This window comes from Synechococcus sp. FACHB-909, assembly GCF_014698945.1.
Taxonomy (GTDB): domain Bacteria; phylum Cyanobacteriota; class Cyanobacteriia; order PCC-6307; family Cyanobiaceae; genus Cyanobium.
This window is the reverse complement of record NZ_JACJTY010000001.1, coordinates 1-112,381: the sequence shown is the minus strand read 5'-3', so window position 1 is coordinate 112,381 and position 112,381 is coordinate 1. Positions and strand designations below refer to the sequence as shown.

The 112,381-nt window shown below is 68.9% G+C and carries 103 protein-coding genes, 1 tRNA gene and 1 pseudogene (1 of these 105 cut by a window edge); 62 read left to right on the top strand and 43 right to left on the bottom strand.

Translation table 11 applies throughout. The features are described 5' to 3' along the window. The 3 genes in view from trpS to H6G99_RS00510 are tightly spaced (at most 15 nt apart) and all read right to left on the bottom strand, a layout consistent with a single transcriptional unit that may run on beyond the window. Positions 1–877: the 5' portion of a tryptophan--tRNA ligase gene (gene trpS / locus H6G99_RS00520; protein WP_190609292.1), read on the bottom strand. The gene continues 161 nt to the left of window position 1, outside the view; 877 of the gene's 1,038 nt are visible here — the first part of the coding sequence; its start codon is at positions 875–877; its stop codon lies off the left edge, out of view. Next, positions 874–1,431, bottom strand: a complete 558-nt coding sequence (locus tag H6G99_RS00515) for a DUF8668 family protein (RefSeq protein WP_190609291.1) — start codon at positions 1,429–1,431, stop codon at positions 874–876. The genes trpS and H6G99_RS00515 overlap by 4 nt, the downstream gene beginning before the upstream one ends. Before the next feature lie 15 nt (positions 1,432–1,446). After that, entirely contained in the window at positions 1,447–2,031 is a 585-nt protein-coding gene (locus tag H6G99_RS00510) for a hypothetical protein (RefSeq protein ID WP_353617131.1), read from the bottom strand. Between the two features lie 138 nt (positions 2,032–2,169). On the opposite strand from H6G99_RS00510, the gene H6G99_RS00505 reads away from it, so the two are divergent. The 6 genes from H6G99_RS00505 (at position 2,170) to H6G99_RS00480 (ending at position 8,889) form a co-directional block, all read left to right on the top strand. Further along, on the top strand, positions 2,170–3,585 hold the full coding sequence (locus tag H6G99_RS00505; protein ID WP_233133974.1) for a YcjF family protein: 1,416 nt from the start codon (positions 2,170–2,172) through the stop codon (positions 3,583–3,585). Between the two features lie 170 nt (positions 3,586–3,755). Beyond that, a complete protein-coding gene (gene psbA / locus H6G99_RS00500) occupies positions 3,756–4,832 on the top strand; it encodes a photosystem II q(b) protein (RefSeq protein WP_094585933.1) in 1,077 nt (358 codons plus the stop codon). A 185-nt stretch (positions 4,833–5,017) separates the two neighbouring features. Continuing rightward, a complete protein-coding gene (locus H6G99_RS00495) occupies positions 5,018–6,031 on the top strand; it encodes a metal ABC transporter substrate-binding protein (RefSeq protein WP_094585934.1) in 1,014 nt (337 codons plus the stop codon). 4 nt (positions 6,032–6,035) lie between these two features. After that, positions 6,036–6,833 carry a metal ABC transporter ATP-binding protein gene (locus H6G99_RS00490; protein WP_094585935.1) on the top strand — a complete coding sequence of 266 codons (798 nt, stop codon included), beginning with the start codon at positions 6,036–6,038 and terminating at the stop codon, positions 6,831–6,833. Further along, positions 6,830–7,702, top strand: a complete 873-nt coding sequence (locus H6G99_RS00485) for a metal ABC transporter permease (RefSeq protein ID WP_094585936.1) — start codon at positions 6,830–6,832, stop codon at positions 7,700–7,702. The genes H6G99_RS00490 and H6G99_RS00485 overlap by 4 nt, the downstream gene beginning before the upstream one ends. Further along, the gene (locus tag H6G99_RS00480; RefSeq protein WP_094585937.1) at positions 7,699–8,889 is read left to right on the top strand and encodes a DUF4336 domain-containing protein; all 1,191 of its coding nucleotides are present in this window, start codon (positions 7,699–7,701) and stop codon (positions 8,887–8,889) included. The genes H6G99_RS00485 and H6G99_RS00480 overlap by 4 nt, the downstream gene beginning before the upstream one ends. A gap of 22 nt (positions 8,890–8,911) precedes the next feature. Here the strand turns inward: H6G99_RS00480 and H6G99_RS00475 are convergent, their stop codons facing one another. Continuing rightward, positions 8,912–9,271, bottom strand: coding sequence for a DUF760 domain-containing protein (locus tag H6G99_RS00475; protein WP_190609289.1), 360 nt, complete (start codon positions 9,269–9,271; stop codon positions 8,912–8,914). A 49-nt stretch (positions 9,272–9,320) separates the two neighbouring features. After that, positions 9,321–9,935 carry a signal peptidase I gene (gene lepB / locus H6G99_RS00470; protein ID WP_233133975.1) on the bottom strand — a complete coding sequence of 205 codons (615 nt, stop codon included), beginning with the start codon at positions 9,933–9,935 and terminating at the stop codon, positions 9,321–9,323. Between the two features lie 54 nt (positions 9,936–9,989). On the opposite strand from lepB, the gene menD reads away from it, so the two are divergent. Genes menD through H6G99_RS00455 form a run of 3 tightly spaced genes read left to right on the top strand, consistent with a single transcriptional unit; the run spans position 9,990 to position 13,705 of the window. Beyond that, the gene (gene menD / locus H6G99_RS00465) at positions 9,990–11,825 is read left to right on the top strand and encodes a 2-succinyl-5-enolpyruvyl-6-hydroxy-3-cyclohexene-1-carboxylic-acid synthase (RefSeq protein ID WP_190609288.1); all 1,836 of its coding nucleotides are present in this window, start codon (positions 9,990–9,992) and stop codon (positions 11,823–11,825) included. Next, positions 11,822–12,676 (top strand): 1,4-dihydroxy-2-naphthoyl-CoA synthase, encoded by an 855-nt coding sequence (gene menB, locus H6G99_RS00460; protein ID WP_094585939.1) that lies wholly within the window; start codon positions 11,822–11,824, stop codon positions 12,674–12,676. Before menD ends, menB begins: the two co-directional genes overlap by 4 nt. 60 nt (positions 12,677–12,736) lie before the next feature. After that, complete coding sequence (locus H6G99_RS00455; protein ID WP_094585940.1) at positions 12,737–13,705, top strand: sensor domain-containing diguanylate cyclase; 969 nt, start codon at positions 12,737–12,739, stop codon at positions 13,703–13,705. 15 nt (positions 13,706–13,720) lie between these two features. Here H6G99_RS00455 and H6G99_RS00450 read toward each other — a convergent pair whose 3' ends face one another. The 4 genes and pseudogenes from H6G99_RS00450 to H6G99_RS00440 form a co-directional block, all read right to left on the bottom strand. Beyond that, a complete protein-coding gene (locus H6G99_RS00450; protein ID WP_190609287.1) occupies positions 13,721–15,532 on the bottom strand; it encodes an ATP-binding protein in 1,812 nt (603 codons plus the stop codon). A gap of 100 nt (positions 15,533–15,632) precedes the next feature. Further along, entirely contained in the window at positions 15,633–16,937 is a 1,305-nt protein-coding gene (locus H6G99_RS00445) for an ATP-binding protein (protein ID WP_190609286.1), read from the bottom strand. 36 nt (positions 16,938–16,973) lie between these two features. Next, a pseudogene (locus H6G99_RS16505) lies at positions 16,974–17,249 on the bottom strand (PAS domain-containing protein); the annotation flags it as partial. 7 nt (positions 17,250–17,256) lie between these two features. Further along, on the bottom strand, positions 17,257–17,637 hold the full coding sequence (locus tag H6G99_RS00440; protein WP_502707651.1) for a PAS domain S-box protein: 381 nt from the start codon (positions 17,635–17,637) through the stop codon (positions 17,257–17,259). A 147-nt stretch (positions 17,638–17,784) separates the two neighbouring features. Between H6G99_RS00440 and H6G99_RS00435 the strand changes: the two genes are divergently transcribed. Then, entirely contained in the window at positions 17,785–18,147 is a 363-nt protein-coding gene (locus H6G99_RS00435) for an STAS domain-containing protein (RefSeq protein WP_190609285.1), read from the top strand. Positions 18,148–18,152: 5 nt separating this feature from the next. Here H6G99_RS00435 and H6G99_RS00430 read toward each other — a convergent pair whose 3' ends face one another. From H6G99_RS00430 to H6G99_RS00410, 5 genes are all read right to left on the bottom strand, one after another. Next, positions 18,153–19,325 carry a PP2C family protein-serine/threonine phosphatase gene (locus tag H6G99_RS00430; protein ID WP_190609284.1) on the bottom strand — a complete coding sequence of 391 codons (1,173 nt, stop codon included), beginning with the start codon at positions 19,323–19,325 and terminating at the stop codon, positions 18,153–18,155. A 10-nt stretch (positions 19,326–19,335) separates the two neighbouring features. Beyond that, positions 19,336–21,867: an ATP-binding protein gene (locus H6G99_RS00425; RefSeq protein ID WP_190609283.1), complete on the bottom strand. Its 2,532-nt coding sequence runs from the start codon at positions 21,865–21,867 to the stop codon at positions 19,336–19,338. Between the two features lie 16 nt (positions 21,868–21,883). Next, a complete protein-coding gene (locus tag H6G99_RS00420) occupies positions 21,884–22,477 on the bottom strand; it encodes a heme NO-binding domain-containing protein (RefSeq protein ID WP_190609282.1) in 594 nt (197 codons plus the stop codon). Between the two features lie 53 nt (positions 22,478–22,530). Then, on the bottom strand, positions 22,531–23,592 hold the full coding sequence (locus H6G99_RS00415) for a polysaccharide pyruvyl transferase family protein (RefSeq protein ID WP_233133977.1): 1,062 nt from the start codon (positions 23,590–23,592) through the stop codon (positions 22,531–22,533). A 277-nt stretch (positions 23,593–23,869) separates the two neighbouring features. Next, positions 23,870–24,760, bottom strand: a complete 891-nt coding sequence (locus tag H6G99_RS00410) for a glycosyltransferase family 8 protein (protein ID WP_094585947.1) — start codon at positions 24,758–24,760, stop codon at positions 23,870–23,872. Between the two features lie 542 nt (positions 24,761–25,302). Here H6G99_RS00410 and H6G99_RS00405 point away from each other — a divergent pair. The 11 genes from H6G99_RS00405 to H6G99_RS00355 all read left to right on the top strand — a co-directional run bounded on the left by H6G99_RS00405 (position 25,303) and on the right by H6G99_RS00355 (position 36,298). Next, entirely contained in the window at positions 25,303–26,577 is a 1,275-nt protein-coding gene (locus H6G99_RS00405) for a polysaccharide biosynthesis/export family protein (protein ID WP_286193024.1), read from the top strand. A 6-nt stretch (positions 26,578–26,583) separates the two neighbouring features. Beyond that, positions 26,584–28,095: a GumC family protein gene (locus tag H6G99_RS00400; protein ID WP_199296890.1), complete on the top strand. Its 1,512-nt coding sequence runs from the start codon at positions 26,584–26,586 to the stop codon at positions 28,093–28,095. 76 nt (positions 28,096–28,171) lie between these two features. Next, the gene (locus tag H6G99_RS00395) at positions 28,172–29,440 is read left to right on the top strand and encodes an O-antigen ligase domain-containing protein (protein WP_353617129.1); all 1,269 of its coding nucleotides are present in this window, start codon (positions 28,172–28,174) and stop codon (positions 29,438–29,440) included. Between the two features lie 80 nt (positions 29,441–29,520). Then, positions 29,521–30,801, top strand: a complete 1,281-nt coding sequence (locus tag H6G99_RS00390; protein WP_190609280.1) for a lipopolysaccharide biosynthesis protein — start codon at positions 29,521–29,523, stop codon at positions 30,799–30,801. Positions 30,802–30,938: 137 nt separating this feature from the next. Then, positions 30,939–31,784: a glycosyltransferase gene (locus tag H6G99_RS00385; protein WP_190609279.1), complete on the top strand. Its 846-nt coding sequence runs from the start codon at positions 30,939–30,941 to the stop codon at positions 31,782–31,784. 83 nt (positions 31,785–31,867) lie between these two features. Continuing rightward, complete coding sequence (locus tag H6G99_RS00380) at positions 31,868–32,803, top strand: glycosyltransferase family 2 protein (RefSeq protein ID WP_353617128.1); 936 nt, start codon at positions 31,868–31,870, stop codon at positions 32,801–32,803. Positions 32,804–32,843: 40 nt separating this feature from the next. Next, positions 32,844–33,875: a glycosyltransferase family 2 protein gene (locus H6G99_RS00375; protein ID WP_190609277.1), complete on the top strand. Its 1,032-nt coding sequence runs from the start codon at positions 32,844–32,846 to the stop codon at positions 33,873–33,875. Then, a complete protein-coding gene (gene pssD / locus H6G99_RS00370) occupies positions 33,872–34,327 on the top strand; it encodes a PssD/Cps14F family polysaccharide biosynthesis glycosyltransferase (protein ID WP_190609276.1) in 456 nt (151 codons plus the stop codon). The genes H6G99_RS00375 and pssD overlap by 4 nt, the downstream gene beginning before the upstream one ends. After that, entirely contained in the window at positions 34,324–34,803 is a 480-nt protein-coding gene (locus tag H6G99_RS00365) for a glycosyltransferase (protein WP_094585955.1), read from the top strand. The genes pssD and H6G99_RS00365 overlap by 4 nt, the downstream gene beginning before the upstream one ends. Before the next feature lie 38 nt (positions 34,804–34,841). Next, positions 34,842–35,801, top strand: a complete 960-nt coding sequence (locus tag H6G99_RS00360) for a sugar transferase (RefSeq protein WP_353617127.1) — start codon at positions 34,842–34,844, stop codon at positions 35,799–35,801. Beyond that, the gene (locus tag H6G99_RS00355; RefSeq protein WP_190609274.1) at positions 35,798–36,298 is read left to right on the top strand and encodes an ATP-binding protein; all 501 of its coding nucleotides are present in this window, start codon (positions 35,798–35,800) and stop codon (positions 36,296–36,298) included. The genes H6G99_RS00360 and H6G99_RS00355 overlap by 4 nt, the downstream gene beginning before the upstream one ends. Here H6G99_RS00355 and H6G99_RS00350 read toward each other — a convergent pair. After that, a complete protein-coding gene (locus H6G99_RS00350; protein ID WP_190609273.1) occupies positions 36,264–36,689 on the bottom strand; it encodes a hypothetical protein in 426 nt (141 codons plus the stop codon). The two genes, H6G99_RS00355 and H6G99_RS00350, sit on opposite strands and share 35 nt — an antisense overlap. A gap of 210 nt (positions 36,690–36,899) precedes the next feature. On the opposite strand from H6G99_RS00350, the gene H6G99_RS00345 reads away from it, so the two are divergent. The 6 genes from H6G99_RS00345 (at position 36,900) to H6G99_RS00320 (ending at position 42,725) form a co-directional block, all read left to right on the top strand. Continuing rightward, entirely contained in the window at positions 36,900–37,487 is a 588-nt protein-coding gene (locus H6G99_RS00345) for a L,D-transpeptidase (protein WP_353617126.1), read from the top strand. A 74-nt stretch (positions 37,488–37,561) separates the two neighbouring features. Next, positions 37,562–39,106 carry a glycogen synthase GlgA gene (gene glgA / locus H6G99_RS00340; protein ID WP_190609272.1) on the top strand — a complete coding sequence of 515 codons (1,545 nt, stop codon included), beginning with the start codon at positions 37,562–37,564 and terminating at the stop codon, positions 39,104–39,106. 24 nt (positions 39,107–39,130) lie between these two features. Continuing rightward, positions 39,131–39,820: a hypothetical protein gene (locus H6G99_RS00335; RefSeq protein WP_190609271.1), complete on the top strand. Its 690-nt coding sequence runs from the start codon at positions 39,131–39,133 to the stop codon at positions 39,818–39,820. Beyond that, the gene (locus H6G99_RS00330) at positions 39,820–41,241 is read left to right on the top strand and encodes a UDP-N-acetylmuramoyl-tripeptide--D-alanyl-D-alanine ligase (RefSeq protein ID WP_190609270.1); all 1,422 of its coding nucleotides are present in this window, start codon (positions 39,820–39,822) and stop codon (positions 41,239–41,241) included. The genes H6G99_RS00335 and H6G99_RS00330 overlap by 1 nt, the downstream gene beginning before the upstream one ends. Positions 41,242–41,304: 63 nt before the next feature. Beyond that, complete coding sequence (locus H6G99_RS00325) at positions 41,305–41,670, top strand: YbjQ family protein (protein WP_199296889.1); 366 nt, start codon at positions 41,305–41,307, stop codon at positions 41,668–41,670. A gap of 71 nt (positions 41,671–41,741) precedes the next feature. Next, positions 41,742–42,725, top strand: a complete 984-nt coding sequence (locus H6G99_RS00320; RefSeq protein ID WP_190609269.1) for an META domain-containing protein — start codon at positions 41,742–41,744, stop codon at positions 42,723–42,725. Between the two features lie 22 nt (positions 42,726–42,747). On the opposite strand, the gene pyrC is transcribed toward H6G99_RS00320, so the two are convergent. The 4 genes from pyrC to def all read right to left on the bottom strand — a co-directional run bounded on the left by pyrC (position 42,748) and on the right by def (position 46,547). Further along, positions 42,748–43,809 (bottom strand): dihydroorotase, encoded by a 1,062-nt coding sequence (pyrC, locus tag H6G99_RS00315; protein ID WP_190609268.1) that lies wholly within the window; start codon positions 43,807–43,809, stop codon positions 42,748–42,750. Between the two features lie 38 nt (positions 43,810–43,847). Then, on the bottom strand, positions 43,848–44,393 hold the full coding sequence (locus tag H6G99_RS00310) for a YqhA family protein (protein WP_094586035.1): 546 nt from the start codon (positions 44,391–44,393) through the stop codon (positions 43,848–43,850). A gap of 80 nt (positions 44,394–44,473) precedes the next feature. After that, a complete protein-coding gene (locus H6G99_RS00305) occupies positions 44,474–46,102 on the bottom strand; it encodes an NCS2 family permease (protein ID WP_199296888.1) in 1,629 nt (542 codons plus the stop codon). Beyond that, positions 46,053–46,547 (bottom strand): peptide deformylase, encoded by a 495-nt coding sequence (gene def, locus H6G99_RS00300; RefSeq protein ID WP_190609266.1) that lies wholly within the window; start codon positions 46,545–46,547, stop codon positions 46,053–46,055. The genes H6G99_RS00305 and def overlap by 50 nt, the downstream gene beginning before the upstream one ends. A gap of 85 nt (positions 46,548–46,632) precedes the next feature. Between def and H6G99_RS00295 the strand changes: the two genes are divergently transcribed. Genes H6G99_RS00295 through H6G99_RS00285 form a run of 3 tightly spaced genes read left to right on the top strand, consistent with a single transcriptional unit; the run spans position 46,633 to position 49,208 of the window. Continuing rightward, complete coding sequence (locus H6G99_RS00295; protein WP_190609265.1) at positions 46,633–47,505, top strand: formyl transferase; 873 nt, start codon at positions 46,633–46,635, stop codon at positions 47,503–47,505. After that, a complete protein-coding gene (locus H6G99_RS00290) occupies positions 47,502–48,518 on the top strand; it encodes a polysaccharide deacetylase family protein (protein ID WP_190609264.1) in 1,017 nt (338 codons plus the stop codon). Before H6G99_RS00295 ends, H6G99_RS00290 begins: the two co-directional genes overlap by 4 nt. 24 nt (positions 48,519–48,542) lie before the next feature. Continuing rightward, a complete protein-coding gene (locus H6G99_RS00285; RefSeq protein WP_190609263.1) occupies positions 48,543–49,208 on the top strand; it encodes a DedA family protein in 666 nt (221 codons plus the stop codon). Here H6G99_RS00285 and H6G99_RS00280 read toward each other — a convergent pair. Further along, entirely contained in the window at positions 49,205–51,025 is a 1,821-nt protein-coding gene (locus tag H6G99_RS00280) for an SLC13 family permease (protein ID WP_190609262.1), read from the bottom strand. The two genes, H6G99_RS00285 and H6G99_RS00280, sit on opposite strands and share 4 nt — an antisense overlap. An 8-nt stretch (positions 51,026–51,033) precedes the next feature. Continuing rightward, on the bottom strand, positions 51,034–52,914 hold the full coding sequence (locus H6G99_RS00275) for an APC family permease (protein WP_190609261.1): 1,881 nt from the start codon (positions 52,912–52,914) through the stop codon (positions 51,034–51,036). Positions 52,915–53,020: 106 nt separating this feature from the next. Here H6G99_RS00275 and H6G99_RS00270 point away from each other — a divergent pair, with 106 nt between their 5' ends. From H6G99_RS00270 to H6G99_RS00220, 11 genes are all read left to right on the top strand, one after another. Beyond that, positions 53,021–54,232, top strand: a complete 1,212-nt coding sequence (locus H6G99_RS00270) for a cation:proton antiporter (protein WP_190609260.1) — start codon at positions 53,021–53,023, stop codon at positions 54,230–54,232. After that, positions 54,229–56,994 carry a cation-translocating P-type ATPase gene (locus H6G99_RS00265; RefSeq protein WP_190609259.1) on the top strand — a complete coding sequence of 922 codons (2,766 nt, stop codon included), beginning with the start codon at positions 54,229–54,231 and terminating at the stop codon, positions 56,992–56,994. The genes H6G99_RS00270 and H6G99_RS00265 overlap by 4 nt, the downstream gene beginning before the upstream one ends. A 144-nt stretch (positions 56,995–57,138) precedes the next feature. Continuing rightward, positions 57,139–59,055: an NAD(P)H-quinone oxidoreductase subunit F gene (locus H6G99_RS00260; protein WP_190609811.1), complete on the top strand. Its 1,917-nt coding sequence runs from the start codon at positions 57,139–57,141 to the stop codon at positions 59,053–59,055. After that, positions 59,055–60,611, top strand: a complete 1,557-nt coding sequence (locus H6G99_RS00255; protein ID WP_190609258.1) for an NADH-quinone oxidoreductase subunit M — start codon at positions 59,055–59,057, stop codon at positions 60,609–60,611. Before H6G99_RS00260 ends, H6G99_RS00255 begins: the two co-directional genes overlap by 1 nt. Then, complete coding sequence (locus H6G99_RS00250; RefSeq protein WP_190609257.1) at positions 60,608–61,918, top strand: CO2 hydration protein; 1,311 nt, start codon at positions 60,608–60,610, stop codon at positions 61,916–61,918. The genes H6G99_RS00255 and H6G99_RS00250 overlap by 4 nt, the downstream gene beginning before the upstream one ends. Before the next feature lie 9 nt (positions 61,919–61,927). Then, positions 61,928–62,329 (top strand): fasciclin domain-containing protein, encoded by a 402-nt coding sequence (locus tag H6G99_RS00245; RefSeq protein ID WP_094586048.1) that lies wholly within the window; start codon positions 61,928–61,930, stop codon positions 62,327–62,329. Continuing rightward, the gene (locus H6G99_RS00240) at positions 62,326–63,375 is read left to right on the top strand and encodes an amino acid ABC transporter substrate-binding protein (protein ID WP_190609256.1); all 1,050 of its coding nucleotides are present in this window, start codon (positions 62,326–62,328) and stop codon (positions 63,373–63,375) included. Before H6G99_RS00245 ends, H6G99_RS00240 begins: the two co-directional genes overlap by 4 nt. Before the next feature lie 69 nt (positions 63,376–63,444). Beyond that, positions 63,445–64,506, top strand: coding sequence for an amino acid ABC transporter substrate-binding protein (locus H6G99_RS00235; RefSeq protein WP_094586050.1), 1,062 nt, complete (start codon positions 63,445–63,447; stop codon positions 64,504–64,506). Further along, positions 64,506–65,528 (top strand): ABC transporter permease subunit, encoded by a 1,023-nt coding sequence (locus H6G99_RS00230; RefSeq protein WP_190609255.1) that lies wholly within the window; start codon positions 64,506–64,508, stop codon positions 65,526–65,528. Before H6G99_RS00235 ends, H6G99_RS00230 begins: the two co-directional genes overlap by 1 nt. A gap of 1 nt (position 65,529) precedes the next feature. Next, positions 65,530–66,741 carry an amino acid ABC transporter permease gene (locus tag H6G99_RS00225; protein WP_190609254.1) on the top strand — a complete coding sequence of 404 codons (1,212 nt, stop codon included), beginning with the start codon at positions 65,530–65,532 and terminating at the stop codon, positions 66,739–66,741. Positions 66,742–66,791: 50 nt separating this feature from the next. Next, positions 66,792–67,541: an amino acid ABC transporter ATP-binding protein gene (locus H6G99_RS00220; RefSeq protein WP_286190912.1), complete on the top strand. Its 750-nt coding sequence runs from the start codon at positions 66,792–66,794 to the stop codon at positions 67,539–67,541. A gap of 19 nt (positions 67,542–67,560) precedes the next feature. Here the strand turns inward: H6G99_RS00220 and H6G99_RS00215 are convergent, their stop codons facing one another. Continuing rightward, positions 67,561–69,126 (bottom strand): glycoside hydrolase family 57 protein, encoded by a 1,566-nt coding sequence (locus H6G99_RS00215; RefSeq protein WP_190609253.1) that lies wholly within the window; start codon positions 69,124–69,126, stop codon positions 67,561–67,563. Positions 69,127–69,254: 128 nt separating this feature from the next. Here H6G99_RS00215 and H6G99_RS00210 point away from each other — a divergent pair, with 128 nt between their 5' ends. Both H6G99_RS00210 and H6G99_RS00205 read left to right on the top strand, forming a co-directional pair. After that, positions 69,255–70,880: a 2-isopropylmalate synthase gene (locus tag H6G99_RS00210; RefSeq protein WP_190609252.1), complete on the top strand. Its 1,626-nt coding sequence runs from the start codon at positions 69,255–69,257 to the stop codon at positions 70,878–70,880. Next, complete coding sequence (locus H6G99_RS00205) at positions 70,877–71,713, top strand: carbohydrate ABC transporter permease (protein WP_094586056.1); 837 nt, start codon at positions 70,877–70,879, stop codon at positions 71,711–71,713. Before H6G99_RS00210 ends, H6G99_RS00205 begins: the two co-directional genes overlap by 4 nt. Positions 71,714–71,728: 15 nt before the next feature. Here H6G99_RS00205 and H6G99_RS00200 read toward each other — a convergent pair whose 3' ends face one another. Both H6G99_RS00200 and H6G99_RS00195 read right to left on the bottom strand, forming a co-directional pair. Then, positions 71,729–72,229 carry a hypothetical protein gene (locus tag H6G99_RS00200; RefSeq protein ID WP_190609251.1) on the bottom strand — a complete coding sequence of 167 codons (501 nt, stop codon included), beginning with the start codon at positions 72,227–72,229 and terminating at the stop codon, positions 71,729–71,731. A 44-nt stretch (positions 72,230–72,273) separates the two neighbouring features. Continuing rightward, positions 72,274–73,803 carry a peptide ligase PGM1-related protein gene (locus tag H6G99_RS00195; RefSeq protein ID WP_190609250.1) on the bottom strand — a complete coding sequence of 510 codons (1,530 nt, stop codon included), beginning with the start codon at positions 73,801–73,803 and terminating at the stop codon, positions 72,274–72,276. A gap of 51 nt (positions 73,804–73,854) precedes the next feature. Here H6G99_RS00195 and H6G99_RS00190 point away from each other — a divergent pair, with 51 nt between their 5' ends. From H6G99_RS00190 to H6G99_RS00180, 3 genes are read left to right on the top strand one after another with little or no spacing between them, the layout of a single operon-like run. Continuing rightward, positions 73,855–74,154, top strand: a complete 300-nt coding sequence (locus H6G99_RS00190; RefSeq protein ID WP_094586059.1) for a SemiSWEET family sugar transporter — start codon at positions 73,855–73,857, stop codon at positions 74,152–74,154. A gap of 13 nt (positions 74,155–74,167) precedes the next feature. Continuing rightward, complete coding sequence (locus H6G99_RS00185) at positions 74,168–74,539, top strand: fluoride efflux transporter FluC (RefSeq protein WP_190609249.1); 372 nt, start codon at positions 74,168–74,170, stop codon at positions 74,537–74,539. Between the two features lie 9 nt (positions 74,540–74,548). Further along, positions 74,549–74,983, top strand: coding sequence for a fluoride efflux transporter FluC (locus tag H6G99_RS00180; protein ID WP_094586061.1), 435 nt, complete (start codon positions 74,549–74,551; stop codon positions 74,981–74,983). Here the strand turns inward: H6G99_RS00180 and H6G99_RS00175 are convergent. Beyond that, entirely contained in the window at positions 74,973–77,063 is a 2,091-nt protein-coding gene (locus H6G99_RS00175) for an HDIG domain-containing metalloprotein (protein ID WP_094586062.1), read from the bottom strand. The genes H6G99_RS00180 and H6G99_RS00175 overlap by 11 nt on opposite strands. 80 nt (positions 77,064–77,143) lie before the next feature. Here H6G99_RS00175 and folD point away from each other — a divergent pair, with 80 nt between their 5' ends. Beyond that, entirely contained in the window at positions 77,144–78,025 is an 882-nt protein-coding gene (folD, locus tag H6G99_RS00170; RefSeq protein ID WP_094586063.1) for a bifunctional methylenetetrahydrofolate dehydrogenase/methenyltetrahydrofolate cyclohydrolase FolD, read from the top strand. Between the two features lie 36 nt (positions 78,026–78,061). On the opposite strand, the gene H6G99_RS00165 is transcribed toward folD, so the two are convergent. Beyond that, positions 78,062–78,244, bottom strand: coding sequence for a hypothetical protein (locus H6G99_RS00165; RefSeq protein ID WP_094586064.1), 183 nt, complete (start codon positions 78,242–78,244; stop codon positions 78,062–78,064). A gap of 160 nt (positions 78,245–78,404) precedes the next feature. On the opposite strand from H6G99_RS00165, the gene crtE reads away from it, so the two are divergent. The 4 genes from crtE to H6G99_RS00145 all read left to right on the top strand — a co-directional run bounded on the left by crtE (position 78,405) and on the right by H6G99_RS00145 (position 81,726). Then, positions 78,405–79,307 carry a geranylgeranyl diphosphate synthase CrtE gene (gene crtE, locus H6G99_RS00160; protein ID WP_190609248.1) on the top strand — a complete coding sequence of 301 codons (903 nt, stop codon included), beginning with the start codon at positions 78,405–78,407 and terminating at the stop codon, positions 79,305–79,307. After that, positions 79,304–79,849, top strand: a complete 546-nt coding sequence (locus tag H6G99_RS00155; protein WP_094586065.1) for a divergent PAP2 family protein — start codon at positions 79,304–79,306, stop codon at positions 79,847–79,849. Before crtE ends, H6G99_RS00155 begins: the two co-directional genes overlap by 4 nt. Next, positions 79,846–81,306 (top strand): AAA family ATPase, encoded by a 1,461-nt coding sequence (locus tag H6G99_RS00150; RefSeq protein ID WP_190609247.1) that lies wholly within the window; start codon positions 79,846–79,848, stop codon positions 81,304–81,306. Before H6G99_RS00155 ends, H6G99_RS00150 begins: the two co-directional genes overlap by 4 nt. 117 nt (positions 81,307–81,423) lie before the next feature. Next, the gene (locus H6G99_RS00145) at positions 81,424–81,726 is read left to right on the top strand and encodes a hypothetical protein (protein WP_190609246.1); all 303 of its coding nucleotides are present in this window, start codon (positions 81,424–81,426) and stop codon (positions 81,724–81,726) included. Positions 81,727–81,730: 4 nt separating this feature from the next. On the opposite strand, the gene H6G99_RS00140 is transcribed toward H6G99_RS00145, so the two are convergent. The 6 genes from H6G99_RS00140 to petH all read right to left on the bottom strand — a co-directional run bounded on the left by H6G99_RS00140 (position 81,731) and on the right by petH (position 88,478). Beyond that, on the bottom strand, positions 81,731–82,417 hold the full coding sequence (locus H6G99_RS00140) for a GAP family protein (protein WP_190609245.1): 687 nt from the start codon (positions 82,415–82,417) through the stop codon (positions 81,731–81,733). Positions 82,418–82,457: 40 nt separating this feature from the next. Continuing rightward, entirely contained in the window at positions 82,458–82,742 is a 285-nt protein-coding gene (locus tag H6G99_RS00135) for an acylphosphatase (protein ID WP_094586069.1), read from the bottom strand. Continuing rightward, the gene (locus H6G99_RS00130; protein WP_190609244.1) at positions 82,739–84,214 is read right to left on the bottom strand and encodes a cobyrinic acid a,c-diamide synthase CobB; all 1,476 of its coding nucleotides are present in this window, start codon (positions 84,212–84,214) and stop codon (positions 82,739–82,741) included. Before H6G99_RS00130 ends, H6G99_RS00135 begins: the two co-directional genes overlap by 4 nt. 37 nt (positions 84,215–84,251) lie before the next feature. Continuing rightward, positions 84,252–85,550, bottom strand: coding sequence for a glucose-6-phosphate dehydrogenase assembly protein OpcA (locus H6G99_RS00125; protein WP_190609243.1), 1,299 nt, complete (start codon positions 85,548–85,550; stop codon positions 84,252–84,254). A 67-nt stretch (positions 85,551–85,617) separates the two neighbouring features. After that, complete coding sequence (zwf, locus tag H6G99_RS00120; RefSeq protein WP_190609242.1) at positions 85,618–87,141, bottom strand: glucose-6-phosphate dehydrogenase; 1,524 nt, start codon at positions 87,139–87,141, stop codon at positions 85,618–85,620. Positions 87,142–87,308: 167 nt separating this feature from the next. Beyond that, positions 87,309–88,478, bottom strand: a complete 1,170-nt coding sequence (gene petH, locus H6G99_RS00115) for a ferredoxin--NADP reductase (RefSeq protein ID WP_190609241.1) — start codon at positions 88,476–88,478, stop codon at positions 87,309–87,311. Positions 88,479–88,708: 230 nt separating this feature from the next. On the opposite strand from petH, the gene H6G99_RS00110 reads away from it, so the two are divergent. Further along, entirely contained in the window at positions 88,709–89,227 is a 519-nt protein-coding gene (locus H6G99_RS00110; RefSeq protein ID WP_094586073.1) for an SRPBCC family protein, read from the top strand. Positions 89,228–89,342: 115 nt separating this feature from the next. Here the strand turns inward: H6G99_RS00110 and H6G99_RS00105 are convergent. Beyond that, positions 89,343–89,415, bottom strand: a tRNA-Glu gene (locus H6G99_RS00105). A 64-nt stretch (positions 89,416–89,479) separates the two neighbouring features. Further along, entirely contained in the window at positions 89,480–90,670 is a 1,191-nt protein-coding gene (locus H6G99_RS00100; RefSeq protein WP_199296887.1) for a histidine kinase, read from the bottom strand. A gap of 138 nt (positions 90,671–90,808) precedes the next feature. Here H6G99_RS00100 and H6G99_RS00095 point away from each other — a divergent pair, with 138 nt between their 5' ends. From H6G99_RS00095 to pepN, 3 genes are all read left to right on the top strand, one after another. Next, complete coding sequence (locus H6G99_RS00095) at positions 90,809–91,366, top strand: hypothetical protein (protein WP_190609240.1); 558 nt, start codon at positions 90,809–90,811, stop codon at positions 91,364–91,366. A gap of 112 nt (positions 91,367–91,478) precedes the next feature. Then, positions 91,479–91,919, top strand: coding sequence for a DUF8650 domain-containing protein (locus tag H6G99_RS00090; RefSeq protein ID WP_233133985.1), 441 nt, complete (start codon positions 91,479–91,481; stop codon positions 91,917–91,919). Positions 91,920–91,926: 7 nt separating this feature from the next. Then, the gene (gene pepN, locus H6G99_RS00085; RefSeq protein ID WP_190609239.1) at positions 91,927–94,656 is read left to right on the top strand and encodes an aminopeptidase N; all 2,730 of its coding nucleotides are present in this window, start codon (positions 91,927–91,929) and stop codon (positions 94,654–94,656) included. Here pepN and H6G99_RS00080 read toward each other — a convergent pair. Further along, positions 94,653–95,906, bottom strand: a complete 1,254-nt coding sequence (locus H6G99_RS00080; RefSeq protein ID WP_190609238.1) for a glycoside hydrolase family 10-like protein — start codon at positions 95,904–95,906, stop codon at positions 94,653–94,655. The genes pepN and H6G99_RS00080 overlap by 4 nt on opposite strands. Positions 95,907–95,917: 11 nt before the next feature. After that, positions 95,918–96,925: a ribose-phosphate pyrophosphokinase gene (locus H6G99_RS00075; RefSeq protein ID WP_190609237.1), complete on the bottom strand. Its 1,008-nt coding sequence runs from the start codon at positions 96,923–96,925 to the stop codon at positions 95,918–95,920. Positions 96,926–96,992: 67 nt separating this feature from the next. On the opposite strand from H6G99_RS00075, the gene H6G99_RS00070 reads away from it, so the two are divergent. Next, a complete protein-coding gene (locus H6G99_RS00070) occupies positions 96,993–97,550 on the top strand; it encodes a hypothetical protein (protein WP_190609236.1) in 558 nt (185 codons plus the stop codon). 13 nt (positions 97,551–97,563) lie between these two features. On the opposite strand, the gene H6G99_RS00065 is transcribed toward H6G99_RS00070, so the two are convergent. From H6G99_RS00065 to H6G99_RS16500, 3 genes are all read right to left on the bottom strand, one after another. Beyond that, positions 97,564–97,863 carry a hypothetical protein gene (locus H6G99_RS00065; protein ID WP_190609235.1) on the bottom strand — a complete coding sequence of 100 codons (300 nt, stop codon included), beginning with the start codon at positions 97,861–97,863 and terminating at the stop codon, positions 97,564–97,566. Positions 97,864–97,906: 43 nt separating this feature from the next. Continuing rightward, the gene (locus H6G99_RS00060; protein ID WP_353617124.1) at positions 97,907–98,755 is read right to left on the bottom strand and encodes a shikimate dehydrogenase family protein; all 849 of its coding nucleotides are present in this window, start codon (positions 98,753–98,755) and stop codon (positions 97,907–97,909) included. A 333-nt stretch (positions 98,756–99,088) separates the two neighbouring features. Beyond that, positions 99,089–100,957, bottom strand: coding sequence for a DNA/RNA helicase domain-containing protein (locus H6G99_RS16500; RefSeq protein ID WP_190609234.1), 1,869 nt, complete (start codon positions 100,955–100,957; stop codon positions 99,089–99,091). A gap of 504 nt (positions 100,958–101,461) precedes the next feature. Here H6G99_RS16500 and H6G99_RS00050 point away from each other — a divergent pair. From H6G99_RS00050 to H6G99_RS00040, 3 genes are all read left to right on the top strand, one after another. Continuing rightward, complete coding sequence (locus H6G99_RS00050) at positions 101,462–103,627, top strand: AAA family ATPase (protein WP_190609233.1); 2,166 nt, start codon at positions 101,462–101,464, stop codon at positions 103,625–103,627. A 254-nt stretch (positions 103,628–103,881) separates the two neighbouring features. Beyond that, positions 103,882–104,136 (top strand): XRE family transcriptional regulator, encoded by a 255-nt coding sequence (locus tag H6G99_RS00045; RefSeq protein WP_094586083.1) that lies wholly within the window; start codon positions 103,882–103,884, stop codon positions 104,134–104,136. Continuing rightward, a complete protein-coding gene (locus tag H6G99_RS00040) occupies positions 104,136–105,476 on the top strand; it encodes a type II toxin-antitoxin system HipA family toxin (protein ID WP_190609232.1) in 1,341 nt (446 codons plus the stop codon). The genes H6G99_RS00045 and H6G99_RS00040 overlap by 1 nt, the downstream gene beginning before the upstream one ends. Positions 105,477–105,644: 168 nt before the next feature. Here the strand turns inward: H6G99_RS00040 and H6G99_RS00035 are convergent, their stop codons facing one another. Both H6G99_RS00035 and H6G99_RS00030 read right to left on the bottom strand, forming a co-directional pair. After that, positions 105,645–106,313, bottom strand: coding sequence for a MarC family protein (locus tag H6G99_RS00035; protein WP_190609231.1), 669 nt, complete (start codon positions 106,311–106,313; stop codon positions 105,645–105,647). Between the two features lie 14 nt (positions 106,314–106,327). Next, complete coding sequence (locus tag H6G99_RS00030; RefSeq protein WP_190609230.1) at positions 106,328–107,329, bottom strand: LCP family protein; 1,002 nt, start codon at positions 107,327–107,329, stop codon at positions 106,328–106,330. 116 nt (positions 107,330–107,445) lie between these two features. Between H6G99_RS00030 and H6G99_RS00025 the strand changes: the two genes are divergently transcribed. Then, positions 107,446–108,666 carry a Coenzyme F420 hydrogenase/dehydrogenase, beta subunit C-terminal domain gene (locus H6G99_RS00025; protein WP_190609229.1) on the top strand — a complete coding sequence of 407 codons (1,221 nt, stop codon included), beginning with the start codon at positions 107,446–107,448 and terminating at the stop codon, positions 108,664–108,666. After that, positions 108,663–110,216 carry a 4-alpha-glucanotransferase gene (gene malQ, locus H6G99_RS00020; protein ID WP_190609228.1) on the top strand — a complete coding sequence of 518 codons (1,554 nt, stop codon included), beginning with the start codon at positions 108,663–108,665 and terminating at the stop codon, positions 110,214–110,216. The genes H6G99_RS00025 and malQ overlap by 4 nt, the downstream gene beginning before the upstream one ends. Here malQ and H6G99_RS00015 read toward each other — a convergent pair. Continuing rightward, the gene (locus tag H6G99_RS00015) at positions 110,171–111,139 is read right to left on the bottom strand and encodes a helix-turn-helix domain-containing protein (protein ID WP_094586089.1); all 969 of its coding nucleotides are present in this window, start codon (positions 111,137–111,139) and stop codon (positions 110,171–110,173) included. The two genes, malQ and H6G99_RS00015, sit on opposite strands and share 46 nt — an antisense overlap. 11 nt (positions 111,140–111,150) lie before the next feature. Beyond that, positions 111,151–111,870, bottom strand: a complete 720-nt coding sequence (locus H6G99_RS00010) for a pseudouridine synthase (RefSeq protein ID WP_190609227.1) — start codon at positions 111,868–111,870, stop codon at positions 111,151–111,153. Between the two features lie 89 nt (positions 111,871–111,959). Between H6G99_RS00010 and H6G99_RS00005 the strand changes: the two genes are divergently transcribed. Next, on the top strand, positions 111,960–112,381 hold a 422-nt coding region (locus H6G99_RS00005), incomplete at its 3' end, for a sigma-70 factor domain-containing protein (protein WP_286190911.1).

Below are 112,381 nucleotides of genomic sequence, written 5' to 3'. Positions count from 1 at the left end.
CCGCGGCATCAGCCAGCAGGGGTTTGAAGGCCCCCCAGCCCATGGCGGCGCAGTCCGCCGCCGCCCGCTCGCGACCAACGCCGGAGAGCAGGGCATAGAGGCTGAGCAGGTTGTCGGCCTCCGGCCGCTCCGGGTTGCCGAACTCCAGCCCCATGACCGGGTCGGTCTTGGCCCGCTTGATCTTGCGGGTGATGAGCTCGGGCGGGTCCAGCAGGGTGATGCGGGAGCCCTCGTTGGGGTCGCTCTTGCTCATCTTGCTGCTGCCGTCGGTGAGGCTCATCACCCGGGCCCCCTCCTTCAGGATCAGGGGCTCGGGCACCTTGAGGACGGGGTGCTCAGGATCCGGGGCGTAGCGGGCGTTGATGCGCTGCTGGGCGATGTCGCGGGCCAGCTCCAGGTGCTGCTTCTGGTCTTCCCCCACCGGCACCCGATCGGCGTCATAGAGAAGGATGTCCGCGGCCATCAGCACCGGGTAATCGAGCAGGCCGGCGGAGACGTTGTCGCCCTGCTTGAGCGCCTTCTCCTTGAACTGGATCATGCGCTCCAGCCAGTTGAGCGGCGTGACGCAGTTGAGCAGCCAGCAGAGCTCGCTGTGCTGGCTGACGTGGCTCTGAACGAACACCGTCGAACGCTGCGGATCGATGCCGCAGGCCAGGTAGAGGGCCGCCGTGGTGAGGGTGTCCTCCGCCAGGCGCTTCGGATCGTGGGGCACGGTGATCGCGTGCAGGTCGACCACGCAGAAGAAGGTCTCGTGGCTGTCCTGCAGGGCCACCCAGTTGCGGATCGCCCCCAGCCAGTTGCCCAGGTGCAGGGCCCCGGTGGGCTGCACGCCGGACAGCACCCGGGGGCGCGCCGTCCTGGCGCCGGTGTCGCTCACGCTTCGGGAGTGGCGTCGCCCTCGGTGTCGGCGGAAGCCGTCGCCCCCTCGGCCGTCTCAGGGGCAGTCTCCACGGCCACGGCGGGCTCCTGGGATTCGGCCTCGGCCTCCGGCGCTTCAGCCGGGGCTTCGGCTTCGATCACCGCCACCGGGGCCGCGGGCCGGCTGGGCCGGGCGAAGGGGTCGATGCGGGCACCGCCGTGGCCGCCACGGCCCACCTGGCGGGGCTGGCCATCGCCACCGCCCCGGCGGGGCTCACCCCCCCGGGGGGCGGGGGTGCGGGATCCCGCCTGGGCCCGGTGCTCGGCCACCAAGGCCTCGAGCTGTCCCTTGTCCAGCTGGTCGGCGAGGGTGCGGAGGGCAAAACCCAGCACCGCGACGGTGGAGCGCAGGCCGAAGGCCTCCTGCAGGGCGCGGGCGGCCTGCATCTCGTTGTCGCTGAGGCGGATGCGGAAGCCGCCGGGCTCCCGGTTCGGCCCCGAACGGCCGCCCCGCTCGGGGGCATCCCCGCGGCCTGAGCCCACGGGATGAGGGGTGTTGGTGTCGTCCGCCATGGCCGCAGCCCGCAATCAGGGGCAAGTGTCGCGCATCGACGTCCGGCCGGCGGCGACGTCAGGACCCAGCCACAGCAGCCGGTGCCTGCCCAGGCGGGAGCTGCCATCCCGCCGGGCCAGCACCAGCAGCGGCACGGGCCGGGGCCCGCCGGCGGCGAAGCGCAGCCGGTACTGCTGGAGCAGGTCCAGGTAGGTCTCGAGCGTCCAGCCCTGGGTGCCGCGCTCCTGGGCGGCCCAGAACTTCCGCAACGCCTCCCGGCAGGCCTCCGCCCCGAAGTCCTCCCAGCAGAGCCGCTCGGCCTCCCAGGCCGGACGACCGGCGGCCACCAGCTCCCGGTAGCGCCGCAGCTCGGGGGCCTCCTGGCTGCAGTCCGGCGGCAGGCGGCTGGCCAGGTGTTCCACCGGGACCCGGCTCAGGCGCAGCCAGCAGCGCTCCAGCAGCAGCACCGGCAGGCCGCCGTGCCAGTGGTCGCTGCCCTCCAGTTCCTCCTGGGCGCGACGCAGCTCCTCGAGGTGGGGGTCCAGCAGGAACAGGCCGTCCAGCGTCGCAGCCGGGCCGGACGTCACAGCCTTGCCGTAACGGGCATCGGAAGACGGCACGGAGGCGACCCGGACGACAAGCTGAATCATGCTGGGTCCAGCAGGGATCTGCAGGGACGGTGTCTTAAGGGAGGTGGACGCGGGGGTGTGAGCCCCGTCACTTCTGAGCTAGAGAGGCATCGCCGCCGGTACCCACCCGTGACGCCACCGGACCCCCTGCGCCCCGCCGCCCTGGCCTCCCTGCTGCCCGCCGGCTGGGGCAGGCAGGCCCTGTTGCTGGCCGGGGGGGTGATCGGGGGCGAACTGCTGCTGCGGGCGTTGCCCGGCGAAGGACTGGGTCTGGTGGGGATCGCCGGGGTGGCGGCGGGCTGGTGGTGGCTGGGCCGGCGGCCCGCCCGCCTGGCACCGCCCCGCTTGCCCGCCAGCTTCGACGCCTGGGTGCGGCGCTGCGAGGAGCTGCTGCTCCAGTTCGAGCATCTGAAGGGGGAGACGGCCGAGGGAGAGCCGGGCGAAGGCCAGATCCAGCGCCGCGCCGGCCTTGCCGCCCTGAGGGAGGAGGGGGCCCGGCCCGGTCTCCAGCTCGCCCTGGTGGGCTCCGTCGCTCCCGACGCCTCCTGGGCCCCTGCGCTGCAGCAGGCCCTGCGCGGCCGGCTGGCCCTGAGCCTGCGGTGGGGTGAGGCCCTGCCGGCGGTGAGCCGGGAGCGCCAGTGGCCGGAGGGCTTCGCCGCCGCCGATGTGGTGCTGTTCCACCTGGTGACCCCCCTGCGGGCCGCCGATCTGCGCTGGCTGGAGGCGGTGCCCAAGGTCCAGCCCCTGTGGCTGCTGGTGCAACCGGAGGCCCCCTGCGATCCGGCCGACCTGGCGGCCGAACTGGCCTCCCAGTGGCCCGGCGCCGCCGCTGACCGGCTGCTGCCGTGGGACGGCTGCCCCGAAGCCCTGACCGCCAGCCTGCAGCCCCTGGCCCGCTGGCTGGCGGCCGAGGGAGCGTCCCTGCGCCGGGCCACGCCCCTGCGGCGCATCGAGGCCCTGCACCGGTGCTGGCAGGCCGATCTGGAACGGCTGCGGCGGCAACGGCTGGTCCAGCTGCAGCAGCGCACCCAGTGGATCGTGGCGGCCGGCGTGTTCGCCGCGCCCCTGCCCTCCCTCGATCTGCTGGTGCTGGCGGCGGCCAACGGCCTGATGCTGCAGGAGATGGCCCGTCTCTGGGGCTGCCCCTGGAGCACCGAACAGCTCAAGGCCGCCGCGGTGGAACTGGGCAAGGCCTCCCTGCTGCTGGGGGTGGTGGAGTGGAGCAGCCAGGCCCTGATCGCCGCCGCGCGCCTCCACGGCGCCACCTGGCTGGTGGGCGGGGCGGTCCAGGCCCTGAGCGCGGCCTACCTGACCCGGGTGGTGAGCCATGCCATGGCCGATGTGCTGGCCCTCTCCGTCGGCGTCGAGGCTCCGGACCTCGAGCGGATCAAGCGGGAAGCCCCCCTGCTGGTGGCGCGGGCGGCCGAGGCGGAGAAGCTCGACTGGTCCGGTTTCCTGCAGCAGGCTCGGACCTGGATCAGCCAGCAGCTGACAACACCATCCCCGTCATCACTGGCCGCGCCATCCCTGCCGCCCGCGGTGTGACGCTGTTTTCATGACGTGCTTTCATGAAGTCTCTTCATGAATATTCATTGCGTATCGACCCGATTGCCTGAAGGATCGTTGCGCTCAGGTTCGGGATCCCAGGAGATTTCTTAGTGTGAACGCACCTCCCTTGTGGAGGTATCACTGCGTCTTCCTACCGTCTTACTTCCATGACCACTGCCATTCGCAGCGGCCGCTCGGAAAGCTGGGAAAGCTTCTGCGCCTGGGTCACCTCCACCAACAACCGCATCTACGTCGGTTGGTTCGGTGTGCTGATGATTCCCTGCCTCCTGGCCGCCGCCATCTGCTTCATCGTCGCCTTCATCGCGGCCCCCTCCGTCGACATCGACGGCATCCGTGAGCCCGTCGCCGGCTCCCTGATCCAGGGCAACAACATCATCTCCGGCGCCGTTGTTCCCTCCAGCAACGCCATCGGTCTGCACCTCTACCCGATCTGGGAAGCCGCCAGCCTTGACGAGTGGCTGTACAACGGTGGCCCCTACCAGCTGGTGGTCTTCCACTTCCTGATCGGCATCTCGGCCTACATGGGCCGCCAGTGGGAGCTCTCCTACCGGCTCGGCATGCGCCCCTGGATCTGCGTCGCCTACTCCGCCCCCCTCTCGGCGGCCTTCGCGGTGTTCCTGATCTACCCCTTTGGTCAGGGTTCCTTCTCCGACGGCATGCCCCTCGGCATCAGCGGCACCTTCAACTTCATGCTGGTGTTCCAGGCTGAGCACAACATCCTGATGCACCCCTTCCACATGCTGGGTGTGGCGGGTGTGTTCGGTGGCTCCCTGTTCTCCGCCATGCATGGTTCGCTCGTCACCAGCTCCCTGGTGCGTGAGACCACCGAGACCGAGTCCCAGAACTACGGCTACAAGTTCGGCCAGGAGGAAGAGACCTACAACATCGTGGCTGCCCACGGTTACTTCGGTCGCCTGATCTTCCAGTACGCCTCGTTCAACAACAGCCGCAGCCTCCACTTCTTCCTGGCCGCCTGGCCCGTGGTCGGCATCTGGTTCACCGCCCTGGGCGTGAGCACGATGGCCTTCAACCTGAACGGCTTCAACTTCAACCAGTCCATCCTTGATGGCCAGGGCCGGGTGATCAACACCTGGGCCGACGTGCTCAACCGTGCCGGCCTCGGCATGGAAGTGATGCACGAGCGCAACGCCCACAACTTCCCCCTCGATCTGGCCACCGTGCAGTCCGTTCCCGTGGCCCTGCAGGCCCCGGCGATCGGCTGATTCCCTCGGCACCCGCGATCGGCTGCGTCCCGCGGGGCGCTCACCGATCCACCCCTGCCCCCCCCAGCCCCCTCTGTCCCCTGCGGACGCCGAGGGGGCTTTTCCTTGGCGGCCATCCGGCCGTGGCTGGGCCGCGGCGGCGGCCAGAATGTTCACTCCAAGCTTTCTGTTCGCCAGCGGCCGCCATGCCCCAGCACCGCCGTGACGGCCAGGGCCACCCCGAAGGCCCCCGGTTCCGCCTGAAGCAGGCCCTGGTGGCCGCCGCCCTGGTGGTTCCGCTGCTGGCCGGCGGCTGCGCCCCCGGGCCCGAGGCCGGCGGCAAGGCCCCCGGCACCGGAGACACCGCCGGGGCCAGCGGCAGCGCAGGGGCGAAGGACGGGCGCCCCCTGGTGCTCACCACCTTCACGATCCTGGCGGACATGGCCCGCCAGGTGGCCGGCGAGCGGGTGCGGGTGGAATCGATCACCCGGCTGGGGGCCGAGATCCACGGCTACGAGCCCACCCCCAGCGATCTCAAGCGGGCCTCGGGGGCCCAGATGGTGCTGGAGAACGGCTTCGGGCTGGAACGCTGGGCCCAGCGCTTCTACGCCGGTCTCCCCGAGGTGCCCCACGTGACCCTCACCGAGGGCATCACGCCCCTGCCGATCGCCGGCGACGCCTACCAGGGCAAGCCCAACCCCCACGCCTGGATGTCCCCCCGGCTGGCCAAGGTCTATGTGGAAAACATCCGCCGCGCCCTGACCCGGCTCGACCCCGCCGGGGCCGCCACCTTCCAGCGCAATGCCAAGCGCTACAGCGCCGAGCTGGACGCCCTCGACCGGGAGCTGCGGACCTCCCTGGCCCGGATCCCCCCCGGCCAGCGGGTGCTGGCCACCTGTGAGGGGGCCTTCTCCTACCTCGCCCGCGACTACGGCCTCACCGAGGCCTACCTGTGGCCGGTGAACGCCGAATCCCAGGTCACCCCCCAGCGGATGGCCCGCCTGATCGCCCTGGTGAAGGAGCGCCGGGTGCCGGCGGTGTTCTGCGAGAGCACGGTCAGCGCCGAGCCCCAGAAGCAGGTGGCGAAGCAGTCGGGGGCCCGCTTCGGCGGCGTGTTCCACGTGGATTCGCTCTCCCTGCCGGACGGCCCGGCCCCCAATCTCCTGGAGCTGCAGCGTCATAACGTGGAGACCCTGCAAGCGGGTCTGGCGGGGAGCTGAACCGATGCCCTCTCGCCCCACCCCCTTCCCCGGCAGCGAGCGGATCGCCGTCCGCAACCTCTGCGTCGATTACCACGGGGTGGTGGCCGTCCATGAGGCCTCCCTGCATCTCGATGCCGGCACCATCTGCGCCCTGGTGGGGATGAACGGGGCCGGCAAATCCACCCTGTTCAAGGCCCTGATGGGCTTCGTGCGCCCCTCGGCCGGCAGCATCGCCATCAATGGCCTGCCCCTGCGGCAGGCGCGCCGGGCCCGGGCGGTGGCCTACGTCCCCCAGACCGAGAGCGTCGACTGGAACTTCCCGGTCAACGTCCATGAGGTGGTGATGATGGGCCGCTACGGGGCCATGAATCTGCTGCGCATCCCCCGTCCGATCGACCGGCAGGCGGTGAAGGAGGCGCTGGAGCGGGTGGACCTGTGGCCGCTGCGCCACCGCCAGATCGGAGCCCTCTCCGGCGGCCAGCGCAAGCGGGCCTTCCTGGCGCGGGCCCTGGCCCAGGGCGCCTCGGTGATGCTGCTGGATGAGCCCTTCAACGGCGTCGACATCCGCACCGAGAAACTGATGATCGAGCTGTTCGAGCAGTTCCGCCGCGAGGGGCGCACCCTGATGATCTCCACCCACGACCTGGCCCACGTCACCAGCTTCTGCGACCAGGTGGTGCTGATCAACAAGACCGTGCTCGCCTACGGCGAGACCTCCTCGGTGTTCACCAGCGAGAACCTGGCCCTCACCTTCGGCGGCCTGCGGCTGGAGGGCGACCCGACCACCGCCGTCGAGCCCGAGCCGCCGCAGGCGCCATGACGGCCGTGCTCACCTGGCTGATCGAACCGCTCCAGCAGGAGTTCATGGTGCGGGCCCTGCTGGTCAGCATGCTCGTCTCCTGTGTCTGCGGCCTGCTCTCCTGCTACATGACGCTCAAGGGCTGGGCCCTGATGGGGGATGCGGTGTCCCATGCGGTGATGCCGGGCGTGGTGATCGCCTACGCCCTGAACCTGCCCTTCGCGGTGGGGGCCTTCGTCTTCGGGGTCGGCTCGGTGGCCCTGATCGGCTACATCAAGCAGATGACCCGGATCAAGGAGGACACGGTGATCGGGCTGGTGTTCACCGGCTTCTTCGCCCTCGGCCTGACGCTGATCTCCAAGGTGCGAAGCAGCATCGACCTCTCCCACATCCTGTTCGGCAACGTGCTGGGCATCAGCTCCTCCGACATCCTCCAGACGGTGGTGATCAGCGTGCTGGTGCTCTCGGTGCTGCTGGTGCTGCGCAAGGACTTTCTGCTGTTCTGCTTCGATCCCACCCACGCCCGCTCCATCGGCCTTCACACCGGCGTGCTGCACTACCTGCTGCTGTCGATGCTGTCCCTGGCGGCCGTGGCGGGCCTGCAGACGGTGGGCATCATCCTCGTGGTGGCGATGCTGGTCACACCGGGCGCCACCGCCTACCTGCTCACCGACCGCTTCGACCGCATGGTGTGGCTCTCGATCCTCTCGGCGGTGATCTCCAGCGTGGCCGGCATCTACTGGAGCTACTGGATGGATGCCTCCACCGCCGGCTGCATCGTGCTGGTGCAGACGCTGCTGTTCCTGGTGTGCTTCCTGCTGGCGCCGCGCCATGGCCTGCTGGCCCAGCGGCGCCGCTCGCCGCGGGCCTCCCGCTTCCCATCCGCGTGAGCGCGTCCGCCAGCGGCGCCGCCCCGGTCTCGCCCGCGGACCAGCGCTGGCCCTGGTGGCCGCTGCTGCCCCTCTACCCCTACGGCCGCCGCCGCACCCTGGTGCGGGAGCTGGTGGCCGGACGGCTCTGGAGCTTCGAGCAGCTGCAGGGGGTCTGGTATGTGGCGGTGCCGATCCGCATGCTGGTGCTGCGGGTGCGGGAGGGGCTGCTGCTCTATGCCCCGGTGGCCCCCACCGCCGAGGTGCGCTCCCATCTGCGGGACCTGGAGGAGCGCCACGGCCCGGTGTGCACCATCGTCCTGCCCACCGCTTCAGGGCTGGAGCACAAGCTGCCGGTGCCGGCCATGGCCCGGGCTTTCCCTCGAGCCCAGGTATGGGTCACGCCGCGGCAGTGGAGTTTCCCCCTGGCGCTGCCGCCCGCCTGGCTGGGGTTCCCCGCCGCCCGCACCCGGGTGCTGCTCAGCGACGGGGTACCCCATGGCGACCAGCTCGACTGGCTGCCCCTGGGCCCCCTGGACCTGGGGCTGGGCACCTTCCTGGAGATCGCCTGCTTCGATCGGGCCAGCGGCAGCCTGCTGCTCACCGATGCCCTGGTGGCGATTCCGCCGGAGCCGCCGGCGGTGTTCGATCTCGATCCCACGCCACTGCTGTTCCATGCCCGCGAGCGGGGGGATGAGCCGCTGCAGGACGATCCCGAGCGACGCCTCCGGGGCTGGTGGCGGCTGGTGCTGTTCGCCACCTACCTGCGCCCCCGTCCCCTGGAGGTGCCGCCCCTGGGCGAGGTGCTGCGCCGCTGCCTGGCACCGGGGTGTCGCGACGCCCGGGCCCACTTCGGCTTCTACCCGTTCCGGTGGCTGCCCGGCTGGCAGGCCGACTTCCAGGCCCTGGCGCCGGGGGGCCGCAGCACCCTGCAGGTGGCGGCCGTGCTGGAGCGGCTGGTGTTCCCGCGCCAGCGGGCCGCCCTGGTGGCCTGGATCCGGCTTCTGGCGGGCCTGAAGGACCTGCGCTGGGTGGTTCCGGCCCACCATGACGCCCCCGTGGCCAGTTCGCCCCAGGAGCTGGCGGCCCTGGCCGATCGGATCGAAGCGGACGACTGGGCCCCCGATCAGGGAGCCTGGGAAACCCTCGCCGGAATCGACAACACCCTGGTGCGGCTGGGGCTGGTGCCGGGGGAAGGGGAGCGCTGAGGCCTGGAGGGGGCGCTGAGGGCTAGAGCTCGAGTTCGCCGGGGTCTGCGTCGAGGCCCCCCTCGAAGCCACCGCTGCCGAGCATGGCCGACTCCAGCTCCATGCGCTGCTCCATCTGGCGCAGGAAGTTACCGGTCATCATGGCCGAGGCCAGCAGGCCCGCGAGGTTGTCGCGGCTGGCCTGGATCTTCACCTCGAACTGCTCACCGGGAAGCATGCCCAGCAGGCCCTGGACGTTGTGGCGGATGATGTCCTGGATGTCGCCGGTGGCCGAGCGCGCCACCCTCTGGAGCACATCCGGGGACTGTTCCTGCAGGTACTGAATCAGCGAATTGTCGCTGATCGCCTCGTTGTCGGCGGTCAGGAACTCCGGGTTGAACATGTGCCCTCCGGTGTGCGCTGTAACACGACGTGCACCCTAACGCAGTCTTTCAAGCGGCTTCCCCAGCGTCGGGAGTGGAGAACCCAACCGGACCGAACCGGGCCAGGGGCCAGTAGCGCCAGATGGCGGTGCCGATCAGGTCGCTCTCCGGCAGGGGGCCCCAGAGGTGGGAATCCAGGCTGGCATTGCGGTTGTCCCCCAGCACCAGCACCTGCCCAGGCGGAACCACGAAGGGCTCCAGGGCGTAGTCCATCGGCTCCCGGGCCCAGTCCGGCTCGGCGGGGAGGCCGTTGCGCCAGAGGCGGCCTCCCTTGACCTCCACCCGATCGCCGGCCACCGCCACCACCCGCTTGATCAGGGCCGCGCCGGGGTCGTAGCCCGCCTGCTGCAGGGCGGCCGGCGGATGGAAGACGACGATGCGGCCCGTCCGCACCCCCGACCCGAAGCGGGGGCTCAGCTTCTCCACCAGGACCCGGTCCTGGAGCTGCAGGGTGGGCAGCATCGAGCCCGACGGGATCCAGCGGGGCTCCACCACCGTCCAGCGCAGCAGCAGGGCCACCAGCACCCACAGCAGCAGCCGGAACAGCTGCTGCAGCAGGCCCCTTGCCGCACCCTGGGGGGCGGAAGGCGGCGTGGGCGGGGCGATGGCGGGGCCGCTGCCCATGGGGAAACCGTCCGTGAGGATGATTCCCCCATCCTGAACACCGGAGCGTCCCCCTTGGCCGGGTCCGCCACATCACTGGCCAATGTGCAGGCGGCTGTGGCGCTCCTCAACGCGCTGCGCCGGGGCGGCCTGGCCCACGGGGTGCTCTGCCCCGGCAGCCGTTCGGCCCCCCTGGCGGTGGCGGCCGCCCTGCTGGAGCCCGGGGGCCTGCAACTGCACACCGCCATCGACGAGCGTTCCGCCGCCTTCTTCGCCCTCGGCCTGGGCAGGGCCAGCGGCCAGCCAGCGGCCGTGATCACGACCTCGGGCAGCGCCGTGGCCAACCTGCTGCCCGCCGCCGTGGAGGCCGACTTCGGCTCGATCCCCCTGCTGCTGCTCACGGCCGACCGACCGGCGCGGCTCAAGGGCTGCGGCGCCAACCAGAGCGTCAACCAGGAGGTGTTCCTGGTGGGCAGCTGCCGCTGGCTGGGCGAGGGCGACCCGGAGGGGCTGGCCGCCATGGCCCCCGCGGAACTGGACGCCCTGGCCCGCCAGGCCTTGGCCGCCGCCCGGGGCGATGGGGCCGGCCGCTGCGCCGGCCCGGTGCACCTCAACCTGCCCTTCGACGAACCCCTGCATGCGGACGGCACGGATCTGACCCGGCTGGCCGCCGCACTGGCCGAAGCGCTGCCGCCGCCCCCGTCGGCTGGCCCCGCAGCCACCACGACCCCCCCGGCGCCCGCCGTGCCCCAGGCCTCTCCCGACACCGGCCTGGACCCGGACCGCCCCGGTGTCGTGGTGGCCGGCCCCTGGCGCGGGGCCCAGGCGGCCTGGCCGGCCCACGTGGAAGCCCTGCGGCGCTGGCAGCGGCGCAGCGGCTGGCCGGTGCTGGCCGATGCCCTCTCGGGCCTGCGGGGCCTGCCGGATCTGGAGACGGTGACGGCCTACGACCTGATCCTCTCGGAGGGCGCCGGCGGCGACGGGGCGACGGCGGCCGGTGAGCTGCAGGTGCTGCGCCTGGGCCCCCTGCCGGCCAGCCGGCGTCTGCAGCGCTGGCTGGCGGCCCAGGGGGGCTCCCAGGTGCTGGTGAGTGAAGGGGACGGGCGCCGGCTCGATCCCCTCGGGTCGGTGCGGGGTCAGGCGAGCGCCGGGCTGGCGGCCTGGCTGGCGGGGCAGACGCCGCCGACCGGGGCGGGCGATCCAGCAGAAGCATCACTGGCGCTGGCGGGCCGCTGGCGGCGGTCGGAGGCGGCGGTGCAGGCCCTGCTGGAGCGCGAGCTGGCCGGGGAGCAGGGGGAGCCGGCCCTGGCCAGGCGGCTGAGTCGGCTGCTGCCGGAGGGCCTGCCCGTGCTGCTGGCCAACAGCAGTCCGGTGCGGGACTGGGAGAGCTTCGCCGACCCGGCCGCCCTGCCCCGGCCGATGCATGGCTTCCGGGGGGCCTCCGGCATCGACGGCACCCTCTCGAGCGCCTGCGGCCTGGCCGAAGCCCTCGGCGCCCTGGTGCTGGTAAGCGGCGATCTGGCCCTGCTGCACGATGCCAACGGCTGGCTGTGGCGCCCGCAGCTGCGGGGGCGGCTCACCATCGTGCTGATCGACAACGGCGGCGGCGGCATCTTCGAGCAGCTGCCCATCCGCACCCAGCCGGCGGCGGCGATGGATTTCGAGCGCCTGTTCGCCATGCCCCAGCCGGTGGACCCGTTGGCGCTGGCGGCGGTGCACGGGGTCCCCGGCCGGCGGCTGGAGTGCCTGGATGCCCTGGAGGAGGCGCTGGCCTGGGCCCTGGCCCAGCCGCTGGCCCTGCTGGTGCTGACCACCGACCGACGCCGGGATGCGGCCCTGCGGCAGCGGCTGCGCACAATGGCCGCAGATCTGGCCGACCCCCTGGCCACCGGGCCGATCCCCTCCCCATGACCCCCGTTCCCCCCGCCCCGCCGCACTGGACCAGCGCAGGCACCTACAGCGACATCCGCTTCGAGACCAGCGGCGATGGGATCGCCCGGATCAGCATCAACCGGCCCGAGAAGCGCAACGCCTTCCGGCCGCTCACGGTGCAGGAGCTCTGCGATGCCTTCAACCGGGTGCGGGACGACCCCTCCATCGGTGTGGTGCTGTTCACCGGCGAGGGGCCGGCCGCCGACGGCGTCTGGGCCTTCTGCGCCGGCGGTGACCAGAGCGTGCGCGGCGACGGCGGCTATCTCGACGATTCGGGCCTGCCGCGGCTCAATGTGCTCGATCTGCAGCGGATCATCCGCAGCCTGCCCAAGGTGGTGATCGCCCTGGTGGCGGGTTACGCCATCGGCGGCGGCCAGGTGCTGCACCTGCTCTGCGACCTGAGCCTGGCGGCCGAGAACGCCGTCTTCGGCCAGACCGGGCCGCGGGTGGGAAGTTTCGACGGTGGCTTCGGCGCCGGCTACCTGGCCCGGGTGGTGGGCCAGCGCAAGGCCCGGGAGATCTGGTTCCTCTGCCGCCGCTACGACGCCCACGAGGCCCTGGCCATGGGGCTGGTGAACGCGGTGGTGCCCCTGGAGGAGCTGGAGCGCCAGGGGGTGGCCTGGGCGCGGGAGGTGCTGCAGCACAGCCCCACGGCGATCCGCTGCCTGAAGGCCGCCTTCAACGCCGAGACCGACGGGCTGGCGGGCATCCAGGAGCTGGCGGGCCAGGCCACCCACCTCTTCTATCGGACCAGCGAAGGCCAGGAGGGGCGCAATGCCTTCCTGGAGAAACGGGACCCGGACTTTTCCGAGGCGCCCTGGCTGCCCTGAGGGCCCTGGCTGCCCTGATGGGGCCCCGGTCCATACTGCCTTCCCTGGCAGCGACGACCGGTGTCCTCCTATCCGATCCCGGACAACGAAGCCGAACGGCAGGCGGCGCTGGACGACCAGTACATCCTCGATACGGAACCCGGGGAGGATTTCAACCGCATCACCCGCCTGGCCAGCCAGATGCTGGGGGTTCCGATCGCCCTGATCTCCCTGGTGGATCGCCAGCGGCAGTGGTTTCTCTCCCGGGTGGGCCTGGAGCCGAGTGAAACGCCGCGGGAGCTGGCCTTCTGTGCGCACACCATCTGCTCCGATGACGTCATGGTCGTCAGTGATGCGACCGCCGATGACCGCTTCAGGGACAATCCCCTCGTGACGGGGGACCCCCATATCCGCTTCTATGCGGGCGTCCCGCTGCAGACCCGCTCCGGCTTCAATGTGGGGACCCTGTGCGTGATCAGCCCCCAACCGAGGCAGCTTGCCGGCACGGAGCAACAGCTGCTGCAGGATCTGGCCGGCATGGTGACGCAGTATCTGGAATCGCGGCGCAACAGCTATCTCTGTCCGCTTACGGGGCTCCAGAACCGACGCCCCTTCCAGGAGGCGGGGCAGAGGGAGTGCCAGCGGGCTCGCCAGAGCGGCGATGCGCTCACCCTGCTGATCTTCGGACTCGATGATTTCCCTGGCTTCTGCGCCCGGTTCGGAGCTCCGCAGGGGGATCGGCTGCTCCAGGAGATGGCCGCCCGGCTGCTGAACCAGGTGGGGGAGAGCGCCCTTCTGGGCCGGGTGACCGCCGACGAATTCGCCATGCTGCGCCCAGGCCTCGACGGCCAGGAGGGGGTGGCCCTGGCGGAGCAGATCCGGGCCGCCCTGGCCCTCGATGGCTGGCTGGTGGAGGGCGTCCGCCATCCGCTGGCCATCAGCTGCGGTGTCGCCTCGCTGGGCGATGACGACAGCGGCTTCAAGGACCTGTTCCGGCGGGCCGAGGCGGCCCTGAGCCAGGCCAGGTTGTCGGGAACGACGCCGGCCTAGGGCGGGCCTCCCCGATCAGCGGGCCTGGACGGCCGCATAGGCCCGTGAGAGGGCGCCCTGCAGCGTTTCCACCCGGATCGGCTTGCCGATGAAGTCATCCATGCCACTGGCCAGCGCCTGGGCGCGGTCGCTCTCGCGGATGTTGGCGGTGACCGCCACGATCCAGGGACGGGCCCCACGGTCGCCCTGCTCCCGGATCCGTCGCGTGGCGTCGAATCCATCGAGTTTCGGCATTCGCAGATCCATCAGGATGATGTCCGGGTCGAGGCTGCGCTGCTGCTCCAGGGCCTCCTCCCCATCGCAGGCCACACTGACGCCGTAGCCGAGCCGTTGCAGCATCAGCTCGCAGACGCGGGCGTTGACGCGATTGTCCTCGGCCAGGAGGATCCGCAGCGGATGGCTGTCGGCGAAGCTCGCCTCTGCCGGCTCCGGCTCCGCGGGAACCGTCACCGGCAGGCTGACCGTGAACAGGCAACCCTGGCCCGGTTCGCTCTCCACCTCAATCACGCCCCCCATGGCGACCACCAGGTGGTGGCAGATGGCCAGGCCCAGGCCGGTGCCGCCATGGGGACGGGTGCTGGAGCCATCCGCCTGGGTGAAGGGCTGGAAGAGCGTCTCCCGGGAGGAGGGGCTGATCCCCGGCCCGGTATCCCGGACACGGAAGAGAACGGGCCGCCGGCCATCGGGCTGGAGGTCCTCCACGCCGACGGCCACGGCCACCTGGCCGTGCACCGTGAACCTGACCGCATTGCCCACCAGATTCACGAGGATCTGCCGCAGGTGCAGGGGATCGGAGGTCACGACATCGGGAACGTCGGCATCGAAGCTGAGCGTGATGGCCAGCCCCTTCGACTGGGCCTGCTGGCGGAACAGGTGCACGACCTCCTCCACCAGGGAGCGGAGCCGGCAAGGGGCTGCATCGATCACCAGCGCACCACTGTCGATAGCGGAGAAATCGAGCAGCTGGTTGAGCAGGAGCAGCAGCGACTCGCCGGAGTTGCGAACCGTCTGCAGGCACTCTTTCTGGTGGGGTGTGAGGCCGGTGCTCAGCAGGATGTCGGTGAGTCCGATCACACCATTGAGCGGCGTGCGCAGCTCGTGGCCCATGGTGGCCAGGAAGGTGCTCTTGGCCAGGTTGGCCTGCTCCGATTCCTGGGCCGCACGGCGGGCCAGATCGCGGGCCTCCAGGCTCACCTCCAGGGCCCGCTCCGAGGAGCGCAGCGAACGCCAGTGAAGCAAACCCGCCAGGGCGGACAGGAGGGCACTGCCGGTGAGCGAAAGGGCCAGGCTGAGGCGCAGGGGGAACAGCTGCTGGTTGAGGGTGGCCATCGACAGATCGACACCCACCAGACCCACTGTCCTGCCGGCCCCGTCACGGAAGGGAGCGAAGCTGCTCAGGAACGTGCCCCACTGATCGGTGTAGGGAACGGCACTCACCTTGGCCTTGCCGTAGCGGGCGGCCGCACGGGCGGCCGGGGGAGCATCGCCGTACCGCTCTCCGATCACCAGGGGGCTCACATCGTCCCCCTGATTCTTGATGTAGAAGGTGCTGTCGAGAACGAAGCGGAGATCCTGTGGTTGCCCCCTGAGGGTGTAGGCGTAAAAGACATCCGGCACCGACCGCCTGAGGCGGAGCAGGGGCCCGGTGGCCTGGCGATAGGCAGCGCTGCCGATCTGATCCGGGCGGGTGATCCGCTCATGCAGATCGCCATCCATCTCCGACGCCGTGACCACGGCCAGATCCCGTAATCGCTCCTGAATGTTCGCCTGGAGGCTGCCTTCGGCGGCCCGGTAGGTGACGACCAGGGCCGTGCTGGAGATGGCCATGATTCCCAGGCTCAGCAGGCAGGAATCACGTACCATTCGGCGCCTTGGCGCGGGAATGCCCTCCGGTAGCGTCACGCCCAAGGCCTCCACACTCTCCACCCTACGGCTTCGCAACCCGGCGCCACGCCTGGAAGCGATCCAGGGCGGCACAGAGATCGACGAAACGCAGGGGCTTGGAGAGGAAGTCGTTCATTCCGGCGGCTTCACACTCCTGCCGATGGGAGCTGAAGGAATAGGCCGTCAAGGCGATGATGTACACATCCGCATAACCCTCGCTACGTAGTTGTCGGGCCGCTGAGATGCCGTCCAGACGGGGCATCTCCACATCCATGACCAGCAGATCGAAGGGCTCACTTCGGAGGCACTGGAGTGTGGCCTCGCCATCGCCCACCAGCTGGGCCGACAGATTCAGCCGGGCCAGCATCAACTCCAGCACGCGCTGGTTGACGCGGTTGTCATCAGCCACCAGGATCCTCAGCCCAGGATCAAAACCCTGAGGAGAGCCGCTCTGGACAGGCTTCTGCTGGCTCTTTGAGGCCACCGCGAAGGGCAGGCGAACGGAAAAACAGCTGCCCTTGCCGAGGCTGGATTCCACCGAGATCTCACCGCCCATCAGTTGGCAGAGCCGGGAACAGATGGCCAGGCCGAGCCCGGCACTCTGGCGGGTCTGCTCCGGATCGGCGTGCCCGACGAACTCCTCGAAGATGAACGGCAGGGCGGCGGCGGAAATGCCGATGCCGGTGTCGGAGACACGCAACAACAGGCCGACCGCATCCGCCGCCGTCCGGGTCGCCTCGACGAAAAGCCGGATCTCCCCATGGTTGGTGTATTTGCAGGCATTTCCCAGCAGGTTGAAGAGGATCTGACGCAGCTTGAGATCATCACCGATCAACCATTGAGGCACTTCCGTCGACAGGCTGAGCCGCAGATCAAGCTGCCGAATGGAAGCCTGATGCTGAAAAAGGTTCAGCACGTCATCGAGCAGATGATGGAGATCAAAGGTTCTGGGGTTCAACGCCAGACGACCGGTCTCGATCTGGGAGATATCGAGAATGTCGTTGACCAGATTCAACAGATAGTCGCCGCTCTCATGGATGGTCTGGATCATCTCCCTGTGGCGTCCCTCCATCGGGCTGGCCAGCAGCAGGTCGCTCATCCCGATCACGGCGTTGAGCGGGGTACGGATCTCATGGCTCATCGTGGCCAGAAACCGTGTCTTCGACTGACTGGCCGCGAGGGCTTCATCCCGGGCCTGGCGCAGCTCAAGGGTTCGCTGGGCCACCTGCTGCTCCAGCTGATCGCGCGCGTCAATCAGCCTGTCCTGGGCCTGGACGATCGCACTCTGATCCCGGAACGTGAAGACAAGCGAGGGCTTGCTCGGGACGTTGACGGTGGCCCACGACACCTCGATGACCCGCCTGGGTGGGGCGCTGGTGAGCTCCCAGGTGGTGGTGCCCTCGGGAGCCTGCGTCCAGAAGGGCTGGCCGGCCTGGGGCTCGGCCGTGGCCTGGGGTTGGCTGTCGGGAAGGATCCCGCTCAGGGAGCGGCCCAGGCACTGCAGGCGTGGGAGACCCACGAAGCGATCGAAGGAGGCATTGGTCCACTCGACGATTCCATCGAGATCGGTGAAGGCGAGAGCTTCTTCGACCGCCCCGAGAGCCGCCTCCAGCCGGCCGAGGGTGGTGCGCAATTGGGCGACGAGCTCCAGATCGGCCATCCCGGACTCAGCTCAGCGGGCGCAGGGTCGCCGCAAAGACCCAGCCATCCCCGCGCCGTTCGGCGACGATGAAGTGCTCTGAATTGATGGCGCGCTGGTCCTTGCAGATCGTCATCAACTCCAGGGGATGGTTGAGGATCTGGGATTCACCAACGATCTGAAAGCGTGAGAATCCCAGGTGGTGGGCGTCGCGGAAAGAGTCGGGAAGAATCATGGAGAGGGACTGTCCCTCCAGATCCTGCAAGGTCCATCCATAGGTGGATTCAAACAGGTCGTTGATCTCCACGATGCACCCGTCACGGTCGGCGGCAACGAAGGGCAGGGACTTCTGGCGGAGCTCTTCAATCGTGACCATGGCCAGCGCCGCACACATCACCGGGTGATTCACAAACCTTAGCGCCGCATCCCGGAAGCCGCTCCGGCTCGATCAGGACCTGGACATGGCCACCCCCAGGCTGGACAAACCAGGAAGCCAGCCAGCCGCAACACGCCCCGGGCCGGGCCGTCCGATGACGGAAGCCCCAATCCTGCGGGAATGGTAAGATCAACGAGATTCGAGATTCCATGTGTGGATGATCTCTCCATCCTGAACCCTTCAGGTTTGCTTGATGCCCAGAGTGGCGCCGAACTGCGATCATCCATCGGCTCTCTTCTGAACGAAACGACAGGAGACATCCTGATTGACTTTCAGGGCATCGACTTCATGGACAGCAGTGGCTTCGGAGCCCTGGTTTCTGTGCTCAAACGGGTCAGGGAGCACGGAAAGCAGCTGTATCTGTGCAGTCTCACCAGCCAGGTGCGGATCGTTCTGGAGCTCACCGGCACCGAGAAGGTCTTCACCATCTTCCCGGATCGGGAGGCCTGCGTCTCGGCCCTGTCACAGAAGCCGATCGCCTGACGTTCTCAGGAAAGAATCGCTCGGATCGCCGAATAATCATCGGTGAACGGGGCGTTGGCCGTGATGTCGTGGATCTGGGAGAGCAACCGCTCGAGCCCATCGTCGTCCGACAGCAGCCCCCGGCACTGCTCCGCCAGCTGCATGAATTCCGCCAACGTACCCATCACCCCATCGGGCCGGGGGACTTCGTAGAGCCCATCGCTGTAGACGAGCAGACAGCCCCCATCTCCAACCTCCAGACTCTCGTTGGCATAGGTGGACTCCTCGAAGAGACCCACCGCCATGCCCTGGCCCCTGAGCCACAGGCTGGGAAAAGCGCCAGTGCGGCTCCAGAGCAGGGCAGGGGGGTGACCGGCGCTGGCGTAGCTCAGGGTCCTGCTGGAGAGCTGATACACCCCGTACCAGATGGTGAGGTAGCGGCCCTGATGGCGCTCCATCTGGAAACCGCTGTTGAGGGACTGCAGCACCGCGGCCGGATCCCGCAGATCGACGGGCAGCGAACGCGAGCGCAGCTGGTTGTGGACGGAAATGGAGGGGAACGCCGCCGCCAGCCCGTGGCCGGAGGCATCGGCGAGATACAGGACGAAATGATCCGCATCCAGCCAGAAGAAGTCGAAGGAATCCCCACCCAGCTCATGGGAGGGCTCGAAGCGTGCCTCCACGCGGACGGCACCGGTCATGGCCTCGGGGAACAACGAGCGCACGTAACTGGCCGCCTCTTCCAGCTCCTGATCGAGCCGGGCCTTCTGCTGCCGCAGCTCCTCGGCCAGATCCTTGAGGCGTTCGTTGGCCTGGTGCAGGCGGATGCCGGAACGGACCCGAGCCAGCAGCTCCTCGGGGTCCACCGGCTTGCTGAGGAAGTCATCGGCGCCGCAGTCAAGCCCGAGGACGCGGTCCTCCACCCGGGAACGGGAGGTGAGCAGGATGAAATGGGCCGACTGCAGGGAAGGGTCGGCCTTGCAGGCCCGGCAGACCTCCAGGCCATCCATGCCGTCCATCAGCCAGTCGCAGAGGATCAGCGTAGGCGGACAGAGGCGTGCCTGCTCGAGGGCGGCTTCGCCGGAGTCCACCATCACGACCCGGTAGCCCTTGGCGCTCAGCCGGGCCTGGAGCAGGCGGGAATGGATGCGATCGTCATCGACGAGCAGGATCGTGGTGGAGGCGCCGCTGCTGTCCATCGGGGGAGGATCAGGGGGCCGTGGGGCGTCGCTGCCGCAACGCCTCGGTGACCCGGCCAGCCTCGACGAGCAGCTGGTCGATTCTGAGCTGGGGCCACGCCTCCGGATCGGAACGCAGGGACTCCTCGACCGCTCCGCACAGGCCGGCCAGGCCCAGCGCGCCAAGGCTGGCACTGGGGGAGCGCAGGGAGTGGGCGGCAGCGATCATGGCCGGAGGGTCATGGTACTGGTGGGCCATCACGACGGCCGACACCAGGCTTGTCGCGTCTTCGAGATACAGATCGATGAGTTCCTGGAGCAGCGGCTCGGCCCCATCACCGAGTGACTGCTCAAGCTCCCCCCAGGCGCCGGCGTCGATCGGGTCATCCCCGGCCACCCCTGGCGGGGCTTCAGGTTGGTCGGGGGGGGTGTAGTGCTCCAAGGCGTAGGTGAGCTGGGCTGGCACGATCGGCTTGGCCAGGAAGTCGTCCATGCCGGCCTCGAAGCAGGCCTGACGATCCTCCGGACGGCCATGGGCTGTCATCGCGATGATCCAGGGTTGCACAAACGGAGCCGGCAGCCGCCGGATGGCCCTGGTGGTGGCATAGCCGTCCAGCTCCGGCATCTGCACATCCATGAAGACGACGTCAAAGGGGGTTGCCTGCAGGGCCGCGAGGGCCTCCGGGCCGGAAGCCACGGCATCGGCCCGGTAACCAAGGCGCTGCAGTAACAGCAGGGCCAGCTGCCGGTTCACGGGGACGTCATCGACGACGAGCAACCGCAGCGGCAGCCGATCGGCGAGCCGATGGGGGCCACCTTCCGGGGCGGGTTGGTGGGATGGCGTTGGGGGAACGGACAGCCGCCGCTCCGCTGGGCTCTGCAGTTGCTGCAGCAGGGCCCGGCGAAGCTGGCCGAGTCGCACGGGCTTGGTGAGCAGCACGGGCGGGGTCACTGGGAGAGACGCCAGCTCCGTGACCTTGCACCGGTCGGCCAGGACGATCCAGGGACGCATCCGCAGCAGGGGATCCTGCAGGAAGGACGGAGGCGATGGGTCCCCGTCGCAGGCGAGCAGACGCCCATCGATCACCACGGCAGCATGGCCGGCATCAGCGATCACGGCGGGGGCGACCCGCATGGGGATCTGACAGAGATCGGGAGCGATCACCGACAGGCCCATCCAGCCCAGCTGCTTCTGGAGAAGGGCACGGAGGGCGGGATTGGCGATCAGCAGCAGAACCGAAGCCGCGTGCGGGGCTGGAATCGGCAGGAGCTCCGGGGTGATGCTCGCTGTGGAGGTCGGGTCGAGCGTCAACAGCACGGTGAAGGTGAACACACTGCCGACCCCTTCCTCGCTGGCCAGGCCGATCGCTCCCCCCATCAACTCGCACAGACGGCGGGTGATCGCCAGCCCAAGGCCCGTGCCGCCGTAGCGCCGGGCCGTGGAGGGATCGGCCTGGCGAAAGGGTTCGAACAACTGGGGAATAAGGTCGGGCGACACGCCGATGCCGGTGTCACGGATCTGACAGGTGAACAGGCAGGGGGTTGGCTCGCCGGCCACAGCCGCCTGGGGCTCCGCCGTCAGGGTGACGACGATCTCACCCTGGGAGGTGAATTTGACGGCATTGCTCAGGAGATTCCAGAGGATCTGGCGGAGGCGGGTGAGATCACCGATGACGGCCGTGGGCAAGCTGGGGTCGATGTCCAGGATCAGTTCCACCTCCCTGTCCTGCAGACGCGACACACTCAGGTCCAGGGCCTCTTCGATGCAGATGCGCAGGTCGAAGCGCTGCTCATCCAGCTGCATGGCACCGGATTCGATCTTCGAGAAATCAAGGATGTCGTTGATGATCGTGAGCAGGGAATCGGTGCTGCTGTTGATGATCTCGACATATTCCCGATCCACGGCGTCAAGCTGCGAGTCCTGAAGCAGCCCTGCCATGCCGATGATGGCGTTCATCGGCGTTCTGATCTCATGGCTCATCGTGGCCAGGAACGTGTCCTTGGCGGCATTGGCGGCTTCAGCGGCCTGCCGGGCGGCTTCCAGCTCCGTATTGAGGGCTGAGAGGCGCTGTGTTGACTCCCGCAACTCCGCCCGCTGCGTCGTCAGAATGTCGTTGAGCTGCTGGCTTTCCGTGAGCGCCACATTCCTGGCCTGGAGCAGGAACAGGAAGTCAACCAGGGAATCATGCAGGGGAAAATCATTGATCTTCAGCCCGAGGGACTTCAAGTCCTCCAGTTGCAGCAAGCAGGGGGTACCGACGAACAGCAGCTGCTCCGTCTGATCAAGACAACAGATCTGGCCCTTCAGCTGCAACGGAATCCGGTCGGACTTGAGGATCACATGCCGATCGGTACACTCACTCAGACTGGGGAAATCCATCGGCACATCCGGCCTCATCAGCTGGAAGTGATCGTCGAGGGACTGCCCCAACAGATCCGGTTCAGGAAGGATGCGACGAAGGACGGAGCCAGCCGAACGGATGGTCAGGGCACGGTCAACGACGAGATGAAAGGGGAACAGGGGATCAAACAGATGGTCTGGCAACGGCACGGACGTCACCATCAGAAACGACACGTCGTCATTCGTGCCTCATGCCGCCTTCGGGAAGCACAGGGTCTGTTGGCGAAGCAAGGCGAACCTGGAAGAGGTCTGTGGCATCACCCTGGTCACGGGAGGCGATCTGGTCGACCGCCAGAGGTGTGCGGAAACGCTTGCCGAGGCCATGCAGCAGGCCAGTCACCATGGGGGCCAGGCCTCTCCGCTTGGAGCGGTACTCCAGTTGCATGGATGCGTCGGCGTGGTGCTCGCAACGGAAGGAGGGCGGTTGCAGCTCAGGGAAGGCCAGGGCGGCCCGGGCGTGGAGATTGTCGAGGTGATCCAGGAATTCCGGCAGGGTTTCACCCGTGCTCTCTAGAAGCTGCTCATAACCTTCCGTGGCGGTGTAGGTGATCCAGTACTCACCAAATGCCTGCATGATCTGATCACCCGAGAGGCCAAGTTCCTCGGTGGCCGCCGCCACCAGTCGATGGGTCACGTCGTCGGGATAGGCCTGGTAGGTGGAGAAGAAATCCAGATCCAGGAGATCAGCCGGCTCCTTGATGCGCTGCCAGATGTCCTCCCCATGGTGGGTGGTGACCATCTGCTGGATGGCCCGGTTGACCAGCCCGTACATCGTTGAACAGCCAGATGAAGTGAATCTAGCCCGGTGGGGCTGGCGGTATCCCTTCAGGTGTTGCCAGGTAACTGATCAAGGCACCACTGGAAATCGCGGCGAACCTGCTCGCGGACAGGCTCGTGGGCGAACAGGCGCCCACGGGTGGCAAGGATGGCCGGCAAGGTCGACGGGGGATCGAGGCTGGCCAGGTCACAACCAGGCAGATCAAGCCGCCGGCAGAGGTCCCTGCCCTTGTTGGAGTAGTGGAGATGGTACGGAACCCGTCCAGCAGCCAGTGACAGAACCGCGGTGTGAAAGCGCACGGCGATCACGATGTCCACCAGGGAAAACAGGGCCATGGCAAGCTGCCAACTCGGCACTTCCGGCTGTTCGACAAACGGATTGAGGACGGCTGTGCCGGGGGCTCGGGCCTGGATGGCGGCGGCCACCTCAAGGTCATTGTCAGAGCCGTAGGCACCGGATTGGATCAGGATGACGGGCCTGAGTCCAGCAGCGTAGAGTTCAACACTGAGCTGGGCCATCCTGGCGACGAAAGCATCATTGTCGTGGCCGTACATGCTGTCAAAACCACGCACAGAGAGCACGGCGGCCTGGGCAGGATCAATCGCCAGACGTTCAAGAGATTGCCGCGCCGCTGTCTCCGCAAGGGGAGAACTCTCCAGGACGAAGGCGATGTCGAAAGACAACCTGGCGGGCACCCCAGCAGCACAGAGCCGCTGGTGACTTTCCGCATCCCTCACACAGACAGCCGCCAGACGCTTGAAGTAGCGCTGCAGCAGGAAGAAGCTGAGGCCGTGGCAGGAGCGAGGAATCGACTGGCCGAACAGAAACGTGTGCCGGGCGCTATGCCTCAGTTCGGCGAGGTTCATGAGGAACGCCTTGGTGACGAACCATTCACGAGAATTGTTGAAGATATCGCCGCCAACGCTGATGTAGGCCTCACAATTCCTGGGCCGCTCAGGCAGGAAAGTGACGCCCAGGGTGGGATCAGGCCGCTCATCCTGAACGCAGCCCACCAGATCCACACCGGGCAGGAGCTTTCGAAACGCGCTGTAGATGGCTGCATCCCCCAGATTCAGGGTGCTGTAGGCGTTGATCAGGCCAATGCGCACGGGAGATTACAGAAGAAAGAGACAGTTCTGGTAACGCTGCGTGAACGGCTGGCGCGTTGTGCATGCTTCCAGAGCGCTTCCAGATGGCTTCCAGAGTGAAGCGATAGCATGAAAGCCTGTGCCATCGTATCAGCACAGCACAGAGCCGAATCAGCACAGACCGCCTGCAAGGGAGGGCTGGACAGGCGAAAGGATAGGGAAGGCTACAGATCCGAGCGAATGGGAGAATCCTGGCCGCCAGGATCATAGCGGTGCGGAGCCTGGCCACACGGCAGACTCATTGAGAACGCAAGAGTCGCCGCAGCTTGCCCTTCACCATCTCCAAAGTTGGAACGGAACGGACAAACTTACGATAGGCGGCACCGATACCCATGAGCTTCACCGGACGTTGGCCAGAGAATGCGGTCCGATCCAGGAGAGCAAACCATCGGTCCTGGAAGTTCGCGGAGTAATCAGCATGCCAGGGCTTGACTTTTCCTAGGAAATGGATGATTCCATCTGAAAAGCCGATATCCGCCTTGCCTTTCGACGTGTTCCACTTCGGATCAAGAACCAACCAGTCATCCGCCAGAACGATATTGAGGGCGTCTTGATCCATCTGATCAAGCAAGTCATAGTTGTCTTGGGCAATTGTCAAAGCCTTCAATTGAATATGACGTTCTCGCCAGGCGTCCAGATCCATGACAATAACCCCTGAGTTAAAGTATTGCTGAGGATTATCCAGCTTCAGCTTTTCGCGAAGGCGCTGTTGCTGCTGCGGGGTGTCGATACCACCGTCAATCACACATGCACTCGATTTCCCTTGCAGATCGAGCAGCTGCAAGCCATTCAGATCCGAGCAGACGATAAGATCCGTATCCAAGTAGATACAGCGGGATACATCAGCCAAATACTCGGGAATGAAGAAGCGTGCATATGGGGATTTGCTCTTGACGAGCAGCGTGCTTCGAAGGTTATCGACCTGCCCAAGGTCGAAGTCTATAAACTTGATGGTGCCAAGGTTGGCAGTTTGCCAGGAGGCAAAGAGCTTCTGCTTATCTTCAGGGGATAGATCAACGCTGATGACATAAACGTTGAGGGTGGTACTGCAGGCTTCCAGCGCGGACCGGACAGTAACTGCAGCACCCCAAAGATAATTCGCGGTGGCAACAATCACAATATTGACCATTGTGCCTCAAGCGTCCTTCACGCTGAAGTTTAGCTCAGGGCCATGAATCAGCAGCGTTGCCCTGGCCAATTGGCCGTATGGCCCGACATGACATCAGGGATTGCTGAACAGTGTCTTTTGGGGTGTTGCCCGTTCCCGGCCCCGTTCAGTTAAGCAATGGCGTCCCGTAGAGATGATCCTGTCGGCATGCCAGCGACGGGGAGAGATCGGACATCCGGAAGCTGTGGAGGTCGCTCGCAAGCTGAAGGGACTAGGGCGAAGCCGAGCAAAGCGCGGGCAACCTGGACCCATCACGCGGATGGATCCGCGTGCAGCCACCGAGGCCTGCTGTTGCAGACGGTGGCGGACCGATCCCCAATCCAGGATGAGGGGAAACAGTGCCACGAACCAGGGGGTGCCGAACCAGCTGCTCAGGTGGAAGTCCAGGCCTCCCTGGTACAAAACTCTCAGGTGGTAGGTTTCTGATCACTGCTGATGCAGCCTGATGGGCCTGGATGACGAACTGATGCTTGCGCTCATCGGATCAGGCTGAACATCCCAGCATGAAGCCTCGTCCCGAAATCCTGCAGATCAAGGCCGTTGACCGACAGCGCCGCCAAGGGATGGGCGGATGCACATTCAGGAGACCCTGCCTGCTTGGGATGGGAATCAACAAGCGATGGAATGGAAGCCTTTCAATCCTGCGCAGCGAACAACCCACTGGCTCACCGACTAGGGATACGCTAAGGTTGATTCGACAAGCCAATCGGGGAAACTGTTCCGAATCGACACAGATGTCGAAGTTCCTATGCTGGCTGCTTGGGCTGGCCTGCTGTATTGGCACAGTCGGTACAGCTCAGGCTTTACCGATCTCACCCGGTGATCGAGTCAAGGTGACCATTCCTGAGGGTGAAGAATTCAGTGGAATCTTTGAAATCAATCTGAACGGAGAACTTGAGCTTCCCTATCTCAAGGGAATCTCAGCCGTCGGCCTGGAACCTGAACAGCTGCAGAAGCGTGTCTCTCAAGCCCTTGTGCAACAGGGCTTCTTTCAACCATCCTTCCTCAGGGTCAGCCTGAGCGTCGTCCAGTGGGCACCGGTTCCCGTCTTCGTGATCGGATCCGCTTTTCAGCCTGGTCGCGTGTTGATCAACGAGTTGAGTGATGTCGAACAGACGCAGACTCCTGTTCAACTCTCTGGGCAGGCCCCGCTCAACCGTATGCTCACCACGGCTCTGCGTCGTGCTGGAGGCGTGACTCCCACCGCCGATGTCACCGCCGTGGAGTTGAAACGAGGATCACGAAGGCAAGTGTTAGACCTCTCCGGTGCCTTCACGGGGGTACCATTTAAGGACATCCCGCTGATTGCCGGTGATCAAGTGATTGTTCCAGACACGGGTAGCGTGAACCCACTGATCGTTCGCCCGTCGCACATCACTCCCGCTGAGGTTGAAATCAATATCTCCAATCTTACTGTTCCTGCGGCGGGGAACTCTGTTGCCGGTATTGGCTCTCAGGCCAGGAACTTTCCCTATGGCTCACGCCTGTCCCATGCCGTCATCTCGGCGAACTGTGCAGGTGGAACCATGGTCACCAATGCGCGACGCAAAGCCATCCTGGTGCGAACAGAAAGAGCCTCGGGCAAGACGACGGTCTACGAACGGGGAGTAGAAGATCTTCTTCGCGCCTCGACGGACAACGCCAACAACCCCTACCTCATGGCAGACGATGGTGTGGCCTGTTATGACTCCAAGATGACAAACTTCCAGGCCGTACTTAGTATCTTTACCCAGTTCCTGAATCCCGCCGTTTTGATTTATGATCGAAGCATTCCCTAAGTTAGAGTGAAAGAAGCTCCACCCATCATCAGACGCCTCAAGCCGAAGGTGCAGGCCGTGCAAGAACCCTTGGGCAAGGCGACGCGGCTGTTTGCTGAGCAGTTTCGAAACATCCCGGGGTTGAAGGCTCCGGATCCGAAGGGTTGGTGGAAAAAGCTGAGTCGCACGGACAAGCTTCGCTGGAGTCGTTATCTTTTCGTTTCCACATGTACGAATGGCCTGATCTGGGGATCCAGCATTCTTTATCTCTTGCTGGCGAAGCCCGTCTACACCAGTTCATGGGCTTTGATTTTACCTGGAAGCGCTAACGCTGTGAATCTAAGCCTGCCTGAGATTGGTCAAGCTACGGCATCAAATGAATCTCTTGGCTTGGCAACATTTGATCCCCGAGCCAACTATGAATTCATCTTCGTTAGCGAGCAGGTATTGGCAAGGGCTGCCAAGCTTGCCAATATTCCAAAAGCGGACTTCGCCAAGCCGCGCATTAAGAATATTGATAATACAACGCTGATGCAGATTGATACCACCGGTCCATCGCCTGAAGATGCTCGCAAGCGTGCCAATGCATTGCATGACGCCATGGTAGAGCGTCTCAATGAGCTGCGTGTCAGCGAGATCGAGCAACGGCAAGGTCCAGCACAGAAGATTCTTCTGGAAACGCAGCAGAAGCTTGAGAATGCCCAAAAGCAAGTGTCTGCATACAAGCGCCAGTCGGGCCTCACATCGACAGAACAGGTGGAGATTCTGTCGGCTAATATTGAACAACTACGCAAGCAAAGGGCCGAACTTGCTGCTCAGCAATCGCAGGCTGAAAGTCGACTGCAGAAATTGAGTGGTAGCCTGGGGCTGTCTCCATCCGAGGCCACAGATGCGTTCAAGTTGCAGGTGGATCAGATCTTCCAGCAGAACTTAAAAGACTACAGCGAGGCCACATCTATACTCAAGGTTCAACAATCGAAGTTCGGCCGAAATAATCCTCGAATTCTCAAAGAGATCAAGCGGCAAGAGGCGGCAATGCAAGCCTTGAATCAGCGTGCCACTCTCTTGCTTGGTCGGCCTGTATCCGCCCAGACGCTCTCACGACTTGCCTTGACGGGTGCAAGTTCGGGGCGCGAGTCTCTCTTTCAGAATCTGGTGAATTACCAATCAGATGCGAGTGGCGCCGCATCACAAGTTCGTAAGCTTGATCAACAGATCAGCTCTTTGGAGAACCGGCTTAGGCTGATGTCCCAGAGGCAGTCGTCGTTGGAGAATCTGAAGCGAAACGAGCAGATCGCAGAAGCCGTCTTTGCCTCCACACTGGCCAAGCTGGATCTAGGTCAGGCGAACATCTTTGCAGCGTTCCCGTTGATTCAGATTGCTGTGGAGCCATCGCTGCCGGAAAAGGCGACGTCACCAAAACGGTCATTGGTTCTTGCTGGCTCAGCCTTTGGTTCCATTCTGACGACGACCGGTCTCTGGATTCTTTGGATCCGCAAGCCCTGGATCAAGCGGCTCGGCCGTTGGGTTTCAACCTAGCCAGGAGACTTCTTTGGGACTCAAGACGCTTCTTTCCAAGGCCTTTCATTCTGAGGATGATCTTCAGCCGAGAAACGTGCCAGAGCGTCTGGTGTGGTGGTCGATTATCTGCACGTACCCCATCTGGCTGGTCGGTGGGCTGTATGTGGTGGGATCTGTTCTGTGCTGGCTACTTCTGGGTTGTCTGCTGATCAAGATCCTGGCCCGCATGGATCACCCAGAGGAGAATGAAGAGATTTCGGTTTCTCCAGTGATCTGGCTTTGGATTATCGGAATGATCGTCATGGAAGTTGCCTTGATTGCAGGCCATGTGAATTTCAACCTCGGTACGGGGGCGATCATCAAGTCCACCATTGGCTGGGCCAAGGGCTGGGCAGCCTTGGCCCTATACCCGCTAGCCGGAGCCCTGCCGATTCGCAGCAGCATCATCACCCGTGCCATTTGCATCGTCGGGCTGCATACGCTGCTCATCATGCCTTTTCTGATGCTGACCCCCAATCTGGGGCTTCCAGAGGTCCTTTACGTCTCGCCACTGAGGGCCGTCGGTGGTCCGGGGAATGAGTTCTTTGATGTTCCTCTCTACGAAATTGATGGCAGCACAGGTGATCTTCGCTGGCGTCTCTTTGCACCGTGGGGGCCAGCCCTTGGGTTTGTGGGCAACATCAACTTCATGATTTGCCTCCTGGAAAAGGACAAGAAATGGAAACTGCTCGGGATCGCTGGCTCGATCGTCATGTGCTTTGTCTGCAAGTCACGTCTGGCCCAGCTCTGCATCATCCTGATCCCGTCCGTGACGTTCGTGGTTTCCAGACTCCGCAAACCGGTCATGCTGATATCACTAGGGGTGGTCTCCTATCTGGGCGGGATCTTCGCCACGACCATTCTGACCGCCATCAATGACTACTGGGAAGGTTTCAAAGGGGCTCGGGCTGGCTCGACCCGTGTTCGCTTTGCGTTGAAGCGAATTGCCTTCCACCGCTGGGAGACTGAGGCTCCGATCTGGGGGCATGGTGTTGTGGAAGGCGGCCCCCATCTGGTGGAGTACATGGCCATCGGCTCCCATCACACCTGGGCCGGGGTTCTTTTCGTGAAGGGCATCGTGGGATTCTTCGCTATTGCGGTGCCGATGCTGGCAACGGGTGTGGATCTGCTGCGCCGCGCGGCCAGTCCCCACTATCAACTTGGCTCTGCGGGCCTGGGAATCATCATTCTCCTCTTCATGTACACGTTTGGTGAGAATCTTGAAATCCTCGTCTATCTATTCTGGCCGGGTATGGTGATCATGGGAATGGCTCTGCAGGAGAAGAAAAGCACTCCCCAGCCAGAGCTTCAGCCCGTGTTGTGATGCCGACCAAAACGAACTGCAGTCAGATGCCCGGATGCCATGATGAGCCAACAGAAGCTCCAGCGTGGGGTTGACCGTTCATGCGCCTGCTCAGCAACCTGAAACGGTTCATCCCGAAGGATCGATTCATCCGCAACATCGGCTGGATGGGTGTGGGGGAGGTGGGCATCCGAGTCTCGCGACTCGTGGCCACGGTTCTGCTGGCCAGGCTGCTGAGCCCCAGGGACTATGGCCTGGCGGCCATCGTTCTGACCTCCGGCGAACTTGTAAAAGTCTTCACACGCAACGGCATCGGCGACAAGATCGTGCAGGCCGATGCGGATGAGGTCAGCGAGATCTGTCAGACGGCATGGAGTCTGAACTGGCTGATCGGATTCAGCCTGTTTCTTATCCAAGTCATTGGTTCGACTGTCATTGCCAAGGTCTACAACGACAACGCGCTGATCGTGCCGATCATCGTGGTGAGTTTCAGCTATCTGATCTATCCACTCTCCATGGTCCAGTCGGCCCTGGTGCGTCGCAAGAATCGGCTGAAGTTCTATAGCATGACCAACCTCGCAGCCGTCGCCAGCGAAAACCTGATGACGGGGATCTTTGCGCTGCTGGGGATGGGCATGTGGGCGATTGTGCTTCCCAGGTTGCTGGTGGCTCCCGTCTGGGTCGCGATGATGCTGCGCTTCGAGCCATGGCGACCCGCGATGACGTTCACGCTCAAGCGCTGGAAGTCCGTGCTGCAATTCGGCAGTCGCATCCTTGGGGTGGAGATGCTCAACACCTTCCGGGAGAATGTGGACTATCTCCTGATCGGCCGCTTCATCGGTGTCAAGGCGCTTGGGGTGTACTACTTCGCCTTCAACGCCGGACTCGGTCTCAGCCTGAGCGTGATCAATGCCTTGTCGGTCTCGCTCTACTCCGACTTCTGTGACGTCCGCAGTCAACCCGCCGTACTCAAGGAGCGTTTCCGTAAGAACCTGCTCACCATCACCAAGGTGATCGTGCCCGTGGTTGCTTTGCAGTGCAGCCTTGCCCCGCTGTATGTGCCGATCGTCTTCGGCCGGCAATGGGTGTCTGAGGGGGCGGTGCCGATTCTCATGCTGATCTGCCTGTCGGCCCTGTCCAGGCCTTTCGCCAACGCCTCGGCGATGCTGTTCCGCGCCGTGGGCTTGCCCCAGGTGGATCTGCTCTGGAACCTGGCCTTCACGGTGGCACTCACCGTGGCCATTCTGATCGGCACGACATGGGGATCCCTGGGCGTGGCTGTCGCCGTGGCAGCGGCCCATCTCACGCTGCAACCGATCTACCTGATGCTGGGGCAACGGCTGCTGCGAAGGATCCAGATCGCTCAGCCCGCTGGCCTGTGACTGGGGCCCCGCCCGAGGCGAGGTTATGGTGTTGGAAGCCTTCAAGCCTCGCGACTCCCGCCACCGGTCCGGAGCACGTCCATGGCGCTCCGGCTGCCATCAGAACCAAGCCTGACGTCCGTCCGCCCGATCCGCTCGTGAAGATCTACGCCATTTGCCTGATCAAGAATGAGGGCGATGTCATTGCAGATTGTCTGCATCATGCACTGACGTTCTGCGATCGGATCTTTGTTCTTGATAACGGCAGCACGGATGGTACCTGGGAAACCGTCAATGACCTTGCAGGGCAGTATCCAGCGATCGTGATTGAGGAACAGCTCCTTATTCCATTCCGTGATGGTATGCGCTCCATCGTCTACAACAAATACAATCACGAACTGACGGATCAGGATTGGTGGCTGCGGCTGGATGGGGATGAATTCCTTGAAGGGAACCCCAGAGAGGTGCTGGCCAAGGCAAATCGTGAAAGGGCCGACTTCGTGACGGCCTGGAATCTTCAGTTCTATTTCACAGATACGGATTACGAGAACTGGGCGGCCGAGCAGCTGGAAACCAACCGACCCATCACCGAACGGCGCCGCTACTACTCCGCCAACTGGCGGGAGTACCGCTTCTTCCGCAACCAGCCCGATCAACCGTGGAACGAAGCGGTAGCCCCACAGTGGCCCGATGGACTCACCAAAGCCTGTTCGCAGCGCCTCTACAACCGCCACTACCCCTACCGCACGCCTGACCAGATCAAGGAGAAGCTCCAGGCCCGTTTCGGCCACGAACAATTTCGCCATATCAACTCCATCGACTGGACATCCAAGGTGCTGCCTGCGCGCCAGCTGAACCACTTCCAGGAGGGTCAGCCACCAACCATCAACCAGTTCGATTACTACGCCAAACGCCTGCGGATGATCCGGATCACCCTGATGGGGCGTTTCAGGGCCATCCTGCGTCGACTTCTGGGCGGCCACCGCTCCAGCCATACCGCGTAGGGGGTTCGATGGCGCAGACCGATCAACCCGAAACGTCTGCGGCCGGTGCGGCCCCAGCAGGACAGCACACGCCGGCCATTTCCGTGGTGGTTCCGATCTACAACGCCGCGCCGCACATCGAGCAAACCCTGCGCTCCGTGCAGAACCAGAGCCTGAGCAACTGGGAACTGATCGCCGTTGATGACGGCTCCACCGACGACAGCTTCGCCATCGTGTCCCGCCTGTGCGGGGATGACCCCCGGGTGCACGTGGTGAGCCAGCCCAACGCGGGCGTCTCGATGGCCCGCAATCGCGGGGTGGCGCGCAGCCGTGCGCCCCTGATCGCCTTCCTCGATGCCGATGACCTCTGGCATCCCGACAAACTGGGCCTGCATGTGGCCTACCACGCCGACCATCCAGATGTCGGCGTGAGTTTCGCCCGCGTCGCGTTCCTCTCCCCTGAGGGGGCGCCCACGGGCCTGCTGGCGGCCCTGCCCCGGGAATCGCATCGGCCGGTGGACTTTCTCTGTGAGAACCCCACCAACACCACGTCGAACTGGGTGCTGCGGCGGCAGGTGTTCGACGCGGTGGGTGGATTCGTCACCGACATGAGTTATTCGGAGGATCTGGAATGGCTGCTGCGGGTGGCCTGCGATGGCCGCTGGCAGATCGCCGGCTTGCCCCAGGTGCTCACCTACTACCGCACCTCGACCGGCGGACTCTCCTCGAGCCTGCAGCGCATGGAGCGGGGCTGGCTGCGGCTGATCACCGAAGCCCGTCGCTATGCGCCGGAGCTGGTGGCGCGCCACTTCGCCACGGCCCAGGCCATCCACCTGCGCTACCTGGCCCGGCGCTCCCTGCGGCTGGGAGGGGCGCCCGCCATCGGCACCGATTTCATGCTGCGCTCCCTGCGCTCCGACTGGCGGATCCTGCTGCAGGAGCCGCGCCGTACCGTGCTCACGGCCCTGGCCGTCTTCGCCCGGCAGCTGCTGGCCCCCTTCCACCGCCCCAGTGGCCCCCGCGACGGGGCACGGCCATGATGGCTCTCGCCAACGCCCCGCTGCCTGTGAGGCCACTTCCATGAGCCGATCCCCCCTGGTCTCGGTGGTGATGCCGCTCTACAACTCCGCCGCCACGGTGAGGGAAAGCCTGGAATCCGTTCTCAGCCAGACCTACCCCAACCTGGAGATCCTGGTGGTGAACGACGGCTCCACCGATGACGGGGTGGCGATCTGCCAGGGGTACCAGGACGGGCGCATTCGGGTGGTGCATCAGCAGAACCGGGGCCTGGCCGGAGCGCGCAACACCGGCATCCGGCAGGCCAAGGGGGAGTTCCTGGGATTTCTGGACAGCGATGATCTGTGGCTGCCCACCAAGCTGGAACGCCATGTGGCCCATCTGCAGGCGCGGCCGGAGGTGGGTGTCAGCTTTTCCCGCTCCGGATTCATCGATGAGGACTCCAGGCCGATCGGGATCTACCAGATGCCGAGGCTGCAGGACATCACGCCGGAGATCGTCTTCTGCCGCAATCCGATCGGCAATGGCTCCGCGGTCGTCATCCGCCGCGAGGTCTTCGCTGCCATTCGCTTCACCGCCAATCTCTATGGCACCGAGGAAGACTTCTTCTTCGACGACAGCTTCCGTCAGTCCGAAGACATCGAGTGCTGGTTGCGGATCGCCCTCCAGACCCACTGGCGCATCGAGGGGATCCCCGAGGCCCTGACGCTTTACCGCATCAGCGACGGGGGACTCTCGGCCAACCTGATGAAGCAGTACGCCACCTGGGAGCGGGTTCTGCTCAAGACCGAAACCACCAACCCCGATTTCATCGCCCAGTGGGGCTCCAGGGCCCGGGCCTATCAGCTGCGTTACCTGGCGCGCCGGGCCACCCGCCAGCGGGATGGCGCCCTGGCCGTGCGCCTGCTGCACCAATCCCTGGCCACCGACTGGAGGGTGCTGGTGGAGGAACCACGGCGCACCCTGATCACCCTGGTGGCGGCCTATCTGCTGCTGGTGTTACCGGAGGGTCCCTATCGCTGGCTGGAGGGCCGGATGCTGCGCTCCACCGGCGCCAGCCAGAAGCGGCGCATGCAGGGGGAACTGGGACGATGAAGATCCTGCTGGTCTGTTCTTCGGGGGGGCATTTCAAGGCCCTGCAGCAACTGGTCGACTTCTGGGGGCGCCATCCCCATCTCTGGATCACCTTCCGCACGCCGACCACCGAAACGGCGCTGGCCGGGGAGCCGGTGCAATGGGCCCACAGCCCCACCAACCGCAACTTTCCGAATCTGCTGCGCAACCTGGGGCTGGCACTGCAGGTGATCCGCAGCCAGCGGCCGGACGTGATCGTTTCGACCGGTGCCGGCGTGGCCGTCCCCTTTCTTCTGCTCGGTAAGCTGTTCGGATGCAAGACCGTGTTCATCGAGTCCGTGACCCGCATCGAGACCCTGAGCCTCTCGGCGCGGCTCGTTCGACCGTTTCTTGACATCCTCTACGTGCACTGGCCCCAGCTGCAGCGTCGCTATCCCCGCGCCGAACTTGTCCAAGACAAGGTGACACCATGATCCTGGTGAGCGTGGGAACGGAACAGTTCCCGTTCAACCGGCTGATGCAGTGGATGGAGCTGCTGATCCAGCAGGAGCTCATCGATGAGGAGATCGTTGTTCAATACGGCACCTGTACCTTTCTCCCCAGCGGCACCACCGTGTACCGGTTGCTGAAGGAGGACTCCTTTCGGGCCCTGGTGGAAAAGGCTCGGATCGTGATTGCCCATTGCGGGGAAGGAACGGTCCTGTTGCTCGATGAACTGGAGCAGCCCTTCATTCTGGTGCCCCGCAGCGTCCGCTACCAGGAACATGTCGACGATCACCAGGTGGAACTCGCCCTGGCCCTGAAACAGATGGGTGTGCCGATCGCCTGGAGTCCAGGGGATCTCGTGCGCTTTCTCGGTGCCCCGTTCAAGACCTCGATCAGCGACGTGACCGACAGCTCCGCCCAGTCCCTCTGCCGGAGTCTCCACTCCCATTTTCCCGAGCCATGAACGGCGGCCCGTCTTCCCAGGATTCGTTCGTCAGGACCGTGCGCAACGGTGTCCTGATCCTGCAGCTGCCGCCCCGGCTCACCGTGGCCGAAGCCGTGGCGTTCCGCTCCGGTTTCGGGGGCTGGCTGGCGGAGGTGCAGGACCTGCGGCAGGTGATCCTGGATTTCGGGCGCACGGCCATCATCGACAGCAGCGGCATCGGTGCCCTGGTGGGCGCCATCAAGGCGGCCCAGGAGCGCGCGGTTCCCCTGGCGGCCTGGAGCCTGAACCGTCAGGTGTTCCTGGCCCTGCAGATGACGGGACTGGAGAAGGTCCTGCCGGTCACGGCCCATTCCGAGGGGCTGTTGCCCCAGCTGTCCCATACGGAGGACCAGCGGCCACCGCTCACCCACCCCTCGGTGCGCTCCGCCGTCAAGCGAGGCATGGATGTCTGCGGCGCCCTGGTGGGGCTGGGGGTCACGGCGGTGCTGTTCCTGCCCATCGCCCTGGCCATCCGTCTCGACAGCCCGGGGCCGATCCTCTTCCGGCAGGTGCGCTGCGGCTGGATGGGCCGCCATTTCCGGATCTGGAAGTTCCGCTCGATGGTCACCGATGCCGAACGGCTGAAGGACAGTGTGGTGAACCAGGCCCAGGGGGCCTTCTTCAAGAATGACAATGACCCCAGGATCACCCGCGTGGGCCGGATCCTGCGCAAGACCAGCCTGGATGAACTGCCCCAGTTCTGGAACGTGCTGATCGGCGACATGAGCCTGATCGGCACACGGCCCGCCACCCCGGACGAAGTGCGCCGCTACGCCATCCCCAGCTGGCAGCGGTTCGATGTGCGGCCTGGTCTGAGTGGCGAATGGCAGGTGAGCGGCCGCTCTTCGATCCGGGATTTCGAAGATGTGATCCGGCTGGATCTGCGCTACCAGCAGAACTGGAGCCTGGGTTACGACCTCAAGCTGATCGTCCGCACCTTTCTTGTGCTGTTCAGCAAGAACTCAGGGGCGGCATGAACCTGCCCCAGGCCTCAGAATCCGATCGGCCCCTCAGCCAGCTCGCCGTCAACAGTGATCTCGATGAGATCGAGACGGTGCTCCGCTGGTTCGAGCAGCTGGGTGATCCCGCCGTGCCGTCGGAGCTCTGGATGCAGGCCCAGCTGGCCCTTGTCGAGGGGTTCACCAACGCGGTCCGCCATGCCCACGCCGATCTGGACCCGCCGCCGCCGGTCCAGATGTCGGTGCAGGTGAGCAGCCAGCGGTTCTGCGTGCAGATCCTCGACCAGGGAGCCCCCTTCGACTTCGAGGCCGCCCTGGCGAGCGTGGAGAAGGCGATCGAAGCCAACGATCAGGATCCCCTCGCCAGGGAGGCCCACTGGGGCCTGGTGATGTTGCTGAAGCTGCGCAGCACCTATGGATGGACGATCAGCCACCGGCGGATCGACGCAGCGACCAACTGTCTGTCCCTGTGCCACCCCCTCAGCGCGGATGGGGGGGCAGGAAGGTCATCGTGAAGTACTCGGGATGGCAACGGGCTGGCTGAAAGATCGACCAGCGCGTCCACAGATGCAGGTAGTGGTTCGTCCCGTTCGGCCCCCGTCCCCAGCCATGGGCGACGGACTGGCCCCAGACGATGCTGTTCGCTTCCAGGGCCTTTCTTCGCTCCGGAGGGAGTGAGCTCAGATCTCCCCGGTAGAGGATTCTCCGGCCCCGGTAGAAGAAGGCGGGTTGGCTGTCCGTGTCCTTGTGGTGCTCATCGACCAGGAACCACACCTTCTTGCTCTTCTGGAGCAGCCAGAAGCTGCGCGAACAGCGGGGAGGGACGGTGTCGTTCTTGTAGCTGTAGAGCAGGCCGTGGTGATGGTCCGGAGCCCCAAGGGCTGGGGTGACGATCTCCAGACCCATGAACAGAAGGGCAGACGTACGGACGGCGAATCGGTGCAACCGTGGCGATGCAACCGATCGCCGCAATCGAGGCTGCAATCGGGCTCACCGTTGGACTTGGTGGGAGAATTTTAAACTGGGGCCAGGCCTGTCCTGTTCATGGGCCTCAGCCAGTGGCTGCCTTCGGCTCGCTAACCTCAGACGTGAAGTCTGATCCCGGCTGACCGCATCGTGAACCGCCAAGCCATCCTGCCCCTGGCTCTGGCCCTGTTCAGCTGTCTGGCCGGATGGTGGGTGGAGCCCGCCCTGGCCGCCGCCCCCGGCACCGAGCCGACGACGATCGGCCCCGATCCTGCAGCGACGACGGTGGAGCCCGCCTTCCCCCCGCTGCAGCTGGTCCTGGACCGCCGCAGGCGGCTGCTGAAGGTGATGGAGGGGGACCGGGAACGGCGCCGCTTCCGGGTCGGGGTGGGTATGCCCGGCTGGGAGACGCCGGTGGGTTCCTTCAGCGTGATCGAGAAGACCGCCTACCCGATCTGGGAACATCCCGCCAAGGGCGTGCGCATTCCCCCCGGCCCCACCAATCCCCTCGGTTCCCGCTGGATCGGCTTCCATCGCGACTGCAAGGGCCGGCGTGGCTTCAACGGCCAGGAGCACCTGGAGGTGAAGGGGTGCGTGACCTCCGGGTTCCACGGCACACCGAATCGCGACAGTGTCGGCGGTGCCGTCTCCCATGGCTGTGTGCGGCTGTTCGACGAGGACGTCAGGGAGCTGTTCGAGATGGTGCAGGTCGGCACACCGGTGACGGTGCTGCCCTGAGCCCGCTGTCGCCGGCAGCCGGAGCGCTCCGTGGCAGCCCGTAGAGTTCCAGGCGCACCAGCGATCGAGCACGGATGAGGGTTCTGTTTGCCGCTGCGGAGTGCGCTCCGATGATCAAGGTGGGAGGCATGGGCGACGTGGTCGGCTCCCTGCCACCGGCCCTGGCGGCATTGGGGCACGACGTCCGGATCATCATGCCGGGCTACGGAAAACTGTGGAGTCGGCTGGAGATTCCGGCCGAACCGATGTGGCGTGGCCACGCGATGGGCACCGATTTCGCCATCTACGAAACCCGCCACCCCACCAGTGGTCTGACCATCTATCTGGTGGGCCATCCGGTGTTCGATCCCGAGCGCATCTATGGCGGTGAAGATGAGGACTGGCGCTTCACCTTCTTTGCCAACGCCACGGCCGAATTCGCCTGGAACGGCGGCTGGAAGCCCCAGGTTCTCCATTGCCACGACTGGCACACGGGAATGATCCCGGTGTGGATGCATCAGGACCCGGAGATCAGCACGGTGTTCACCATCCACAACCTCCGCTACCAGGGCCCCTGGCGCTGGAAGCTGGACCGCATGACCTGGTGCCCCTGGTACATGCAGGGCGACCACACCATGGCGGCGGCCCTGCTCTATGCCGACCGGGTGAATGCGGTCTCGCCCACCTATGCGATGGAGATCCGCACGCCCGAGTACGGCGAGAGGATCGACGGCCTGCTCAACTTCATCAGCGGCAAGCTGCGCGGCATCCTCAACGGCATCGACACCGACGACTGGAATCCCGCCACCGACACCACCCTGCCGGCCCCCTTCTCCGCTGACGACCTCAGCGGCCGCAGCGCCAGCAAGCGGCTGCTGCAGGAACGGATGGGCCTCAACGTCAACCCCCGCTCCTACCTGATGGGGATGGTGAGCCGCCTGGTGGACCAGAAGGGCGTGGACCTGCTGCTGCAGGTCGCCGACCGGGTGCTGGCCTACAGCGACAGCCAGTTCGTGGTTCTGGGCACCGGTGATCGGGGCTACGAGTCCGGTCTGTGGCAGATGGCGGCCCGCCACCCCGGCCGCTTCTCCGTGTTCCTCACCTACGACGACGCCCTGTCGCGGCTGATCTATGCCGGCAGCGACGCCTTCCTGATGCCGAGCCGCTTCGAGCCCTGCGGCATCAGCCAGATGCTGGCGATGCGCTACGGCTCGATCCCTGTGGTGCGCCGCGTCGGCGGGCTGGTGGACACCGTCCCCCCCAACGACCCCACCGCCGGCACCGGCACCGGCTACGGCTTCGATCGCTACGAGGCGATCGACTTCTACACGACGATCGTGCGCTCCTGGGAGGCCTACCGCAACGAGCCCAGCTGGCAGGAGCTGCAGCGGCGGGCCATGACCACCGACTTCAGCTGGAACCGCTCCGCCCTGGAGTACGACGCCATGTACCGGGAGGTCTGCGGGGTCAAGGAGCCCACCCCCGACGCGGCCCAGGTGGAGCGCTTCTCCCAGGGTCAGGGGGCGGATCCGAGCCTGCTGCACGACGACTCCAGGCCGGAGGGGTCCCCCAAGGAGCCGCCGCCGCCCCAGCGCCCCCGCAACCCCCTGGCCCTGCTGCGCCGCCGCAACGACTCCTGAGCCAGCTCCCCGTGTCCGGCGTCCATGGCTGATCCGGTTCCACCACCCTCCGATCTGCCGGCGCCCTACGCGAGCCCCTGGGGCCGGCTCGCCCAGGCGCTGCTGGCCGTGCTGGCTTCCCTGCGCCTGAAGCTGCGCGAACTCTGGCGCCGCAATGGCGAGGGGGACCTGTCGGTGCCGGGGTTCTGGCCGCAGGGGCTGGCCCCGGTGTTCTGGCCCCTGCTGCTGGCGGCCCTGCTGGCCCTGCTCCTGGCGCTGGCGGGTCAGGCCCGGCGCGGGCTGTCCCAGCGCGGCGCCCCGACCGGCGGTGCCACGGCGCCCGTCGTGGCTCCAGCTCCCCCAGTCCCCGTCCCCACGGCGCCCGTCCCCGCACCAACGGCGATCGCCGCGCCGGAGGCGGTGGCCGAGCCCGAGCCGCCACCCGCCCTGGAGCTCGACCCCCTCCTGGCCCTGCTGGCGGAGGACGACCCGGAGCACCTGATCGCCTCGGCCCATCCCGAGCCCGCCGAAGGTCGCCTGGTGCTGACGATGGCGCCGGCCTACGCCGGCCTCCCCCCCGCGAGCCGGGGCCGCTGGGCGGAGCGCTGGCAGGAGCGCGCCCGGGGGCTGGGCTACGAGCGGCTGGAGCTGGTGGACGGCCAGCGGCGGCTGCTCGCCCGCGGCGCCCTGGTGGGGTCGGGCATGATCCTGCTCGACCCCGGAACTTCAGGTTGATGCTGCTGCCGTTCGAGCCGTTGCTCCAGCTCTTCGGCGAGCCCCTGGTGGCCCCCGGCAGCGCCGGCCCCGAGCCCATCCGTCGTGTCAGCACCGACAGCCGCGGCGATCTGACCGGCGCCCTGTTCGTGCCGCTGGTGGGGGAGCGCTTCGATGGCCACCGCTTCGTGGCCGATGCCTTCGCCGCCGGGGCGGCGGCGGCGCTGGTGCGGCGGGACCGGCTGGATGGGGCGGCGCTGGAGCAGCTGGTGGCCGGCAGCGGCCGGCCGATCTGGCCCGTGGACGACACCCTGGAGGCCTACCAGCAGCTGGCCCGCCTCTGGCGACGGCAGCTGGGGCTGCCGGTGGTGGCGGTGACCGGTTCGGCGGGCAAGACGACGACACGGGAGCTGATCCGGGCCGCCCTGTCCCCGCTCGGGCCGGTGGTGGCCAGCAGCGGCAACGAGAACAACGACGTGGGGGCGCCGCTCACGATCCTGAAGGCGGACGCGGGCACGGCGGCCCTGGTGGTGGAGATGGGCATGCGGGGACTGGGGGAGATCGACCGTCTGACCCGCTGCACCGAGCCGGACGTGGCCGTGATCACCAACATCGGCACCGCCCACATCGGCCGCCTCGGCAGCCGGGAGGCGATCGGCCAGGCCAAATGCGAAATCACCGCCGGTCTCGGGCCGGAAGGGGTGCTGGTGATTCCCGCCGGGGATCCGCTGCTGGAGCAGTCCCTGGCGCGGGTCTGGCGGGGCCGGGTCGTGCGCGTCGCCCTGGAGGACGAGGCGGCGGCCTTCCCGGCGGGGGTGCCGGCGCCGGAGCTGGTGGGCCGCCTGGAGGGGTCGCAGCTGAGCCTCCTGGACGGCCCGAGCCTGGCGCTGCCGCTGGAGGGCCGCCACAACGCACGCAACCTGCTGCTGGCGGTGGCCGTCGCCCGGGAACTGGGCGTGCCGGCGGCGGCCCTCGGCGAGCTGGCGGTGCAGCTGCCGGGCGGCCGCGCCCGACGCCTGCAGCTGGGGGGCGTGGAGCTGCTCGATGAGACCTACAACGCCTCGCCGGAGGCGGTTCTCGCCGCCCTGGAGCTGCTGGGGGCCCCGGATGGAGCCTGCGAAGGACGCCGCTATGCGGTGCTGGGCACGATGCTCGAGCTGGGGGAGCGCAGCCTGGAGCTGCACCGCCAGGTGGCGGGACGGGCCCGGGCGCTGGGTCTCGACGGACTGGTGATCGTGGCCGCCGAGGCCGAGGCGCAGGCGATGCTCGCCGCCGCCGCCGGCTTGCCGCGGCTGGCGCGGGCGGCCACGCCCGAGGAGGCGGCCGCCGTGCTGCTCGACTGGCTCGAGCCGGGGGATCGGGTGCTTCTCAAGGCCAGCCGCGGGGTGGCCCTGGAGCGGGCGATTCCCGTCCTGGAGGCAGCCATCGCCCCGGCCGCCTGAAGCCCACCGCTTGATGCCCGTTGCCGCCCCCAGCAGGATGGGGCAGCCGCCGACCGCCTCCCGATGGTGAAACCCGTGTTCGTGACCACCACCTTCACGATCGAGGGCTACACAATCACTGCCTACCGGGGCCTGGTGCGCGGCATTGTCGTGCGCTCTCCCACCCTGATGCAGGGCTTCCTGGGCGGGCTCAAGCAGATCGTGGGCGGCCGGATCGGCGCCTACACCGAGATGTGCGAGCAGGCCCGGGAGCAGGCCTACGAGCAGATGATCCAGCACGCCCGGGCCCTGGGGGCCAATGCCATCGTCGGCACCCGCTACGACGGCTCGGAGGTGCAGGGCGGCACCGCCGCCGCCACCGAGGTGCTCTGCTACGGCACCGCCGTGGTGGTGGAGCCCCGGCCCAGCAGCAGCGGCAGCAGCGCGTAGAGAAGCAGCAGGCAGCGGCACGCCATTCCGGCGTCCGTGTCCGATTGTGGAGAGCCCGCCGGAGACGCCCGATGCCTTTCTCAGCCAGCTCGATCCGGCTCCTGGCGACCTGGAGCGGCGGTGCCATGGCCACGGCCTCGCTACTGACGGGGGCGTCGCTGCCCCTTCACGCAGCCCCCCAGAACCCGCCGCTGCAGGGCACCACCTGGCAGCTGGTGGGGATCCAGTCGATGGATGACGCCCAGGGCCTGAAGCGTCCGGCGAACCCCTCCCGCTACACCCTCTCGCTCCAGGCCGATGGCCGGGCGGTCCTGCAGCTCGACTGCAACCGCGCCACGGGCAGCTGGCAGGTGGAACCCAGCACTGACCCAGGCAACGGCGGCTTCCGCTTCGGGCCCCTGGCCAGTACCAAGGCGCTGTGCCCGGCGCCCAGCCTGGGGGAACCCCTGGCCCGCCAGCTTCCCTATGTAAGGGGCTACCTGCTGCGGGACGGCCGGCTCAACCTGAGCCTGCTGGCCGATGGCGGCATCCTCATCTGGGAACCCCGCGCCGCCGCCGGGCCCGGCTACAGCAACCGGCCCGATCCGGCACTGGAGTCGGCGATCCTGGCGGCCTCCCCCGACCTGCGCCGCCCCCTGGGAAGCGCCGCCGGGGGCATGGGGCGGATCAGCTATGTGCACGCCCGCACCGACCTCGACGGGGATGGCCGTCAGGACGTGCTCGTCTACCTGATGGGTCCCTACGTGTGCGGCACCGGTGGCTGCACGCTCCAGGTGTTCCGCCCCGAAGGCCGGGGCTACCGCCTCATCAGCAGCTTCCCCACCAGCCGGCTGCCGGTCATCGTCCCGGAGGCGCGCCGCAACCGCTGGCGCGATCTCTGGCGGCTGCAGTCCGGCGGCGGCGCACCTGCCACCTGGGTGCGCGAGGTGTTCGACGGCCGGGGCTACCGCAGCAAGGAGCGCATCCCGGCGGCCGGCCGACAACCGGCGGGCACCGCCGTGCTGAGCGGCGTTCCCTCCCTGGCGGACGGGGCGCCGTTGGCGCCGCGCCCCTGATCGATCCCGGCTGGGCTGGCGCTCAGTCGTCGTCGGCCAGCCGCCACTGCAGCACTTGGCCGGCATGGAAGGGCACCAGGGTGGTGGCGTCCCCGTCGGCGGCGTTGCCGTGCAGGCGCGGCGGCACCGTGTGGGGCTCCCGCACCAGGGTGATGTGGCCCTCGTTCAGGGGCAGCCCGTAGAAGGCGGGCCCATGCAGGCTGGCGAAGGCCTCGAGGCGATCCAGGGCCCCCTCCTGCTCGAACACCGCCGCGTAGCTTTCCAGGGCGAAGGGGGCGTTGTAGATGCCGGCGCAGCCACAGGCGCTTTCCTTGGCCGAGCGGGGGTGGGGGGCCGAATCGGTGCCCAGGAAGAAGCAGGACTCCCCGGAGGTGGCCGCCTCGCGCAGGGCCAGACGATGGCGTTCGCGCTTGGCCACCGGCAGGCAGTAGAAGTCCGGCCGCAGCCCGCCCTGGAACATGGCGTTGCGGTTGATGTGCAGGTGATGGGGAGTGATGGTGGCGGCCAGGTTGGCGCCCCCCTGGCGCACGAAGGCGACGGACTCCGCCGTGGTGATGTGCTCCAGCACCACCTTCAGGCCCGGATGGCGCTGCAGCAGCGGCGCCAGGTGGCGCTCGATGAACACGGCTTCGCGATCGAAGATGTCGATCTCGGCGTCGGTCACCTCGCCGTGGATGAGCAGGGGCATGCCGATCCGCTCCATCGTGGCCAGCACCGCCTCGATCCGGGCCAGGTCGGTGACGCCGGCGGCGGCGTTGGTGGTGGCATGGGCCGGGTAGAGCTTGCAGGCGGTGAACACCCCCTCCCGGTGGCCGCGCTCGATCTCGAGCGGATCGATCGTGTCGGTGAGGTAGGCGGTGAGCAGGGGCGTGAAGCGGCTGCCATCCGGCAGGGCCGCCCGGATCCGTGCGCCGTAGGCCGCGGCGGCCGCCACCGTGGTGATCGGCGGGCTGAGGTTGGGCATCACGATCGCCCGGGCAAAGGTGCGGGCCGTGGCCGGGGCCACCGCCTGCAGCAGGGCACCGTCCCGCAGGTGCACGTGCCAGTCGTCGGGTCGCCGCAGCCTCATGCGGGAACTCACCATGGAGAGGACCTGAGGAACCGGTTCATGTCATCCAGTCTCTAGAACAGCCGCTTGCCGCCGCTGCCCGTGACCAGATAACCGCTCAGGGACAGCAGCAGGACACTTAGGCAGAAGAACGCCAGGGACGGGCCGTCAAGGATCGGCAGGGTCAGCATCGCCTTGAAGGCCGACACGATCAGGGCCACCACCAGCACCTTGACCAGCTTCTCCTTGAGTTGGTCGAGGTCGCGGATGTCGAGCAGGCCACCACCCCCCTGGTCACGTTCCCGGGCCGCCTCGATCGGAGAGATCAGCAGTTCGTAGACCCCATAGCCGAAGATCAGCAGGGCGATACCGATCAGATAGAGATCGATCCCGGTCACGATCGCCCCCAGCAGTTCGGCCACGAAGGTCTTCTTGGTGTGGGCCACATCTCCCAGGCTGACCAGCGCCTTGCCGATCTCGAGCGTGCCGAGCACGAAAGCGACGACCGTGCTGACCAGGCTCATGACCACCGGCAGGATGGCGATCAGCCGCAGGCGCCACAGAATCCGCTCGAAGCGATGCTCAAACCGCTTGAAGCGGCCATTGGGCACGGAAGCCATGCGGCGCTGATGCAATCGGCCAACCCTAGGCAGCGTTTCGGCAGCCCACATCCATCCGTCACGGCGATGCCACCACCGGTTCAGCGCTGCGGGCGCCCCAGCAGAAACACCACCGCCATGGCCAGATAGCCCAGGGCCCAGGGGGTGCCGCTGCCCCAGCCGGGATCCAGCACCGTGTCGGCCAGGGTGAAACTCCAGGCATGGATCAGCCCCAGCCAGGAGGCGACCGCCGCCACCAGGGCGCAGAGGGCGGCGGCGCGGAACCGCTGCTCGATCACGTACACCAGCATCGCCGCCAGCAGCATCGCCGCCAGGATCTGGCCCTGCTCCAGGGCGAAGGCACCGGCGGCCCACACATCCGCCTGCTGCAGGGGCAGCAGCAGCTGGGGACCGAAGGGGTTGGCCGGCGTGCCGCTGCCCCCGGCCCGTAGGCCCGCCTTGAGCATCAGGGAGCCCCAGCCGGCCAGGCCGGGCAGCAGGCCGAGGGCCACGGCGGGGGCGTGGGCCGGTGGCGTGGCCTGGAAGGCCTGGGCCGCCATCACCAGGGCGATGTAGAGCACGATCGCCATGCCGGCCTCGATCGGCACCAGCTGGCCCACCACCCCGAACAGCCCCAGCAGGCAGCCCAGGCCCATCACCAGGCCGTTGAGCCAGGAGTAGCCGATGCGGGCGCCCATCCCCTTCCAGCCCGGGTGGCCGATGTAGATGGTGGTGGGGAAGCAGGAGCCGAGTGCTGCCGCCGCGATCGTGCCGATGCCGTTGATCAGCAGGGAGCTCTTCACCGGGTAGGCGTCGCCGGCCGCCTCGGCGCTCTCCAGGTTCTGCAGGGAACCCAGCAGGTTGAACAGGCCCATGGGCACCGTCACCCCCAGCCAGGGGACCAGGGCTTCGCGACCCTCCCAGAGGGCACCGAGCCTGGGCACGGGCAGGTGGAGTCCCACCTGGGCGATGTTGGCCTGCCAGGTGGGCCCATCCAGCCGCAGCAGGCCCGTGGCCGCGGCCAGCACGATGCCCACCAGCACCGCCAGCACGCCGCCCGGCAGGGGCAGCCGGGCCTGGCCGAAGTAGGCCAGCAGGATCACCGCCAGCACGGCCAGCCCCACCACCGGGACGGCATAGGTGCGCAGCAGGAACCCCAGGCCGATGTAGCCGAGGGCGATGCCAGCCAGGGTGGAGAGCAGGGCCGCCCGGGGCAGCCAGCGGCGCAGGGGGGCCACCAGGAAAGCGCCCCCCGCCTCGATCAGCCCGGACCCCAGGCAGGCCAGCAGGCCGGCGCGCCAGGAGAGCAGCGAAGCCGCCTGGGGATCCAGACCCTGGCCGGTGGCCGCCAGCTTCACCGGCAGCATCACCAGGAACACGTAGGCGAACAGGCTGACGGTGTTGATGCCGTAGGGCAGGGCGGTGCGGTCGTCACGGCCCTCGCGCCGCCCCAGGCGGTGGGCCTGGACGGCATAGGCCACGTTGCCCACCACCAGGCTGATGCCGGTGGCCGGCAGAATCGTGCCGAAGATCAGCCCATCGGGATACCCCAGCACGCCGCGACACAGGCCCACGATCAGCAGGATCTGGATGAGGTTGTCGAGGCCGAGCCCCAGGAAGCCGTCGAGGTCGCCGCGCACCCACCAACGGGGGGACGGCGGCGGGACAGGTGCGGTGAGTTCAGCCACGGGGCAGCCCCGCCGGCACCCGGTCCGGGAACAGCATCCCATCGAGGTGGTCGCACTCGTGCTGCACCACCCGGGCGTGGAAGCCCCCCACCTCCCGCTCGAACGCCTGCCCCTGGCCATCGAAGCCCCGGTAGCGCAGGCGGCGCCAGCGGGGCACCCGGGCCCGCCAGCCGGGAACGCTCAGGCAGCCCTCCCAGGCGTCATCGTCCTGCTCCTCGCCGAGGGGCGTGAGTACGGGATTGATCAGCACCGTTTCCGGGATGGGGGGCGCCTCCGGGTAGCGGGGGTTGTGGGTGATGCCGAAGATCACGACCCGTAGGGGCACACCGATCTGGGGGGCCGCCAGGCCGGCGCCATCGGCGGCGGCCATGGTGTCGCGCAGGTCGTCGAGCAGGGCCGACAGGGCGGGGTCGTCGAAGCGTTCCACCGGCGCACTCACCTGGCGCAGGCGGGGATCGCCGATGGTGAGCACGTCACGGACGGCCATGGGCGCCTCAGGATCGGTCCCACTGTGCCGCCTTCCGGCCGCCCCGTCCGTACCATCCGCAGATGATGCTGCGATCGGCGGATCCATGGCCGTGAGCTCCCTGCGGGTGGCCGTGCTCTGTTGCGACGGCCTCTACCAACGCCACCTGGTGCGGCGGGCGGCCGAGGACTTCACCCTGGTGGGCGTGGTGCTGCAGGTGTCGCCGCCGGCGAGCCGCAGCACCCTCTCCCGCCTGGCCAAGTACCGCCGGCCCCTAAGGCTGCTGCGCCAGCTGATCGCCCGGCTGCTGCTGCGGCCCCACGACCGCCGCGGCGCCGCCCTGCAGCGGCAGCTGTTCCACCACAACGACGGCCCACCCAAGCTGCCGGACGGGGTGCCGGTGCTGGTCACCTCGGCCATCAACGAGCAGCGCACCGCCGATTTCCTGCGCCAGGTGGCCCCCGACATCGTGCTGGTGAACGGCACCCAGCTGCTGCGGGCGCCGGTGCTGGAGCTGATCCCCACCCTCCGCCACGGCATCATCAACCTGCACACCGGGCTGTCGCCCTATTCCCGCGGCGCCAACTGCAACCTCTACATGCTCATGGAGGGGCATCCGGAGCTGGTGGGCGTCACCGTGCACCACATCGACCCCGGCATCGACAGCGGCGACATCATCCTGTCGGCCCACGTGCCGATGCAGCCCGACGACGACGTCGAGACCATTGACGTACGCAGCTTCCAGGTGGGCATCGAGCTGCTGATCGAGGCGGCCCGCCGGCTCGAGGCCGGCACCGCGCCGCGGGTGCCCCAGTGGGAGAAGGGCAAGCTGTTCCTGCGGCGCACCGGCTACGTCTACGAGCCCTGGCAGCGGCTGATGGCCAACCGCCGCATCGCCCGGGGCCTGGTGCGCGACTACCTGGCCGACCAGGCGCGCCGCGACGGGGCCGTGCGGGTGGTGGGGGGGGAGCAGCCATGAGCCGCCTGGGGCGGGCCGCCAACCGGGCGGCGGACCTGCTGTTCCTGCCGCCGTTGGATCGCCTCTGGCTGCGGCGTCTGCGGGGGAAGGTTCTCTGTCTGCTGTACCACCGGGTGGACGAGCCTGGCCGGGAGCCCTTCCTCGACCGCTTCGGGGTACCGCCGATTCCCCCCGAGGAGCTGGCCGCCGAGCTCGGTGTCCTGCAGCGCCGCGGCGCCCGCTTCCTCACCTACGCCGACCTGCGGGCCGGACGCTTCCCCTCCGCTGAGGAGTTCGGGGTGATCGTCAGCTTCGATGACGGCCTGCGCTGCAACTACGAACAGGGGATGGACGTGCTCCAGGGCCTGGGCATCCCGGCCGTGTTCTTCCAGTCCACGGCGATGGACGCCGGCGGGGAGCTGGTCTGGGAGCACGCCCTCTACTGGTATGGCGCCCATCCCACCCTGGCGCCCCGGCTGGAGCAGCTGGCCCGCCAGCGGCTGGATCTGCCGGACGACCTGGAGGGCGCGGCCCTGATCGCCCGGCTGCGGGATGGCACCCCCGTGGTGCGGGTGCGGGAACTGCTGGCGGAGCTGGCGGAGCTGGCGGAGCGCTGGGGCACGGCCGGCGAACTGGCGGCGGCGGCCGAGCGCCTGTATCCCAGCGGAGATCACCTGCGCCGGGCCCGGGAGGCCGGCCACGAGCTGGGCAGCCACGGCCATCACCATGTCCCGCGCTGCAACATCAGCCCGGAGGCATTCGAGGAGGAACTGAGCCGCTCGGCCGCCGAGCTCGAGCAGGTGCTGGGGGAGGCCCCCCGGGCCTTCTCCTACCCCTTCAACAGCCATCTGCCCGGCGATGCGGAAATCTGCGGCCGCCACTACCTCCAGGTGGCCACCGTCGACGCCGCCCTGGTCACTCCCACCAGCCCGGCCCTGGACCTGCCCCGCTTCACCTGGCCGGGGCCCCACGCCAACCGGCTGCGCCGCCGCCGCTGGCTCAGCACCGGAACACTGGCCTGGCCGGGGAGATAGGGTCTGGATTCCTTCCACGTTGCGATGGCCTGGCCCCTGGCCGTGTTCGACGGGACCATCAGCCTCACCACGCTTCGGACCCTCCTGCAGGACTGGGGGTACTGGGTGGTGTTCGGCGCCATGCTGCTGGAGAACGCCGGCGTGCCCCTGCCCGGCGAGACCGTCACCCTGCTGGCGGGCTACGCGGCCGGCAGCGGCCAGCTGCAGGTGCTCGGGGTGATGGGCGCGGCGGCCGGCGGGGCGATCCTGGGGGACAACCTCGGCTACTGGGTGGGGCGCCGGGCGGGCTGGGGGCTGCTGCTGCGGGTCGGTCGGCTGCTGGGCCGGACCCCGGAGCAGATGGAGGCCCTGCGCGAACGCTTCCTGCGCCACGCCGGCAAGTCGGTGCTGCTGGGCCGGTTCGTGGCGGTGCTGCGGGTGCTGGCCGGCCCCATCGCCGGCGCGGTGCGCATGCCCTACCGCCGCTTCCTGCTGTTCAACATGCTGGGGGCGGTGCTCTGGGCCTCGACGATGGTGGGCCTGGCCTGGCTCGGGGGGCGCTGGATCCCCTTCGATCAGATGGTGAAAGGGGTCGTTGAGTTCGGCCTCGGCGCCCTGGTGCTGCTTGTGATCGTGCTGGTGGTGCCGAAGCTGGTGGGCCGCTTCGAGGAGGCGGCCCTGGAGTCCGATGGCGGGGAGCCGCCCGCCTAGAGCCCGAAGTGCCGACAGATCAGCCAGGGCACCACCAGGGCCAGGGTGATCGTGAGCGGTGCTCCGTAGCGGGCCATGTCCAGGAAGCGGTAGCGACCGGGGCCGAACACCATCAGGTTGGTCTGGTAGCCGATCGGGGTGAGGAAGCTCTGGCTGGCGGCGAAGGTGATCGCGAAGATGAAGGCCATGGGGGGCAGCGCCAGCCCCTTGGCCAGTTCGGTGGCGATCGGGATCAGCAGCACCACGGTGGTGCCGTTGCTGAGGGCCTCGGTGAAGAGCTGTCCCAGCACGAACACCACCAGCAGCACCCCGTAGGCCGGCCAGCCCTTGAGTGAGTGCAGCAGGTCGGTGGCCAGGGCCTCCGCCAGGCCGGTCTTCTGCATCGCCACGCTGAAGCAGGAGAGGGAGCCCAGCAGCAGGATCACGTCCCAGCGGACGGAGCGCAGCAGCTCGCCGGAGCGCAGGCAGCCCGTGGCCACCATCGCCACCATGGCCAGCAGCACCGCGGCCATCAGCGGCAGCAGTTTGAACATCGGCAGCAGGATCATCAGGCCCGCGATCACCATGCCGACGAGCTTGCGATCGGTGGTGGGCAGGTCCTTCTCGAGCTCGTCGAGCAGCACCAGGTCGTTGTTGGCCTGCAGGCCGCGGATGGCATCCACCGGGGCCTGCAGCAGCAGCACATCACCGGCCTGGAGCACCACCCGGCCGAGCAGCTCCCGCAGCACCTGGTTGCCCCGCCGCACCGCCAGCAGGGTGGCGTTGTAGCGCTGGCGAAAGCGCATGTCCCGCACGCTGGCCCCTGCCAGGGTGGAGCCGTTGGGCAGCAGCACCTCCACCACCCGCTGGGGGGAGGTGGTCTCGCCGGCGAGCTCGCGCAGATCCTCCTCCTGCTCGCCGATCGGGGCGAGGGTGACGGTGTGCTCCTGCTGGAGACGCAGCAGGTTGTCCCGGTTGCAGCGCAGCAGCAGCCGGTCGCCGGCCTGCAGGGGCAGGTCGGCCAGGGGGGCGCTGAAGCTGTCCTGGCCCCGGTGCAGCTCCAGCACGTCCACGTCGAAGCGCCGCTGCAGGCGGCTGTTGTGCAGCGACTGGCCGATCAGCTCGGACTGTTCCGGGATCAGCACGTCGGTGAGGTAGCCGTCGCGGGCGAGGCCGCCCAGCAGGTCCTCATCCCCCTGGCCGCGGTCGGGCAGCAGGCGGTCGGAGACCAGCACCATGTACAGCCCCCCCAGCAGCCACACGGGGATGCCGATGGCCGTGAAACTGAACAGTTCCAGGGAGCCGAAACCCAGCTGGCGGCTCACATCACTGGCCAGCAGGTTGGTGGAGGTGCCGAGCAGGGAGATGGTGCCGCCCAGCACGGTGGCGAACGACAGGGGCAGCAGCACCTTCGATGGGGAGACGCCGCGGCGGTGGCACCAGCCCTCGATCACCGGCAGCAGGGTGGCCACGATCGGGGTGTTGGGGATGAAGCCGGAGATGGGGGCCACCACCCCCACCATCAGGGCGATCATCCGCTTCGGGCTGCGGACCGCATCGGAGCCGATCAGGGCCCGCAGCCGGTCGAGGCCGCCGCTGCGGAACAACCCGGCGGAGACGGCGAACAGGCCCATCAGGGTGATCAGGGCGGGGCTGCCGAAGCCCTGCACCGCCTCATCGGGCTTGAGCACCTTGAAACTGACCAGCAGGGCGGCCGCCAGCAGGCCGGTGACCTCCGGAGCCAGCCAGCCGGTGACGAACAGCACCATCGCCCCAGCGAACACCGCCAGGGTGATCAGGCCTTCCGGCGTGGCGGCGACCGTGAGGAACGCTTGCATGGGGCCGTTCAGAGGTAGAAGCCGACCGTAGTGACGACCCGGGTGCCGTGCTCGCGCAGGGCGCGCCGCAGGCGGATCGTCGACTGGTTGTGGAGCAGGTTCTCCCAGCGGTGGCGGGTGACGAACACCGGCAGCACCACCATGCAGAAGGCGTGGCGGTCCTTGTGGTGCTGCTGCTCGAAGCGCCCCACGAACCGGGTCACCGGGTCCACCAGGGAGCGGTAGGGGGAGGGCAGCACCTCCAGGGGCACATCCGGCAGCTGGCGGCTCCACTGGGCGCGGAAGGCCTCCCCCTGGTCACCGGCGAGATCCACGTGCACCGCCACCAGGTCGCTGGCGACGCTGCGGGCGAAGCAGAGGGCCTCGTAGCTGCCCCGATGCAGCTGGCCCACCAGCACCACCGTGGGGGTGCCGTCGCCGGGAGGCGGGGGATCCGGCAATGTCAGCCGCCCGTCGGAGACGATGCGCAGGCGCCTGGCCACATGGTCGTAGTGGGTGCGGATGCGGAGGTACATCAGCACCAGCAGGGGGATGGCAAGCACCACCACCCAGGCCCCCTGGGTGAACTTGCTGATCAGCAGCACCGCCCCCACCACGGCGGTGATCGTCGCCCCCACCCCGTTGACCAGGGCCCTGGTGCGCCAGCCCCGGTCCTGCAGCTTCCACCAGTGCATCACCATCCCGGCCTGGGACAGGGTGAAGCTGATGAACACCCCGACGGCATAGAGGGGGATCAGGCGGCTGACACTGCCTTCCACCAGCACCAGCAGCAGGCCGGCCAGGGCGCTCAGGGCCAGGATGCCGTTGCTGAACACCAGCCGGTCCCCAAGGGAGGAGAGCTGGCGGGGCAGGAAGCCGTCCTGGGCCAGGAAGGCGGCCAGCCGCGGAAAATCGGCATAGGCCGTGTTGGCGGCGAGCAGCAGGATCAGCAGCGTCGCGAACTGCAGCACGAACAGCAGCGGCCCATTCCCGAAGATCAGCTCGCCCAGCTGGTAGAGGAGCGTGGGTCCGTTGTCCTCCACCACCAGGCCGCTCTGGCTGGCCAGGGCGCTGATGCCGCTGAACATCACGGCCAGCATCAGCACCATCACCACCAGCACCCGGCGGGCGTTGCGCCACTCGGTGGGCCGGAAGGCGGCGACGCTGTCGCTGATCGCCTCGATGCCGGTGAGGGCGGCACAGCCGGAGCTGAAGGCCCTCATCAGCAGCAGGGGGCCGATGACCTGCAGCCCCTGGCTGCCCTGGTGGGCCGCCTCCAGCAGCCGCTGCTGCTCCGCCACCGGCAGGGGGGGGAGCTGGCCCAGCCCGGTCTTGATCGCCCCGGCCACCAGCAGGGTGACGACGGCGGCCATGAACAGATAGGTGGGCACGCTCAGGAACCGGGCGCTGGAGCTCACCCCGCGCAGGTTGGCGAGCATGACGAGCAGCACCGCCAGCAGGCAGACGGGCACCCGCTCGGGTGCCAGCGCCGGGACATAGGAGGTGAGGGCGGCGATGCCGGCGGCCACGCTCACCGCCACCGTGAGCACGTAGTCGATCGAGAGCGAAGCCCCGGCCACCAGGCCCGCCGTCTGCCCGAGGTTCTGCTGGGAGACCCGGTAGGAGCCGCCCCCGTGGGGGTAGGCCTTGATCGTCTGGCGGTAGCTGCTGGCCACCACCAGCATCAGACCCACGATCAGGGCCGTGATCGGCAGGGTGTAACCGAGGGCTGCCGCTCCGCCCATCCCCAGCACCAGCACGATCTCCTGGGTCGCGTAGGCCACCGAGGAGAGGGCGTCGGAGCTGAGGATCGCCAGGGCCTCGGCGTTGCTGTAGCGCTCCTCGTGGTGGGCACTGGTGGGCAGGGGAGTGCCGATGAGCCGGCGCCGCAGGTTCTCGAGGCCGGCCATGCGTCGTCGACTCGCCCATGGGATGCCCTAGGACGCTAGGGGCCGTCGGGCAGCCCGTCCCAGGCCGTACCGAGCCGTCCGCCATCCGCCTGGGCCGATCCGTGCCATGGGACAACCCACGCTGCTGAGCACCCTCCTGATCCTGCTGCTGGGGGTGCTGCTGGCCCGCCTCTCGGAAGGCTGGATGGCGCGCCTGGCCGTGCCGGCGATCGTCATCGAACTCGTGCTGGGCTTCGTCCTCGGCAACACCGTGGTGCCGTTCGAGGCGATGGCACCCCTGAGCGGCCTGACGGAGCTGGGGGTGCTCACGCTGTTCTTCCAGGTGGGCCTGGAGGTGCGCGGCGACCTGCTCAGCTCCCGCCGGGGAGCGATCCTGCGCACGGTGGCGCTGAGCTTCTGCACACCCCTGCTGGCCTTCTGGCCGCTGCAGAGCGGTTTCGGCCTCTCCACCCCCACCACCCTGCTGTGCCTGGCGGTGCTGAGTGCCACCGGCACCGGTGTGACCCTGCGGCTCCTGTCCCAGCGCGGCGCCTTGCAGACCCCCTCCGGCCGGCTGCTGGTGGGGGTGTCGGTGCTGGATGACCTGCCGGCCATCGGCCTGCTGGCGATCGCCACCGCCAGCGCGGGCCTGCGCCTGGGAACGCAGGGGATCGGCTGGACCGGGCCGCTGCTGGGGGTGCTGCTGGCGGGGCTGAGCTGGCTGGCGGTGACCCACTGGGCCCGCCGCCACAGCCGGCGGCCCACGAGTGCCCTGGCGATCCTGATGCTGCTGATCGGTTCGGCCTGGGTGGGGGAGGCCTGCGGCCTCACCAGCCTGCTGGGGGCCCTCTGGGGCGGGGTGCTGATGGCCCGGCTGGGGCCGGTGGAGGGGGAGGTGCAGCGGGTGCTGACCGTGCTCTCCGAGGTGTTCCTGCCGCTCTACTTCATCAGTGTGGGGATGCGCATCTGCGCCGGCACCCTGCTGCAGCCGGCGGCCTGGAGCCTGGCGGCGGCCCTGATCGTGATGGCCCTGCTCAGCAAGCTGGCCTGCGGCCTGGGCATCGATCGCCACGACCGGCGGGCGGGGGTCGATCGCTGGCTCGTGGTGTTCGGCCTGATCCCCCGGGGCCTGCCGGGGCTGGTGTTCGCCACCACGGCGCTGAACCAGGGACTGATCGATGCCGTCCAGTTCTCCTCTCTTGTGCTGATGGTGACCGTCACCACGGTGGTGGGGCTGGTGCTGCTGGAGCGGCGGCTGCAGTCGTCAGGAGTGCAGGGCGAACGGGAGCCGGACGAACCCATGCCTAAGGTTTGGGCCACCCGTGATCCGCCGCGTTGACCGCTCCCGCCACCGCGACCGCCTGGCACGCCCTGGCACCTGAGGCCTGCCTGCAGGCGCTCGAGGCCAGCACCGAAGGGCTGAGCACCGCCCAGTGCGCCGAACGCCTGGCCAGGCTGGGGCCCAACCGGCTGGAACTCAAGGCCGGACGCAGCAACCTGCGCATCCTCTGGGACCAGTTCAGCAACGTGATGCTGATCATGCTGCTGGCGGTGGCGGCAGTGTCCGCAGGTGTGGCCTACGCCGCCCAGCGGTTCCCCAAGGATGCGATCGCCATCGTGCTGATCGTGGGCCTCAACGCCCTGCTGGGCTACCTGCAGGAAAGCCGCGCCCAGCAGGCCCTGCAGGCCCTGCGCGACATGGCCCAGCCCCTGGTGACCGTGCGCCGGGACGGCATCTGGGAGCGGCTGCCGAGCGAGCAGCTGGTGCCCGGGGACCTGATCCGGGTGGAGGCGGGCGACCGGGTACCGGCCGATGCCCGTCTGCTGGAGGTGGCCGAACTGGGCCTGCGGGAAGCGGCCCTCACCGGCGAGGCCGAAGCGGTGAACAAGCTGGCCGTGCTGGTGCTGGAACCCTCCACGCCGGTCCTGGAGCGCCAGAACTGCCTGTTCCAGGGCACCGAGGTGGTGCGCGGCCGCGGCCTGGGGGTGGTCACCGCCACAGGCATGCAGACCGAACTGGGCAAGATCGCCCAGATGATCAACACCGCGGGGGGCGAGACCACACCGCTGCAGGAACGGCTCGACGGGCTGGCCAACGTGCTGGTGGTCTCCGCCCTGGCCCTGGTGGCCGTGGTGGTGCTGCTGGGCTGGCTGCTGGGGCAGCGCCTGCTCGACCTGCTGGAGGTGGCCCTGTCGATGGCCGTGGCGATCGTGCCCGAGGGTCTGCCGGCGGTGATCACCGTGACCCTGGCGATCGGCACCCAGCGGATGGTGCAGCGGGCCGCCCTGATCCGCCGCCTGCCGGCGGTGGAGGCCCTGGGCTCGGTCACGGTGATCTGCACCGACAAGACCGGCACCCTCACCCTCAACCGCCAGGTGGTGCAGGAGCTGCGCAGCGGCACCACGGCCCTGGCGGTGAGCGGCAACGGCTACGACCCCCACGGTGAGTTCCGCCCCACCTACCTGGCCCCGCCAGCGGGTGCCGCGGGCGGCCTTGCCGCAGGAGGCCGCAATCTGCTGCTCCAGGCCGGAGTCCTGTGCAGCGACGCCGAACTCAAGCAGGAGCCGGACGGGCGCTGGGAGATCCTCGGTGATCCCACCGAGGGGGCCCTGGTGGTGGCGGCCGCCAAGGCCGATCTCGATGGCTTCGCCCTGCGCAGCCACTACAAGCGGGAAGCGGAGATCCCCTTCAGCTCCGAACGCCAGCTGATGGCCGTCTGGGTGCAGGACAGCGAGGGCAGCCTGCAGGCCCCCCTAGGGGCCAGTGCCGCCGGTTCGGCCACCCTGATGATCAGCAAGGGGGCCCCCGAGGTGATTCTCGGCACCTGTGACCGCTGGCTCGATGGGTCCGGCGTGGCGGCCCTGAGCGACGACCAGCGCCAGTGGTGGCTGGAGCAGGCCAGGGACCTGGCCGCCTCCGGCCTGCGGGTCCTCGCCTTCGCCTGCGCCCCCCACCACCCCAGCCCCGAGCAGGAACTGGAGCACCAAGTGCTGCTCGGCCTGATGGCCCAGCTGGATCCCGCCCGCCCCGAGGTGGCGCTGGCTGTGGCGCGCTGCCGGGAGGCCGGCATCCGCCCGGTGATGATCACCGGCGACCATCCCCTCACCGCCCGGGCCATCGGCGTCAACATCGGCCTGGTGGACGACAGTGCCGAGGTGGTGCTCGGCCGCCAGCTGGAGGAGGCCGATGCCGGCCAGCTGGCCGCGATCGTGGGCCGTTGCAATGTCTACGCCCGGGTGGCTCCGGAGCAGAAGCTGCGGATCGTCAAGGCCCTCCAGGGCCTCGGGCAGATCGTCGCCATGACCGGCGACGGCGTCAACGACGCCCCGGCCCTGAAGCAGGCCCATATCGGCGTGGCCATGGGCATCACCGGCACCGAGGTGAGCAAGGAGGCCTCCGACATGGTGCTGCTCGATGACAACTTCGCCACGATCGTCAATGCGGTGGAGCAGGGCCGGCTCGTCTACGCCAACATCCGCCGCTTCATCAAGTACATCCTCGGCAGCAACGTCGGCGAGCTGATCACCATCGCCTCGGCTCCGCTGCTGGGGCTGGTGGGCGTGCCGATGACGCCGATCCAGATCCTCTGGATGAACCTGGTGACCGACGGCGTGCCCGCCCTGGCCCTGGCCCTGGAGCCCGGCGAGGCCGGCCTGATGCAGCGCCCGCCCGCCGAACCGGGCGAATCGATCTTCGCCAGGGGGATCGGCAGCTACATCCTGCGCATCGGCGTGGTGTTCGCCGCCATCACGATCACGATGATGGTGCTGGCCTCCAGGGCCGGTGCCCCCTGGAAGACGATGGTCTTCACGATGCTGTGCCTCGCCCAGATGGGTCATGCCCTGGCGGCACGCAGCGACCGTCCGCTGGTGCAGGTGAATCCCTTCACCAACCCCTGGCTGCTGGGGGCAGTGGTGTTCACCACCCTGCTGCAGTTGTCGCTCCTCTACGTGCCGGTGCTGGCCAAATTCTTCGGCACCGTTCCCCTCTCCGCCCGCGACTTGGGCATCTGCGTGGGCTTCAGTCTGGTCTTCTTCCTCTATCTGGAGCTCGAGAAGGTGTGGCGTCTGTGGCGCCGCCATCGCAGCGCCGACGCCTGAGTCCCGCACTGCCCCGGGCCGACTGATAACGAGTACTTGGTGAACCCATAGGTCTTTCCTTCCTGGAAAGGCCTCCGCCCGGCGCCTGGGATCTTAGTGTTCGCCACCACGCGGGCCATCTCCGGTCCCGACCGTTCTCCCGCCATGACCCTGTTCTTCGCCCAGACGGCCTGGCTGGTCCCCCTCTACCCCCTGGTGGCGTCCCTGCTGTCGCTGCTTTGGTCTCCGGGGCTGATCTCCCGCACGGGCCCACGCCCCTGCGGCTATCTCAACCTCACCCTGGTGAGCGTGGCCTTCGTCCACAGCTCCGCCGCCCTGATGGCGCTGCATTCCAATTCCGGCGCCGGTGCGGCCGCTCTCTACAAGCCCCTCGCCTTCGGCTGGACCTGGCTGGAGACCGCCGGGCTCAAGGTGGGCTTCGACGGCCTGATCACCGAGCCGGCCCTGATCGCCATGACGGTGATCACCGGCCTGCATGTGCTGGTGCAGATCTACGCCATCGGCTATCTGGAGATGGACTGGGGCTGGCCCCGCTTCTTCGGGTCCCTGAGCTTCTTCGAGGCCGGTCTTTGCGCCTTGGTGCTCACGGACTCGCTGTTCTTCAGCTATGTGATCCTCGAGCTGCTCACCCTGGGTACCTACCTGATCGTGGGCACCTGGTACAACCAGCCCCTGGTGGTCAAGGGCGCCCGCGATGCGTTCCTCACCAAGCGGATCGGCGACCTGATCCTGCTGGCGGGCCTGATCGCCCTGCTGCCGATCACCGGCACCTGGAACTTCCACGGGCTGCAGGCCTGGGCCGCCGATCAGGTCAACAACGGCAACCCCCTTCCCCAGGTTCTGCCGTTGATCCTGCTGGCCCTGATCGCCGGGCCGATGGGCAAATGCGCCCAGATCCCCCTGCACCTGTGGCTCGATGAGGCCATGGAGAGCCCCTTGCCCTCCACCGTGCTCCGTAACTCCGTGGTGGTGGTGGGCGGCGCCTGGGTGCTGCTGCGGCTCGAGCCCCTGATCGAACTGAGTCCCCTGGTTCAGACCGTGCTCGTGATCGTGGGAGGAACCACTGCGCTGGTGGCCTCCCTGATCGCCCTCGCCCAGATCGATGTGAAGCGCGCCCTCTCCTTCCTGGTGAGCAGCTGGCTCGGCCTGCTGTTCGTGGCGGTGGGTCTGGGCGGTATCAGCGTGGCCGATCACCTGATGCTGGTGTATCCCCTGCCGATGGCGCTGATGTTGATGGTGATCGGCGCCATCGTGATCACCAACGTCACCCAGGACCTCACCCAGCTCGGGGGCCTGTGGAGCAAGCGTCCGCTGATGGGCCTGGCCTTCCTCACAGGCGCCGCCGGCCTGATGGCCTTGCCGCCGTTCGGTGGCTTCGCCGCCCTGCGCGAGCTCATGGAGCTCACGGCCGAGAGCTCCCATCCGGTGCTGCTCGGTTCCCTGGTGCTGCTCACCAATGCCCTGATCAGCGCCGGCCTGATCCGGGTGTTCGGTCTGATCTGGGGCGGGCGTCCGTCGGTCTTCACCACCCGCTCCCCGGAGGTGCTGTGGCTGATGGCCCTGCCCACCTTCGTGCTCATGGGTCTGGTGCTGCACCTGCCGCAGCTGATGGTGATCAACGGCGTCTTCGCCCTGTCCCCCCTTCCGGGCTGGGGTCCGCTGGCGGTGCCCCTGCTGATCTCCACCCTCGTGGGCGGCGGCCTCTCGGCGGTGTTCTACCTGCGGCCCCACCCCCTGGCCCATCTGCCCGCCGCCCTCGGCGGCCTGCAGGACTGGCTGGCCCACGACATGCAGACCGAGCGCTTCTACCACCGCACCGTGGTGTGGCTGGTGGTGGCCCTGGCCCGGATCAGCGCCTGGTCGGATGAGCGGCTGTTCGAGGGCTTCAGTGGTGCCTCCGGGAGTGCCGCCCTCGAGGGTGCACGCCGGCTCAGCTTCACCACCTCCGGCCGCACCCAGGCCTATGCCCTCACCCTCCTTCTCGGGGTGCTGCTGATGGCCGCCTGGCTGCTGGCCTCCGCCCCTTCCGTTCCGTCCGAACTCGTTCGCCCGTTCCGCTGATGGGATCGTCCTCGCTCCTGCTTCTCCTGGCCGCACCCCTGGCCGGCACCCTGCTGCTGCCCCTGCTGCCGGCAACCGTTCCTTCCGTTCGGGTCCGCGGCATCGCGGCACTGTTCGGCGCCCTTCAGCTCCTGGTGGGCCTGCTCTGTTGGCAGCACCCCCCCGCCGACCTGCAGCTGTCCTGGCTGCCGAAACTCGGGCTCCGGCTCGATCTCGGTCTGGATGGCCTCTCGCTGCCGCTGGTGCTGCTCACCGCGCTGATCACCTCTCTTTCGATCCTCTCGGCAGCGGCTGACCAGTCCCGGCCGCGGCTGTTCTTCTCCCTGATGCTGGCCACCAACCTGGGTGTCGTCACGGGTCTGCTGGCCCGCAACGCCCTGCTGTTCCTCCTGGCCTTCGAGCTGGTGCTGATCCCGATCACCCTGCTGGTGGCGGTCTGGGGGGGCAAGAAACGGGCCGGTGCCGCCGTGCGTTTCCTGCTCTACAGCGCCGTCTCCGGCCTGGCCCTGCTGGCGGCCGTGCTGGCCTTCGCCTGGTTCAATCCCGCCGGTCCGCTCTTCGCTTTCGAGGATCTTCGCCAGGCCCAGTTCTCCCCCACGGCCCAACGCTGGATCCTGGCCCTGCTGCTGCTCTCCTTCGGGCTGAAGCTTCCCGTCTTTCCCCTGCACGGCTGGCAGCCCTTCACCTACGGCCAGGCCCCCACACCGGTGGTGATGTTGCTGGCGGGCTCCGTCTCCAAGCTGGGCGCTTATGGCCTGCTGCGCTTCGGCGTGGGCTTCCTTCCGGACATCTGGGCCGCCTGGTCGCCCTGGATCGCTGCCGCCGGTGCCATCAGCGCGGTGTACGGGGCGCTCAACGCCATCGCCCAGAGCGACATCCGCCGCCTGATGGCCTTCAGCTCCCTCGGCCACATGGGCCTGCTGGTGCTTGGGCTCTCGGCGGCCACCCCCCTCAGCCTGCAGGGGGCGGTGGCCCAGATGCTCGCCCACGGCATGATCGTGGCCCTGCTGTTCGCCTGCGTGGGGCTGATCGAGCGCAAGACCGGCACCACCGCCATCCCCGAGCTCTCCGGCCTGATGAACCCCCTGCGGGGACTGCCGTTCACCATGGGCATGCTGCTGCTGGCCATGATGGCCGCCGCCGGCATCCCCGGCCTGGCGGGCTTCCCTGCCGAGCTGCTGGTGTTCGAGGGCAGCTGGACCACCTTCCCCCGCGCCACCCTGGTCAGCCTGATCGCCTCGGGCTTCACCGCCGTCTACGCCATCCGCCTGTTCAACAGGGTGGGCTTCGGCCGCCTCGACAACGAGCGCGCCGACTGGACTTCCACCTGCTGGAGCGAGCGGGCGCCGGCCATGGCCCTCACCGTTCTGGTGATCGCGGCGGGCCTCTGGCCGACGGCCCTCACGGGCTGGAGTGAGACCGTATCCACTGGCCTGGCCCTGCGCACCCAGCCGTTCCTTAGCCGGGATGCCGCCCAGCCCCTCACCCTCGCCGCCGCCACCTCCCCCCTGGTCGCCGTCACCCTCCCTTCCGCCTCGGAGCTGCGCACGTCATGACGCCCCCCACCGCCACGACCCCCGAGCCCGTCACCGCTCCCCTGATCCCGCCCTCCACCCATCGCTATGCCGATGTGATCCACCGGCTGGAGGCCGGCGGCTCGATGCTGCCGGACACGCCAGAGAACCTGATGCAGATCATCGGCATCTACAAGGCCTATGCCGTGCCGATGGACTTCTATTGGCGCGACCTGCTCTACATCGCCGAGCAGGTGTTTCTCGATCCCCTGCCGGCCTTCAAGTACTTCCCCTCCCAGGAGTACCTGGATCTGCCCAACTCCTACGCCGGTGAGCAGTCGAAGCTGCGGATCTGGCGTGGTGGTGAAAAGGCCCACCCGGAACTTCTGGAGTTCATGGAGAAGGGCGAAACCGGCAAGATGTCGAAGCTGCTCCATCACCTCTGGCACGACCGGATCAACATGGAGTTCGCCGAGGCGTGCATGGAAGCCATGCTCTGGCATCAGGGCATGGGCGGCCGCTTCTACGACTATCTCGCCAGTGACGCTTACCGGGCCAACGCCGATCGCGCCATCAAGGCCTACTTCCGCGGCAATCCGCTGATGCTCGGCCTCTATCGCCTGTTCCCTGAGATGTTCATGGAGCAGGTGAAGAAGATGAGCTACTACGCCAACCTCGGCCTGTTCTGGGAGGTGATGGCGCCGGTGTTCTTCGAGATGAGCGACATCTACGACGAGGGCGGTTTCAAGGGTGTTCCCGACGCCATGAACTTCCTGGTAAATGGCATCTTCGCGGTGGCGGGCCGGCCCATCTATCACCACGTCTACATCAAGGGCGAGTGTTTCGAGATCATCCCCAAGAGCGAAGGCTTCACCTGGCTCTATGAAGCGGCTCTCCCCTACGTGGAGGCGGTCTTCTATCGCACGGCGCCATTTCGCGGCACCAAGAGCTACAACGCCCAGGCCTATCAGGTTCCTGCCGATCAGGCCGATTTCCACTACGGCATCCTCTATGCCGACGTGTTCCCCGTGGGATCGGCCGGCATCCCTCCCACCCTGTTGATGCAGGACATGCTGCATTTCCTGCCGCCCTATCTGGAGGAGCTCTACAAGCAGCACAAGCGTGGCGATGAGGACAAGCTCATCCAGCTGGGCATCACCTTCCAGCGCTCCATGTACAACGTCACCTCGGCGGTGATCCAGGCCCTGCGCTGCGCCCTGCTCTATCCGCTGGATGACACCGATCCGGAACACCTGATGGCCAACCGGCGCTTCTTCGAGGCCCAGATGGACCGCTTCCTGCGCCCTGAGGCACGCCTGCCCCAGATCCAGACCCCGGACTACCGCTAGGAGACCCCCATGGCCAACATCATCGAAACCGCCAAGGGTGCCGGCTGCTTCGGCACCCTGCTGACCGCCGTCGAGGTGGCCGGACTCACCGGCGCCCTGGAGAGCCCCGGCCCCTTCACCGTCTTCGCCCCCGTCGACGACGCCTTCGCCGCCCTCCCCCCCGGCACGGTCCAGACCCTGGTGGACAACGTCCCCCAGCTGGCCCGGATCCTGAAATTCCATGTGCTCTCCGGCGCCTACCGGCGGGAGCAACTGATTGAGCAGCCGGAATGGGAGAGCCTGGAGGGGGCTCCGGTGGCGATCCGCCGGGCGGACCCCTTCGAGGTCAAGAACGCCACCGTCGTCTCCGCCGACATCGTCTGCGACAACGGCATCGTGCACGTGATCGACCGGGTGATCCTGCCGGGATGACCAAAGCGGGCCTGCTGGCGCTGGCGGTGCTGGGTGCCCTGATGGGCTGCGCCGCCGGCAACGACGCACCCGGCAGCCCCACCATGGCCAAGATCCGCGAGCGGGGACGGCTGGTCTGCGCCGTGGATGGGGCGGTGCCCGGCTTCAGCACGGTGGGGCCCGGCGGAGCCTTCGTGGGCATCGACGCCGATTTCTGCCGGGCCGTGGCCGCCGCCGTGCTCGGCGACCCCAGCAAGGTGGAGTTCCGGCCGGTGACGGCGGGGGAGCGCTTCGTGGCCCTTGGCAGCGGCGAAGTCGACCTGCTCTCGATCAGCTCCACCCACACCCTCAGCCGCGACGCCCCCGGCGGCAACGCCCTCAGTTTCGGGCCTGTCTTCTTCTATGACGGCCAGGGGGTGATGGTGCCCGCGGCCAGCGGTGTCCGCAGCCTGCAGGAGCTGGCGGGCAAGCCGATCTGCGTCGAGAGCGGCACCAACACCGAGCTGAACCTGGCCGATCGCATGCGGGAACTGGGGGTCGCCTACCAGCCGCTGCGCTTCCAGTCGGGCGAGCAGGCCTACCCGGCCTACGAGCAGGGTCGCTGCGCCGCCATCACCAGCGACAGCTCCCTGCTGGCGGCCAAGCGCAGCGGCTTCAAGCAGCCGGCGGCCCACGTGCTGCTCCCGGAACTGCTCAGCAAGGAGCCCAGCGCCAAGGTGACGATCCAGGCCGATCCGGCCTGGGCCGATGCGGTGCGCTGGGTCACCCACACCCTGGTCCAGGCGGAGGAGAGCGGCCTCACCCAGGCCAACGTCGAGGCCCGCCTCGCCGCGGCCCGGCGGGACCCCAGCCAGGCCGAAGCGCGCCGCTTCCTGGGGGTGGAGGGGGATTTCGGCCGCCAGCTGGGCCTGCCCGCCGACTTCACGGTGCGGGTGGTGAAGGCGGTGGGCAACTACGGCGAGCTGTTCGAGCGGCACCTGGGCAGCGCCACCCCCCTGGGCCTGGAGCGGGGCCTCAACCGGCTCTGGAACAAGGGCGGTCTGCACATCGCGCCCCCCTTCCGCTGAGGAGGTTCCTCAGGGCCTACCTGCACCGGCGCGCACCTGCAACAATGCGGCCACCTTTACGTCGCAGGCATGTTCCGGACCCGGACCCGCTCCCTGGTGGTTTCCCTCTGTGCCGCCGGCCTGCTCGCCGGTTGCGCCGGCGATGGTGGCGGGGTGCAGAGCCAGAAGCTCTCCACGATCACGGGGCGGGGCAAGCTGATCTGCGGCGTGGAAGGCAAGCTGCCCGGCTTCAGCTTCGTGGGCCCCGACGGCAAGTACCTGGGCCTGGATGTGGATGTCTGCAAGGCGGTGGCCGCCGCGGTGCTGGGGGATCCCGAGAAGGTGGAGTACCGGGACCTGAACTCCAGCGAGCGCTTCGCCGCCCTGGCCAGCGGCGAGGTGGACCTGCTCTCGCGCAACACCACCATGACCCTGAGCCGCGACGCGGCCGGCGGCAACGGCCTCAGCTTCGCCCCCACCACCTTCTATGACGGCCAGGGGGTGCTGGTGCCCGTGGCCAGCGGCATCAAGGACCTCAAGGGCCTGGCCGGCAAGCCGATCTGCGTCGAGAGCGGCACCACCACCGAGCTCAACCTGGCCGACCGCATGCGGGAGCAGAACATCCCCTACACGCCGCTGAAGTTCCAGACCAGCGACCAGACCTTCGCCGCCTACCTTGGCGACCGCTGCGTGGCCGTCACCAGCGACCGCTCCCAGCTGGCGGGCAAGCGCACCAGCTTCCCCAAACCGGACGACCACACCCTGCTGCCGGTGGTCATGAGCAAGGAGCCCCTCACCCCAGCCACCACCAACGGTGATCCGGCCTGGGCCGATGCGGTGCGCTGGATCGTCTACGGCCTGATGCAGGCCGAGGAGAGCGGCATCACCCAGGCGAACGTGGACGCCAAGCTGGCCGAAGCCAAGGCCAACACCAACCAGGCCGACCTGCGCCGCTTCCTTGGGGTGGAGGGTGACTTCGGCAAGCAGCTCGGCCTGCCGCCCGACTTCGTGGTCAAGGCGGTGAAGGCCGTCGGCAACTACGGCGAGATCTTCGATCGCAACGTGGGGCCCGCCTCCGCCCTCAAGCTCGACCGCGGCCTCAACCGCCAGTGGAAGGACGGCGGCCTGATCTACTCGCCGCCCTTCCGTTGATGGCGCCGGTGCCCCCCGCCGACCCGGCCCCTCTTCCAGCCACTCCGCCTTCGCCGCCCTGGTGGCGCGACCGCCGCATCGTGCCCTGGGTGGTGCAGGCGGTGGTGGGACTGCTGGTGCTGCTGCTGATCGCCTTCCTGCTGGGCAATCTGATCCGCAACCTCACCGCCGCCGGCCTGCTGCTGAGCTGGCGCTGGCTGCAGCAGCCCGCCGGCTTCGACATCTCGGAATCGGTGATTCCGTTCAATGCCCAGCTGCCCTACTGGCGCGCCCTGGCCGCCGGTCTGGTGAACACGATCCGGGCGGTGCTGGTGGGCCTGGTGGGGGCCACCCTGCTGGGCACCCTGGTGGGGATGGCCTCCTTCAGCCACAACGGCCTGCTGCGGCGGCTGGCGCGGGTCTACGTGGAGGTGGTGCGCAACATCCCCCTGCTGCTGCAGCTGGTGTTCTGGTATTTCGTGGTGTTCCTCACCCTGCCGAACGGCGTGGCGGCGATCCAGCTGCCCGGGGTGGTGCTGGCCAAGTCGGGCCTCTACATCGCCGGGTTCGGCGAGGGGCTGCGCTGGATGGGGCCCAGCCTCGTCAACGAGGTCTGGCAGGCGCCCGTGCGCCTGAGCGTCGAGTTCGGCGCCCTGCTCACCGGCCTGATCGTCTACTCCGGCGCCTTCATCGCCGAGGTGGTGCGGGGCGGTATCGCCGCCGTGCCGAAGGGACAGTGGGAGGCGGCCTCCTCCCTGGGGCTGAGCTGGTTCGCCACCTTGCGCCGCATCGTCCTGCCCCAGTCCCTACGGGTGATCGTGCCGGGCCTCAACACCCAGTACATCTCCCTGGCCAAGAACTCCTCCCTGGCGGTGGCGGTGGGCTACACCGACCTCTATTCCGTGGCCGAAACCACCCTCAACCAGACCGGCCGGGCGGTGGAGGTGATCCTGGTGCTGCTGGCGGCCTACCTCACCCTCGACCTGCTGATCTCGGCCCTGATGAACGGTCTCAACCACCTGGTCCAGATCCGGGAGCGCTGAGATGAACGCCCTCCTGAGACGGCTGCGCGCCGAACTGTTCGCCACCCCCGCCGATGGGGCGCTCAGCGTCGCCCTGATCACGCTGCTCAGCCTGGGGGCCTTCGGGTTTCTGCGCTGGGCCCTCACCCAGGCCCAGTGGGCCGTGGTGAAGGTCAACAGCACCCTGTTCGCCGTGGGCCGCTACCCGATCGAGCAGCAGTGGCGCCTCTGGCTGCTCACCGCCCTGCTGGTGGCGGCCAGCGGCGCCACCTGGGGCCTGCTGCGCGCCCACCCCCGCCCCGACCGCACCGGGGTGCTGTGGCCACGCAACGACCGGCTGGCCCTGGTGCTTCTCGCCCTAATCGCCCTGGCCCTGCCCTCGGCCCTCGGACTCACGCTCGCCATCCAGACCCGCTGGTGGGGGCTCCTGCTGCTGCTGGCTCTCTGCCGCTGGCTGGCCGGCCGTTTCGGGGCGAACCTTTCTCCCACCGGCCGGCGGCTGGCCGCCCTGGTGTGGCCCCTGCTCTACCTGGTGGGCATGGTGCTGATCAGCGGCGGCCTGGGTCTGGTCACCGTTTCCCCTTCGGAATGGGGCGGCCTGCTGCTCACCCTGCTGGCCTCCAGCTTCGCGATCCTGCTGTGTTTCCCGATCGGGGTGCTGCTCGCCCTGGGACGCCGCAGCGAGCTGCCCCTGCTGCGCTGGGGCTCGGTGCTCTACATCGAGTTCATCCGCGGCGCGCCGCTGATCACCCTGCTGTTCCTCGGCCAGAACATCCTCGGCTTCCTGCTGCCCGGCGGCCTGGCACCCGAGCGGGTCTGGCGGGCGGCCTGGGTGCTCACCTTCTTCGCCGCCGCCTACCTGGCGGAGGCGGTGCGCTCCGGCCTGGCGGCCGTGCCCCGGGGCCAGCTGGAGGCCGCCCGCTCCCTCGGCCTCTCCTACCCGAAAGCCCTGCAGCACGTGGTGCTCCCCCAGGCCCTGCGGGTGGCCCTTCCGGCGATGGTGGGCCAGTTCATCTCGCTCCTGCAGGACACCACCCTGCTGTCGCTGATCGGATTGCTGGAACTGCTCGGCACGGCCCGCACCGTGATGGCCAACCCGGCTTTCCTGGGCCGCAACGGCGAGGTGTATCTCACCCTGGCGGTCCTGTTCTGGGGCTGCTGTGCCGCCCTCGGACTGGGCAGCCGGGCCCTGGAGCGCCGGCTTGATCCCCACGCCGTGCCCTCCGCCACCTGAGCCGCGTTCCCCTTTCCCTCCTCCCCAGCTCCGATCCCACGTCCCGCCCCATGAGCCAACCCAGCAGCGAACTGATGATCGAGGCGCGGGCCGTCGAGAAGTGGTACCCCAACGGATTCCAGGCGTTGCGCGGCGCCAGCCTGAGCGTGCGGCGGGGCGAGGTGGTGGTGATCATGGGCCCCTCGGGATCGGGCAAAAGCACCTTCATCCGCACCTTCAATGCCCTGGAGGACTTTCAGAAGGGCAGCATCACCGTCGACGGCATCGTGCTCTCCAACGACCTGCGCAACATCGATGCCATCCGCCGGGAGGTGGGCATGGTGTTCCAGCAGTTCAACCTGTTCCCGCACCTCTCTGTGCTCGACAATCTGACCCTGGCGCCGGTGCTGGTGCGCAAGCGTCCCAAGGCGGAGGTGGAGACGCAGGCCCGGGCCCTGCTGGAGCGGGTGGGCATCGCCGAACAGGCCGGCAAGTATCCCGGCCAGCTCTCGGGGGGTCAGCAGCAGCGGGTGGCGATCGCCCGGGCCCTGTGCATGGAACCGCGCATCCTCCTGTTCGATGAACCCACCAGCGCCCTCGACCCGGAGATGGTGCGTGAGGTGCTGGAGGTGATGCAGGATCTCGCCGCCGACGACATCACCATGGTGGTGGTGACCCACGAGGTGAAGTTCGCCCGCCATGTGGCCCACCGGGTGGTGCTGATGGCCGACGGCGAGGTGGTGGAGGAGGCCGAACCGGAGGTGTTCTTCACCAACCCCAGCCACGAGCGCACCCGCCGCTTCCTGGATCAGATTCTCTGACCGGGGCTGGGTGCGGCCGCTAGACCCTGGTCGCCCAGTCGGCGGCGTTGAGCTGCGGGAACAGCCCGTCCTCCCGCTCCACGCCAACCAGCCACTCCCGGGGCAGGTCGGTGCCGTGCTCGAGGGCATCGATCAGGCGCCAGAAGCGGTCGAGGTGGCGGCGGATCCGCTCCCGCGCCAGGCCGGTGGTGGTGCCGGCCCGCAGGATGAAGCTCCAGTCGGAGCTCTGGGCCAGCAGCAGCTCGCGGCCCGCCTGGGTGAGCAGGGCCCGCTGGGCGGTGCTGCCCACGCCCCGGTTCACCCGCTGCACCATGGCCCGGGAGGCGCGCTGCCACTCCGCCACCACCCAGGCGTTGGTGTCGTTGAGCCAGTAGTCGTGGTAGCCCCCCTGGCCCCAGCTGGAGGGGGCCGGCCGGCAAACCTGCAGGGCCCGGTTCTGGCTGAGCACGTCCCGCAGGTGGGTGAAGCGCACGTCCAGGGCCGGCCCCTGGCGGAACAGCTCGGCCAGGAACCGGGGCCCCTCGAACCACCAGTGGCCGAACAGCTCCGCATCGAAGGGGGCCACCAGCAGCGGCGGCGGCTCGATCGTGGCCGCCAGCTGCCCCATCTGGGCGGCGCGGCCCCGCAGGAAGGCCTCGGCGTGCTCCTTCAGCCGCTCGCCCGCCCGCTGGGGGTCGTAGGGCGCCTTGGCGTCCAGGGGGCAGCCCTGGGCGGTGACCCGGTGCAGCTTCAGCCCGAGGGGGCGGCGGTCGTGGATGCCCTGGGCCTCCAGGTCCGCTTCGGGCAGGTCCCAGCCCAGGTCGCGGTGGAACTCCCGGTAGGCCCCATCGCCCGGGTAGCCCTGGCTGGCACTCCACACCGGCAGGGTGGATTCGCTGTCACGGGCGAAGAAGGCCACCCCCGCCGGGGAGCAGATCGGCGCATAGACCCCATAGCGCGGACGGGGCAGGCCATGGAGCAGGCCGTGGCCGTCGAGCAGGGAATAGCGCAGGCCGCATTCGGCCAGGAGCCGGTCGAGGTCTTCGTAGTAGGCGCACTCCGGCAGCCAGATGCCCAGGGGCCGCTGGCCGAGCAGCCGCTGGTGCTCCCGCACGGCGGTGAGCAGCTGGGCCCGCACCGCCTCCGGTGAATCCCGCAGCAGGGGCAGATAACCGTGGGTGGCCCCACAGGTGATCAGATCCAGGACCCCCTGCTCCTGCAGCCGCCGGAAGCGGGGCAGGAGATCCCCCCCCATCTCCCGCCACTGGGCCTCGATGGCCGAGAGGGTGCCCTTCAGCTCCCGGGCCGGAACCTCCAGGTCGGGATCGGCCCCGTCGAGCAGGGTGCGGCGCAGGGCCAACCAGGCCGGGAAGCGGCCGTTGAGGGCCCGGTCGCTCAGCAGCGACAGCAGGGTGGGGGAGAGGCCGAGGGTGAGCCGGGGTCGCTGCTGCGGATCGGCGGCCGCCTGCTCCAGCACCTCCAGCAGCGGCAGATAGCATTCCTGGAGGGCCTGGAAGTACCAGTCCTCCTCGAGCGAACCGGGTTCTCCGGAGCGCACATAGGGGAGGTGGGCATGCAACACCAGGGCCAGATCGCCTGCGGCCATGGGGAAACCCTCTGTGCGGCCACTCTACGTTTCGCTCCCTGACGTTCCGCTCCCTGATGTTCCGCTCCCGGAGCCGGGTCTTCCGGCCCGTAGAGTGGGCCTAACTCATAGCTGTTCCGCCTAACCCCATGGCCCGCGATCCCGGCCGGGTATTGATCTTCGATACCACCCTCCGCGACGGGGAGCAGTCCCCCGGCGCCAGCCTCAACCTGGAGGAGAAGCTCGCGATCGCCCAGCAGCTGGCCCGCCTGGGGGTCGACATCATCGAGGCCGGCTTCCCCTTCGCCAGCAGCGGCGATTTCCACGCCGTCCAGCGCATCGCCGCCACCGTCGGAACCCCCGATGGCCCGGTGATCTGTGGCCTGGCCCGGGCCGCCAGGGGCGACATCAAGGCCTGCGCCGACGCCGTGGCCCCCGCCGCCCGCCGGCGCATCCACACCTTCATCGCCACCAGCGACATCCATCTGGAGCACAAGCTCCGCAAGACCCGCGCCGAGGTGCTTGCCATCACCGCGGAGATGGTGGCCTACGCCCGCTCCCTCGTCGACGACGTGGAGTTCTCCTGCGAGGACGCCGGCCGCAGCGACCCTGAGTTCATGCATGAGGTGATCGAGGCGGCGATCAACGCCGGCGCCACCACCATCAACATTCCCGACACGGTGGGCTACACCACCCCGGCCGAATTCGGCGCGATCATCGCCGGCATCAACCGCTCGGTGCCCAACATCGACCAGGCGGTGATCTCAGTCCATGGGCACAACGATCTCGGTCTGGCCGTCGCCAACTTCCTCGAAGCCGTCAAGAACGGCGCCCGCCAGCTGGAGTGCACCATCAACGGCATCGGTGAACGGGCCGGCAACGCCTCCCTCGAGGAGCTGGTGATGGCGCTGCACGTGCGCCGCAGCTATTTCAACCCCTTCCTGGGCCGGCCGGCCGACCAGCGCGACCCGCTCACCAACGTGCGCACCGAGGAGATCACCAAGACCTCCCGGCTGGTCTCCAACCTCACCGGCATGGCGGTGCAGCCCAACAAGGCGATCGTGGGCGCCAATGCCTTCGCCCATGAGTCCGGCATCCACCAGGACGGGGTGCTCAAGAACCGGCTCACCTACGAGATCATCGACGCCCGCACCGTCGGCCTGGCCGACAACCGCCTCTCCCTCGGCAAGCTCTCGGGCCGCAGCGCCTTCCGGGCCCGGCTCGAGGAGCTCGGATACACCCTGGAACGCACCGACCTCGACGATGCCTTCGCCCGCTTCAAGGAGCTGGCCGACCGCAAGCGGGAGATCACCGACCGGGATCTGGAGGCCATCGTCAGCGAGCAGGTGCAGCAGCAGGACCAGCCCCGCTATGCCCTGCAGTCGGTGCAGGTGAGCTGCGGCACCAACCTGCAGCCCACAGCCACCGTCACCCTGCGGGATGGCGATGGCATCGACCTGACCGAGGCGGCGATCGGCACCGGACCGGTGGATGCGGTCTGCCAGGCCCTCAACCACCTGGCCCAGGTGCCGAACGAGCTGGTGGAGTTCAGCATCAAGTCCGTCACCGAGGGCATCGACGCCATGGGCGAGGTGACCATCCGCCTGCGCCATCAGGGGGTGCTCTATTCGGGCCATGCGGCCGACACCGACATCGTCGTGGCGGCGGCCCAGGCCTTCGTGAACGCCCTCAACCGGCTGGTCTCCGGCAGCCAGCGCGCTCCGCTCCATCCCCAGAAGACGGCCCTTCCGGTGGCGGAACTGCCGCGTCTGTGAACGCCCCCAACCGCTCCCCGCTGGCCACCGGGCTGCAGCTGGCCCTGCTGCTGCTGGTGGCCGTGCTGCTGCTGCTGCCCCTGCTGTGGCTGGTGAGCACCTCACTCAAGGGGCCGGCGGAGGACATCTTCACCAGTCCTCCTGCCTTGCTGCCCAGCCAGCCGAGCCTGGAGGCCTACGGGCGCCTGTTCGCCGCCAACCCGATGGGCACCTACCTGCTCAACAGCACGATCGTCAGCGCCCTGGCGGTGCTGGCCAACCTGCTGTTCTGCTCCCTGGCCGCCTACCCCCTGGCGCGGATGCGTTTCAAGGGCCGCGGACTGGTGCTCGCCCTGGTGGTGGCCACGATCCTGATCCCCTTCCAGGTGGTGATGATCCCCCTCTATCTTCTGATGGTGCAGATCGGGCTGCGCAACACCCTCTGGGCCCTGATCGTGCCCCAGGCGGCCACGGCCTTCGGCATCTTCCTGCTGCGCCAGAGCTTCCTGGCGGTGCCGGTGGAGCTGGAGGAGGCGGCCCGGATCGATGGCTGCACCCCCATCGGCGAATGGTGGAACGTGATGCTGCCGGCGGCCCGGGCCGACCTGATCACCCTGGCGATGTTCGTGTTCATCGGCACCTGGAGTGACTTCCTCTGGCCGCTGATCATTCTCGACGACCCCACCCTCTACACCCTGCCCCTGGGCCTGCAGCAGCTGGCCAGCAGCTTCTCCCTCGACTGGCGCCTGGTGGCGGCCGGCTCGGTGGTCTCGATCCTGCCGGTGCTGCTGCTGTTCGTGCTGCTGCAGCGCTACATCCTGCCCAGCGCCAGCGGCGACGCCGTCAAGGGCTGAGGCCCCCCAGGGGGCTCAGGGGGTGCTCACCGGCGGGGGGCGAAGCACGCCGCCGTCGCCGCGGTCGGCCGGGGCCTGGCCGGGGCGGCCGCCGGGTCCCGGGGAGGGCATCGGTGCGGCGGGGAAGGGGTCCGGATCCCGCTGGGGGCGCCGCACCGCCCGGCCCTGCAGGTCGGCCAGGGCGGAACGCCACTCGTCCTGCTGCTGCTCAAGTGCCTCCAGCCGCTGGGCCCCGGCTTCCAGGGTCTGGAGGCGCCCCACCATCGCCCGCTGCTGCTCCTCCAGCACGGAGGTGCGATCGAGGGCGCGGCTGTTCTCCAGCCCCTGCAGCCGCTGCTCCAGCTTCATCAGCAGCTGGCTCTGTTCCCGCGTCTTGCCCAGGATCACCAGGAACAGGACAGCGAGCATGGAGCTCAGGCCGATCTGCAGCCAGCTGGTCCAGGCCGGCGGGCCGGAGGCCGGGGGCGGGGGGGAACGCCGGGAGCCGTCGTCTTCGCGGTCAGTGATCGAGACCATGCGCCCCCTGTGCTGACCCATCCTGCCCTGAGCGGCCCGGGGCGTCAGCCGCCGGCCGCGGGCAGGCCGGCGCCGCTGCGGGCGGCAGCACCGGCCAGCAGCTCCGCCACGGTGGAGCGGTAGACGGCGCTCGCCTGCTCCGGATCCCGGCCGATGCAGGTCATGCCCAGCTTGCCGAACTCCGAGAGGCAGCCCAGCAGGTGAAACACGCTGCCCTGCAGGCGGGCCGGATCGTAGTGGAGGCCGGCCTCGGCCACGATGTCGATCAGGTCGAGGGGCATCAGGCCCCGCAGGCGGGGGTCGCTGAGGTTGTCGGTGGCGCGGTAGTGCAGCGGCTGGCCGGTGGGGGAGAGGAAGCAGCCGGTGGCGGGGTCGAGGCTGCCGGCGGTGATCGCCCGCAGGGCCATGAAGGGATGGGTGGTGCCCCCCTGGCGCAGGTTGACCTCGATGGCCTGCAGGTCCCAGCGCTCGCCGAAGCGGCGGGCGATGAAGTCGACCCCGAAGCGCTCGAGGGCCCCTTCGGCGGCGAGGGCCCGGCCGACGGCCAGGCCGTGCTCCATCAGCGCCACCCGGTAGGGCTCGGCGGCAGGGAAGCAGCAGCCCAGGTAGGTCTGGCCACCGGCGCCGCCGAGGATCTGCTCGTGGGTGGAGAGCACCTCCACCATCCCGCCCGGGTGGATCGTGCCCTGCACGCTCGGGGAGCGCAGCGCCTCGCCGCCCTCCAGCCAGGCCTCGGCCAGGGCCCCCTGGCCGGCCAGCAGCTCCGTCCAGCCGGCCGCGGGCATCGGCAGAGCCTCCAGGGCCCGCCGGATCCGCCCGACCCGCTCGCGCCGGGCCAGCCCGGCCAGCGCCAGGGGCGTGAAATCGAGGCGGGCATTGCCCTCGCCGCTGAAGCCCTCGTTCAGCTTGACGACACAGCCGCCCAGCCCGGGGTCGCCCTCCCAAAGGTCGGTCACCGCCTCCGCCAGCTCATCGAGGCCGTGGGCCAGCCCGGTGCCGGGGGGGTGGGGAACGCCGCAGCGGGCGAACAGCTCCCGGCTGCCGGCCTTGGTGCCCCAGTAGCCCAGGGCCGGATCGGTGCCCAGCAGGGGCACCTGCAGGCGCTCGGAGAGGGTCTTCTCCAGCTCGGTCACCACGTAGCAGATGATGAAACTCCGGCCCGGCCGCAGCCGCTCCCGGATCCGTCCGAGCAGGGCCGGCCGCTCCAGCAGCTTCTGCGTCAGGGGCCGGGCGGAGCCGTCGTCGGTGTCGAACAGGTGCAGCCGGCGGCGGGCATGGGAGGTGGGCACCCCCGGCATCAGCTCGAGCACCGCATCCACCACCAGTTCGGGCAGCAGCTTGCTGGTGACATAGACCACCTGCACGCCTGGGTTGCGCAGCCGCATCAGGGAGAACAGCTGGCGTTCCTCGTAGTGGTGGGCGCCCGTGACCAGGGCCAGCTGGGAGGGGTCCATGGTGAGCGAAGGCACCATCAGCAGGTCGAAATCCGCACCCGCCCCGCCCCCGGCGTCGCCGTGCTCCCGGCCCCACGGGGCCTGCAGCCCCTGCTGCAGTTCGCGGAAGCTCAGGACCATGGCCGGATGGGCGGAATGTCGTCATGCTGACCACCACAGCGACCAGCGCCAATGGAGTCGTTCACGGTGAGTGCCCTCGGCTATGGCGCCGCCTCACTCACCACCCTGAGCCTGTTCCCCCAGGCGCTGAAGACCGTGCGCAGCGGCGACACCAGCGCCATCTCGCTGCGGATGTACGGCCTGTTCACCCTCGGGGTGCTGGCCTGGGCCGTTTACGGCCTGCTGCGGGCCGACGGTCCGGTGATCGCCGCCAACCTGATCACGCTGATCCCGGCCTCGGTGGTGCTGGAACGCAAGCTGCGGTCTCTGTTGGAGGGCCGGGACCGTCGGGGCCCCGGGGGGAGGCGCTGAGGTGGCGGCACCCATGGACAACGGCGCCCTGTTCGTCGCGATCGGGGCGGTGCCGGGGGCCTGGCTGCGCTTCCGGGTGGTCAACCACTTCGAACCGATGCTGCCCCGCAAGCACTGGGGAACGTTCGGGGTGAATCTGATCGCCTGCTTCGCCATCGGCCTGCTGGTGAGCCTGGAGGCCAGCTGCGGGCTAGCCGCCGGTCGTGCCCTGCTGCTGCTGGGCACGGGCTTCCTGGGCAGCTTCAGCACCTTCTCCACCTGGATCGCCGAGCTGCACGCGACCCTGCACCAACGCCAGCGCCGCGAGGCCGTCCTGCTCTGCGGCGGTTCGGTGCTGGGGGGCCTGCTGGCCGTCAGCGCCGGCCTGGCCATCGGCGGCAGCTAGGGGAGAACGATGGCGCCATTCCCGAGCGAAAGCCCCCCCAGCCTGCGCCGCGAGGCGCGGGACCTGCTGCTGGTGGCTGCGGGGGCGGTGCCCGGCGCCCTGCTGCGCTGGCGCCTGGAGGACGTCGGCAAGGGCCTGGAGGGGGTGCCCACCGGGCTGATCGAAGCCGACCTGGTGGCCAATCTGCTCGGCACCTTCCTGATCGGTGTGATCGCCGGCCTGCACCCCCCCCGGCCCCGGCTGCTGCTGCTGGGCGGCATCGGCTTCTGCGGCTCGCTCACCACCTTCAGCAGCTGGATGCTGGAGATCAGCCTGGCGCTGCGGCGCGGACGCCCCGATGAGGCGCTCGCCGTGGTGCTGGTCAGCCTGCTGGGGGGCCTGGTGGTGGTGACGCTGGGGCTCGGGGTGGGCCGCTGGCTGGGGCGGTCGCGGCTCAGGCGCTGAAGGCCTTGCGGGGGGGGATGGGGTAGGGAATACGGCGGTGGCGCATGCGCTTCCAGACCCGCACGAAGGCGCGGATCACCAGCTCCAGCTCCGCCCGCGAGATGCCGCTGCCGTCGAGCTGGCCGTCGTTCTGGCGGGCCTCCACCAGCCGCCGGACCATCGCCCGGGCCTCGGCTTCGGTGGTGCCCGGCGGCAGGGAGCGCAGGGCGGCCTCACAGCCGTCGGCCAGCATCAGAATCGCCGTCTCCCGGCTGCGGGGCGCCGGACCGCGGTAGCGGAACTGCTCCTCCCGCACCGAAGGGTCCCGTTCCTTGGCCTGGTGGAGGAAGTAGCCCATCTTCAGCCGGCCCTGGTGCTCGGGGATGAAATCCGCCAGGGGGCGGGGAAGCCGGTAGCGACGGGCCAGCTTCAGCCCCTCGTCGACGTGGGCCTGGAGGATGGCGGCACTGGCGAAGGGATCGTCGAGTTCGTCGTGGGGGTTGGCGCCGTGCTCCTGGTTCTCGATGAACCACTGGGGCCCGTGCAGCTTGCCGACATCGTGGTAGAGGGCACCGGTGCGGATCAGGTCCACATCACCCTGGATGGCGCGGGCGCCCTCCTCGGCCAGGCCGCAGATCATCAGGGTGTGCTCGAAGGTGCCCGGCGCCTCCATCGACAACCGGCGCAGCAGGGGCCGCTCCAGATCGGCCAGCTCCATCAGCCGGGCCCGGGTGAGCAGGCCGAAGAAGCTTTCCACCAGCGGCGCCAGCAGCAGGCCTCCCATCAGCAGGCCCGCCACCAGCAGGGCCTCCTGCAGCAGATCGGTGCTGCTGAACAACCCCTGGGAGGCCTCGAGGCTGCCCAGGTGGAAGAGCTGGATCAGCAGCCACTGCAGCAGCACGGCCCCGATGGGCAGCAACAGGGCCAGCTGCAGCAGCTGGGCCCGGTTGCGCTGCCGTCCCGCCAGCACCGCCGCGATCGCGGCCACCAGGGCCGCCACCCCCAGCTGGGGAACCAGCAGGCCCTCGACAGGCACCGGCCAGAGCATGGCGGCCACAGCCAGCCAGGCCAGGCCGGCGGCCGTACCCAGCCCCTGGGAGAGCAGCAGGGTGGGGGGAACCAGCAGGGCCAGGGGGCTGACCTGGCTGCCGAGCCAGAGCTTGCACCCCTGCACCAGCACCAGCATCGCCAGGGCCAGCAGGGCCTGGCGGGGTTCGAGGCTGGCGCGCCAGCGGCGCATCACCAGCAGCAGCACCCCGCAGGCGGCCAGGGCCTCACTGAAGCGTCCCAGCCAGGCCAGGGGGCGGGGGCGATGGTTGACCAGATCGAAATGCTCCAGCACGTCGAAGGCCTGGGGGCTGATCGGTTCCCCCTGCCGTGTGATCAGGTCGTTCTTACGCACCCGGATCGTGGGCAGCCCCTGGCGGGTGAGCAGGTCCTCGATGCGGCGCTGGCTGAGGAAGCTGTCGCCGCGGAGGTTGGTACGGCCCTGGAGGCTGGCGGCCAGCAGGCGGCTGCCCAGGCTGCGGGCGGGGGGGGAAAGGTCCTGCAGCTGCAGCTCCGCGGCCGTGAGCAGCTGGCCCTCGGAGAGGCTGGCCACGACACCCTGGCTGAGCATGCGCTGCTGGGCCCGTCGCAGGGAGACCTTCCAGCGCATCAGGTCGGGGGGCGTCAGCCCCGTCAGCCAGCGGCGCTCCTCTTCGGTGAGATTGAGGGAATCGGGCCGGGGCTGGTCGTCGGCCACCGTCTGGCGCACCCGCTGCAGCCGCAGCTCCAGCTGCTGCACCAGGGCCTCACTGGCCTGGGGGTCGACCACCTGGATCTGGCTGCGGGGCAGCATCTGGCTGCGGCGCTGCTCCAGGTCGGTGCTGTCGATCACCGTGGCATCGCTCGGGGCCCGGGCCGTGAACGGGGCCGGCATGCCGGGACGCAGGTTCGGCTCCACCAGCCAGGGCCAGCTGGAGAGAAGCGCCACCAGCAGACAGAGCAGAAGCACGAGCAGACCGCCCCCGGGGCGCCAGGCCACCAGGGCCTGGCGGGGACGCTCGAGCCGCAGCAAGTGGCGCCACAGTCCCCTGATCCGCCGCAGCCCGAATCTCATCGGTCCAGGCTAGCCAACGGTTGAGGGTCCCCCTCCGGGTGGCTTCGGTGCATGCTGGGGTTCGGCAACGCACCCCCCCGATGGCCACCCTTCTTGATGGCAGGCGACTGGCGGCGGTGATCGAAGGGCGGCTGCACGCCGTGGTCGCCGATGGGCTGGCGGTGGCGGGACGGCCCCCCGGCCTGGCGGTGCTGCGGGTGGGGGATGACCCCGCCAGCGGCGTCTACGTAGCCAACAAGGAGAAGGCCTGCCGCCGCGTCGGCATCAGCAGCCATGGCGGCCATCTGGCGGCGGACACCCCGGCGGAGGAGGTGCTGGCCCTGATCGCGCGCCTCAACGCCGACCCGACGGTCGACGGCATCCTGCTGCAGCTGCCCCTGCCGCAGGGCCTGGACGAGGGGCCGCTGCTGGCGGCGATCGACCCGGACAAGGACGCCGATGGTCTGCACACCCTCAACCTGGGTCGCCTGCTCAAGGGGGAGCGGGGTCCGCGCAGCTGCACGCCGGCCGGGGTGATGGCCCTGCTGCGCAGCGCCGACGTGCCGATCGCCGGCGCCCAGGCCGTGGTGGTCGGCCGCAGCATCCTGGTGGGCAAGCCGATGGCCCTGATGCTCCAGGCCGCCGATGCCACCGTCACCATGGCCCATTCGCGCACCCATCACCTCGACGAGGTGACCCGGGAGGCCGAGATCCTGGTGGTGGCGGCCGGTCGCCCGCGGCTGATCGGCGCCCGGCACATCCGGCCTGGGGCGGTGGTGGTGGATGTGGGCATCCACCGGCTGGAGGGCAGGCTCTGCGGCGATGTGGACTACGAGGCGGTCGAACCGCTGGTGGCGGCGATCACGCCGGTGCCCGGTGGGGTGGGGCCGATGACGGTGGCGATGCTGCTGGTCAACACCGTGCTGGCCTGGTGCGAGCGCCACGGGATCGACACAACGGACCTGGCGGATCTGCGCCCCTGAGGCCCGCCTGGGACGCCCCCCGGACGGCAGCGCCGCTCAGGGCCGGGGCGCCGTGGTGCGGGTGGCGTCGTGGGGTTCGCCGGAGCCGATCAGCAGGGGTACGGCCACGCCGATGCGGACCAGACCCGACGCCAGCAGCAGACCGGCCAGCAGGACGGCGGCGAGGCTGCCGCAGATCACTGGCACCAGGTCCGGCTCGCTGTTCAGGGGGGCCTGCATCGCGCGCTGAGACGTGACTGCATCGAGCATGGCGGCGCTGGGGTTCCCGGACCGCACGCCTTCACCGGCCTTCACCGAAGGGTTCGTATCGTGTCGAAACATCAAGGTGGCGGCGCCCGGCCCGTGGCCTGAGAGAATCCGCGCCAACCCTCAGGACCCCATGACCCCGGCGGTGAGCACGGCCTTCGACTTCACCGCCTACCTGGAGGCGGCCCGCTGGCGCGTGGAGGCCGCCCTGGACAGCTCCCTGGGACCCGAGCGTCCGGAGTCGCTGCGGGAGGCGATGCGCTACTCCCTGCTGGCGGGCGGCAAGCGGCTGCGGCCGATCCTCACCCTGGCGGCCTGTGAGCTGGCGGGCGGCGATGCCGATCTGGCCATGCCCACGGCGGTGGCGATGGAGATGATCCACACCATGTCGCTCATCCATGACGACCTGCCCGCCATGGACAACGACGACCTGCGCCGCGGCCGGCCCACCAACCACAAGGTGTACGGCGAGGCCAAGGCCATCCTGGCCGGCGATGCCCTGCTGACTCGCGCCTTCGAGATGGTGGCCCTGCGCAGCCCGGGGGTGCCTCCCGAACGGCTGCTCCAGGTGGTGGGCGAGCTGTCCCTGGCCTCCGGCGCCCCCGGCCTGGTGGGCGGCCAGGTGGTGGACCTGGAGTGCGAGGCCCGCCAGGTGGATCTCGACACCCTCGAATACATCCATCTCCACAAGACCGGCGCCCTGCTGCGGGCCTGCGTGATCTCCGGCGCCCTGGTCGCCGGGGCCTCCGAGGAGCTGCTGACGGCCCTGCGCACCTACGCCCGCGGCATCGGCCTGGCCTTCCAGATCATCGACGACATCCTTGATGTCACCGCCAGCAGCGACGTGCTGGGCAAGACGGCGGGCAAGGACCTGGCCGCCGACAAGACCACCTACCCGAAACTGCTGGGCCTGGAGGAGTCCCGCCGGCGCGCCGATGCGCTGGTGAGCGAAGCCAAGGCGGTGCTGGAGCCCTGGAGCGCCAAGGCCGCCCCCCTGCTGGCCCTGGCCGACTACATCACCAGTCGCGACCGATGAGCGAAGCCATCGGCGCACTCAATGCCCTGGGCGAGCTGCTGGCCAACGGCGTGCTCGCCTGGGGCCTGGCCGCCTGCGGCGTGGCCCAGCTCTCCAAGCTGCTGATTGAGCTGGTGGTGCACCGCCGCTGGCGCCCGGCGGTGCTGATCGAGACGGGCGGCATGCCGTCGAGCCACTCCTCCCTGATGACGGGCACCGCCGCGGGCCTGGGCTGGGAGCTGGGATTCGCCGATCCCCTGTTCGCCCTGGCGGCTGTGCTCTGCTTCGTCGTGCTCTACGACGCCAGCGGTGTGCGGCGGGCCGCCGGACTGACGGCCCAGCGGGTGAACGGACTCCCCGACGGTCTCTGGGACACCCTTCCCCAGGACGGCCCGCCGGAGGGGGCTCCGGTGCTGCGCCCCCTGAAGGAGAACCTCGGCCACACCCGCGCGGAGGTGCTGGTGGGCAGCCTGATCGGGCCCCTGGTGGCGCTGCCGGGCCTGGCCTTGCTCGGCTCGCCGCTGCAGATCGCCCAGGGCGCCGGCTGGCTGCCGCTGGGGTGAGCGATCACGACGGCCTGAGCGACGACCAGCAGCAGGCGGCCGCCGCCTTCGCCGACTGGCTCGGGGCCCCGGCCGACGGGGTGCCCTTCGTGCTGGAGGGCTACGCCGGCACCGGCAAGACCTTCCTGTCGATGCGGTTCCTGGCCCAGGCGGAGCGGGCCGGTCTCTGCTGGACCGTGGTCGCCCCCACCCACAAGGCGGTGGGCGTGCTGCGCCACCACCTGGCCCTGGCGGGTCTGCACCCCACCTGGTACCCCTCCACCATCCACCGCCTGCTGCGGCTCAAGCTGAAGCGGCAGGGGGACCGGGAGCGCTGTGAGGAGACCCTCCAGACCGCCCTGGCGCTGGAGAACCTCGGGCTGGTGCTGATCGACGAGGCCTCCATGGTGGATGGCGGCCTGCTGGAGATCACCCTGCGCTGCGCCCAGGCCTACCGCACCCGGCTGGTGTTCGTGGGGGATCCGGCCCAGCTGCCGCCGGTGGGGGAGGAGCTCAGTCCGGTGTTCGCCATGGGGCGGTCCCGGCGGGTGGCCCTGACCCACGTGGTCCGCCACGGGGGCCCGGTGCTGCGCCTGGCCGGCGGCCTGCGGGAAGGGGCCCTGCCCTGTAGCCGGCCGCCGCTGCTGGATCCGGTGCGCACCACCGAGGGCCGGGTGTCGCTGCTGGGGCGGAGCGACTGGCTGGCGGCCGCCCAGGAAGGCCTGCGCCGCAGCGCCGAAGCCGATGATCCCGACCTGGCCCGGATCCTCTGCTACACGAACCGCTCCCTGGAGCGGCTGGTGCCGATCGCCCGCCGCGCCCTGCACGGGGCCATGGCCGACCAGCTGCCGGTGCTCCCCGGCGAGGTGCTGATCACCCGCACGGCCGTGATGGCGCCGGCCTGCCGGGAAGGGGACGCCGCCGCCGAGGAGCCGGACCTGCTGCTGGGCAGCAACCGGGAGCTGGTGGTGCGGGACGTGCGGCCCGACCGCTGCGATCTGGCCGAATTCGGGGTGGATGCCTCCCTCGGCCCTGCGGTGATCGACACCCTCAGCGCCACCGTGGAGTCGGGGGAGGCCCAGCTCAACCTGCGCCTGCTGCCGCCGATCGGCAGCGCAGGGCGGGCCTGCCTGGACGGGGTGCTGGAGCGGCTGCGGCTGCAGGCCAGGGAGGCGGGCCAGAAGGACGGCAAGGCCCTCTGGCGCCGCTTCTTCCTGGTGCGCGACGCCTTCGCCTCCCTCGGACCGGCGGCCGTGCTCACCGTCCATCGCAGCCAGGGCAGCACCTTCGGCGAGGTGTTCATCGACGAGGACGTCTTCTGGCCCCGGGACCTGCCGCTGCGCCAGCGGCTGGTCTATGTGGCGGTGAGCCGGGCCAGCCAGGCGGTGACCCTGATGGCGGGGGCCGCAGACCCCGGCGAGCGGGAGCGCTGGGACCGCTGGCTGCGGGACACCGGCGGCAACGCCGCCGACACCTGAAGCGGAGGGGGACCGGTGCGTGCGCAAAAGGGACCGACCCGTTACCCTCATCACGACCGACTCGTGCTGGGCGCCTGATTCGTGCTGGAATCCCGTCCCCCGTCCGCGACCCCCGGCATGGCGCTTCCCCAGGCGGGACCGATGGCCATGATCGCCACCACCCCGGCCACGGACGGGCAGGCGGTCGGCACCAGAGCCGGCGGCGGTGAACTGCTGACGGATGTGGGGGCCCTGGCGATCGCTGCGGCCCTGGTGGGCGTGGTCGTGCTGGTGCGGCGCTGGCTGATGCTGCGCTCCCGCCAGCCCCTGCCTGGCCTGCCGAAGGAGCGGGTGCTGCCCCTCTCCCGCCACGGCGCCCTGCACGACCCCAAGTATCTGGGCCGGATCCTGGAGGCCGAGGAGCCACCGACGGGCCCCTGAGCACTCACCCCGCCCGCAGGCCTTCCACCCCCTGCCAGCCGAGGTAGATCGCCAGGCCGAAGCAGATGGCCGCCACGATCAGCTCGGCGTTGTCGAACAGCCAGAGCTTGCCCGCCTGGAGCACCGGCAGCAGCCGCTCCTGACCCACCAGCACCAGCCCCGCCAGGGGCAGCAGCAGCAGGGTGCCGGAGAACAGGCTGAAGATCGCCGTGGTCAGCACCTCCCGGGGCCGGCTCAGCCCGGCCTCCAGCAGGCTGGCGGCGGTGCGGGCATAGAGGAAAAGGTCGTCCGGGCTCGACACCTGCACGGCGGCGCTGAGGCCGAGCAGGAGCGGCAGGGGCAGGGCGCAGAAGCCGTCCAGCCGGCGGGTCCAGCCGGGGGGACCGCCCCCCTGGCGGCTGCTCAGCAGACCGTTGAGGCCCAGGGCCAGCAGTCCGCCCGCCCCCAGCAGGTCGAGGCCGGTGCGCTGGTCAGTGCCCCGCTCCATCGTGAGCAGCAGGCCATGGCCCACGGTCAGCAGCAGGGCGATGGCCGCCGCGGAGGTGAGCAGCCAGCCGATCACGAACCAGCTGCCGCGGCGGAGCGGGCTGGGGCCCAGCAGGATCAGCAGCAGCAGGCCGATGTGCAGCGGACTGAAGCTGATCGCCAGGCCGAATCCGAACAGTTCACTCCAGAGGCTGGGGGTCGGCATCCATGGGAGTCATGACGCCCCATTGTCCGGTGCTGGGGGTTCAGGTGCGGATCTCGAACCAGTCCGTGCCCGCCACGGCGACCTGGCCACTGGTGACGCCGCTCACCTGGGCGCCCTGGGGCCCCTTCTCGCACCAGAGACGCAGTTCCACCAGCCGGTCGGGCAGCCCCTCGGCCTCCACCTCCACCGACCCGTCAGGACGGTTGCGGACCCAGCCGCTGAGGCCGAGGTCGATGGCCTTCTGGCGGCAGCCCAGGCGGTATCCCACCCCCTGCACCTGACCACGGACGCTCATGCGCCAGCGCTCATGGGTGGTGGCGGTCACCCGGAGACTGGGTTGCAGGAAACGGCGTTCCTCGGCAGCGGCACGGCGCTGGCGGCGGATCTGGCCAGTCTCGAGGGAATCGCCGGGCATCCAGCCCAGTGGAGGTGCAGCCAGGTGGCGTGAACGGTCGGCGCGCTCCATCCTTCGATCCTCCCGGGTGATCCCCATCCTTCAAGTTGCCACAGGCTCTCGGCCTCTGCCAACACCTCTGCGCCCGAAGGCTGTGGCAGCAGCTGCCAGCGGTGGAACTCATGGCCGCAGAGGGATTCACCGCGACGCACCAGCAGCCCGTCGGCCTCCGGCAACGCCTGGCGGTAACCGAGGCTGAGGGGTCCCCGGCGGGCGCGGAAGGGGAGCAGGCCGGCCATGGGGTGGGGCAGGCCGTCCGGGTCCTCCAGCTCCCGGCCCAGCAGCAGAAGACCGCCGCATTCGGCCACGATCGGCAGGCCGGCCCGGGCGGCGGCCCGGAGGGATCCGAGGCTGCGGCGGCTGGCCGCCAGACGGGGGGCATGGAGTTCGGGGTAGCCGCCGGGCAGCAGCACCGCCCGGCAGTCCGGGGGGAGGGGATCGTCGGCCAGGGGGCTCCAGGGCACGGGGCTGAGGCCGCAGGCCTGGAGCAGCTCCTGGGCTTCCGGGTAGCGGAAGTGGAAGGCCGCATCGCTGGCGATCGCCACCGGCAGGCGGGTTCCGGCCCCGGCGGCTACCGAAGACCCGGCGGCCCCGGCGGGGGCCGGCTCCGGCGGGACCCGGTCGAGGCACCAGCGGATCGGATCGCGCCGTTCCGGCGCCGGCTCAGGCGGTGCCAGCAGCGGCCACAGCCGGTCCAGGTCGAGGTGCTCCTCAGCCAGGGCGGCCCAGATCTTCTGGCGCTCCCCCAGGTCGCCCAGCTCGCCCGGGGTGAGCAGGCCCAGGTGGCGGGAGGGCAGCTCCAGGCTGGGATGGCTGGGCAGCACCCCCAGCAGGGGCACCTCGATGGTGGCCAGGGCCTCGGCCAACAGCAGCCGGTGCCGTTCGCTGCCGACCCGGTTCAGCACCACCCCCGCCAGGCTCACCCGGGGCGGGCCGTGGTCGCGGAAGCCGCGCACCAGGGCCGCCAGGCTGCCGGCCTGGCGCGACGCCTCCACCACCAGCACCACCGGCAGCCCCAGCAGGGCCGCCACGGCGGCGGAACTGCCCTCACTGCCGGACCCGCGGCCGTCGAACAGGCCCATGACCCCCTCCACCAGCACCCGTCCGGCGCGGCCGCCGTGCCAGCGGTAGCTGCGCCGCACCCACTCCTCGCCGCAGAGCAGGGGGTCGAGGTTGCGGCAGGGGCGGCCCGCCACCGCCCCCAGCAGCTGGGGGTCGAGGTAGTCGGGACCCACCTTGAAGGGCTGGATGGTCTCCCCCCGCGCCCGGGCCACGGCCGCCAGGCTGAGGCTCAGCAGGGTCTTGCCGCTGCCGCTGCAGGGGGCCGCGATCAGGCAGCTCATGCGGTCGGCGGCATCGGCCGCTCCGGCGGAAGGTGCCTCAGCCTGGCAGCAGGCTCGCCGCCAGCGGGGCCGCCGCCGCCAGCAGCGGTGAGGTGGAATCGTGGCCCCCCGAGAGCAGGCGGGCCATCTCCATCTCCTCGCTCTCCTCCGGCAGGGGCACCACCCCCTCCGCCAGCTCCATGCTGGCCATGCCGCCGGACTCCAGGCGCATGCAGCCGCCGGACTCCGAGCAGAGAATCACGCAAAGGGGTGGGCGCTGCTGCGGTTCACAGATAAGACGCATGCCGACGATGGCGCCGGGGTGGGTCTTGGGCACGCCCATGGGCACGGGCATCAGGGTGAACTGCACCGCCACCCCGTCGGTGCGCTCGAACTCCGCCGTGATCCCCGGGCCCGGCCCGTCCACCTCCACCGCGTAGCTGGTGATCAGGTGCCAGCCGAGGCGGTCGGCGATCCAGGCGGCCAGCAACAGCCCCTTCACCGGGTGGTCGCCCTCGACATCGATATCGAGCTGCACCACATGGCCGAGGGCATCGCGGCGGGACGGGGGATCGAACACCATGGCCAGGGATTCGCGCCAGGTGCGCAGCCGCAGCCAGTTGAGATCGTTGACGGCCTGGCCGGCGCTGATCCGGGCCAGCATCAGGTCGAGGCAGCGACGCGGCTCCCCGAGGGAGCTGTCGATCACCAGCCGCCGCGGCACCGGCGCCAGGGCCTCGAGCATCTCGGAGGGCTCATCCAGGCTGCTGTTCCACCACACCCAGCAGGGCAGGGAGTCGTCCACCAGGGAAACGATCAGATCGAGGCTCTGCTTCAGGGCGCCCATGCCGCCGCGCAGCACCACCACGTCGCCGCAGGCGGCGCCGGCGCCGCCCTCCTCCGGCAGCGGGCAGTAGGCCGCCACCAGGGTCTCGAGCGGATGGCCCGGGTCGAGGGTGGGGGCCAGGGTGATCAGGCGCCGCGGCATGTGGGCGCTGATGGCGCTCTCGACGAACTGGCCGCGCAGGTCCTCGGGCCGGTGGTTCCCCTCCTTCTGGCCGATGGCCCAGGCCAGGCGGGGATCCATGGGTGCCGTGCTGTACGGCAGACCGGTTTCGGGCACGGCCTGGCGGGCCGCCTCCAGCAGCTCGGCGCGCAGCAGGCCGGTGATCGGCCCGTCGACCCGGCCGATGCGCACCATCTGCTGCTCCAGCCAGGAGGGCTCCCAGACCACCAGGGTGAAGGTGGCGGCCCCGGTGGAGCCCTCCAGGTCATGGGTCCAGAGGCGGTGCAGGTAGGGGTTGACCTCCTCGGGCGGCAGATCGAGGGGGGCCTGGAGGGTGAGCTGGGGAGCCATGGGGGGAGGCAGGGGGCGGAGGTCGCTGGGCTGGGGAGCTGGAGGGAGAGGTGGCCTGACCCGTGTCTCAGGGACGCCGCCAGATCAGGCCGTCACTGGCCAGGAGGCCATCGGCGGCGGTGGGCCCCCAGGTGCGGGCCTCGTAGGGCTGGACCGGCAGCTGCCAGGGGGATTCCTCGATCAGGGACAGCAGCGGTGTGTACAGCCGCCAGGCCGCCTCCACCTCGTCACTGCGGGTGAACAGGGTGGGATCGCCCAGCATGGCGTCGGCGAGCAGGCGCACGTAACCCTCGTCGGAGGGCTCGCCGAAGGATTCGTCGTAGCTGAAGGCCATGTCGACAGGGCGGCTGCGCATGCCGGAACCGGGGGCCTTGACCTCGAACTTGAACTCGGCGCCCTCGTCGGGCTGGATGCGCAGGATCAGCTGGTTGGGGGTGGGGGCGCCACCGGCGGCGTCGAACAGGTGCACCGGAGCCTCACGGAAGGTGAGCACCACCTCGCTGAGGCGTTTCGGCAGCCGCTTGCCGGTGCGCAGGTAGAAGGGCACCCCCTGCCAGCGCCAGTTGTTGATGGCCACCTTCATGGCCACATAGGTTTCGGTGGTGCTGTTGGCGTTGACCCCGGGCTCCTGGCGGTAGCCGGGCAGGGGCCGGGCCATGCTGCCGCCGGCGGCGTACTGGCCCCGCACACAGCATTTCCAGGGCTCCTCCTCGTTGGCCAGGCTGGCCGACTGCAGCACCTTGGCCTTCTCGTTGCGGATGGCCTCCGGATCGAAGCGGCCGGGGGCCTCCATGGCGGTGAGGGCCAGGATCTGGGTGAGGTGGTTCTGCACCATGTCCCGCAGGGCGCCGGACGACTCGTAGTAACCGGCCCGCTCCTCCACCCCCACGGTTTCGGCCGCGGTGATCTGGACGCTGGAGATGTAGTTGCGGTTCCAGATCGGCTCGAAGATCGTGTTGGCGAAGCGCAGCACCAGGATGTTCTGGACCGTTTCCTTGCCCAGGTAATGGTCGATGCGGAACACCTGGCTTTCCTTGGCGCAGGCCTGCACCACCTTGTTGAGGGCCTGGGCGCTGGCGTAGTCGCGGCCGAAGGGCTTCTCGATCACCACCCGGCTGCGCTCGGCATCGGCCAGCAGACCGGCACCGGCCAGGGCGCGGCAGCCGCTGCCGTAGAACTCCGGCGAGACCGAGAGATAGAAGGTGCGGTTGCCCCGGGTGGCCCGCAACCGGTCGATGCTTTCCAGCCGCTGGCCGAGGCGCACCAGGTGGTCGGGCTGCTGCAGGTCGACCGGCTCGTAGAAGAGGCCCTGGGCGAACTGCTCCCAGGCGGTGCGATGGGAGGCGATCTCATCGGCCAGGGCGGCCCCCATCTTCTCGCGGAACTCCTCATCGCTCCAGGGCCTTCGGGCGCAGCCGAGCACGGCGAATTCGCTGGGCAGCCGTCGCTGGCGGAACAGCTCGAACAGCGCCGGGATCAGCTTGCGGTGGGTGAGATCACCGCTGGCCCCGAAGATGACGATGCACTGGGGCGAGATCACCCGCTCCTGGCGCAGACCAACCCGCAGCGGGTTGGTGAGGATGGCGGTCATGGGGAGGGCGTCCGGTCATCCCTGGTTTAACGGCGGCGCAGGCATCCCGCTGCATCGCTGCGACAGGGAGCCTGCCGGTGTGAGCATTCTCGGATCGTCAGCCATGAAAAAGGCCCGCCGGAGGCGGGCCCTGGAACGGGGGCGGTGTGCCCCGGGGTGCGTTCGGCTCAGTAGGTCTCGACGTGCCAGCGGTCGGCCTTCTTGAGCTGGGGCCGCAGCTCGCTCCACTCGAGGCCCTTGGCGGCGGCGGCGGCGGTCATGGCCTCGTCGATGCCGGGCTCCATGCCGCGCAGACCGCACATGTAGACGTGGGTCTTGGGATCCTCGATCAGGGAGAAGATCTCGTCGGCGTGCTCGGTGACGCGGTCCTGGATGTACATCCGGCCGCCACTGGGGTTCTGCTGCTCGCGGCTGATCGCCTTGGTGTAGCGGAAGTTCTCCGGGTACTCGGCCAGGTAGCGCTGGAAGTCGTCCTCGTAGAGGAGGTTGGGCGTCTTGGGGACCCCCATGATCAGCCAGGCCTTGCCGCGGAACTGGTACTCGGGGTTCTTGGCCCGCTCGGAGGGCTCGAACATGCGGCGCAGGTAGGCCCGCATCGGAGCGATGCCGGTGCCGGTGGCCAGCATGATGATGTTGGCGTCCTCATCGGCGGGCAGGAGCATCTCCTTGCCCACGGGGCCGGTGATCTTCACCTTGGCGCCCGGCTCGATGTCGCAGAGGAAGGTGGAGCAGACACCGTTGATGGTGGTGCCGTCCTTCTCGTACTGGAGCTGGCGCACGCAGAGGGAGACCGTGCCGCCCTCGCAGTTGTCGCCATGGCGGGTGCTGGCGATCGAATAGAGACGCAGCTTGTGGGGCTTGCCGTTGGCGTCCTCGCCATCGGGAATGATGCCGATGCTCTGGCCTTCGATGTAGTGGAGGTTGCCTTCCGAGAGGTCGAAGGTGATGTGGTTCACCCGGCCGATGGCCCCCTCGGCCAGGAGGCTGTAGTTGCCGGTGACCGTGCCGATGAAGGGATCCTTCGGCTTGTAGAGGTTGACCGGGACGTCGGCGTGGCTCACGGGGGCTTTCTTGGCGGGGGTGGGGGTGGCGGCCGGGGCGTCGGAAACCGCAGCGTCAGAGGGGGCCGGAGCGGAGCCGGCGGGGACCTCCTCGGCGTTGACGGCCTTGATGCGTCCGCCCTGCTGGGCGATGGTCTGCATCAGCCGCTGCAGCTGGGGGAATGGCACGGTGATCCGGCGCTCGGCCCGCCGCTGCAGGCCGACGCCGAAGCCTTCGACCACAACCGTGAACATGCGGCCGTCGGACTGGGTGGCCTTGCCGGTGGAAACACGCATGCGGGCGTCGGAGCCGAAAATCGGCCCGATCATAGAGAACTCGCCCCACGCCCCTTCGGTGCGGATTCGTTGACCGGATTCCGGAGACACCGGTTAGTTTGTGTTCCGTCGCACCAATCCCGGTGCCGACCGCTGCCACCCTCACGCAAGCCCCGAGCGAGCTCCGATCCGTCTTGGCACAGCTTCTGGCGTCGTTTCCCCGCCCCGTGCACCTCCCTTCCACTGAGGCCATGGTCGCCAGCGAGGCCAGTTGTGCCCTCGACACGATCCAGCAGGAGATGGAGCGTCTCCCCCAGGGCACCCGGCGCCTGGCGGTGCAGCTGCGCCTTGATCTCCCCCCCGAGTGGATCTGGTCGGTTCTCACCGACTACGACCATCTCGATCGCTTCATTCCCAATCTCGCCAGCTCCCGCCAGCTCTGGCGCCGCGGCAATCTGGTCGCCCTGGAGCAGGTGGGCACCCAGCAGTTCTGCGGTCTGCGCTTCAGTGCCCGCGTCCAGCTGGAGCTCAGCGAAGAGCCGGAGCAGGGTCGCCTGGCCTTCCGCATGCTGGAGGGCGATTTCCGCTGCTTCCAGGGCGTCTGGCAGGTGGGCGCCGACGACACCAGCACCTGGCTCCTCTACGACCTCACCGTGCAGGGCAAGCCGGGCATGCCGATCGGCCTGATCGAGCAGCGGCTCAAGGAGGATCTGGCCAGCAACCTGCGGGGCGTGCAGCGCGAAGCCCAGCGCCGCGCCCAGCAGCTCTGAGGCCCTTCGCCATCCGGCCCTGATGCCAACGGCATGGCCAGGGAGCCGCTGAACAGCACCCCTGAAGAAATGGCCCGGCTCAGGACGAAACCGTCCCGAGCCCGGAACCGATGCATACCCCCAAGGGGATTCGAACCCCTGTCGCCTCCGTGAAAGGGAGGTGTCCTAGGCCTCTAGACGATGGGGGCGAGGCCACAGCCGGCTTGGCGCCGATCTGATGTGCTGGACGCTACGGGCCGGAGGGACCCTTCGTCAAGGAAGGCCCTCGGCGGTGGGCCGGCCGGGGAGGGAGCGGTCCGGTTCCGGGGAGCTCTGGCCGGTCCAGACCGGCACGGTGAAGTTGAAGCAGGCGCCCTCGCCGGGTTCGGACACCACCCAGATGCGGCCCCCGTGCACCTCGGCGATGCGGCGGCACACCGACAGGCCCACGCCGAAGCCGGAGGTGGTGCCGGAGGTCTGGGGCAGCCGCACCCGGTCCTGGAAGATGCGGTGCTGCTCCTCGCGGGGAATCCCCGGCCCGCTGTCGCAGATGCTCACCTGCACCCACTGGCTGGTGCGGTGCATGAGGCTGAGGCTCACCTTGCCGCCGTCGGGGGTGAACTTGAGGGCATTTTCCAGCAGGTTGAGGAACACCTGCCGCATGCGCCGCTGGTCGGCATGGACGTCGGGCAGGTCGGCGGGGATGTCGGTGACCAGCTGCAGGCCCCGGCCCACCCAGAGTTTCTCCAGCTCGAGGATGGCCTCGGCCGCCACCTGGCTGAGATCCAGGCGCTGGGGGTTGAACAGGGCCTCCCAACGGGTGGTGCCCACCTCCAGCAGGTCCCTGGAGAGGGCCTCGATGTCGTCGAGCCGGCGGTTGAGCACGTCGCGGAAGCGGCTCTCGTCGATCTGGCCCAGGGCATGGCTCTGCAGGGCCAGCTTGGCGGCGGTGAGGGGGGTGCGCAGCTCGTGGGCCACCATGCGCAGCAGCCGTTCCTGGACGCCCAGCCGCTCGATCAGGGTTTCGTTCTCCTGACGCAGCACCAGCAGCTGGTCCTCGAGCTGCACCTCCCTCTGGCTGCGGCTGCCATCCATCTCCGCCGGCCGCAGGCTCAGCCCCAGGGTGGTGACCACCTCCATCTGCTGCCAGCGGGGCAGCCAGATGCGCAGCTGCTGGGCCAGGGTGTTGCCGGCGAAGACCTGCTTGGGCAGGGGATCGAGCTTGATCAGGGCCGGGGTGGCCACCAGGCGGTGCAGTTCGAGCAGCTCGGGATGGTCGGCCGGATCGGCCACCTGGAGGGACACCTTGCAGGTGCAGTCCTCCGATTGCAGGAAGGCCAGCAGGGCCCGCAGGTCAGCGGAGGCCATGTGATGGCGGGCCGCCACCAGCAGCAGCTTGAGCGGTTTCTGGGCCTCACCGGTGGCGGTGCCGGCCTCGGCCACCGCCGACGGCGACGACGACATGGGCGGGAAATCGGGCTCCCCCAGGACCGGCAACGGCAGGAATGCGGCAATGCACCCAACCTTATGGGGTTTTGGGCAGAACCCGGAAACGTCGCTAGGACTTCAGGAATCGCGCCCCTGTGCCCGGATGGGCCAGCCATGACCACACCGACCCATCCCGGTCTCACCAGGGAAACGCCCGTGCAGAGCCGCATCCGCCTCGACACCAGCGTGAGGCGCTGGTTCGCCCGCAACCTGGGGCTCTGGCGATCGCGCCGCACCTACTTCTTCACCAAGGACGACGAGGTGCTGCGGGTGGACATGAACCTCCGCATCGAGGTCCACGGCGAGCTGGTGGACGGGGATGAGGGCTACCGGTTCACCTGGTGGGCGGAGGGACATCAGCCCTTCTTCGAGACCAAACCCGACTACCGGCCCGAGGGCACGATGGAGGCCTGGCTGTGTGGTCACCAGCTGCGGCGCAGCTGCGGCTATCTGGCGGGGGCCCCCACGGTCAGCCAGATCCGCCAGATCGATGAGCACACCATGGCCTTCCAGTCCCACTACGACGACTGGGACGTCCTCGAGCAGATCCGCCTGGTGGATGGGGACAACTACCGCTCCCGGTCGATCCACACCTGGCGTCACGGCAGTCTCGAGCTGGTGGAGCTCCACCACGAGATCCGGCTGGAGGCGGCGGGAGAGCCGATCGGTTAATCGCTGTCAGGGCCGGGGCCCCGCCGGCTGGGCCGCCTCGCGGAGCGGTCTCTGCGGCGGGTGTGGCGGCTGCTGCGATGCAGCACGATGGTGGTTCATGAATCCCTACCCCTTGTCTCACCTGCTCCGCCGCTCCCGGCCGCTGCTGGCCCCCCTGGTCGCCATGCCGCTGCTGCTGGCACCTCTGGCGGCGCACGCCGCCCCCGCCACCCCCGCCGAGATGGGGCTTTACACCCGCATCGGCGCCGTCAACGTCTGCATCTCCCGCGCCGCCGGCATCGACTTCGAGAAATCGGTGGGCATCGCCGGCGAAACCATCGCCCAGCTGATCCTCGGCCAGCACAAGGGCGAGATCCAGCAGGTGGGCACCAAGGCCCTCACCATCGAGGAGCTGCGCCGCGGCGCCATCAACTCGGCCGTGCTCGGAGCCGCCGAGATCTGCCCCAAGGAGGTGCCGGCCGACGTGATGAAGAAGGTTCAGGACGCCATCAAGCAGCAGGGCGCCGCCCGGCCTGGGGCACCAGCTCCTGCGACCCCGGCGGCCCCCAGGTAAGCCCCTGATGGCCGTCGTCCACCTCGCCGACTACCGTCCGGCGCCCTACCTGCTGGAGCGCACCGACCTGACGGTGCGCCTGTTCGCCGACCATGCCCTGGTGGAGGCGCGGCTGGCGTTCCTGCCCAGGCCCGGCGCCCCGGAGGCGCCGGAAGGGCCGGTGGAACCGCTGGAGCTCCGCGGGGTGGATCTGGAGCTGCGGGCCCTGGCGATCGATGGCGTGCCCCTGCCCCCCGAGGCGTATCGGCTGGAGGACGACCGCCTGTTGGTGCTGCAGCCGCCCCGGCGGCCGTTCGTGCTCACCAGCACGGTGTGGCTTGATCCGCGGGCCAACACCAGCCTCGAGGGGCTCTACGTGAGCGGCGGGATGGTCACCACCCAGTGCGAGGCGGAGGGCTTCCGCCGCATCACCTATCACCCGGATCGTCCCGACCTGCTCAGCCGCTTCCTAGTGCGGATCGAGGCCGACCGTGCCAGCTGCCCGGTGCTGCTCTCCAACGGCAACGGCATCGAGGCCGGCGACCTGCCGAGCGGGCCCGATGGTGCCGCGCGCCATTACGCCGTCTGGGACGATCCCTTCCCCAAGCCCTCCTATCTGTTCGCCCTGGTGGCGGGCCGGCTGGAGGAGGTGCGCGACACGTTCGTGACCGCCGATGGGCGCACCGTGCAGCTGCGCCTGCACGTGGAGCCGGGCGATGCCCCCTACACCGCCCACGCCATGGCCTCCCTGAAGCGGGCGATGGAGTGGGACGAGCGCGTCTATGGCCTGGCCTACGACCTCGACGAGTACAACATCGTCGCCGTGCGCCACTTCAACATGGGCGCGATGGAGAACAAGAGCCTCAACATCTTCAACTCCAAGCTGGTGCTCGCCGACGCCGCCACGGCCACCGATGGCGAGTTGGAGCGGATCGAGAGTGTGATCGCCCACGAATACTTCCACAACTGGACAGGCAACCGCATCACCTGCCGCGACTGGTTCCAGCTGTCGCTGAAGGAGGGGCTCACCGTCTTCCGGGATCAGAGCTTCTCGGCCGATCTGCATGGCCATGCGCTCAACCGGATCGAGAACGTGGCGATGCTGCGCAACACCCAGTTCCGGGAGGATGCGGGTCCGACGGCCCATCCGGTGCAGCCGGATCAGTATCAGGCGATCGACAACTTCTACACCACCACGATCTACGAAAAGGGATCGGAGGTGATCCGGGTGCTGCACACCCTGCTGGGGGAGGAGACCTTCCAGCGGGGCATGGCGCTGTACGTGGAGCGCCACGACGGCACCGCCGCCACCTGCGAGGACTTCGTGCAGGCGATGCAGGATGCCGCCGGCGAGCTGGACGACAGCTGCCGCCTGCCGCCCTTCGATTTCGTGCAGTTCCGCCGCTGGTACCACCAGGCGGGCACGCCGGTGCTGCAGGTGCGGCGCCGCTGGAACAAGGCCGCCGGGACCCTGGAGCTGTTCGTGCGCCAGTCCACCCCCGCCACCTCGGGCCAGCCCCACAAGCAACCCCTGGTGATCCCCCTGGCCGTGGGCCTGGTGGGCCAGGCCGGCCAGCCCCTGCCGATGCGGCTGGTGGCCGAGGACCCCGACCACGGTGCGGCGCCTCTGATGGGCCGCCGCTGGGGGGCGGGCACGCGGCTGCTGCTGATCGATCAGGAGGAGCAGGTCTTCCGCTTCGAGGGGCTGCCGGCCCAGGCGCCGCCGCCGGCCCTCTCCCTGCTGCGCCAGTTCTCGGCGCCGGTGAAGGTGGCCCTGGGGCGGCCCTCCAGTGAGCTGGTGCATCTGCTGGCCGCCGACAGCGACCCCTTCGCCCGCTGGGATGCGGGCCAGGTGCTGCTGCGCCGCGCCCTGCTGCGCCGGGCCGCCGGCCGGGTGGATGGGGTGCTGGAGGACGCCTTGATCGACGCCTTCGGGCGGATCCTGGCCGACCCCTCCCTTTCAGAGGCCAGCCGCAGCGTGCTGCTGTCCCTGCCGGGGCTGGCCGAACTGGAGGATGGGGCGCCGGAGCCCGATCCACCGGCCCTGTTCGCCGCCCTGCAGGCCCTGCGCCGCCGCTTCGGCGAGGCCCTGGCCGAGCCCCTGGAGCGGGCCCTGGAGCGGGTCAGCGAGCAGTGGGCCCTGGCGTGGCCCGAGGGGGTGGGCGACCGGATGCTGACGGGCTCGATCTGGAGCTGGCGGGTGGCCGCGGGTGATGCGGCGGCGATCGCGGCGGCCCGCGCGGCGGTGGACGGCCCGTCGATGACCCTGGCCCGGGCGGGCCTGCGGGCGCTGCAGGACCATCCCATCGCGGCCCGCCAGGAGGCGGTGGACGCCTTCTACGCCCGCTGGGAAGACAAACCCGTGATCCTCGATTCCTGGTTCGCCCTGGAGGCGTCCGCCCCCTTCGCTGACGGCCTGGAGCGGGTGCAGCGGCTGCTCGACCATCCGCGCTTCGATCCGGCCGCGCCCAACGCGGTGCGGGCGGTGCTGGGGGGATTGGCGGGCAACCCACCGGTGTTCCATGCCGCCGACGGCAGCGGCTACCGCTTCATGGCCGACCAGATCGTCGCCCTCGACCAGCGCAACCCGATCACGGCCTCGCGCATGGCCAAGGTGTTCAGCCGCTGGCAGAGCTACGGCCCCGGACGGCGCGAGCGGATGCGGGAAGCCCTCGAGGGGCTGGCGGCGGCCGAGCTCTCCACCAACACCCGCGAGGTGGTGGGCCAGTGCCTCGGTACACCCACTGGGGACGCCTAGCGGCCGCCGAACACCTCGCGGTTGAGGCGGCGGAAGGCGGCCTGGCGGGCGGCGGCCCCCTCGGGGCCGGCGTACTGACCCCAGAGCCCCTCCCAGTAGAAGAAGATCACGCCGTGGCCGCGGGCGGCGGAGAGGCGCACCTTCTGCTCAAGGGTGGCCATGTCGGGGGTGCGGCCGCCGAAACCGGAGAGGATGCCGATCTCCACCGGCATGCCCCAGCGGCGGGCCTTGACCAGCGCCGGCTGGTCGAGGTCGCGGGCGAAGCCCTTCACCGAATAGGCGTAGTTCTGCACGATCAGGTCGTCGACCAGTTCGCCCAGGGCCCAGAGCTCCCAGTCCTGCAGCCAGTGGTTGTAGGCGAAGCGGAAGGGGCCCGGCGAGAGGCTGATCACCGTGCGCCGCGGACCGCCCGCCTCCTGCATCGTGCTCCGCAGTTCCCGCAGCAGGGCGGTGAGCTGCTGGCGGCGCCACTTCATCCAGTAGCGGTCGTTGAAGTTGGCGGGCGGCTCCCGGCCGGTGTCCGCCACGTAGAGGGCGCGGGTGTAGGGGTCGTAGCCCAGCTCCACCGGCCAGGCGAAGTGGTCGTCGAGCTGGATGCCGTCGACGCCGCAGCGCTGGACGATCTCCTTGATCAGGCCGATGAAGCGGGCCCGCACCCCCGGGTGGGCCGGATTCAGCCACACCCGCAGATCCTTGAGCGGGGAGGTCTTGAGGTTGGCGCCATGCATGGCGTAGAGGGCACTGCCATCGGCGCGACGCAGCACCCACTCCGGATTCTTCTGGACGACCTCGGCATCGCCGGGCTCCATCAGGCCGTATTCGAACCAGGGGATCACCTGCATGCCGCGGCGATGGGCGGCCTTGGTGAAGCGGCAGATGGGGTCGAGGCCGGGGTTGGAGCGGGCCAGGGCCGGCTCCAGCGGCGCCCAGCGGCTGCGGTGGAAGGTGGCGCCCCGGCTCCAGACGTTGGGGTAGAGGGTGTTGAAGCCGGCGGCGTCGAGCTGGGCGACGGCGGTCTCGATGCGTGCGGCGTCGTAGTAGAGGGGGCTGGGGCTGTTGGTGAGCCACACCCCGACGCGGCGCTCGAACCCCTTGGGCAGGCGGCTTTGGGCGTCGGCCGGCCGAGGGGCCCCCACGGTGAGGGCCAGCAGGGCCGTGACGAGCACGGTGAGGGGCACCGGCAGGTGGCGCTTGAGATGGGCGAAGCGTTTCAGGGGCACCCGACGGGCCGGTGCAGCGGGAGCCTCCATGGTGGTGCCGCTCAGCGGAACATCGAGCTGACCGAGCTCTCCTGGTGGATGCGCCAGATCGTTTCACCGAGCATGTTGGCGATCGAGAGCACCCGCAGCTGGGGGAAGTGCAGATCGGGGGGCAGGGGGATGCTGTTGGTCACCACCACCTCCTCGAACAGGCCCGGGGTGGAAAGACGCTCAACGGCGGGGGGGGAGAAGACGGCGTGGGTGGCGCAGGCCAGCACCCGTGCCGCCCCCCGGGCCCGCAGCAGCTGGGCGCCCTGGAAGATGGTGCCGCCGGTGTCGATCATGTCGTCGATCAGGATCGCCGTCTTGCCGACCACGTCACCGATCACGGTGAGGCTCTCGGCCACGTTGTGGCCGGAGCGGCGCTTGTCGATGATGGCCAGGGGCGCATCCTTCATCTGCTTGGCGAAGGCCCGGGCCCGGGCCACACCCCCCACGTCGGGGGACACCACCACCACTTCACCCAGGTCCCGGGTGGAGAGGTAGTCGACCAGGACGGGGGAGCCGTAGATGTGGTCGCAGGGGATGTCGAAGTAGCCCTGGATCTGGGAGGAGTGCAGGTCCATGGCCAGCACCCGCTCGACGCCGGACTTGACCAGCAGGTTGGCCACCAGCTTGGCGGTGATCGATTCGCGGCCGGCCGTCTTGCGGTCGGCCCGGGCGTAGCCGTAGTAGGGGATGACCGCCGTGATCTGGCGCGCCGAGGCCCGCCGGCAGGCATCCACCATGATCAGCAGCTCCATCAGGTGATCGTTCACCGGAGCGCAGGTGGGCTGGATCAGGAAGACGTCGCAGCCGCGGATCGACTCCTGGATCTGGATGTAGAGCTCGCCGTCGGCGAAACGCTTGATCACCCTCGGGCCGTCGGGCACGCCGAGATAGGCGCCGATCTCGCGGGCCAGATCGGGGTTGGCATTGCCGCAGAACAACCGCAACCGGCGAGGGTCGTGGCTGGTGAGGGGCGGCTGCCCGCTCTGCTCCACCCGTTCAGCGGTCGAGAAAGTGGACAAGGGCGCAGGCGGCGTTGCTTCGCAGCACGATGGTAGAAGCGAGCCGGCCCGGACAGTGCAAACAACCATGTCGGTTTCAGGGTTCGGCGCGGAGCCGAAAGGCGGCCTGCTGCTGGTGGGCCTGGGGAGGCAACGGGAGCTGGAGGGCCTGGCGGCGGTGGCGGCGCGGCTGGCCGCCGCCGAGGGGGTGGCCCTGAGGGAGCTGGCCGGCGCCGCCGATCCCGATTCCGGCCTGGCGGCCCTGAGCGCGGCGGCGACGGGCCCGTGGCTGGCCGCCCTGCCCGTCGATGCGGGCCTGCCACTGGAGCGGGGCGGCAGCTGGGCCGAGGCCCTCGGGGCCTGGCGCCAGCCCTGCCTGCTGGTGCTGCGGGGCGAGCAGATGGACACGGGGCTGCCGGCGGCCGGCACCGCCCTGCTGGAGCACTGGCGGGTGCCCCTGGCCGGGCTGATGCAAGTGGGCGGCGACTGGCAGCCGGCGATGCGTCGCCGCGACGGCCTGCCCTGGCTGGGCTGGCTGCCGGATAGCGGTGGCCAGAGCGGCGCGGAAAGCGAGGAGGCCGGAGCCGCAATGGCGGCGCTGCAGCAGGTGCTGCGGGGCCGCTGGCGGGTGCTGCAGGCGGCCTAGGGGGGTGCGGCCCTCACTCGCCCCGTTCCTCCCCGCCGTTCTCGCCCTCTTCGGCTTCACCGCCGGAGCCGCCCGCCGCAGGGGCCCCGGGCTCCATGGTGACGCCGAGCTCGCGGCAGGTACCGATCGGATCGACGCCCGGTGCCAGGCCGAGGGCCCTGCGCAGGGCATCGATCTGGCCGACCGACTGGAGGTCGATCGTGTTGGCCACCTGCTGGCAGGCGATCGTCTGCAGGGCCCGGCCATCGGGGCGGCCGCAGCCGGCCAGGAGGCCGAGGGCCGCAAGGGCGGCAAGAGAGACGACCCGAGTCATGGGGATGCCGGAGACAACGCCCGCCAACGTAAGGGCGCCAGGCTCACTCCCCCAGGGCTTCGGCCACGGCGCGCTGGAACACCGCCTCCTCGGGGGTGACGCCGGTCCACTGCTCGAAGATCTGCATGGCCAGCTGCACCAGCATCTCGACGCCATCCACCACCGGGCAGCTGTGGCGGCGGGCCGTCGCCAGGAACGGGGTGATGCGGGGGTTGGTGATCACGTCGACCACCAGGCAGGCCGGATCCACCGTGTCCCAGCGGACGGGCACCGGCTCCAGCTCCGGCGCGCAGCCCAGGTGGGTGGCATTCATCAGCAGGGTGGTGCCCGCCGGCACCACCACCTCCCCCTGCCACGGCTGCCACACCGCCGGCACCCCGGAGGCGCGGGTGACGGTGTCCGCCACCTCCTGGCCCTGCTCCTGCCGCCGGGTGATCAGGGTGAGGTGGGCCGCGCCGGCCCAGGCCATCTCCACCGCCATGGCCCGGCCGGCACCGCCGGCCCCGAGCATCACCACCCGCCGGCCCGCCAGGGGCGCCAGCTTCTCGATCGCCTTCACCACCCCCTTGCCGTCGTTGTTGTGGCCGATCAGGCGGCCCGCCTCGATGGTGAGGTAGTTGGCGGCGCCGATGGCCCGCACGTCGTCATCGACGTCATCGAGCAGGGGCAGCACCGCCACCTTGTAGGGCACGGTGATGGCCATGCCGCTGTAGCCCAGGGGCACCAGGGCCCGCACCGCCAGGGCCAGGTCCGCCGTGTTGGCGATGTCGTTCTTCCAGAACTGCCAGCACAGCCCGTGGTGGGCATAGACCGCATCGAACATCCGATCGATCGGGTTTTCCGCCACCGGATGGCCGAGCATGCCGGTCATCTGCTTCTGGGTAGGGATCACGGCAAGCCGGCGGGAGGCCCCAGGCTGGCAGGGGTGGGGCGATGGAGGGGGGATCAGGAGGCCGGGGTGCTGCCGTTGACCCGGCGCAGGCCGGTGAAGCCCATCACCACCGGCGGCTGGATCGGGGTGAGCTGCTGGGCGGTGGCCTCGAGGAAAGCGACAAGGATCGTGATCAGCAGGATGTAGTGACGCAGGGAAGGATCCGAGGGGCCTTGGGACGAGGACAGCTGGATCGATCAGCGCGAGCCGGCTCACCAGGGCCACCTTGGCGCCGAGGAAACCCAGGGGGCGATCGGGAAGGAACAGCCCGTCGCATTTGTCCGCCGCCAGGGCTCAGCCGACATCGCACTGACCCTCCAGCCGTCGATGCAGGTAGGCCTGGAGCTCCGGATCACAGGCGTAGACCCAGCAAGCCTTCGTGCCCCGGCTCATCAGGGTGCGGTAGGTGTTGCGAATGATCGCGTCCGCCTTCAGTCGGATCGCCTGGGGCTCGCGTTTCAGACCCACCTTGTAGCCCTTCAGTGACTGATCGGATCGTGCCCTTGCCGTCGGAACCGACACAACCTGGCCATCACGGAATGCCAGATCCGGCCCGATGATCACCCCGATCGTCTCCAACTCCAGCCCCTGGCAGGTGTGGATGCAGCCCACCTCCTCCACCGTTCCCTTTTTCATGATCCACACGCTGCCATCCTTCCTCAAGTTCCAGCGTGCCCTATACTCGTAACGCTCGATCGAGATGTCCCAGGCCTTGGGGTGATACTTCGACGCCCAGTTCCAGCAATAACCGGCCACCATCCGTGCCTGGTTCCCATGATTGGCCTGTCGGATCGACTCGTGCAGGGCCACCGGATCGTCGAACACACGGAAGTCGTAGCTGCCTTGCTCCAGCCGACCGTTCGCTGTGTCGCGGATGCCGAGGGTTTGATCCAGCCAAGCCAGATAGCCATCGGAGCCACTGCAACGGAACTGCGATGGCAGCATGTCACGGTGCAATTCAGCTTCATGGAATTGGCACCATTTCTCGATCTCACCCGTGCTCCCGATATCATCAAAAGTGACGCGCTGATCCTCATCGAGGAAGAACACTGTCAGCTTACTGGCGTGGATGATCTCCTTGATCTGGTTTTCCCCCTCCTTGTCGTAGATGGTCTTGGTCATCAGCCGGTGGCTTTCATCCACGATCAGGGTGTCGTAGAACCCCTCCGGGCACCCCACGAAGCAGGCTGAGCCACAGAAAAGATTGTCGTACTCCCCTTTCGTAAGGGAGCCGGTGAGCTTGGCCCGGTATACATGTCGGGGTGCCATGTTCTTACTGACATAGCGAGCGTTCAGCCCCATCCCAAGCAGCCTGGCCAAGAGGTTCACAGCTACGACCGATTTGCCGGTGCCGGGCCCGCCCTGCACCAACAGCACACAATGCCGCCCTTCCCGGAGCTGACGTGCCAAGGCCAGCGCCTTTTCGAACACCACCTTCTGCTCGTCGATCAGCACGAACTCGGCGTTGCCCTTCAGCATTCGCTCCACTGCGTCGGCGAGCTGCCGGCTCGGCTTGGCCTTCCCATCGCGGATCTGCTCGATCGTGCGACCTCGGTCACCCTCCTCCAGGCAGCGGCGCAGGAAGGCAGCCATGGCAGCATTGTCATGACGTAGGAACAATGGCGCCTGCTCTAGATAGGGTTGGTAACGGGCATCGGTGATGCCGCTGCCGTCTTTGCAGTTGTGCAGGTAAGCGCAGGGGCTAAGGGCAATCTTGTGCTCCACCACCGCCGTGTTGAATCCCCGGAGCAGCGCCCCGTAGCTCATCGCCTGATAGGAGGGATGCGTGGTCTCGCGCGGTCCCTTACCCAGAAAGGTGCGCACTACCCCATCCAGATCGGTGGGTTCCACCGTTTCCCACTGCTTCAGTTCCACGATCACCGCAGCCGGATCTCCAGCCTGGTTGCGCCCTGATAGCAGCAAGTCAATACGCTTGGCGGTGTTGTGGATACGGTATTCGATCGCCACCCCCAACTCTTTGGGGATCGCCTCGAACTGCAGCACGTTGCCCACGCACTGAAGCGAATTCTGCCAGGCGCGAAACTCATTGACAGCCACTTTGTGACCGGTCATGGCGATGTAGCGCTCACGCACCTCCTCTTCGATACGCTGCTCGCGAACGTGCTTGAGGAACTCTTCCCGCGTTTCGAGGTAGATGATCACGTCGGTAAAACGCTCAAAGAAGGCGCATGAGAGGATGCAGGCTCTAGGTTGCTGATGTTGTTGCAGTTCGGTCTCAAGGCAAGCTTGAGCCAAGCAGGATACGAGTTTGCCACCGCCTCATTGACCACCTCGATCGATCGGCGCAGACCCTTGAACTGAAGCTCCGACGTGGGCTTGTCGATCCTGAGCACGAGCACCTTTTCCTCTCACCTGTGAGCACGCTCGCCAGGATATGGGCGAATCGAACTCGTTGGCGTTGCTGGTGACGGGGAGGGACATGGTCAGGGGCGGCGGGGAAGGCCATAGGTCCAGGGGTTTATCAGCTCCAAGCCGATCGCCTCGAAGTTTGCGGGTTTCGGGGTGGCAAGTTGGGCGCATTGGGCATGGGTGGTGGCGGCGATCACGGCATCGGCAGTGGCGATCGGTCTGGCCTGTCGCTCACACCGGCTCACCAGCGCACCCCTCGTGCGAAAGACTAGTGGGGTCTCCCCGGTTGCTGTCGCCATGGCGTCCCTGCGCTGCCACCTGCTGATCGGCCAGCCCGCCAGCGGCAAGACCACCCTCGCCCGGGCCCTGGCGCCCCTGCTGGCCGGCCCCGGCGATCCCCCCGCCCTGGTGCTCTCCACCGACGCGATCCGGGAGGAGGTCTTCGGGGATGCGGCGGTGCAGGGCCCCTGGGTGGACATCCAGCAGCGGCTGCACCAGCGCCTGGTGGAGGCCGTGGCGGCGGGCATCCCGGTGATCGTGGATGCGACCCACGCCCGCCGGGCCTGGCGGCTGGCGATCACCCAGGGCCTCCCACTGCCGGCACCGGTGGAGTGGATCGGCTGGTGGCTGTACACCGATCTGCCCACATCGCTGGCCTGGAACGCCCGGCGCAGCCGGCCGGTGCCGGTGCCGGTGATCCAGGAGATGGCCGCCGCCCTGGCCGATCCCCACTTCGGGCCCTCCCGTGCCGAGGGCTTCGCCGCCCTCTGCACCGTGGTGCCCAGCCACCACAGCGATCTGGAGCCGGTGCTGGCGGCCGAACTGGCCGGACTCGACCGCCGCATCCGCTCGGCCACCAACCGGGAGCGCCAGGTGCAGCGCCACGGCTACTCGCGCCTGCTCGATCTGGAGCGGCTGCTGCACCTGATCCGGCTGCTGAGCACCTGGCCCGACCTGGCGGCCAGCGATCCCGCCGGCGCCGAGGAGCTGACGGCGATCCTCTCCCCCCTGCCGGAGGGCGATCTGGCCGATCGGGCCGCCGCCTTCCTGGGCCGCCTGCACGGCAGCTGCTACGCCGATGCCTCGGCGATCCGGCAGGACCTGGCCTGGCTGGAGGCCAACGGCTTCTGCAGCGCCCTGCCGGCCGCTACACCGATCCAGCTGGCGCCGCTGGCCCGCAGCCGGCCAGGGGCCGTCCATGGCGGCCTGCCGCCGATGGGCGATGGGCCGGTGTTCGTGCGGGTGATGACCCTGCTGCGCCACCTGCTCCAGGTGCCCTTCGACCGGCCGGCCGAGCGCGGCGGCAACCTGCACCAGCACCTGATCGCCGCCACCGAGGCGATCCCGGGGGCCTACCTGCCGGGGGAAACGGCCACCCTGCGCAAGGACCTCGAGAAGATCCTCACCCCCTACGGCTTCCGCAGCCGCAACGACAACGTGCGCCACGGCTACTGCCTCGGCACCGCCGTGCTCTCGCCGCCGCGCCTGCGGGAGCTCCACAACGTGGTGCGCCAGACCGCCGGCCGCCTGGCCGACCCCTCCGCCCAGGACCTGCTCAGCGAACTCGACGAGCGACTGGGCTGGTCCGGCATCAGCGCCGCCGAACTGGCGCCGGTGCGCAGCTACGCCCGCCACACCGTGGTGGACATGGCCCTGGTGCGCCGTGATTCGCTGGCGGCGCCGCGCCGCGCCGAGGCGATCGAGACGGTGATCGTGGAGCACCGCCGCGTGCTCCTGACCCGCTACCCGGGGATGGGCAGCTTCGCCGACAGCCCCAGCGGTGAGCTGCGGGTCTGGCCGCTGCAGCTGATCTTCCACCACGTGGGCTGGTATCTCCTTTTCGAGGAGGACCACCTGGGCCACGACCAGGGGCTGATCCGCAGCGAGCGGCTCGATCGCCTTGCCATGGGCCAGGTCCACGGCGACCTGCGCCGCAGCGCCGACAGCCACGCGGCGGCCCTCAAGCGGCTGGAGCGGCTGCTGCACCACAGCGGCGGCATCTACTTCGGCACCGACCTGGAGCAGCAGCGGCAGATCACCGGCGCCTCGCCCCAGCGCCGCGGCCAGGCGCTGGAGACCCTGCGCTTCCGCTGTGCCCCCTGGGCCTTCGCCTTCATCCGCGAGGGCCTGCAGCGCTATCCGATCGAGCACACCCGCTTCTCCCGGCCGCTCCCGGAGGACACCTGGTGGCACCACCCCAGGGCCCCCCACGTGCTGGAGCCCGGCCCGGCCGGCAGCAGCCACCCCTACCCGGTGGAACTCGACCTGCCCCCCTGGACCGTGGCTGCCGACATCGACCTGCGCAGCTGGCTGTTCGCCTTCGGCGGCGGCATCCGCATCGAGAGCCCCGAGGCCCTGCGCCTGGAGCTGCTGCAGCGCTGCCGCGAGACGATCGAGGCGAACGGCGCCGAGAAATCCCTCCCTAACAGTTTCGGCTTCCGCAGAGGGGGCAGGCCTGATTAGCACCCGGCTTGCATTCGGATCAGCCGTTTAGCCTTTCAGTGAGAGATGCAAAAACAATTCGATTCTGACTGAGCAGCTCTCCATACAACTCACCAAACTGGTCATCGAGAGTGGAAGTGACTTGGCGACCTTCTACGAGGCCTGCGAGCGTGCTCAGCACGAGCTAGCGGCTCTGCCCCCGGCACTCATCAAGCAAGTATCCAGCCAGTACTCGCAAACCGAGTACTCTCCGTTTATTCGGAATCCGAGTGGCCATGGGTGGGGAAGAGGCGGTCATCCGTTCACCGGCCCAGCTGGGGCAGCTGGTGCAGACCCTCAGGCGCCAGCGGAACCTCAGCCAGAGGGAGTTGGCCCAGAGCGCTGGCGGCATCAGCCAGGCGCGGATGTCGGCCCTTGAGCTCCATCCCGAGCGCCTCACCCTGGATCGCCTGCTGCTGATCACCGCCGCCCTCGACCTGGAGCTGGTGGTCCGCCCAAGAACCGCGCCTGCACCAGTGGCGGAGTGGTGATGGGACGACCCAGGCAATCGCGGGAGCTGACGGTCTGGATGAATGGTGAGCAGGTAGGAATCTGGGTACTGCCGGTGCGCAGGTCCCAGGAGTTCCATTACGCCAGGAGTTGGCTGTCGTCCCCGAACCATCGCCCCCTGTCCCTGTCGCTCCAGCCGGTGCCAGCAGCCACCGTGTTGCGGGGCCTTGCGGTGGAGGCCTGGTTCGAGAATCTTCTTCCCGACAGCGCCTCCATCCGCCAGCGCGTGCAGCAGCGCTTCAGGACCGCCAGCACCGGTGCCTTCGATCTCCTGGAGGCTGTTGGTCGTGACTGCGCGGGGGCTGTTCAACTGCTGCCTCCTGGCGAGCAGCCTTCCGGGCTGGATCGCATCGAAGCGGACCCCCTCACAGACAGAGCCATCGGGCACCTGCTGAGGGGTGTCACCGCTCCAACGGCCTCAGCACTGGCCGGGCCATCAGACGAGGAGCTGAGGCTTTCGGTGGCCGGTGCCCAGGAGAAAACGGCGCTGCTGTTCCACGGCGATCGCTGGTGCCGCCCCTTGGGCAGCACCCCCACCAGCCATCTGTTCAAGCTCCCCATGGGTGTAGTGGGAACCGGCCAGATCGATCTCAGCACCTCGGTGGAGAACGAGTGGCTGTGCGGTCGCCTCCTGGAGGCCTACGGTCTTGAGGTGGCCAATGCCCAGATGGCCGCGTTTGATGGTCAGCGCTGCCTGATCGTGGAGCGCTTCGATCGCCGGCTCCATCCCAAGGGGAGCCACTGGCTGCGGCTTCCCACCGAGGACTTCTGCCAGGCCACCGCCACCCCACCCCGATTCAAATACGAAAGCGAAGGGGGCCCTGGCATGGTGGCAATCAGCCAATGGCTCGCCCAATCCGCCACTGCTGAGAAGGATCTGCAAACCTTTTTCTCTGCCCAGGTGCTGTTCTGGATGTTGCGTGCCATCGATGGCCACGCCAAAAACTTCAGCCTCTTTCTGCAGCAGGGAGGCCGCTATCAGCTCACCCCCCTCTACGACGTCCTCTCGGCCTGGCCCGTCATCGGTAAAGGCGCGGGCCTGTATGCCCAGCAAAAGATCCGGATGGCCATGGCCTGGCATGGAACCAAGAGCCGCACCTACAAACCCCTGCAGATTCAGCGGCGTCACCTAACCACCACCGCCTCCCGTCTGGGCCTGGGCGGCCGTGCGAACGACCTGCTGGAGTCCTTGATCGTCAGAACCCCCGGGGTGATCGCAGCTGTCGCCGCCAAGCTCCCAAAGGATTTCCCGGCTGCCGTTGCAGAGCCGATCTTTGAAGGGCTGCAGGCCTCCGCGACTCAGCTCAGCCATCAGCCATAAGAAGCCCTCACCAGCAGGGATTGCAGGGCCACGAAACCAGGCTCAGGATCCAGGAGAGCCATGACAACGCCCACCGATTCGCACCCACAAGCTCAAGAGGCTTGCCGTGTTGGCCAATCTGTCACCCGTCATCGACACGTTGCTGATGCACACCTTCAACGCCAAATCTCACACCCGCAGCGTCACCCGGCTCAGCAGGGTGCTGGCGCCGGTGGCGATGAACTGCACCCCGATCGCCAGGGTGAACAGGCCCATCACCTTGATCAGCACCGTCATCCCCACATGGCCCAACAGCCGGGTGAGGCGGGTGGCGAAGGTGAACATCAGGCCGATCAGGATCGCCATCGCCCAGATCGCCGCGAACAGCTCGAGGCGGTGGTTGAGGGTGTGGGCGCCTTCGGCATACACCGTGATCGTCGACATCGTGCCGGCGCCGGTGGTGAGGGGCAGGGAGATCGGCACGATCGCCGAGGAGGTCATCTGCCCCACATCCATGCGCGACACATCGAGGTTCTTCTCGTGGGAATCGCCCGGATCGGTGGCATTCAGCATGCTCAGACCGCTGAAGCCCAGCAGCAGGCCGCCGGCGATCTGGAAGGCACTGACGCTGATGCCGAAGAACTGGAGCACCGCCGTGCCCAGGAAATAGGCGCCCAGCATGATCAGCAGGCTGGACAAGGTGGTGATCCGGATCACCCGTCGCACCTGGCTGGCGGGCACCCCCTGGCTCAGGGTGAGGAACGGCCCGATGGCAGGGAAGTTGTTGGCCACGGCGAACAGCCCCAGCAGGTAGTGCTGGAAGGTGCTCGGCACCAGGAACTCGGGAGTGACGGCCATGGTGGCCAGTATCGCTACGGGGCCACCGGCTCCTTCCAGAGCGGCGGGGTCGCACTGGCCTCCAGCTGGCGCAGGCCCTTGTGCTTCTCCTCGGCGGGCTTCAGCGGCAGGCTGGCGAACTGCACCGGCTTGCTGCCATCCAGCCCGGCCGCCAGCAGGCTGAGGGTCTCTCCCGGCGTCAGGTTGGTCTGCACCTTCGGCTGCAGCTGGTTCACCAGGAACGGCAGCTTGGCCAGCCGCTCCGGCTGCAGCATCCGCTCCCGCAGGCTGTTGGCCACCAGCTGCTGGTTGCTGCGGCGGCCGGTGTCGCCCAGCCAGGTGTCGCGGAAGCGCACCAGCTGCTCGACCTTGTTGCCCCCCAGCTGCTGCAGCCCGGCCTGCAGGTCGATGGTCAGCTTCTGGGTCTGATCGGTGTAGCTCATCCGCCGCGGCGGGCTCAGTTCCAGACCCCCCAGCCCGTTGACCAGGTCCCTCAGCGCCCCCCGGGAGAGCACCAGGTAGCGGTCGGGGGCGGGGGGCTGGAGCCCCACCAGCTCGCGCACCGCATCGGCGGTGAGCGCCACACCCCCGAGGCGGAAGGCCTCACCCAGGCGCTTGGGGCCCTTCTGCCCGGGCAGGTTCACGGCCACTTCGGTGGGCAGGTTGAGCACCTGCAGGGGCCCCTCCGGGTTGACGCGCACCAGCAGCAGGGCATCGGCGTTGGCCGGCCCGGCGGGGGCGGCTTTGTTGATCGGCGCGCCGACCGTCTCGGCATCGCTGCCGATCACCAGCAGGGTGATGGCCCGCGCCGGCGGGGCGGCCAGGCTGGCGGGGCCCACCTCGGGGGTGGGCGCCAGAGCCCGGTCGGGCATCGGCCAGAGCAGCCCCAGGACGCCCATCCCCACCACGGCGCCGGCGGCGGTGACGCCGAGGCTCTTGAGCAGCCGCCCGGTGGCCAGGCGCCGCTTCGGAGCCGGGGCCTTCGGGGTCCCGGTGCCGGGGGCTTCGGTTGGGCGGGGCTTCCGGCGGGCGGGCATCGGGGCCGAAACGGAGGGGAGCTGCAGGCACTCTCGCGCAGGCGACGCCGCGGGCCGGCGGCATGGGAGCGCAACGACGGATAGCTTGAGCGTCGAGCTCCTGCGCCCACCACCGCTTGTCCTCCGTTCCTTCACCGGCGCCGTCGTCCCTGGCGCCGCACGATCGAGCCCGACCCCTGGCCAAGGGCAGCCCCAAACCCGCCAAGGATCTCTGCAGCGACTGCGGCCTCTGCGACAGCCGCTGGGTGGCCTACGTGCGCCGGGCCTGCGCCTTCCTCGAGCAGCGCTTCGAGGCCATGGAGGAACAGGCCCACGGCCGCAGCCGCCGCCTCGACGACGAGGACGAGCTCTACTTCGGTGTCCACCAGCGCATGGTCACCGCCCGGCTGCGCCAGCCGATCGAGGGGGCCCAGTGGACCGGCATCGTCAGCCGCATCGGCGTGCGGGCCCTGGAGAGCGGCTTGGTGGATGCGGTGCTGTGCGTGCAGCAGAGCGAGGACGACCGCTTCACCCCGGTGCCGGTGCTGGCCCGCACCCCGGAGGAGGTGCTGGCGGCGCGGGTGAACAAACCCACCCTCTCCCCCAACCTGGAGGTGCTCGAGCAGTTGCCGGGCAGCGGCATCGAGCGGCTGCTGGCCATCGGGGTGGGCTGCCAGATCCAGGCCCTGCGGGCCGTGCAGGCCACCCTGCCCCTGCAGAAGCTCTACGTGCTCGGCCTGCCCTGCGTCGACAACGTCAGCCGGGACGGGCTGCAGACCTTCCTGGAGAGCGCCAGCCGCTCCCCCGACACGGTGGTGCACTACGAGTTCATGCAGGACTTCCGCATCCACTTCCGCCACAGCGACGGCCAGGAGGAGATGGTGCCCTTCTTCGGCCTCGACACGCCCGCCCTCAAGGACGTGTTCGCCCCCAGCTGCCTGAGCTGCTTCGACTACACCAACGCCGGCGCCGATCTGGTGGTGGGCTACATGGGCGCCACGTTCGGCCGCCAGTGGGTCACCGTGCGCAACCCCCTCGGCCAGGAGCTGCTGGATCTGGTGGAGCCGGAGCTGGATCTGGCGCCGGTGACCAGCTCCGGCGATCGCCGCCAGGCGGTGCAGCAGGGCATCGACGCCTACGAGAAGGCCCTCAGACTCCCCATGTGGCTGGCGGAGCTGGTGGGGGTGTTCGTGCAGCGCTTCGGGCCCAAGGGGCTCGAGTACGGCCGCTTCTCGATCGATTCCCACTTCACGCGCAATGCCCTCTGGCTGCAGCGCCACCACCCGGAGAAGGTCGACGCCCACATCCCGGCCTTCGCCCGCCGGATCGTGGACCGCTATCGCCTGCCGAAACCGTGAGCAGCGACCCCCGGGCCTGCGGCGTACTGCTCCACCCCACGGCCCTGCCGGGCACCCGGGCCTGCGGCAGCTTCGGCGCCGCCGCCCGCGACTGGATCGACCTGCTGGCCGCCGAGGGGGTGGGGGTGTGGCAACTGCTGCCCCTGGCCCCCACTGACGGCACCGGCTCCCCCTACAGCTCCCCCAGCGGCTCGGCCCTCAACCCCTGGCTGATCGATGCCGACGACCTGGTGGCCGAGGGCCTGATCACCGCCGCCGACCGGGACGCCCTGCCCCTGGGAGCTGAGGATCGCCTCGATCCGGCCATCGCCGGCGAGCGCGCGGCCGCCATCGCCGCAGCCCTGGCCCGGGGCTGGGCCGGGCAGCCGCCGGAGCGCCGGGCGGCCTTCGATCGCTGGGAGGAGCGCCAGCGCTTCTGGCTGGTCGACCACTGCCGCTTCATGGTGATCCGCCGCCTCCAGGGGGGGCGGCCCTGGTGGGAATGGCCGGAGCCCCTGGCCCGGCGCCAGGCCCCCGCCCTGCGGGCCCTGGTCGACGCCCAGAGCCAGGCCCTGCAGGAGGAGGCTCTGCTGCAGTGGCAGCTCCAGGTCCAGTGGGGCCGGCTGCAGGAGCGGGCCCATCGCCAGGGGGTGCGCCTGGTGGGTGATCTGCCCTTCTACGTGGCCCACGACAGCGCCGATGTCTGGAGCCACCGGCGCCTGTTCTCCCTTCGGGCCGACGGCGGCCTGGTGGAGCAGAGCGGCGTGCCGCCGGACTACTTCTCCACCACCGGCCAGCTCTGGGGCACCCCCGTCTACCGCTGGTGGGTGCATCGCCTCACCGGCTTCCGCTGGTGGCTGCAGCGGCTGAGGCGGCAGCTGGAGCTGATGGATCTGCTGCGGCTCGACCACTTCCGGGCCCTGGAGGCCTACTGGAGCGTCCCCGGCGCCGATGCCACCGCCGAGCACGGCTCCTGGCGTCCCTCCCCCGGCGCCGCCCTGCTGGGCGGCCTGCGGTCCCGCTGCCGCCGCCAGGGACGGCTGCTCCCCGGCGGCCGGCTGCCGCTGATCGCCGAAGACCTCGGCGTCATCACCCCGGCGGTGGAGGCCCTGCGCGACCGCTTCGCCCTGCCGGGCATGAAGATCCTGCAGTTCGCCTTCGACGGCAACGACGACAACCCTTACCTGCCGGCGAACTACAGCGGCAGCCGCTGGGTGGTGTACACCGGCACCCACGACAACGCCACCAGCCTCGGCTGGTGGCAGAATCTCGACGACGGGGCCCGGGGTCGGGTGGCGGCGGTGGTGGGGGGTGAGGTGCGGGCGCCGAGCTGGCAGCTGCTGGAGGTGGCGCTGGCCTCGCCGGCCGATCTGGCGGTGGTGCCGCTGCAGGACCTGCTGGAGCTGGGAGACGAGGCTCGCTTCAACACCCCCGGCACCATTGACGGCAACTGGAGCTGGCGGCTCTCGCAGCCGGTGTCGGCGCTGGCCGGGCCCCTGCAGGGCTTCGGGGCCATGGCGGCCCGCTATGGCCGGGGGCGCGGGGCGGCGGCCGGAGCCGGGGGCGGGTAGAGGAACTGGGCCTGGCCCTGGGGCGTGGCCCCCACAGCGCCGGGATCGGCGGCCCCCGCGGGCGCCAGCGGCTGGCCGTTCCAGCGCACGGACCCGGCCGGCGGGGCCGGCTCGAGCCGCAGGCTGAAGGGGGGCAGCACCGGCAGGCTGAGGCTGCCCTGCACCGCCGGCAGCTGGGTTTCGACGCCCCGGTCGCTGCGCAGCGACAGCCGGGTGGGCCGGGCCAGCTCGAGGCGCAGCAGGCCGAGGGCGAGATCGGGCCGGTTCTGGCTGGTCTCGCGGCGCAGCCGCTGGAGCCCCTGGCCGGCGGCGGCCTTGCCCAGGGGCCGCAGGTCGGGGTAGGCGCCCAGGATGGCCCGGTCCGCATCCTCCAGATCCGCCCGGTCGCTCTGCTCGGCACTGAGGGGCGGGATCGGCCGCAGCACATGCAGCCCCTGGGCGGCCAGCTGGCGCTGCTGCAGGTTGAGCCCGTAGATCAGACCGCCGCACAGCACCGCATAAAGCACGGTGCCCTGCCAGGTGGTGAAGACGTCGATCGAGCCCGGGGTGAAGCGCAGCAGGACCGTGTCCCGCCGCCGGCCGTGCTGGCGGTCCTGCTCCGGCGGCAGCACGCCGTCGAGGCTGCCGCGGGGCAGCTCCAGGTGCTGCTCCAGCAGGGGCAGCATCGTTCGCAGGTAGGCCGCCTCCGGCAGCCGGTCCCGCCAACCCCGCTCCAGGGCCTCGAGCACGGCGGTGCTGATGCGGGTGTCGAGGGCGAGCTGGCGCAGGCCGAGGCCGCGGCTCTCGCGGGCCTCCCGCAGCTGCTGGCCGGCGACCAGCAGGGGATCCAGGGGCCGCTCCTCAACGGCCGGACGCAGCGGGCGGCGCTGGCCCGGCAAGCGTTCGCGCAGGCGCTGGAGCAGGGGCTTGGCCGGAGTGGGCAAGGAAGGGGGGCTCAGGGAGCGACGGCCAGGGGGCCCCATTCTCCCGGTTCGACCCTGCGCCAGGCCCCTTCCGCCAGATCCCCCAGCTGTACAGGGCCGATGGCGATCCGGCTGAGGTCGAGCACCGGATGGCCGAGGATCTCGGCGGTGCGCCGGATCTGGCGGTTGCGGCCCTCCCGCAGCACCAGCTCCAGCAGGGTGGCGCCGCGGTGGTGGCGCAGCCGCCGCAGCTCCACCGGCAGGCTGGGCAGGCCGTCGAGGGGCACGCCGGCCCGCCAGCGCTCCAGGGTGGCCGTGCGGGGCAGCCCCTCCACCCAGACCCGGTAGGTCTTGCGGTGGCCGTAGCGGGGATGGGTGAGGCGCAGGGTGAGCGCGCCATCGGTGCTGAGCAGCAGGGCGCCGCGGCTGTCGGCGTCGAGGCGGCCCACCGGATGCAGTCCGGGGCGCAGCTCGGGCGGCAGCAGCTCCAGCACAGTGGGGCGGCCGTGGGGGTCATGGCAGGTGCTGAGCACCCCGGCCGGCTTGTTGAGCAGCAGCGTCAGGGTGGTGCTGGGCAGTTCCAGGGGCCGGCCGTCGACACTGATCCGGTCGCTGGCGGGGTCGGCCCGATCCCCGAGCTGGGCCAACGCGCCGTTGACCCGCACCCGGCCGTCGCGCAGCCAGATCTCCGCCTGGCGGCGGGAGCAGAGCCCAGCGGCCGCCACGAGTTTCTGAAGTCTGTCGGCGCCCATGCCCCCATTCTGGGGACCGCTCCAGGTCGGAGCGAGTCCGCAAAGTGATGGTAGATTTACGAAACCAAACGGTTTCGTAACAAGGGACGATGCCTTCGATCACCGTCACGGCTTCCTCCGCGTCCTTGCTGGTCCCCACCGGCGATTCGCTGCGTTCCTACCTGCGCGACATCGGCCGGGTGCCGTTGCTCAGCCACGAGCAGGAGATCACCCTGGGCCGCCAGGTGCAGGACCTGATGGCCCTCGAGGAGATTCGCGAGGAGCTCACCCTGCGCTCCGGTGGTGAGGAGCCCAGCCCCGAGCTGCTCGCCGCCGAGGCGGGGCTCACCCCGGCCCTGCTGCGCAAGCGCCTGCACGCCGGCCGCCGCGCCAAGGAGCGGATGGTGGCCGCCAACCTGCGCCTGGTGGTCAGCGTCGCCAAGAAGTACACCAAGCGGAACATGGAACTCCTGGACCTGATCCAGGAGGGCACCATCGGCCTGGTGCGGGGTGTCGAGAAGTTCGATCCCAC

Bases quoted from the DNA above. Each gene is read 5' to 3' on its own strand.
- H6G99_RS00515 (WP_190609291.1), bottom strand. From the start codon at position 1,431: ATGGCGGACGACACCAACACCCCTCATCCCGTGGGCTCAGGCCGCGGG.
- psbA (WP_094585933.1), top strand. From the start codon at position 3,756: ATGACCACTGCCATTCGCAGCGGCCGCTCGGAAAGCTGGGAAAGCTTC.
- H6G99_RS00495 (WP_094585934.1), top strand. From the start codon at position 5,018: ATGCCCCAGCACCGCCGTGACGGCCAGGGCCACCCCGAAGGCCCCCGG.
- H6G99_RS00490 (WP_094585935.1), top strand. From the start codon at position 6,036: ATGCCCTCTCGCCCCACCCCCTTCCCCGGCAGCGAGCGGATCGCCGTC.
- H6G99_RS00485 (WP_094585936.1), top strand. From the start codon at position 6,830: ATGACGGCCGTGCTCACCTGGCTGATCGAACCGCTCCAGCAGGAGTTC.
- H6G99_RS00475 (WP_190609289.1), bottom strand. From the start codon at position 9,271: ATGTTCAACCCGGAGTTCCTGACCGCCGACAACGAGGCGATCAGCGAC.
- lepB (WP_233133975.1), bottom strand. From the start codon at position 9,935: ATGGGCAGCGGCCCCGCCATCGCCCCGCCCACGCCGCCTTCCGCCCCC.
- menB (WP_094585939.1), top strand. From the start codon at position 11,822: ATGACCCCCGTTCCCCCCGCCCCGCCGCACTGGACCAGCGCAGGCACC.
- H6G99_RS00450 (WP_190609287.1), bottom strand. From the start codon at position 15,532: ATGGCCATCTCCAGCACGGCCCTGGTCGTCACCTACCGGGCCGCCGAA.
- H6G99_RS00435 (WP_190609285.1), top strand. From the start codon at position 17,785: ATGGTAAGATCAACGAGATTCGAGATTCCATGTGTGGATGATCTCTCC.
- H6G99_RS00430 (WP_190609284.1), bottom strand. From the start codon at position 19,325: ATGGACAGCAGCGGCGCCTCCACCACGATCCTGCTCGTCGATGACGAT.
- H6G99_RS00425 (WP_190609283.1), bottom strand. From the start codon at position 21,867: ATGGTGACGTCCGTGCCGTTGCCAGACCATCTGTTTGATCCCCTGTTC.
- H6G99_RS00420 (WP_190609282.1), bottom strand. From the start codon at position 22,477: ATGTACGGGCTGGTCAACCGGGCCATCCAGCAGATGGTCACCACCCAC.
- H6G99_RS00410 (WP_094585947.1), bottom strand. From the start codon at position 24,760: ATGGTCAATATTGTGATTGTTGCCACCGCGAATTATCTTTGGGGTGCT.
- H6G99_RS00405 (WP_286193024.1), top strand. From the start codon at position 25,303: ATGAAGCCTCGTCCCGAAATCCTGCAGATCAAGGCCGTTGACCGACAG.
- H6G99_RS00390 (WP_190609280.1), top strand. From the start codon at position 29,521: ATGCGCCTGCTCAGCAACCTGAAACGGTTCATCCCGAAGGATCGATTC.
- H6G99_RS00375 (WP_190609277.1), top strand. From the start codon at position 32,844: ATGAGCCGATCCCCCCTGGTCTCGGTGGTGATGCCGCTCTACAACTCC.
- pssD (WP_190609276.1), top strand. From the start codon at position 33,872: ATGAAGATCCTGCTGGTCTGTTCTTCGGGGGGGCATTTCAAGGCCCTG.
- H6G99_RS00365 (WP_094585955.1), top strand. From the start codon at position 34,324: ATGATCCTGGTGAGCGTGGGAACGGAACAGTTCCCGTTCAACCGGCTG.
- H6G99_RS00355 (WP_190609274.1), top strand. From the start codon at position 35,798: ATGAACCTGCCCCAGGCCTCAGAATCCGATCGGCCCCTCAGCCAGCTC.
- H6G99_RS00350 (WP_190609273.1), bottom strand. From the start codon at position 36,689: ATGGGTCTGGAGATCGTCACCCCAGCCCTTGGGGCTCCGGACCATCAC.
- glgA (WP_190609272.1), top strand. From the start codon at position 37,562: ATGAGGGTTCTGTTTGCCGCTGCGGAGTGCGCTCCGATGATCAAGGTG.
- H6G99_RS00335 (WP_190609271.1), top strand. From the start codon at position 39,131: ATGGCTGATCCGGTTCCACCACCCTCCGATCTGCCGGCGCCCTACGCG.
- H6G99_RS00330 (WP_190609270.1), top strand. From the start codon at position 39,820: ATGCTGCTGCCGTTCGAGCCGTTGCTCCAGCTCTTCGGCGAGCCCCTG.
- H6G99_RS00325 (WP_199296889.1), top strand. From the start codon at position 41,305: ATGGTGAAACCCGTGTTCGTGACCACCACCTTCACGATCGAGGGCTAC.
- H6G99_RS00320 (WP_190609269.1), top strand. From the start codon at position 41,742: ATGCCTTTCTCAGCCAGCTCGATCCGGCTCCTGGCGACCTGGAGCGGC.
- pyrC (WP_190609268.1), bottom strand. From the start codon at position 43,809: ATGGTGAGTTCCCGCATGAGGCTGCGGCGACCCGACGACTGGCACGTG.
- H6G99_RS00310 (WP_094586035.1), bottom strand. From the start codon at position 44,393: ATGGCTTCCGTGCCCAATGGCCGCTTCAAGCGGTTTGAGCATCGCTTC.
- H6G99_RS00305 (WP_199296888.1), bottom strand. From the start codon at position 46,102: ATGGGATGCTGTTCCCGGACCGGGTGCCGGCGGGGCTGCCCCGTGGCT.
- def (WP_190609266.1), bottom strand. From the start codon at position 46,547: ATGGCCGTCCGTGACGTGCTCACCATCGGCGATCCCCGCCTGCGCCAG.
- H6G99_RS00295 (WP_190609265.1), top strand. From the start codon at position 46,633: ATGGCCGTGAGCTCCCTGCGGGTGGCCGTGCTCTGTTGCGACGGCCTC.
- H6G99_RS00290 (WP_190609264.1), top strand. From the start codon at position 47,502: ATGAGCCGCCTGGGGCGGGCCGCCAACCGGGCGGCGGACCTGCTGTTC.
- H6G99_RS00285 (WP_190609263.1), top strand. From the start codon at position 48,543: ATGGCCTGGCCCCTGGCCGTGTTCGACGGGACCATCAGCCTCACCACG.
- H6G99_RS00280 (WP_190609262.1), bottom strand. From the start codon at position 51,025: ATGCAAGCGTTCCTCACGGTCGCCGCCACGCCGGAAGGCCTGATCACC.
- H6G99_RS00275 (WP_190609261.1), bottom strand. From the start codon at position 52,914: ATGGCCGGCCTCGAGAACCTGCGGCGCCGGCTCATCGGCACTCCCCTG.
- H6G99_RS00270 (WP_190609260.1), top strand. From the start codon at position 53,021: ATGGGACAACCCACGCTGCTGAGCACCCTCCTGATCCTGCTGCTGGGG.
- H6G99_RS00260 (WP_190609811.1), top strand. From the start codon at position 57,139: ATGACCCTGTTCTTCGCCCAGACGGCCTGGCTGGTCCCCCTCTACCCC.
- H6G99_RS00255 (WP_190609258.1), top strand. From the start codon at position 59,055: ATGGGATCGTCCTCGCTCCTGCTTCTCCTGGCCGCACCCCTGGCCGGC.
- H6G99_RS00250 (WP_190609257.1), top strand. From the start codon at position 60,608: ATGACGCCCCCCACCGCCACGACCCCCGAGCCCGTCACCGCTCCCCTG.
- H6G99_RS00245 (WP_094586048.1), top strand. From the start codon at position 61,928: ATGGCCAACATCATCGAAACCGCCAAGGGTGCCGGCTGCTTCGGCACC.
- H6G99_RS00240 (WP_190609256.1), top strand. From the start codon at position 62,326: ATGACCAAAGCGGGCCTGCTGGCGCTGGCGGTGCTGGGTGCCCTGATG.
- H6G99_RS00235 (WP_094586050.1), top strand. From the start codon at position 63,445: ATGTTCCGGACCCGGACCCGCTCCCTGGTGGTTTCCCTCTGTGCCGCC.
- H6G99_RS00230 (WP_190609255.1), top strand. From the start codon at position 64,506: ATGGCGCCGGTGCCCCCCGCCGACCCGGCCCCTCTTCCAGCCACTCCG.
- H6G99_RS00225 (WP_190609254.1), top strand. From the start codon at position 65,530: ATGAACGCCCTCCTGAGACGGCTGCGCGCCGAACTGTTCGCCACCCCC.
- H6G99_RS00220 (WP_286190912.1), top strand. From the start codon at position 66,792: ATGAGCCAACCCAGCAGCGAACTGATGATCGAGGCGCGGGCCGTCGAG.
- H6G99_RS00215 (WP_190609253.1), bottom strand. From the start codon at position 69,126: ATGGCCGCAGGCGATCTGGCCCTGGTGTTGCATGCCCACCTCCCCTAT.
- H6G99_RS00210 (WP_190609252.1), top strand. From the start codon at position 69,255: ATGGCCCGCGATCCCGGCCGGGTATTGATCTTCGATACCACCCTCCGC.
- H6G99_RS00200 (WP_190609251.1), bottom strand. From the start codon at position 72,229: ATGGTCTCGATCACTGACCGCGAAGACGACGGCTCCCGGCGTTCCCCC.
- H6G99_RS00195 (WP_190609250.1), bottom strand. From the start codon at position 73,803: ATGGTCCTGAGCTTCCGCGAACTGCAGCAGGGGCTGCAGGCCCCGTGG.
- H6G99_RS00190 (WP_094586059.1), top strand. From the start codon at position 73,855: ATGGAGTCGTTCACGGTGAGTGCCCTCGGCTATGGCGCCGCCTCACTC.
- H6G99_RS00185 (WP_190609249.1), top strand. From the start codon at position 74,168: ATGGACAACGGCGCCCTGTTCGTCGCGATCGGGGCGGTGCCGGGGGCC.
- H6G99_RS00180 (WP_094586061.1), top strand. From the start codon at position 74,549: ATGGCGCCATTCCCGAGCGAAAGCCCCCCCAGCCTGCGCCGCGAGGCG.
- H6G99_RS00175 (WP_094586062.1), bottom strand. From the start codon at position 77,063: ATGAGATTCGGGCTGCGGCGGATCAGGGGACTGTGGCGCCACTTGCTG.
- folD (WP_094586063.1), top strand. From the start codon at position 77,144: ATGGCCACCCTTCTTGATGGCAGGCGACTGGCGGCGGTGATCGAAGGG.
- H6G99_RS00165 (WP_094586064.1), bottom strand. From the start codon at position 78,244: ATGCAGGCCCCCCTGAACAGCGAGCCGGACCTGGTGCCAGTGATCTGC.
- crtE (WP_190609248.1), top strand. From the start codon at position 78,405: ATGACCCCGGCGGTGAGCACGGCCTTCGACTTCACCGCCTACCTGGAG.
- H6G99_RS00155 (WP_094586065.1), top strand. From the start codon at position 79,304: ATGAGCGAAGCCATCGGCGCACTCAATGCCCTGGGCGAGCTGCTGGCC.
- H6G99_RS00145 (WP_190609246.1), top strand. From the start codon at position 81,424: ATGGCGCTTCCCCAGGCGGGACCGATGGCCATGATCGCCACCACCCCG.
- H6G99_RS00140 (WP_190609245.1), bottom strand. From the start codon at position 82,417: ATGCCGACCCCCAGCCTCTGGAGTGAACTGTTCGGATTCGGCCTGGCG.
- H6G99_RS00130 (WP_190609244.1), bottom strand. From the start codon at position 84,214: ATGAGCTGCCTGATCGCGGCCCCCTGCAGCGGCAGCGGCAAGACCCTG.
- H6G99_RS00125 (WP_190609243.1), bottom strand. From the start codon at position 85,550: ATGGCTCCCCAGCTCACCCTCCAGGCCCCCCTCGATCTGCCGCCCGAG.
- zwf (WP_190609242.1), bottom strand. From the start codon at position 87,141: ATGACCGCCATCCTCACCAACCCGCTGCGGGTTGGTCTGCGCCAGGAG.
- petH (WP_190609241.1), bottom strand. From the start codon at position 88,478: ATGCGTGTTTCCACCGGCAAGGCCACCCAGTCCGACGGCCGCATGTTC.
- H6G99_RS00110 (WP_094586073.1), top strand. From the start codon at position 88,709: ATGGTCGCCAGCGAGGCCAGTTGTGCCCTCGACACGATCCAGCAGGAG.
- H6G99_RS00100 (WP_199296887.1), bottom strand. From the start codon at position 90,670: ATGTCGTCGTCGCCGTCGGCGGTGGCCGAGGCCGGCACCGCCACCGGT.
- H6G99_RS00095 (WP_190609240.1), top strand. From the start codon at position 90,809: ATGACCACACCGACCCATCCCGGTCTCACCAGGGAAACGCCCGTGCAG.
- pepN (WP_190609239.1), top strand. From the start codon at position 91,927: ATGGCCGTCGTCCACCTCGCCGACTACCGTCCGGCGCCCTACCTGCTG.
- H6G99_RS00080 (WP_190609238.1), bottom strand. From the start codon at position 95,906: ATGGAGGCTCCCGCTGCACCGGCCCGTCGGGTGCCCCTGAAACGCTTC.
- H6G99_RS00070 (WP_190609236.1), top strand. From the start codon at position 96,993: ATGTCGGTTTCAGGGTTCGGCGCGGAGCCGAAAGGCGGCCTGCTGCTG.
- H6G99_RS00065 (WP_190609235.1), bottom strand. From the start codon at position 97,863: ATGACTCGGGTCGTCTCTCTTGCCGCCCTTGCGGCCCTCGGCCTCCTG.
- H6G99_RS00050 (WP_190609233.1), top strand. From the start codon at position 101,462: ATGGCGTCCCTGCGCTGCCACCTGCTGATCGGCCAGCCCGCCAGCGGC.
- H6G99_RS00045 (WP_094586083.1), top strand. From the start codon at position 103,882: ATGGGTGGGGAAGAGGCGGTCATCCGTTCACCGGCCCAGCTGGGGCAG.
- H6G99_RS00040 (WP_190609232.1), top strand. From the start codon at position 104,136: ATGGGACGACCCAGGCAATCGCGGGAGCTGACGGTCTGGATGAATGGT.
- H6G99_RS00035 (WP_190609231.1), bottom strand. From the start codon at position 106,313: ATGGCCGTCACTCCCGAGTTCCTGGTGCCGAGCACCTTCCAGCACTAC.
- H6G99_RS00030 (WP_190609230.1), bottom strand. From the start codon at position 107,329: ATGCCCGCCCGCCGGAAGCCCCGCCCAACCGAAGCCCCCGGCACCGGG.
- H6G99_RS00010 (WP_190609227.1), bottom strand. From the start codon at position 111,870: ATGGGCGCCGACAGACTTCAGAAACTCGTGGCGGCCGCTGGGCTCTGC.